Source organism: Pseudomonas sp. EA_65y_Pfl2_P78 (assembly GCF_963970495.1).
Classification (GTDB): Bacteria; Pseudomonadota; Gammaproteobacteria; order Pseudomonadales; family Pseudomonadaceae; genus Aquipseudomonas; species Aquipseudomonas baetica_A.
Window position 1 is genome coordinate 1 of the sequence record NZ_CAXAON010000002.1, and the last position, 114,515, is coordinate 114,515.

Sequence of the window (114,515 nt, forward strand, 5' to 3'; positions counted from 1 at the left end):
GCGTAGGCATTGCTTTGAATGCCGTGCTCTTCCAGCACTTGACCGATGATTTTCGGCACGCTGAGGTTCTGGAAGATGCGCTGGTTGACGCGGTGCGCCAGGTACGACAGTTGCGGGCGCAGGGTCAGCGAATAGCGAGTCAGGCGTTTGCCGGAATCACCCTGGGCGGCGCGGTAGATCTGGCCGTGGATGCCGCTGCCGTCGGGCGACAACTGCAGGAAGGCCGGTTTGTGCAGCAGGGTCTCGAGGTCCAGCGACGGTTTTTCACTGACCAGCTCCACCTCGAAGACAAAGGGCTGGCTGATGGCTTCTCGGCCGGTGAGGGTAAACACCTGAAAATCGGCGGAGAGCCCTTCGATGGTCAGGGCAAAGTGGGTTTCATTGGCCGGCGCGAACATCCCTTGTTCCTCGTGCTGTACAGCGGCGCTCGTCGACGGCCGCAAAAGCGGGTCAACGTACGCGAAATTCTGGAGGGGCGTAAACAACATCGACCAGCAGAGCTGGCCGATGCTTGTAACGATCAGCCGTAATTAAACGACTGGAGCACGCCAGTCATCGGAACCCGAAGTACCGGATACTTCGTGGGTCCAGGTGATTTTGCGGTAGGTGAACTGCACTTCTTCCAGGTGGGTGAAGTGCGAGTTGCCTGGATCCTGGCAGTTGTGCATTTTGTTGTTGATGGCGACGATGATCGCGTCTTCCAGTTTGGTGGTGTAGTAGTGCTCTTGAGTACCTTGAGCCGAAGTACGGAACCACTGGATAACGATTTCGCTCATGCGCTCGCCGGAAGTCAGAGCGGCTTGCAGCAGAGGCGAAGCCTTGTCGTAGACCTTGGTGATCACAACTGGCTTGTGAACGCGCTGACCGGTTGGCTGACCGGATTGCGGGTCACGCGGGATGATCACGTCGTGGCTGAACGCCTGAACCATGACCTGGTCTTCGTGACCTTCCTGGTAGGTGTTGCCAACGGAGTCGGCAGTGAAGGCGCCGGCAGTGATCAGGCCTTGTTTTTCGCCGGTAACCGACATGTACGCTGGTGTTGCCATGGGATGCTCTCCTTGCGGATAAATTTAAGGTGCCCGGGAGGCGAAATCGCCCGGTGGGTGCCGAAGACATATCAAGTAGCGTGCCAGGTTTTGCGAAGTGCCCGGGAGCCGGGGGTGAGGCTGCACCTGATCGGGTTTTTGACTGTTTTTCGTGCGGATTTGAGGTCTGAAGTGCGCAAGAAGTTGCGCAGTACTGCGCAACTTCTTGCGCACTCGTCTGTACAGAACGGATTACGTGGGCTGTAGGGATGTGTCCACACGGTTATCCACATTTGAGTGCGCAAGAAGTTGCGCACAATGGCGTGTGGCCACTATTGGTGGGGGTTGCTAAAAAATGGCCAATCCATCATTCATTTTTGCCATTACGCCACTGGTGCGTCGCCTTGGGATTGTCAGACAGTCGCACGCCAAAGCCTTGCGATAAGCCGTTGCGCAAGGCGTGAGGGTGAAAAAGCGTCTTATAAATGAAACAGCGCCCTCGGCTATACTCCCCGCATTTCGACTTAGGCACGAGGACTCACTGTGAAGAACTGGACGTTGCGCCAACGCATTTTGGCGAGCTTTGCGGTGATTATCGCCATCATGTTGCTGATGGTCGTCGTCTCGTATTCACGGCTTTTGAAGATTGAGGCTGGCGAACAGAGCGTGCGTGATGACGCGGTGCCGGGTGTGTATTTCAGCTCGATGATTCGCAGTGCCTGGGTAGACAATTACCTGCAAACCCAGGAATTGCTGGGCCTTAAAAAAGGCTTGGGAATCAGTTCCGAGGACGCCGCAGACTTCAAGGCCTTCGAAGCACGGCTCGAAGAGCAGGTGGGCAACTATCAAAACACCATCACTACCGAGCAGGACAAAGCCGAGTTCAGCTTGTTCAAGCAGGACATCCTGAACTACAACAAGATTCAGGCTCAGGTGCTCGATCTGCACCAGCGCAATCTCGATGATGACGCGACGAAGTTGTTCAACGAACAACTGACGCCAGCGTGGATGGCTGGTCGCATGAAACTCAACGACATCATTCGCGAGAACAAGTCGGTGGCCGATCAGGCCATGGACAACATTGACAGCGCAGTGGAAGCGGCCAAGATCAGCATGTTCATCTCGTTGCTGGTGGCCATTCTCGCGGCTGGCGCCTGCGGCCTGCTGCTGATGCGGGCGATCATGGCACCGATGAACCGCATCGTGGAAATCCTCGAAATCATGCGTACCGGCGACTTGAGCAGCCGCCTGGACCTTGCCCGCAAAGACGAGTTCGGCGCGGTGGAAACCGGCTTCAACGACATGATGGCTGAGCTGACCTCGCTGGTGTCGCAAGCGCAGCGTTCATCGGTGCAGGTGACCACTTCGGTGACCGAAATCGCCGCCACTTCCAAGCAACAGCAAGCCACCGCCACCGAAACCGCGGCCACCACCACCGAAATTGGCGCGACCTCGCGGGAAATTGCGGCGACGTCCCGCGATCTGGTACGCACCATGACCGAAGTGTCCACCGCTGCCGATCAGGCCTCGGTGCTCGCCGGCTCCGGCCAGCAGGGCCTGGCGCGCATGGAAGACACCATGCATTCGGTGATGGGCGCAGCCGATCTGGTCAACGCCAAACTGGCGATCCTCAACGAGAAGGCCGGCAACATCAATCAGGTGGTGGTGACCATCGTCAAGGTCGCCGACCAGACCAACCTGCTGTCGCTCAACGCGGCGATCGAAGCCGAGAAGGCCGGTGAATACGGCCGTGGTTTTGCCGTGGTTGCCACTGAAGTGCGGCGTCTGGCGGATCAGACGGCGGTCGCCACTTACGACATTGAACAAATGGTGCGCGAGATCCAGTCGGCGGTGTCGGCGGGCGTAATGGGCATGGACAAGTTCTCCGAAGAAGTGCGTCGTGGCATGTTCGAAGTGCAGCAGGTCGGTGAGCAACTGTCGCAGATCATCCATCAAGTGCAGGCGCTGGCGCCGCGGGTGTTGATGGTCAACGAAGGCATGCAGGCCCAGGCCACGGGCGCCGAGCAGATCAATCACGCGCTGGTGCAGTTGGGCGATGCCAGCAGCCAGACCGTCGAATCGCTGCGTCAGGCCAGTTTCGCCATCGATGAACTGAGCCAGGTGGCCGTCGGGCTGCGCAGCGGCGTTTCGCGATTCAAAGTCTGATGAGCGAAATCAGCGCCAAACGCAGTGCCGCACCCGTGGCGAAGCAGGCGTTATTCCTGCTGTTTCGCATTGGCAATGAGCGCTACGCCTTGCGTGCCACCGAAGTGGCGGAAGTGCTGCCGCGCTTGCCGTTGAAACCGATTGCCCGGGCGCCACAGTGGGTCGCCGGGGTGTTCGCGTATCGCGGCGCGGTGGTGCCAGTGATTGATCTCAGCGCGCTGACTTTTGGTCAACCCGCCGAGGCACGCACCAGTACGCGGTTGGTGTTGGTTCACTATCGCCGGGGCGCGTCGCAGCCGGCGCAATGGCTTGGGCTGATTCTCGAGCAGGCGACAGACACGCTGCGCTGTTATCCAGAGGATTTTCAACCCTACGGCCTCGACAATCGCGAGGCGCCGTACCTCGGCCCGGTGCGCGAAGATGCGCAGGGGCTGGTGCAATGGGTGCGGGTCAGTGACTTGCTCGATGATGGCGTGCGCGCCTTGCTGTTCCCCAATCCGCCGCTGGACCCGATGCAGCTTGAGGCGCAGTCATGAGCAGCGACCAGCGCTTTTTCGACTTCCTCAAAGAACGCATCGGCCTTGATGTCACCTCTGTGGGGCCGGCGATCATCGAGCGAGCCGTCCGTCAGCGCACCACGCTTTCACAAGCGGCGAACGCCGAAGAATATTGGCAACTGCTGCAAGGTTCGCGCGATGAACAGCAGGCGCTGATCGAAGCGGTCATCGTCCCCGAAACCTGGTTTTTCCGTTATCCGGAGTCGTTCGCCACCCTCGGCAAACTGGCGCGCAATCGTCTTGGCGAACTGAACAACATGCGCGCGCTGCGCATCCTCAGTCTGCCGTGTTCCACCGGCGAAGAGCCTTATTCGATTGCCATGGCCTTGCTCGACGCCGGGCTCAGGCCGCATCAGTTCAAGGTCGATGGCATGGACGTCAGCCCGATCTCGGTGGAAAAGGCGCGGCGCGCGTTGTATGGCAAGAACTCGTTTCGTGGCCAGGATCTGGACTTCCGCGAGCGGCATTTCACGCCTGAGCAGGACGGCCATCGGGTCAACGAAAACGTGCGCGAGCAAGTGCGTTTGCAGGTCGGCAATGTGCTCGATCCGGCACTGTTGGCCAGTGAGCCTGTCTTCGATTTCGTGTTCTGCCGCAACCTGCTGATCTACTTCGATCAGCCGACCCAGAAGCAAGTCTTTGAAGTGCTCAAGCGCCTGACTCATGTCGATGGCGTGCTCTTTATCGGCCCGGCGGAGGGCAGTCTGCTTGGACGGTTAGGCATGCGTTCGATCGGTATTCCCCAGTCGTTTGCGTTCAGCCGCCACAGTGAGCCGGCCCCGGAACCGTTGCCGATCCCCAAGCCCATTCCGTTGCCCGTCAGTCAGCCGCTACGCAGCACACCCCCCACACCGCCCGCGCGCAACCGGCCGTTTACCGCCGTGACGGCACTGCCGACTACCTGCAAAAGCGCCAACCCGGATGCTGCGACGTTGCTCGCCCACATTGCCGCCCTGGCCAACGAAGGCAAAAGCGCCGAGGCCCGCGCCGCGTGCGAGCAGTATTTGCGTAGCCACGAACCGGTGGCGCAAGCCTTCTACTGGCTCGGCCTGCTCAGCGATGTCGCAGGCAGTGCCCTTGAAGCCCAGGGTTTTTACCGCAAGGCGTTGTACCTCGAACCGCAACATCCCGAAGCGTTGATGCACCTGGCCGCGTTGCTGCAAGCCCAAGGTGACAGCGCCGGTGCCAGACGATTACAGGAGCGCGCCGCCCGCAGCGCACGCACCGCCGACAGTGAGCGCAAACGATGATCCCGTCCGACACCTTGAACGTCACACATGAAGATGCCCGGGCCATCGACGATTGCTGGAACCGCATCGGCATTCACGGCGACAAGTCCTGTGCGCTGCTGGAAGAACACATCCATTGCCGCAATTGCTCGGTGTATTCCGCCGCCGCCACGCGCCTGCTCGACCGCTATGCGTTGCAGCAGGACGAGCGTGACCCGGTGGCTACAGCAGTCGAAACCGATTTGAAAACCCGTTCTCTGCTGATGTTTCGTATTGGCGAAGAATGGCTGGGGCTGGCGACGCGCAGCCTCGTAGAGGTGGCGCCGATGCAGGCGATTCACTCGCTGCCGCATCAACGCTCGCGGGCCTTGCTTGGCGTGGCCAATGTGCGCGGCGCGCTGGTGGCGTGTCTGTCGATGGTTGAGCTGCTGGATCTGGATGGCAATGTTGCACCGGCCAATGGCGGGCGAGTCATGCCGCGCATGCTGATCATCGCTGCCCATGGTGGACCGGTGGTGGTGCCGGTGGATGAAGTTGATGGCATCCATGCGATTGACGAGCGCATTCTCGATGCCGCATCGCGATCCGGCGCTCAGGCCAGTGCCAAGTACACCCGGGGTGTTCTGCCATTTCGGGGGCGCAGCCTGCGTTGGCTGGATGAAGAACAGCTGCTGTCCGCCGTGACCCGGAGCCTCACATGACCCCCGAGCAAATGCGCGACGCCTCATTGCTGGAGCTGTTCAGCCTTGAAGCTGAGGCCCAGACCCAAGTCCTGAGCGCGGGGCTTTTGGCACTGGAGCGCAACCCGACCCAGGCCGATCAACTGGAATCGTGCATGCGCGCGGCGCACTCGCTCAAAGGCGCGGCGCGGATCGTCGGTATCGACAGCGGCGTCAGCGTTGCGCATGTGATGGAGGATTGTCTGGTCAGTGCGCAGGAAGGGCGGTTGTTGCTGCGCCCGGAGCACATCGACGCGTTGTTGCAGGGCACCGATTTGCTGATGCGCGTCGCCGTGCCGGCCAGCGCGCCGCAACCGGCAGACATTGAAGCTTACGTCGCGCTGATGGCGCGCCTGCTCGATCCGTCAGCCCCGCCAGCATCGGTCGCTGCGCCGCTGATGGCCGAGTTGCAGCTTGAAGCGCCGCCAGCGGTTCAGCCGACGCCGGTGCCTGCTATAGAAGCTTCTGTTGAGTCGCCCGAGCCGCCACCGAACAAGAGCAAACGCACCACCGAAGGTGGCGAGCGCGTGTTGCGCGTCACCGCCGAACGTCTGAACAGCCTGCTCGATCTGTCAAGTAAATCGCTGGTGGAAACCCAGCGACTCAAGCCGCATCTGGCGACCATGCAGCGCCTCAAGCGCATGCAGAACAACGGTCTGCGCGCATTGGAAAACCTCAACGTCCACCTCAAGGAACATGCGCTGAGCCTTGAAGCTCTGGAAGCGTTGGAAGATGCGCGGCGTTTGCTCGCCGAATCCCAGCAAATGCTGATCGAGAAAAATGCCGAACTCGATGAATTCGCCTGGCAGGCCAGCCAGCGCGCGCAAGTGCTCTACGACACTGCATTGGCCTGCCGCATGCGGCCCTTCGCAGACGTGCTCAGCGGTCAGGTGCGCATGGTGCGTGATCTGGGCCGCACTCTCGGCAAGCAGGTGCGACTGGAGATCGAAGGCGAGAAAACCCAGGTTGATCGCGATGTGCTGGAGAAGCTCGAAGCCCCGCTTACCCATTTGCTGCGCAACGCGGTCGATCACGGCATCGAAACGCCGGAGCAACGTTTGCTCCAGGGCAAACCCGCCGAAGGCCTGATCCGCCTGCGCGCCTCGCATCAAGCGGGATTGCTGGTGCTGGAATTGAGCGATGACGGTAACGGCGTCGATCTGGAAAAGGTTCGGCGTAGCATTGTCGAGCGCCAGTTGTCCCCCGCCGAAACAGCGGCGCAGTTGAGCGAAGAGGAGTTGCTGACCTTCCTGTTCCTGCCTGGTTTCAGCCTGCGCGATACGGTCACTGAAGTGTCTGGCCGTGGCGTCGGCCTTGATGCCGTTCAGCACATGGTCCGTCAGTTGCGTGGCGCGGTGGTGCTGGAACAGACGGCGGGCGAGGGCAGTCGCTTCCATCTTGAAGTGCCGTTGACCTTGTCAGTGGTGCGCAGTCTGGTGGTGGAAGTCGGCGAAGAGGCCTACGCCTTTCCGCTGGCCCACATCGAGCGCATGTGCGATCTGGCCCCCGAAGACATCGTGCAGGTCGAAGGTCGCCAGCATTTCTGGCACGAGGGCCGGCATGTCGGGCTGGTGGCTGCCAGCCAGTTGTTGCAGCGCCCGGCCAGTCAGAGCAGCGGTGAGGCCCTGAAAGTCGTGGTGATCCGCGAGCGCGATGCGATCTATGGAGTGGCGGTCGAGCGCTTCATTGGCGAGCGCACGTTGGTGGTCTTGCCACTGGACGAGCGTCTGGGCAAAGTGCAGGACATTTCCGCCGGCGCCTTGCTCGATGACGGCTCAGTGGTGCTGATTGTCGACGTCGAAGACATGCTGCGTTCGGTGGACAAACTGCTCAATACCGGGCGCCTTGAGCGCATCGCCCGCCACGGTAATCAAGCGGTGGAAGCGGCGCGCAAACGAGTGCTGGTGGTCGACGACTCGCTGACGGTACGCGAGCTACAGCGCAAACTGCTGCTCAACCGTGGCTACGACGTCGCTGTGGCGGTGGACGGCATGGACGGTTGGAACGCGTTGCGTTCAGAGGACTTCGATTTGCTGATCACCGACATCGACATGCCGCGCATGGACGGCATCGAACTGGTCACGCTGTTGCGCCGCGATAACCGGCTGCAATCGCTGCCGGTGATGGTCGTGTCGTACAAGGATCGCGAAGAAGACCGGCGCCGTGGACTGGACGCCGGCGCCGACTATTATTTAGCCAAAGCCAGTTTTCATGACGACGCCCTGCTCGACGCAGTGGTCGAGCTCATCGGAGGAGCGCGGGCATGAAGATTGCTATCGTCAATGATATGCCGCTGGCGGTGGAGGCCCTGCGCCGGGCGCTGGCCTTCGAGCCGGCGCATCAGGTGGTCTGGGTCGCGTACAACGGCGCCGAAGCGGTGCGCCTGTGCGCCGAAAATACCCCGGATCTGATTCTGATGGATCTGATCATGCCGGTGATGGACGGCGTCGAAGCCACCCGACGGATCATGGCCGAGAGCCCGTGCGCCATTGTCATCGTCACGGTTGACCGGCAACAGAACGTGCACCGGGTCTTCGAAGCCATGGGCCACGGCGCGCTGGACGTGGTCGACACCCCGGCCCTCGGCGCCGGCAATGCACAGGAAGCGGCGGCGCCATTGCTGCGCAAGATCCTCAATATCGGCTGGCTGATCGGTGAGAAAACCCCTCGCTCGCGCCCCGTGCCGACTCCCCAGCGCAGCACGGCGTCGTGCCAGCGACTGGTAGCAATCGGTTCGTCGGCGGGCGGGCCGGCGGCGCTGGAAGTGCTGCTCAAGGGCTTGCCGCGTGATTTTTCGGCGGCCATCGTGCTGGTGCAGCACGTTGACCAGGTGTTCGCCGCCGGCATGGCCGAGTGGCTGGCCAGCGCCAGTGGTCTGGATGTGCGCCTGGCCCGCGAAGGCGAGCCACCGCAAGCCGGCGTGGTGCTGCTGGCCGGCACCAATCACCATATTCGATTACTGAAGAACGGCACGCTGGCCTACACCGCCGAGCCGGTCAACGAGATTTACCGACCCTCGATCGACGTGTTTTTCGAGAGCGTCGCCAGTTACTGGAATGGTGATGCAGTCGGGGTTTTATTGACCGGGATGGGACGTGATGGGGCTCAAGGGCTTAAGCTCATGCGCCAACAAGGTTACTTGACCATCGCGCAGGATCAGCAAAGCAGTGCGGTCTATGGCATGCCCAAGGCCGCTGCGGCCATTGATGCAGCCGTTGAAATCCGCTCACTGGAAAAGATAGCGCCACGATTGCTGGAGATTTTCCCCAAATGAACAGATTTTTCCGCAATCCTGGCCCCCGCCGTACTCAGGTGACCGCCCATGAATGACTTACAGATCGATGACATCAAAACCGACGAAAACGCCGCCATGGTGTTGTTGGTGGACGATCAGGCGATGATCGGCGAGGCCGTGCGTCGTGGGCTGTCGAATGAAGAAAACATCGACTTCCACTTCTGCTCTGACCCGCATCAAGCCATCGCACAAGCGGTGCGGATCAAACCAACGGTGATCCTGCAGGACCTGGTCATGCCAGGCCTCGATGGTCTGAGCCTGGTGCGCGAATACCGTAATCACCCGGCGACCAAGGACATTCCGATCATCGTTCTGTCGACCAAGGAAGACCCGCTGATCAAAAGCGCGGCGTTTTCGGCCGGCGCCAACGACTATCTGGTGAAACTGCCGGACACCATCGAATTGGTCGCGCGCATCCGTTATCACTCGCGTTCCTACATGACCTTGCTGCAACGGGACGCGGCGTACCGTGCGCTGCGGGTCAGCCAGCAGCAGTTGCTCGACACCAACCTGGTGCTGCAACGCCTGATGAACTCCGATGGCCTGACCGGGCTGTCCAACCGTCGACACTTCGATGAGTATCTGGAACTGGAATGGCGACGTTCCCTGCGTGATCAGAGCCAACTGTCGTTGCTGATGATCGACGTCGATTACTTCAAGTCCTATAACGACACGTTTGGTCATGTCGAAGGCGATGAGGCGCTGCGCAAGGTTGCCACGGCGATCCGCGACGCCAGCGCCCGGCCGTCGGACCTGCCGGCGCGTTACGGGGGGGAGGAATTTGTCTTGGTGCTGCCGAACACCTCGCCGGGCGGCGCGCGACTGATGGCGGAGAAGCTGCGCCAGACCGTGGCCGCGCTGAAAATTCCACATATTGCACCGAGCGAAGGTGCGAGCCTGACCATCAGTATCGGTTTGGCGACGATGGTGCCTGAGTCGGGTAGCGATTGCCGGTTGCTGATTTCGGCGGCGGATCGCGGTTTGTACCTGGCCAAGAACAATGGGCGCAATCAGGTCGGCATTGAGTAGTCCACTGTCCCCTGTGGGAGCGGGCTTGCTCGCGAAGGCGACGGCATAGCCAGCAGTAGGGTTGGCTGACCCACCGCATTCGCGAGCAAGCCCGCTCCTGCATTTGCAATACGTCGCCCCAACAGCCGCCAGACGGGCTGCCGTGACAGCGTGATTACGTTATACTCGCCGGCTTTCAAAAGTTCGCCAACGAGTGCTGCCCGTCATGGAAATCAACCCGATCCTGAACACCATCAAGGACCTGTCCGAGCGCTCCGAAACTATTCGGGGGTATCTTTGACTACGATCAAAAGCATGAGCGTCTGACCGAGGTCAATCGCGAGCTTGAAGATCCGAGTGTCTGGAACAAACCTGAATACGCCCAGGAGCTGGGCCGCGAGCGCGCTGCGCTGGCGCAGATCGTCGATACCCTCGACGAACTGAACGGCGGTCTGGCCGATTGCCGCGACCTGCTGGACATGGCTGTCGAAGAAAACGACGAAGGCGCAGTGGGCGATGTTGTCGCCGAGCTGGCCCGTCTCGAGGACAACCTCGCCAAGCTCGAATTTCGCCGCATGTTCAGCCACGAGATGGACCCGAACAACGCCTACCTGGACATCCAGGCCGGTTCCGGCGGCACCGAAGCCCAGGACTGGGCCAACATCCTGCTGCGCATGTACCTGCGCTGGGCTGACAAACGCGGTTTCGACGCGACCATCATGGAACTGTCGGCCGGTGAAGTCGCCGGGATCAAAGGCGCGACCGTGCACATCAAGGGCGAATACGCCTTTGGCTGGCTGCGTACCGAAATCGGCGTACACCGTCTGGTGCGCAAGAGCCCGTTCGACTCCGGCAACCGTCGCCACACTTCGTTCTCGGCGGTTTTCGTCTCGCCAGAGATCGACGACAAGGTGGAAATCGAAATCAACCCGGCAGACCTGCGGATCGACACCTATCGTTCCTCCGGTGCCGGTGGTCAGCACGTAAACACCACCGACTCGGCCGTACGTATTACGCACGTACCGACCAACACCGTGGTCAGTTGCCAGAACGAACGTTCCCAGCACGCCAACAAGGACACCGCCATGAAAATGCTGCGGGCCAAGTTGTACGAGCAGGAAATGCAGAAACGCAACGCAGCGTCCCAGGCGCTGGAGGACACCAAGTCCGATATCGGCTGGGGTCACCAGATCCGCTCCTACGTTCTCGATGCTTCGCGCATCAAGGACCTGCGGACCAACATCGAACGCAGCGACTGCGACAAGGTGCTCGATGGCGACATCGACGACTACCTGGAAGCCAGCCTGAAATCGGGGCTGTAAAGCCGTCAGCCCGACCTTAAGTCCCCCGTCAATGGCGGGGGCAACGAACCTGTGATGGAAAATTTAAAGACATGAGCGACCAACAACTCGATCCGCAAGCCCTGCAACAGGAAGAAAACTCCCTGATCGCCCTGCGCAAGGAAAAGCTTGCTGCCGAGCGCGCCAAGGGCAATGCCTTCCCCAACGACTTCCGCCGCGAAAACTACTGCGAAGAACTGCAGAAGCAATACGCGGACAAGACCAAGGAAGAGCTGGCAGAGGCTGCAATCCCGGTCAAGGTTGCCGGTCGTATCATGCTCAACCGTGGCTCGTTCATGGTGATCCAGGACATGACCGGTCGCATTCAGGTCTACGTCAACCGCAAGACGCTGTCCGAAGAAACCCTGGCCGCGGTGAAAACCTGGGACATGGGCGACATCATTGCCGCTGTTGGCACCCTGGCCCGTTCCGGCAAGGGTGACCTGTACGTTGAAATGACCGACGTGCGCCTGCTGACCAAGTCGCTGCGCCCGTTGCCGGACAAGCACCACGGCCTGACCGACACCGAACAACGCTACCGTCAGCGTTACGTTGACCTGATCGTCAACGAAGACGTGCGCCAGACCTTCCGCGTACGTTCGCAAGTGATCGCGCACATCCGCAGCTTCCTGATGAAGCGCGACTTCCTGGAAGTCGAAACGCCGATGCTGCAGACCATTCCTGGCGGCGCTGCGGCCAAGCCGTTCGAAACCCACCACAACGCGCTGGACATGGAAATGTTCCTGCGTATCGCCCCGGAGCTGTACCTCAAGCGTCTGGTGGTTGGCGGTTTTGAAAAGGTCTTCGAGATCAACCGCAACTTCCGTAACGAAGGCGTTTCGACGCGTCACAACCCGGAATTCACCATGTTGGAGTTCTACCAGGCGTACGCCGACTACGAAGACAACATGGACCTGACCGAAGAACTGTTCCGCGAACTGGCGCAACTGGTGCTGGGCAGCACTGACGTGCCGTACGGTGAAAAGGTGTTCCACTTCGGCGAACCGTTCGTCCGTCTGTCGGTATTCGACTCGATCCTCAAGTACAACCCTGAGCTGAGCGCCGATGACCTGAACGACATCGACAAGGCGCGCGCCATTGCCAAGAAGGCCGGCGCCAAGGTGCTGGGCTTCGAAGGTCTGGGCAAGCTGCAGGTGATGATTTTCGAAGAACTGGTCGAGCACAAACTCGAGCAGCCGCACTTCATCACTCAGTACCCGTTCGAAGTGTCGCCGCTGGCCCGTCGCAACGACGACAACCCGAACGTCACCGACCGTTTCGAGCTGTTCATCGGCGGCCGTGAAATCGCCAACGCCTACTCCGAGTTGAACGACGCCGAAGACCAGGCCGAGCGCTTCATGGCGCAGGTGGCCGACAAGGACGCCGGCGACGACGAAGCCATGCATTACGACGCCGACTTCGTTCGTGCGCTCGAGTACGGCATGCCGCCAACGGCCGGTGAAGGGATCGGCATCGATCGTCTGGTGATGTTGCTGACCAACTCGCCGTCGATTCGCGATGTGATCCTGTTCCCGCACATGCGACCGCAAGCGTAAACGTTTCAGTTAAAAAGCCGCCTAAAACAGGCGGCTTTTTATTGCCCGTCTGGTACAAATGTATCAATTGGTTACTTTTGAAATAGCAGAGGAAGTGCTGTCGTGATGGTTGCAATCGCTCAAGAAGGTGCAGCGGGTATCGCCACTGCGGTCGCTGAAAGTGTTCAGTACCAGGGCCGCAAGGCCAGCCGACAGGGCAGTGAACAGCGTCGACAGGTCATTCTCGACGCGGCGATGCGCATTGTCGTGCGTGATGGCGTGCGTGCCGTGCGCCACCGTGCGGTAGCGGCCGAGGCCGGTGTGCCGCTGTCGGCCACCACGTATTACTTCAAGGACATCGATGACCTGCTCACCGATACCTTCGCCCAATACGTCGAACGCAGCGCGGCCTATATGGCCAAATTGTGGGTCAACAACGAAGGTCTGCTGCGTGAGATGGTCGTCAGTGGCGATGGCAGCCCGGAGTCGCGTTCTCAACTGGCCGACAATATTGCGCGGCTGATGACCGATTATGTCCATCGGCAACTGGTCAACCGTCGCGAGCATTTGATGGCCGAGCAGGCGTTCCGTCAGGAAGCCTTGCTGAACCCGCGCCTGGCCATCCTGGTGCGATCCCATCAGCAGATTTTGCTGCAGGGTACCTGCCAGTTGTTTCAGGTCCTGGGCTCGCGGGAACCGCAGCAGGATGCCAAGGTGTTGACGGCGATTATCGGACGGATGGAATATCAGGGCCTGCTCAACGAAGCCGAGCCTTTGGCCGAGCAGGAGATGCTCGACATACTGACGCGGTATATGCATTTGGTGCTGGCGTCGGTGTAACCCTCTGAGGCAATCATAATTCCCACGGGGGAGTGTGGCGATCTTCAGGGCCGTGATTGTTCATAGGGAGTATTGAATGAAAGCCTGGCGTGGTGTGCTGATCGCCTTGTCGTTGCTGTTGCTCAGTGGCTGTCTGGTGACTTTCAAGGCGCCTCTGGCCAGCAGTGACCCGGCGCCCAAGGGCTTGCTCGGCAAATGGTCGAGCACCAATGCCTGGGGCGAGCCGATGAGCCTTGTGCTGACGCGCGTCGGCAGCAACCGTTATCAAGCCGTCACTTGGTTGAAAGCCAAGCCCCGTGAGCGCGAAGCCTATCCTTTCACGGTGTCCCGTCATGGCAATCGCTGGTATCTGTCAGCGAAAGTACCGGCGCGGTTCGGCGGCCACTACACCATCGCCGGGTTCGAACTCACCGACAAACACGAACTGGTGGTCTACAGCCTCGATCTCGAGCAGATCAACCAAGCGATCAAAGAAAAAGCCCTCGACGGACAGGCCTTCCAGACCGACGATGGCGACGGCGCGCAAGTCGATAGCCCACTCGACAAGGTCTTTGCTTACCTCGACGATCCGGCCAATTCCGATGTGTTCGTCGAGGCTGCGCGCTATCAGCGCCAGCGCGCGGGCAAATAATTCAGTACGTCACGTTTTCTACAGGAGTTTCGGGTGGACGATTACCAGCAGACGATACGCATGTTGTCCGATCGCATTGTGCTGGCGCAGACGCCGATTCGCGTGCTCGATGCGGTCAAGTGGGACGAGAACGTGCGCAAGGGCTTCCTCAAGGCCAAGGGCAAGGAAATGCCAGCGGTGGATCGCGACTACTACCTCAATCGGCCGCTGACCTTCGATTCGAGCAAGGTCAAACTGGAATTCCAGAACATCGAGCGCGACATCACCCGCCAGCTCGGCCAGTTCAATCCGGTCGGGCAGATCATGCGGCGCATGTGCAAGGAATACCGCATGGTGGTGCGCATGCTCGAAGCGCGTGGCACCGAGGATTTCGGACTGATCTCGCAGGAACTGTACGGCGCTGCCTCGGATGCGTTCCACGCTGGCGACCCGACCCTGGCCGACCTCGGCCTGATGATGTCCGACTATTTGAACAACATCGATGGCCGTGGCGACCTGAAGGACGAACCTAAAATCCTCACCGCCAAGGACGCCGTGCACCTGCTGCAAACCCGTCTGAATAAAGTCTTCGGCGAGGCCGAGGAAACCATTCGCGTATTCGAGTCCGACGGCATCGTGGCCGACGCGGCGGCGGGGGCCGACTACATCAAGATCCGTACCGATGCGATGTTTAACGACCGCGACGTACGTGCGCTGGAGGTTCACGAAGGCCTGGTGCACGTCGGCACCACGCTCAACGGTTTGAACCAACCGATCTGCACCTTCCTGTCCAAGGGGCCGCCCTCATCGACGGTGACCCAGGAAGGCCTGGCGATCCTGATGGAAATCATCACCTTCGCCTCCTACCCGAGTCGTTTGCGCAAACTGACCAACCGCACCCGCGCCATCCACATGGTCGAGGAGGGCGCGGACTTCTTGCAGGTGTTCGAGTTCTTCCGCGAGCAGGGCTTTGAAATGGCCGAAAGCTATGGCAACGCCAGTCGGGTTTTCCGGGGTTCGACACCGACTGGTCTGCCATTCACCAAAGACTTGTCCTACCTCAAGGGCTTTATCATGGTTTACAACTACATTCAGTTGGCCGTGCGTAAGGGCAAGCTTGAGCAGATTCCGTTGCTGTTCTGCGGCAAGACCACGCTGGAGGACATGCGCACGATGCGCCAATTGGTCGATGAAGGGCTGGTAGTGCCGCCCAAGTATTTGCCGGACCAGTTCCGCGACTTGAACGCGTTGTCGGCGTGGATGTGCTTCTCCAACTTCCTCAACCATTTGAGCCTGGACCGGATCGAAGCGGATTACTCCAACATCCTTTGAACCAACACAAAACCCTTGTAGGAGTGAGCAGGCTCACGCCTACAGTTTTCAATCGTGTACCAACCCGAATTTTCGCGAGGTTTCACCGGATGAGAATCCTCGGCATCTTTTGCCTGCTCCTGACCCTCGGCGGTTGCAGTTCGCTGTTGTTCTACCCGGAACCCGGTCAGGTCTTCACCCCGGAAAAAGCCAAACTCCAATACCGCACCGTCACGCTGGTGACGGCTGATGGCCTCAAGCTCAATGCCTGGTGGCTGCCGGCCAAGCCCGGCGTAGACGTCAAAGGCACGGTGCTGCACTTACACGGCAACGGCGGCAATCTGCCGATGCACTTGGGCGGGAGTTGGTGGTTGCCGAAAAACGGCTATCAGGTATTGCTGGTCGACTATCGCGGCTACGGCCTGTCCGAGGGCGAACCGAGCCTGCCGGCGATCTATCAGGACATCGACGCGGCGTTCGCCTGGCTGGACAAGGCGCCAGAGGTCCAAGGCAAGCCGCTGGTCCTTCTCGGTCAAAGCCTCGGTGGTTCGATGGCCGTGCATTGGCTGGTACAGCATCCGCAGCGGCAGAAACAGCTCAAGGCACTGGTGCTCGACGGTGTGCCCGCCAGCTATCGAAGCGTCGGCCAATATGCGCTCAGTACCTCGTGGCTGACCTGGCCGTTCCAAGTGCCGCTGTCGTGGCTGGTGCCGGACGGCGACAGTGCGATCTACTCGATGCCGCAACTCAACGGCGTGCCGAAACTGATGTTCCACAGCATCGACGATCCGCTGGTGCCGCTTTCCAATGGCATCCGTCTGTATCAAGCTGCGCCGCCGCCGCGCGTTCTGCAGTTGACCCGTGGCGGCCATGTGCAGACGTTCGGCGATCCGGTGTGGCGTCAGGTGATGCTGCGCTATCTAGACGATCCCGAGCATTTCAACGGCCTGCGCCGTCTCGGCGAAATCCCCAATTACCCGCCACCCCCGAATTCTGAAAACGAGAGCCCGCAATGAGTGAAGAACGCAACGCTATCCCGCTGATCATCACCGGTATCTGCAGCATCCTCGGCACCGTGGGTGCCCTGTGGTACTACGGCTACCTGCACTTCGCCAAACCCGAGGATGCGTTGCTGCTCAACGAATTCACCATGCTCAAAACCGTGCCGGGCGAGGACTACAAAGTCTCGCTGGACCCGGCAGCGCAAGTGGCGCAGTGCATTGACGGGGTACTGGTGCTGTTCGATACCGAGCAGAAAGGTTTGACCGGTGTGCTGATCAACGGCCAGAAGAAAGCGGTGCGTTGCATGGGGCAGGAAACGCCGCAAAAACTCGAGCAATAACCGCCCCTACCCAAGGCCCACTAAAAAGCCCCGCCTGATCACTCAGGCGGGGCTTTTGCGTTACTGCTTACAGCTTAGTTCGAGCTGACCGCCGAACGTGGCATCACTGGCTGGTTGTCGTTGGAAATGGTCACTTCCACACGACGGTTCATCGCACGGCCCGACACGCTGCCGTTATCGGCAACCGGATATTCCTGGCCGTAGCCCTGAACCACGATGCGCGCAGGATCTACGCCCATTTTGATCAGCGCGACCTGTACCGACGTCGCACGACGCTCGGACAGCGACTGGTTGTACGACGCGGCGCCAGTGCTGTCGGTGTAACCCTCGACGATCACTTTGCGATCAGGGTTTTGCTGGAGGAACTGCGCCAGTTTGTTGATGTTCACCAGACCGCTGGATTTCAGGTCAGCCTTGTTGGTGGCAAACAGCACGTCACCGAAAGTCACCAGCGTACCGCGATCAGTCTGCTTGGCGTTCAGGCTTTGCTGCAGCTGTTTGATCTGCTGGTCACGAGCATCCAGACGCGCCTGGGCACGCTGGGCTGCGGCGTTCTTCAGATTGTTCTCAGCGGTACGCAGGGCGATGGTCTGCTTGGCCACTTCCACGCGCTGGTTGGTCAGGTAGGCCAGTTGATCGACCTTGGCCGCATCTTGCTTGTCCATATAGGCCTTGTCGGCCTTGTCCAGATAATCGCTAGCATCTTTGGTTTCCAGCGCTGCCACTTTGCTCGCTTGCGGGTTGGCTTGCAGGCCGGCGTAGTTGGTGCGCGCCTGTTCCAGGTTCGGGTTAGGCGGGGTAGAGCAGGCAGCCAAGGCAACGCTTGCGGCCAGGAGAGCGGGAATCATCAATTGCTTACGCATAATTTTTCGTCCTTTCTATCGATAAGAGTTTCAGCTTTGCAGTCCGGATGCGCGCTTATTGCACGGTGCGCTGACTTTCCTGACGCAGTTCCTGAATACCTTTCTGGGAATCCTTCACCGCTCGCTCGGCTTTCATGGCTTGTGCCTTGCGTTCGGCGACACGGGCATCCCACTCGGCTTGTTCGGCGAGGACGCGGGCTTCGTCATACTTCTTATCGTGCATGGCGATTTCGGCTTGTTTGAGTTTGTCCTGCGCTTGCTTCATCTCCACAGCAGCGAACTCAGTACCACCGGCGCTGACCGCGCTGTTCACGGCCGATTGAGTCACGGCGTATTGCTCGCTCGGTGGATTGCCTGCGCAACCGGCCAGCACGAAGCTGGTGCCGATGGCCAGAGCAGCCAGTTTCAGACCGCGCAAGTGAGAGAACGAGGTTTGGGTCTTCATGGTCTTCAACTCCATTGTTTAACTCCTGATAAAACCGAAAATCCATCCTGGTCGAGGAGCCGCAAGCGTCATGTGGCAGCGCGTTTTTGAAACGCTCGTTCCAGGCGTGGTTACAGGTTCCGACCGGAGGCGTTTTTCAAAAGTTCAGAAAAGATGGCCTATCGCCAAAAAGAAATCTGACCGAATGGACAGGGCTATAAAGCGGGAACTTTGGCGATTTTGAGTGGTACGCGCGGGAGTTTTTGCAGCCCGAAAACACACCCTGCCAAAGGGAGAGATTCGGTCAATGTGGGAGCGGGCTTGCTCGCGAAAGCCTCGAGTCAGTCGACAGAAATACCGACTGCCAGAGCACGTTCGCGAGCAAGCCCGCGTGCGTCCAGATCTATGTCCGATCAGTGTTTTTGCTTGTTCCCAGCCGACGACAAGTCCTGCAAATGCCTGCGCGAGAGGGCGAGAAAGCGCGGGGTCGGCCCGACGTCTTCGTACAGTGGATCACCTTCCTCGTCAGTCGCGACCACGGTTGAGCCTTTCACATAGGGCAGGCTCGCTTCGAACTCCTCAAGCGCAGCGCCAAGCAGTTCGCCAAGCAGTTCTTCGGGGTGGCGTTTGGGGTACATCTCGGCAATTGCCGCCAGGCGCGCGGCGGCCTCGACGTCCAGATGAATCGTGTAGCCCGTGTCGGTCATACGACCTTTGGCGTTTTCTTCCCAATGCTGGGCGAGTTCACGGATTTTCATAATGACCTCATGTCGCACCTGATCAAAGCAGGCCAGGGGGAGTGTCCGGCGGGGCCGGCGGCAAGCCGTTGTGCGGCTCAGTGTTGAGACTAGCTTTCGGCCACAAGGTTTAAAGTCCCTTCGTCGCCTGCTTGTAAGAAGCGGCGCAGAGCGGCACTCTCTAGGTCATGCACTCGTTTCTAAGCCGTCCGGATTACTGCTGGAGAATTGCTGATGACTGATATTGATGCACGCTTGCGCGAGGATGTTCACCTGCTCGGAGAGCTGTTGGGCAATACCATTCGAGACCAGTATGGCGAGGATTTTCTCGACAAGATCGAGCAGATCCGCAAGGGTGCCAAGGCCGACCGGGGAGGCTCCACGGACGCTGAACTCAGTGCCAGCCTCAATCAATTGAGCGAAGACGAATTGCTCCCCGTGGCGCGGGCGTTCAACCAGTTCCTGAACCTGGCGAACATCGCCGAGCAGTATCAGTTGATTCATCGCCGTGAAGAGTCGCAGCCAGCGCCGTTCGAATCCCGTGTCTTGCCCGAATTGCTTGCGCGCCTGCGCAACGAAGGCCACAGCGCCGAATCGCTGGCCCGGCAACTGGCGAGGCTGGAAATCGAATTGGTGCTGACCGCACACCCGACCGAGGTCGCCCGCCGCACGCTGATCCAGAAATACGACGCGATTGCCGCGCAACTCGCCGCTCAGGATCACCGTGACCTGACCACGGCCGAACGCGAGCAGATCCAGAACACCCTGCAACGGCTGATCGCTGAAGCCTGGCACACCGAAGAAATCCGCCGCACGCGCCCGACACCGGTCGACGAAGCCAAGTGGGGCTTTGCCGTGATCGAGCACTCGCTGTGGCAGGCAGTTCCCAACCACATGCGCAAGGCTGATCAGGCGCTGCACGCGGCTACCGGCCTGCGGTTGCCGCTTGAAGCCGCACCGATTCGATTCGCGTCCTGGATGGGCGGCGACCGCGACGGCAACCCCAACGTCACGGCAGCGGTGACTCGCGAAGTGTTGCTGCTGGCGCGCTGGATGGCGGCGGATTTGTACCTGCGCGATGTCGATCACCTGGCGGCCGAGTTGTCGATGCAGCAGGCCAGCGACGCGCTGAAAGCCAAGGCCGGCGACAGCGCCGAGCCGTATCGTGCGGTGCTCAAGCAATTGCGCGAACGCCTGCGTGCCACCCGCAACTGGGCGCATGCGTCGCTGACGGCGGCGACACCGGCGCCTGCCGATGTGCTGCACAACAACCGCGATCTGCTTGATCCATTGGAACTGTGCTTCAACTCGCTGCATGAGTGCGGCATGGGCGTGATTGCCGACGGGCCGCTGCTCGATTGCCTGCGCCGGGCCGTGACCTTTGGCCTGTTTCTGGTGCGCCTGGATGTGCGTCAGGATTCGTCGCGGCACAGTTCGGCCATGACTGAAATCACCGACTATCTTGGGCTCGGTCGTTACGAAGACTGGGACGAAGAGCAGCGCATCACCTTCCTGACCCGCGAGCTGAGCAATCGTCGGCCGTTGCTGCCGGCGCATTTCAAACCGTCCGCCGACACTGCGGAAGTGCTCGCCACTTGCAAGGAAATTGCCGCCGCGCCGGGCGCCTCGCTGGGATCCTACGTGATCTCGATGGCCGGCGCGGCTTCCGATGTGCTCGCCGTGCAATTGCTGCTCAAAGAGTCCGGCGTGTTGCGGCCAATGCGCGTCGTGCCGCTGTTCGAAACCCTGGCTGACCTCGATAACGCCGGGCCGGTGATGGAGCGTCTGTTGCTGCTGCCGGGCTATCGCGCGCGGCTGCAAGGCCCGCAGGAAGTCATGATCGGTTACTCCGACTCGGCCAAGGACGCCGGCACGACGGCAGCGGCCTGGGCGCAATACCGCGCGCAGGAGCGGCTGGTGGACATTTGCCGCGAGCAGCAAGTCGAACTGCTGTTGTTCCATGGTCGTGGCGGCACCGTGGGACGTGGCGGTGGCCCGGCGCACGCGGCGATTCTGTCGCAGCCACCGGGATCGGTCGCGGGGCGTTTCCGCACCACCGAGCAGGGCGAAATGATTCGTTTCAAATTCGGTCTGCCGGACATTGCCGAACAAAACCTCAATCTGTATCTCGCCGCTGTGCTCGAAGCCACGTTGCTGCCACCGCCGCCGCCAACGCCTCAATGGCGCCATCTGATGGATGAACTGGCGGCCGACGGCGTCAGCGCTTATCGCAAAGTCGTGCGTGAGAATCCGCAGTTCGTCGAGTATTTCCGTCAGTCCACGCCGGAGCAGGAATTGGGCCGGTTGCCGCTCGGCAGCCGGCCTGCCAAGCGCCGTGCTGGCGGGATTGAAAGCCTGCGGGCGATCCCGTGGATCTTCGGCTGGACGCAAACGCGCTTGATGCTGCCGGCCTGGCTCGGCTGGGAATCGGCGCTGAGCAAGGCGCTGGAACGCGGCGAGGGCGAGTTGCTGGGGCAGATGCGTGAGCAATGGCCGTTCTTCCGCACGCGTATCGACATGCTGGAAATGGTCCTGGCCAAGGCTGACGCCGATATTGCGCTGTCCTACGACGAGCGTCTGGTCGAGCCGGAATTGCTGCCGTTGGGTGCGCACTTACGCGACCTATTGTCGCAGGCATGCTCGGTGGTACTTGGGTTGACCGGTCAGTCGCAGTTGCTGGCACACAGTCCGGACACCCTTGAATTCATCCGTCTGCGCAACACCTATCTCGACCCGCTGCATCTATTACAAGCCGAATTGCTGGCTCGTTCGCGACAGCAGAATGTCGAGCAGGGCAGCCCGGTGGAACAGGCGTTACTGGTGTCTGTGGCGGGCATTGCCGCCGGTTTGCGTAATACCGGCTAAGGTTTTTGCCGTGGCATGCGGTGCCCGGAGTCAACGCCGGGTGCCGCTTCGCACGCTGAGGAAAGTGCCGCCAGGCGACAGTAAGTGACGGGGTTGCGACTTGGGTCACCGCGTCGCGAGGTCGCGGCAGGCGCGGGTTTCTCCGACTTTTGGCGTCTTGTGTGGGCGCAGCCTGCTGTGTATCTTGATCAGCCTTTGGCCGTTTCTGCGGCCACGACCCGTATTTTTCAGGAATCGTCCCATGCGGCGAGTCCTTTGTTTTGTAAAAGCTTTTTATAAAAAAATTGAGGAGCACATCTAATGCGCGTCATTCTGCTGGGAGCTCCCGGGGCCGGTAAAGGTACTCAGGCTAAGTTCATCACCGAAAAATTCGGCATTCCGCAAATCTCCACCGGTGACATGCTGCGTGCAGCGGTCAAGGCCGGCACTCCACTGGGCGTTCAAGCCAAAAGCATCATGGATGCCGGCGGCCTGGTGTCGGATGATCTGATCATCGCACTGGTTCAGGATCGTATCGCGCAACCTGACTGCGCCAACGGCTTCCTGTTCGACGGCTTCCCGCGCACCATTCCGCAGGCCGAAGCACTGGTGACTGCTGGCGTCGAGTTGGACGCCGTGGTTGAAATCGCCGTTGAAGACGAAGAAATCGTTCAGCGTATCGCTGGCCGTCGTGTTCACGAAGCCAGCGGCCGGGTGTATCACATCGTCTACAACCCGCCGAAAATCGCAGGCAAAGACGACATCACCGGCGAAGAACTGGTACAGCGCAAGGACGACACCGAAGAAACCGTGCGTCATCGCCTGTCGGTCTACCATTCGCAGACCAAGCCGCTGGTGGACTTCTACCAGAAGCTGTCGGCTGCCAACGGCAAGCCGAAGTGCAGCCACATCCCGGGCGTTGGTTCGGTAGAAGCAATCACCGCCAAGGTGCTTGAAGCGCTGAGCTGAAAAAGCTGATTAGCTGCATCATCCACGGCCCGCTTGCGGGCCGTAGTTGTTTATACTGACGCACTTTTTCCCCACCCCTGTTTTGGATACATCGATGAGCACCTTGCTGGCCCTGGACACCGCGACTGAAGCTTGCTCCGTTGCCTTGCTGCATGACGGCAAGGTCACGAGCCATTACGAGGTGATTCCGCGCCTGCACGCGCAAAAGCTGCTGCCGATGATCCAGCAATTGCTGGCCGATGCCGGTACCACGTTGCAAGCGGTGGATGCTATTGCCTTCGGTCGTGGGCCGGGTGCGTTTACCGGTGTGCGGATTGCCATCGGTGTGGTGCAGGGCTTGGCGTTCGCGCTGGATCGTCCGGTGCTGCCGGTGTCCAACCTGGCCGTGTTGGCGCAACGTGCGTTTCGCGAGCAGGGTGTGAGCCAGGTTGCAGCGGCGATCGATGCGCGCATGGACGAAGTGTATTGGGGCTGCTATCGCGAGACGGCGGGGGAGATGCGTCTGGTCGGCGCCGAAGCAGTGCTGCCGCCGGAAGTCGCGGCGCTGCCGGTCGATGGCAGTGGCGAATGGTTCGGTGCCGGCACTGGCTGGGGCTATGGTGAGCGTATCGCAGTGAACCTGAGCGGTTCAGACGCGGGCATGCTGCCCCACGCCGAAGACCTGTTGACCTTGGCACGCTTTGCTTGGGAGCGCGGCGAAACGATTCCGGCCGATGATGCGCAGCCGGTTTACCTGCGCGATAAAGTGGCTACCCCCAAGGCCCGCTGATTCACCCAAAAACCTGTGGGAGCGAGCAAGCTTGCTCCCACAGTGAATAGTGCTCTGCCTGAAGTCTGCCAATCGTCAGTTTCTAACCCCACGTTTTAAACCTTTTGCGCTTTATGTGTTCTAGTTATCACTCGGCAGTTTGCTAAGTCGGTCAAGTGCCGCTAAATTGCCATCATTGATACCGAGCATGAATTTATGCGTATAGACGGCGTTTCCTCTCAGTCCTACCCCATCAAGCGCAAGCCTCGCAAAGGCAATGTGGCGCAGGAAGAAACCGTCGACGATATCGACGGCGAGTTGGAATTCCCCACCGAAGAGCAACTGGCCGCCCGTGCTGCCAAAGCCTCTGCGCAACGCTTGAGCAATCTGCCTGCCCGTCAGCAAGACATGATCTACCACCGTGCGATGAAGAAAAGCGTAGCCATGGCCTTGGCCAGCTACCTGAGCACTGCCGGTTTTGTCGATTGGGATGCGGACGTGCTGGGCCTCGACCTTTACATCTGATGGCTCTGCCTTACTACCTCGGTTGCCCGTCCTGGAGCGAAAACGCCTGGCGCGAGTATCTGTATCCGGAAGACGCCAAAACCTCTGACTTCCTCAGCCTCTATTGCCAAGTGTTCAACGCCGTGGAAGGCAACACGACCTTCTACGCCAGTCCTTCGCCGGCCACTGTGCAGCGTTGGGCCGACGTCATGCCTGAACACTTTCGCTTCACTGCCAAGTTCCCCGGCGACATTAGCCACAGCGGTGACCTGCGCGAGCAACTGACCGCTGCCCAAACCTTCCAGCAGTTACTCAAACCCCTCGGCGAGCGTGTCTCGCCGCTGTGGCTGCAATTGTCGAAAAGCTTCACGCCGCATCGGCTGCCGGAGTTGGCGGCGTTTATCGATGCGCTGGACTGCCCGCTGGCGGTTGAGGTGCGGCATGAGCAGTTCTTCGCCAAGGGCGAGAGCGAGCGCCTGCTCAATCGGCTGCTGCTCGATCGTGGGGTTGAGCGTATCTGTCTCGACCCGCGAGCGCTGTTCAGTTGCCTGTCGACCGAGTCTTCGGTGGTTCACGCTCAATCGAAAAAGCCGCGTGTACCGACGCGTCCAGCGGCGTTCACGCAGTTCCCGCAAGTGCGCTTTATTGGTCATCCCGAGCTTGAGGCCAACGATGCGTTCCTGGTGCCGTGGGTGGCGAAAATCGCCGAGTGGATAGAAGAAGGCCGCACGCCATACATCTTCCTGCACACTGCCGACAACCTGCTGGCGGCGAAGTTGGCGCAACGTTTTCATGTACAACTGATGCAACGTTTGCCTGGCTTGCCATCGCTGCCTGAGCTATACAGAGAGCCCGCCGCGGAGCAACTTGGCCTGCTCTGAGGCGGGTTTATTCATCTGCCCCGGAGCTGCCAATGGACGCGCAAACCCGCAAAGCCCACGCCTTCAAAGCCCTGCATGAACGCCCGGGGATTTTCGTTATTCCCAATCCGTGGGACGCCGGTTCAGCGAAGATGCTCGCCAGCCTTGGCTATCAGGCACTGGCGACGACCAGCGCCGGTTACGCATTTTCCCAGGGCAAAGCCGATGGTGCTTTGAGTCTCGATGAGACGTTGGCGAATGTCCGCGCGATTGTCGCAGCCACCGATTTGCCGGTAGCGGTGGATCTGGAAAACGGTTTCGCCGATGACCCGGTCGAATGCGCCCAAAGCGTATTGCGCGCAGCCGAAGCGGGCGCGGTAGGCGCCTCAATCGAAGACGCCACCGGCCGTGAAGACGCCCCGATCTATTGCTTTGAACACGCCGTGGCGCGCGTCGAAGCCGCCGTCGCTGCCGTACGCACGTTGCCGTTTCCCTTCATCCTGACGGCCCGTGGGGAAAACTATCTGCACGGCAATCCCGATATCAATGACACCGTCCGCCGCTTGCAGGCTTTTGCCGAGGCGGGCGCCGACGTGCTGTATGCGCCCGGCTTGCGCAATGCTGACGAAGTGCTGGCGGTGGTGCGTGCGGTGGCCCCCAAACCGGTCAACGTCCTGATGTCCGGCGGGCTGAAGATGACGGTGCAGCAACTGGAAGACATCGGTGTGCGGCGGATCAGTACCGGTTCGGCATTGGCCCTGGCCGCGTTCGGCGAATTCTTCCGTGCGGCTGAAGAAATCCAGCAATCGGGCACATTCGGTTTTACGTCGCAGTCGATGCCTTACGCCAAGGCCAATCAGTTTTTCAAAGGCTGAACAGGGTGCGATGGATTCCATGGGCTGTGCTGCTGGTCATTGTCGGCGCCATGGTCAGTGTCTGGCGTGGTTGGCTGCCAGTGCCGCCCGAGTGGAACCCGTGGGCGCCGCTGGATGTAAAGGCTGCACCCAATTGGCTGACCGGTTACAAGCTGATGCGCTTGCGCGGTGACCCAGAGCTGTGTGCGCAAGCACTGGCCAGCTCGGCGTTGCGCGTGACGAGCCAAGCGGATAGCCCCGACGCCAAGTGCCCGCTGATTGGCGCCTTGCGCGTTCAGGGTGCAGAGGTGGCGCTGAGCAGCAGCTTCCTCGCCAGTTGCCCGTTGGCGGTGGCTTACGCGATGTTCGAGCGACACACCCTGCAACCCGCCGCGCAGGCCGTTTACGGCGAGAACGTCGCACGCCTGGATCACCTCGGCAGTTTCGCCTGCCGCAATCTCTACAACCGCGAGAGCGGCGCGCTCAGCCGGCATGCCAGTGCCGATGCGCTGGATATCGCCGGTTTTCGTCTGGCGAGCGGTCGCCGTGTCAGCGTGCTAAAGGATTGGCCCAAGCAGAATCAGGACGCACAGTTTCTGCGTCAGGTGCGTGATGGCGCGTGCAAGGCATTCAGTGTGGTGTTGAGCCCGGATTACAACGCGGCGCATCGCAATCATTTTCATGTCGATATCGGGCGCTGGAGCGTGTGTCGCTGAGGCTTAGGCGGCGATGCGCAGGTTCTGCAAAACGATCGGGCGTGCCCAGCCGTTATCGAAGTCCAGCGCCTTTTGCTGTTCGGCGATTTCTTGCGGCGAGAACGGCGGGAATGGCTTGTCCAGCAAGTCCAGATCGAACTCGGCAATCGGCAAGTACAGTGGACGCTTGTGCGGCGCAGCGCCTGGCTCCGGAATTGGCTGACCATTGTTGATCACGATCGGGCGAACCCAACTGCTGTCGAAATCCTGCTGCTCTTGCTGAGCTTTGATTTCTTCCGGCGGGAACGGTGGGAATGGCTTGTCGGCCAGTTCCATTTCGAACTCGGCGATTGGCAGGAACAGCGGCTCCGGCGGACGCACTTCGGTTTCAACGACTTCGCATTCACGCTGGCTGACGATATGCGCGTGCAGTTCGCTGCCCAGGGTCGGCTCTTCAGGGCTGTTCAGGTCAACCGGTGGAAACGTGCCGCAAGCGGGCACCACTTCACTCGTCTGTTCGGCCAGGGCCTGGGCAAAGAAATCCTGCCACAGGTGACTGACGCCGCTCAGTGCTTGAGTATTTTGACGGCTGAAATCGCCATGGGGCGAGATGTAGCCAATCGATGTGGGAAGAATGCCTGACATTTTTTTCGGTTGACGCTCAGCTCTGGCAAAATGCGCGTTGATTGGGTTATCGGCGGTTTCTGCCGATCCTTAACTTTTTTGAGCGTGTTTTCCATGATTGAGCAACCCGCGGCCTGCCGCATCCATGTCCAGGCCCTTGGCCCGATGTTTGAAGCGCAGGCCGAGCAGTGGGCCAAGCGTCTGGGCCTGCCGTTGCAAGTGGCTGATGGCGAGTTTGCCTTGCAGGTCGGCGAGCAGGGTTTGCAACTCCAGCAACTGGGGCCGGATGCGCCGGGGCCGGTGCGCGTGGACTTTGTCGAGGGCGGTGCGGCGCATCGTCGTTTATACGGCGGTGGCAGCGGGCAGATGATCGCCAAGGCTGTCGGCATTGCCCAAGGTGTGCGCCCGCGGGTGTTGGATGCCACAGCAGGGCTGGGCAAGGATGCGTTCGTGCTGGCGAGTCTGGGCTGCGAGATGAGCCTGATCGAGCGCCAGCCGCTGATCGGTGCGTTGCTGGAGGATGGCCTGGCGCGCGCGGCGGAAGATTTCGACGTGGCGCCGATTGTGGCGCGGATGAAGTTGCTCAAGGGCAACTCCATCGAGGTCATGCGCCACTGGGAGGGCGAGCCACCGCAAGTGATCTACCTTGATCCGATGTTCCCGCATCGGGAGAAAACCGCGTTGGTGAAGAAGGAAATGCGCCTGTTCCGGCCGCTGGTTGGCGATGATCCGGATGCACCGGCGTTGCTTGAAGCGGCGTTGGCACTGGCCACGCACCGGGTGGTGGTCAAGCGGCCGCGCAAGGCGCCGTGCATCGACGGGCCGAAGCCGAGTCATGCGCTGGATGGCAAGTCCAGCCGGTATGACATTTACCCGAAGAAGGCGCTCAAGGCTTAAGACCGCGTCGCTGCCATCGCTAGCCTGCTAGCGATGGGGCCGGCCAATACAGCGCAAAACTCAGGGCCGATACGCCCGCATAAACAATCCCACGACTTCCTGCACATGGCTCTGCGCCGCCTCGTCAGTCAACGGCTCCCCACAGCCATACAACAAGCGAAAATTGCCCGCGCCCTTGATCAGGCAAAAGAAATGCTCAGCCGCGTTACGCGGCAGGTCGATGTTCAGCGCGCCGCTTTCGTGGATCTGCGTCAGCAGCCGCTCCATCCCTTGCACCATGCGCTCGGTGCCGGCCTCAAAGAAAATCTGCGACAGTTTTGGATCCTGCGCGCCCAGTGCCATGATCAGGCGATGCAGATTCACCGATTCATCGCTGTTGATCAGGTGATGAAAGCCCCGGGCAATGTTCAGCAACACATTTTCCACGGCAATGCCGTCCGGCAATTCGAAGAACAACGGCGGTAATTGTTCCTCGCATTTGGCCACCACGGCGGCGGAGAACAGTGTCTCCTTATCGGTGAAATGGCTGTAGACCGTCAGCTTCGACACGCCGGCCTCGGCGGCCACCGCGTCCATGCTGGTGTTGGCATAGCCATGACTCAGAAACAGAATTTTCGCCGCATCGAGAATCGCCTGACGTTTGGCCAGATCCTTGGGGCGGCCCGGGCCGTTTGGAACTGCAAGATTGTTCGACATTCTTCGCTTTTATTACTGGACTGGTGAGTTTGCTATTAATAACATACCGGCCAGTATAATTATTCCAAGCACCATTAGCGAAAGGTCCGTCACCATGTCCCGCCATGCACTGCACCTCACGTGGCCATTTGCGTTGCCAGTCAGCCTGGTTTTTTTACTGTCCGCATGTGGCCAGGAAGAGGCAGCGCCCGTTACCGTGCGACCGGCGATGGTGGTGCAGCCAGAGCCTTCGGCGCAGAAGATGGAAAGCTATCCGGGCGAAGTGCGCGCCCGTTACGAACCTGATCTGGCGTTCCGCATCGGTGGAAAAGTCAGCCGACGACTGGTCGAGGAAGGTCAGCGCGTGAAGGCCGATCAGCCGCTCGCCGAACTTGATCCCCAGGACGTACGCCTGCAACTGGAAGCGACTCGCGCCCAAGTCTCTGCCGCTGAGGCCAATCTCACTCTGGTGCGCGCCGAACGTGACCGCTACAAGACGCTGATGGATCGGCAGATGGTCAGCCGCTCGGCCTACGACAACGCCGAAAACCTTTATCGCTCCGGCGAAGCCCGCCTCAAACAGATCAAAGCCCAATTCAACGTTTCGACCAATCAGGCCAGTTACGCCGTGTTGCGTGCGCCCCAGGACGGTGTGGTTGCCAAGCGCTCGGTGGAAGTGGGGCAGGTGGTCGCTGCAGGGCAGACGGTGTTTACACTCGCCGCCGATGGTGAGCGTGAAGTGCTGATCAGCCTGCCGGAACAGAGTTTTGGCAGGTTCAAGGTCGGTCAGCCGGTTACCGTAGAGCTCTGGACGCAGCAGAACCAGCGCTTCGCCGGGCAGATTCGTGAGCTGTCGCCATCCGCCGATCCCAAATCCCGCACCTTCGCTGCCCGTATCTCTTTCACCAGTGGCAAAGTCCCGGCCGAACTCGGCCAGAGTGCGCGTGTGTTCGTGCAATCAGCCAATACCGCGTCGCTATCGGTGCCGCTTTCGGCACTGACGGCCGAGAACGGTGCGACCTACGTCTGGGTCGTCAGCGCCAACAACACCTTGAAGAAGACCCCCGTGCGAGTCGGCCCATTCGGTGAAAAAACCGTGCCGGTGCTCGAAGGCCTCAATGCCAGCGACTGGGTCGTGGCTGCCGGCGTGCATGTGCTCCTCGAAGGGCAGCAGGTGCGCCCCGTGGATCGTTCCAACCGTGTGGTCAATCTGGCGGACAAGGAGTAAGTCCCGATGCGCTTCAACCTTTCCGAATGGGCGCTGCGTAATCGCCAGATCGTACTGTTCCTGATGCTTTTGCTGGCCATCGTCGGTGCGTTGTCCTACACCAAACTCGGCCAAAGTGAAGACCCGCCGTTCACCTTCAAGGCCATGGTGATTCAAACCCGTTGGCCAGGGGCGACCGCGCAGGAAGTCTCACGGCAGGTCACTGAACGCATCGAAAAGAAACTGATGGAAACCGGTGAGTACGAGCGCATTGTTTCGTTCTCCCGTCCTGGTGAGTCTCAAGTCACCTTCATTGCGCGCGACTCGATGCATTCGGTGGAGATTCCCGATCTCTGGTATCAGGTACGCAAGAAAATCAGCGACATCCGCCAGACGCTGCCGCCGGGCATTCAGGGGCCGTTTTTCAACGATGAATTTGGCACGACCTTCGGCAATATCTACGCGCTGACCGGCGACGGTTTCGACTACGCCGTGCTCAAGGATTACGCCGATCGCATCCAGATCCAGCTGCAACGGGTAAAGGATGTCGGCAAGGTCGATTTGCTCGGTTTGCAGGACGAGAAAATCTGGGTCGAGCTGTCGAACGTCAAACTCGCCACCCTCGGTTTACCGCTGGCGGCGGTGCAACAGGCGCTGGAGGAACAGAATGCGGTGTCCACGGCGGGTTTCTTTGAGACGCCTACCGAGCGCTTGCAGCTAAGGGTTTCGGGGAATTTTCAGACGGTCGATGAGATCAGGAACTTCCCCATCCGGGTCGGTGATCGCACGTTCCGTATCTGCGATGTCGCCGACGTGCGGCGTGGATTCAACGATCCGCCGGCGCCGCGCATGCGCTTCATGGGCGAAGATGCGATCGGCCTGGCGGTGGCGATGAAGGGCGGCGGTGACATTCTGGTACTGGGTAAGGCGCTGGAAGGCGAGTTCTCGCGTATCCAGAAAAACCTCCCGGCCGGTATGCAACTGCGCAAGGTGTCTGACCAACCGGCAGCAGTGAAAACCGGGGTTGGCGAGTTTGTCCAGGTGTTGGTCGAGGCGCTGGCGATTGTGTTGCTGGTGAGCTTCTTCTCCTTGGGCGTGCGCACCGGCATGGTCGTGGCGCTGACCATTCCGCTGGTCTTGGCGATGACCTTTGCCTGCATGTATTACCTGGGTATCGGCCTGCACAAAATCTCCCTCGGTGCGCTGGTTCTGGCGCTGGGCTTGCTGGTGGACGACGCGATCATTGCCGTGGAGATGATGGCGATCAAAATGGAACAGGGCTTCGACCGGATCAAGGCCGCGAGCTACGCCTGGACCAGCACCGCGTTCCCCATGCTCACCGGAACGCTGATTACCGCCGCAGGCTTTCTGCCGATTGCCACGGCGCAGTCCGGCACCGGTGAGTACACCCGCTCTATTTTCCAGGTGGTGACCATCGCGCTGCTTGCTTCGTGGGTGGCAGCGGTGGTGTTCGTGCCGTATCTGGGTGAAAAACTGCTGCCGGACCTGGCGAAAATTCATGCCGCCAAACACGGCGCCGGGGACGGTCAGTCGGACCCTTATGGCACACCGTTCTATCAGCGCGTTCGACGTCTGGTGGAGTGGTGTGTGGTCCATCGTAAAACCGTGATCGTGCTGACGTTGGGGCTGTTTATCGCGTCGGTGATGTTGTTCCGCTTCGTGCCGCAGCAGTTCTTCCCGGCCTCAAATCGACTGGAATTGATGGTCGATCTGAAACTCGCCGAGGGCGCTTCGTTGGCCAATACCACCGGTGAGGTCAAGCGGCTTGAAGCGATACTCAAGGAGCATGCCGGCATCGATAACTATGTGGCCTATGTCGGCACCGGTTCGCCGCGTTTCTATTTGCCGCTGGACCAGCAACTGCCTGCGGCGAGCTTCGCCCAGTTTGTGGTGTTGGCCAAAAATATCGAAGAGCGTGAAGCGCTGCGAACCTGGTTGATCGATACGCTCAACGAACAGTTTCCGGCGCTGCGTTCGCGGGTGACACGTCTGGAAAATGGCCCGCCCGTGGGGTATCCGGTGCAGTTTCGCGTCACGGGTGAGCACATCGAAGAAGTTCGTGCGCTTGCCCGCAAGGTGGCGGCCAAGGTGCGCGAGAATCCCCATGTGGTCAACGTGCATCTGGACTGGGAAGAACCGAGCAAAGTGATCTACCTGAACATCGATCAGGATCGCGCTCGGGCACTTGGGGTGAGCACGGCCAATCTGGCGAAATTCCTCCAGAGTTCGTTGACCGGGTCGAGTGTCAGCCAATATCGCGAAGACAACGAGTTGATCGAGATTCTGCTGCGCGGCACGGTGCATGAACGCACTGAACTGTCGCTGTTGCCGAGCCTGGCAGTGCCGACTGACAACGGCCGCAGCGTCGCGTTGTCGCAAGTGGCCACGCTGGAATACGGCTTTGAGGAAGGCATCATCTGGCACCGTAACCGCCTGCCGAACGTGACGGTGCGCGCGGACATTTATGACAGGGAGCAACCGGCGACGTTGGTGAAACAGATCCTGCCGACGCTGGATTCGATTCGTGCCGAGTTGCCGGACGGTTATCTGCTGGATGTCGGTGGGACGGTGGAGGATTCGCAGCGGGGGCAGAAGTCGGTGAACGCCGGGGTGCCGATGTTCATTGTCGTTGTGCTGACGTTGCTGATGGTGCAACTGCGCAGTTTTTCGCGCACGGCGATGGTGTTTTTGACGGCGCCGTTGGGGTTGATCGGGGTGGTGCTGTTTTTGATGGTGTTTCGGCAGCCGTTCGGATTTGTGGCGATGTTGGGGACGATTGCGCTGTCGGGGATGATCATGCGCAACTCGGTGATTCTGGTGGATCAGATCGAGCAGGATATTGCCTCGGGGCTCAGGCCTTGGCAGGCGATTATCGAGGCTACCGTGCGGCGCTTTCGGCCGATTGTGTTGACGGCTCTGGCGGCGGTTCTGGCGATGATTCCGTTGTCGCGCAGTGTGTTTTTTGGGCCGATGGCGGTGGCGATCATGGGGGGGTTGATTGTGGCGACGGCTCTGACGTTGTTGTTTTTGCCGGCGTTGTATGCGGCTTGGTTCCGAGTGCGTCGGGAGGCTTGAGGCTTGGCGGCCTTTGGGCCGACCATGCTGTGGGTGTTCTTGGTGAATATCCGTTGCTTCGGGTGCTGGCTCTGGCGGTTTCGCTTTTACAGCGAGTCCCTTTTGCAAACGCCCAAAAGGAACCAAAACGCTGGGCCCCGGCGTACGGCCCGCTCGCTGGGGCTCGGGGTGCCTTCGTTGCGGGTTTCATCCGGGGGCATCGCCTCCGGTTTGCTGCGCTGCACCTCCTTTCGATGTGTTCGACTTCGTCGAACGGCGCTGCGCGCCTACCCCCGGATGAATCCCGAAACGAAGCCTGCCGAAGGGGCCGGTACGTCAAGAGCTGCAGCCGAGCTAACGCTCATCCTGTTGAGTGGTGAAGGGCGACGCGGGGCTAGTGTGTGGTGTTTTTGCTTTTCGGTGTGGGTTTGCCAGCGATGGCGGCCTGACAGCCGACCGATTGCGACCTGATGACACTCGATGCCATTGTGTGAGACAGCCTGCTGGCACTTCTCGAAGTCGATCCGCAAACCTGACGCCTGCAAAAAAGCCCGCTGAACGTATGACGTTCAGCGGGCTTTTTGGTGTTCAGAACCTTACAGCGTCCCAAACACCTTCTTCGCCAGACTTGTTGCAGCAGCGGCGGGGTTTTTGCGGATGGTTTCTTCCTGTTTACCGATCATCTCGAACAGGCCGTTAAGTGCTTGCTCGGTGACGTAGTTTTCGACGTTGGCGCTCTTGGCGTCGACGACGCCGAAGGTCGCGGCCTGGCCGGCGAAGGTGTTGTATTTCTGCACCACGCCGACCTTGTCGGTGGCTTGTTTGACGATTGGCAGGAACTTGGCACGGATCTGTTCGCGGCTGGATTTGTCCAGGTACTGTGTGGCCGAGTCGTTGCCGCCGCTGAGGATGCCTTTGGCGTCGGCCACGCTCATTTTTTTCACGGCGTCGACGAGGATCGGCTGGGCCTGGGTCACGGCGCTTTCCGCGGCTTTGTTCATCGCGGTTTCCAGTTCTTCGACCTGGGCGCCCATGCCGAAGGCTTTCATCTTGCCGGCGACTTTGCCGAGTTTACCCGGCAGTTCGATTTTCACGTCCGGGTTGTTGCTGAAACCGCCCGGGGTACCTAATTGTTTGACGGCCAGTTGTGCGCCTTGGGTCAAGGCGTCCTTGAGGCCGCCGGTGGCGTCGTTTTGTGACAGGTCGCTGAGTGACAGGGCCATGGCGCTGGCGCAGATCATCAGGCCTGCGCACAGGCCGGCGAAGCGAAAGGTGGGACGGAGCATGGCGGCTTCCTTGTTTCAGAAAATGAATTAACGCGCGGCGTCAACGCGGATTTTCAGCGGCTGCGGATCGTTGCCGTCCAGTTGCACGGCATGGTTTTCGGTGGTGATGAACATCAGTTCGCCGTTCACTTCAATGCGTGCGCTGACCGAGTAACGGTGGCCGGGTTTGACCTGCGCCGGATCGTAGCTCAAGTGGAACGGCAGCGGCACTTGGCCTTTGACCGGGCCTTTCTGTTCATCGAGTACAACGGCTGGGGCGTCGGCCAGTGAAACGTCTTGCAGGCTCACGCTCAGCGTTGCGCTCGGTGGCAGGGCGATGCGTTGCAGGTAGAACACTTCGCCGTCGAGGCTGACCTTGCCGGCGGGAGTGGTCGATTGGCAGGCGCTGAGCAGGGCAGCGGCAGCGAGAATGGTCAGTTTTTTCATGGCAAATCTCCTTTCATTGTGGGAGCGGGCTTGCTCGCGAAGGCGGTGTGACACTCAACAGCGATGTTGAATGTTGAACCGCTTTCGCGAGCAAGCCCGCTTCCACAGGGTTTTCATCAGGTCTCGGGCGGTGTGGCGACTTGGTCGGCCGCATCTTCACTGCGATGCAGCGCCACCTGACGGATCGACAAACGAATGTCCGCCGGCAACACGCGTTTGGCCGCACCTTCGGCCAGTTCGCCGAGCAGTTCGTGGTAGCTCAATTTGCCCGCTTCGTCGCGGCGCAGCACGTCGAGGTCGAGCAGGGTCTGGATGAAGTGGCGGAACAGGCTCTTGTCGAAAAACTCCGGGGCGTTGAGGCCATGCAGGATCGACAGGCGCTGAGCCATGACCGTGCAGAGGTCTTCCAGTTCTTCGGCGCTGACGGCGTTCTGGCCGGCGTTGAGCAGCAGCGACACGGTCATGTAGAAACGTTGCAGGGTCTGCGCAATGCTCTTCGACAGCAGCGTCAGCAACACGAAATGCCGCGAACTTGGCGCCGGACGCAGGTACACCTCTTTCTCGAAACGCAGCAGACCTTGCTCGACAAATGCTTCCAGCCACTGATCGACCACTGCATCGAGCTCGTCCAGGCTCCAGCGGATGAACAGCTCCGACTGCAAGTACGGATACAGCGCGCGGGTGTAGCGCAGGATCTGTTCGCGGCTCATGCGCGAGGTGCTCTGGAAGAAACTCGCCAGCAGCGCCGGCAGGGCAAAGATGTGCAGCACGTTGTTGCGGTAGTAGGTCATCAGGACGGCGTTCTGCTCGTCCAGATAGAGAATCTTGCCCAGCGCATCGCTTTGCTCGGACAGCAGGTCCATGTCCTTCACATGCTCGATCAGCGCACGGCCATCACCTTCCGGCAGGGTGGTGTGTGGCGAGTACGGGACTTTGCGCAGCAGGGCCAGATACAGATCCAGCACGCGCGCCATGGCCCGATCGTCCAGTGCCAGGCGGCTGGTCGACAGAAGCGCCAGTGCCACCAGGTTGACCGGGTTGATCGCTGCCGCTTCGTTGAGGTGCTGGGCGACTTTCTCTCCGAGGCGATGGGTGGTCGCGTTGAGCCACGCGGGTTTGTACTGCGGGCCAAGTTCCTGTTGGCGCCAGCCCGGTTGCTCGGCATCGAGGAATTGCGCCAGTTTGATCGGTTCGCCGAAGTTGACGGCCACCTGACCGAAACGTTGCTTGAGCGCGCCGATGACTTTGAAGATGTCGAAGATCGACTCTTTCTTCTTGCTCGCACCCCGCAGTTCGCCCAGGTAGGTGCGGCCCTCCAGCACGCGTTCATAACCGATGTACACCGGCACAAACACGATCGGCATGCGCGAGGAGCGCAGGAAGCTGCGCATCGTAATCGCGAGCATCCCGGTTTTCGGTTGCAGCATGCGCCCGGTGCGCGAGCGGCCGCCTTCGACGAAGTATTCGACCGGGAAACCTTTGGTGAACAGGGTGTGCAGGTATTCGTTGAACACCGAGGTGTACAGCGGATTGCCCTTGAACGTGCGGCGCATGAAGAACGCACCGCCACGGCGCAGCAGGCTGCCGATCACCGGCATGTTGAGGTTGATCCCGGCGGCGATGTGCGGCGGGGTCAGGCCGTTGCGGAACAGCAGATACGAAAGCAGCAGGTAGTCGATGTGGCTGCGGTGGCACGGCACGTAGATCACTTCGTGACCCTGGGCGACCTTCTGCACGCCTTCGATGTGGTTGACCTTGATGCCGTCGTAGATCTTGTTCCAGAACCAGCTCAGCACCACTTCGAGGAAGCGGATCGCGGTGTAGGTGTAGTCCGAGGCGATCTCGTTGCCGTAGCGCAGGGCTTGGGCCTTGGCTTTTTCCGGGGAGATGTTTTCGCGCTCGGCCTCATCAAGGATCGCTTGCTTGACCAGCGGCTGATTGAGCAGGCCTTTGACGAGGTTGCGGCGGTGGGAAATGTCCGGGCCGATCACCGCCGCTTTGAGGTTGCGAAAGTGCACGCGCAGGATGCGCTGGGCCATGCGTACGGTGCGCTCGTGGCCCTTGTTGTGTTCGATCAGCTCGCGCAAGTGGATCGGCGCAGAGAATTGCACACGGGTTTTACGCCCCAGCACGATGATGCTCAGCAGCCGGCGCAGACGTCCGGTGACCGCCCAACTGTCGGCGAACAACAATTTCCACGGGCTCGACTCGCTGTCCGGCGACTGCCCCCAGAACACGCTGACCGGGATGATTTGCGCATCTTCGGCGGCGTTCTGGGTGAGGGCGCTGACCAGGCGGGTCAGGGTCGGCGGCGCGCCGCGTTTGTCCTGACGGCCGAGCCAGTCCGGGTCTGGCGTCAGGTAAAAGAACGCCGCCGGTTCGATCAACGAACCGATCGACACCGGCAGCACCGGGCGAGGCAGGCCGGCCTTGGTGCACTCGGTATCGACCACTGCCAGGTCGGTGAGCGATGGGTTTTGCAGGACGTAGAACACCGGACGACTGCGGTCGAGGTTGAGGGTGAACGACGACTGATTGATCGTCTCGGAGCGAACCCAGAGGTACAACAGTCGGCGCAAGGTGCCAAACACAAGACGGCGGAACGGGGAACGGGTCATACGGCTTCTGCGTGAGTGAATAAAACCGAGCGTTTGCTCGGGCGGTCGACAGTTTGCCGGATTCATCGAAAATCGGCAAAAAAGCGGCGAAGTAATCTCCTGTTGAGACTTTTCGCTCCTGTCATATACTCGGCGGTCTGTCGCCGGGGCCCTTTTATGGACGTCGGACGCAGGCTGACGTTCCTCAAAGGCTTTCCTGCGAAAAGCCTGTTCAATAATAAAAAAGGAGTATGAACAGATGGCAACACGTGAAACCGGAAACGTGAAGTGGTTCAACGACGCCAAGGGCTACGGCTTCATTCAGCGCGAAGACGGGGTGGACGTGTTCGTGCACTACCGCGCGATTCGCGGCGAAGGGCATCGGTCGCTGACCGAAGGCCAGCAGGTCGAGTATGCGGTGGTGACAGGTGACAAGGGTTTGCAGGCTGAGGATGTTGTAGGCCTGTAAATCCAGGATCAAAAGATCGCAGCCTTCTGCAGCTACTACAAAAGCTGCTGCAGGCTGCGATCTTTTTTTGGGTGTGAAATCTCATCCAACGCTGCGCTGTATGAATAAACACCCTGTCAGATCTGACAGTAGACAGCTTTTGTTCTCACGGCTACTTTCGCGAAAACGTGCCTTGGAGCCAGTATTTTCGCGGCTCTACCTACGCGAGAGGAAAGCGGTCATGTGGAAAGGTATTTCGATTTTGCTGGTCTTGGGGCTTTTCGGGTGCTCAGGTCAGACGACCTCCGAAAATGCTTCTCCGGAACCGCTCGCTCGCGCAATGACAGGTCTGGCATTGCCACAACAAGAATCAGGTATTTCGGCGGCGCAGCCCGCGATATTCAAAGTGGTCGACGCGCCGGGAGGCGAGTTGAATGTCGATACCCTCGGCACAGAGGCCACTGTTCAGGTGAATTATCCGAGTCAGGCGCCTAGGGACACCGTCGGTGTGCGCCTGACCGGTGTGGCGTTGCGTGATGCGCCAATCCAGACCGTGTCCACCGTGGGCACGCGAACCTTCAAGTTGCCCAAAGCCTGGATCAGCGAAAACAAGGGGCGTACGGTCAACCTGACTTACACCTACAAGGTCGGCGGTGTCGGAAATCTGATTACCTCGTCCCCACTGAGCATCCGCGTGGTCAGCGCGCAGGGCCAGAGTGTGTTCAAGGTGGTCGAAGCCCCGACGGGAGAGTTGAATGCCGATACGCTCGGCACCGAAGCCAACGTACAGGTCAGTTATCCGAGCCTGGCGCCAAAGGATACTGTCGGTGTGCGCCTGACCGGTGTGGCGTTGCGTGATGCGCCAATCCAGACCGTGTCCACCGTGGGCACGCTGACCTTCAAGTTGCCCAAAGCCTGGATCAGCGAAAACAAGGGGCGTACGGTCAACCTGACTTACACCTACAAGGTCGGCGGTGTCGGAAATCTGATTACCTCGTCCCCACTGAGTATCCGCGTGGTCAGCGCGCAGGGCCAGAGTGTGTTCAAGGTGGTCGAAGCCCCGGCGGGCGAGTTGAATGCCGATACGCTCGGCACCGAAGCCAACGTACAGGTCAGTTATCCGAGCCTGGCGCCAAAGGATACTGTCGGTGTGCGCCTGACCGGTGTGGCGTTGCGTGATGCGCCAATCCAGACCGTGTCCACCGTGGGCACGCTGACCTTCAAGTTGCCCAAAGCCTGGATCACTGAAAACAAGGCACGTACGGTCAACCTGACTTACACCTATAAAGTGGGCGGTGTCGGGAATCTGATCACTTCATCTCCCTTGCCGATCAAGGTGACAGGTGTTGCCGCTCCGGGCGACGGCCCACGGGTTGCAAATGAGTTGAACGTACAATATTCGACGACCAGTAATACCTGTCCGAGCAATTCCAGTCTGGGAGCATGGTACTGCGCCGGGGTACTGATTCGCACAGTTGATGATTCGACGGCATTTCATGCCTGGAACCCTAGTCCGGGCGCCGAAAAACTAGGCGGGGTGTCATTCAGCTACATGAAGACGGGTATTGGCATGAATCAACTGCAAGGTAGTCGAACCCAGGGTTTTGTTCTGGAAACGGGGCAGAACTTTACCGTCAATGGGGGCTACCCGCTTCAAGTCCTGTGTTCATACCCCTACGATGGGGGCACTTTGATTCGTAGTGCAGCCGGCTGCGGGGCTGCGAGCAATTTCCCGAGCAGCAGTGTTCCATGTGCTGCTCAAGGCCTCACGACACTGACGACCTGGCGTGCGCACTTCCGGCAGTATCCAGCCAGCAGCACCAACCGCTATCACCATCAATGCAGTTTCGGTGTGGATAGGGCGGGGTTCGCACTCAGTTTACTTTCGCGGGAAAATCCAGCGGGTGAACTGGCTTCGTGGCGACAAAACGAGGTGATGATTAAGACCTGGCCGCAGAACATTTCGAATCTGCCGATCAAGGCGTTCATCTACTTCAATACTGCGAGCCGGGCGGTCGGTGTGGAAGGAGCGAAGAATATTCAGCGGGACTTCTTGAAAACGACAGGTAGACGTATTCCTGTCATTAAAGTCTCGCCCCATGCAGCGAACATCTTCAGTTACTCCGATGCCGATCAAGGGATCTAGGACAAAAAATCGGGCGCCATATCCGTCGTGGGACAGATATGGCGCCGGGTTGTTCAGGCGGTTTTCCAGGTGATCTCTTCTTCACCATCAGCGCTGATGCGCATCCAGCGATCCGCCGTTTCCTCGCCTTCTTCCTCGACCCACGTCCCCGGTGCACAACGCACTTCGACGTTCAGCGCAGCAAACGCGGCGCGGGCGCAGGCGATGTCGTCGTCCCATGGGGTCGCATCGCTTTCCAGGTACAGGCTGTTCCACTTGCCCACGGCTTTGGGCAGCCAGGTCACCGGGATGTTGCCGGCCTTGCACTTGTAGGTCTGGCCTTTCTGTACCCAGTCGCTGCACGGGCCCAACGCTTCACCGAGCCAGGCGGAAATGGCTTTGTGGTCGACGTCGGCGTCTTTCAGGTAAATCTCGATATCCGGTTGGCGCATGGATGTCCTCACTGCGGGTCTGAAAAATCCATTCGCGGATTTAGCCGGCCCCGGGCACTTGCCCGAGACCAAAAGTTATTGAAGAACGAAATAATCGTAGCGCATCGACACGGTGGTCACGAACGGCTCGGCCTGTTCGATCACCGCCGTGCGGCGTTCGGCACTGGCGCGCCAGCCGTGGGGTGTCATCGCCAGGAGGTTGGCGCGATCCTCGGGTTTGTCCAGCGTCAGCTTGAACTCCAACGTCTCACTGTGTGCCAGTGCCATGCCTGACGGCACCAAGGCCAGATGCTTGTCGTCGGTGTATTCGCGAACCTCGTCGTAAAGACGTTCGCGCAGTTCCATCAGATGGCCGCTGGTCGGGCCGACTTTCATCAGGCCGCCGCCGACGCTGAGCAGGCGCTTGGCCTCTTCCCAGTCCAGCGGACTGAAAACGCTGGCGAGAAACTGGCAACTGCCCGCCGCCAATGGCACGCGGGCCATGCTGGCGATCAACCAGGTCAGTTGCGGATTGCGTTTGCAGGCGCGCTTGACGGCTTCGCGGGAGATGTCCAGCGCGTAGCCATCGGCATCCGGCAGGGCTTCGGCGATTTGCGCGGTGTAGTAACCCTCGCCACAACCGATATCGACCCAGCGCGCCGGTGCGTAACTCGCTGCCAGCTCGGCCAGACGCTTGGCCACCGGCGCGTAATGCCCGGCGTTCAAGAAGTCGCGGCGCGCCTCGACCATCGCCTGATTGTCGCCAGGGTCGCGGCTGTTTTTGTGCTGCACCGGCAACAGGTTCAAGTAACCCTGGCGCGCACGGTCGAAGCGATGCCCGGCGGGGCAGACCACGCCGTTGTCTACCGCGTTCAGCGGCTCACTGCAGATCGGGCATGCCAGCATCAGGCGAGCAACTTGATCAGGGTCTGGTAGTAGATCTCGGTCAGCACGTCGAGATCGGCCGCCAGCACACGCTCGTTGACCTGGTGAATGGTTGCGTTGACCGGGCCCAGCTCAACGACTTGGGTGCCCATGGTCGCGATGAAACGGCCATCGGACGTGCCGCCGCTGGTGGACGCCTTGGTCTCGCGGCCGGTGATGTCCTTGATGCTCGACGACACCGCGTCGAGCAGCGCGCCCGGCTCGGTGAGGAACGGCAGGCCTGACAGCGCCCAGTCGATGTGCCAGTCCAGATCATGCTTGTCGAGGATGTCGGCCACGCGCTTTTGCAGGCCTTCAACGGTCGATTCGGTGGAGAAGCGGAAGTTGAACACCGCCACCAGATCGCCCGGAATCACGTTGGTCGCGCCGGTGCCGGAGTTGACGTTGGAAATCTGGAAACTGGTCGGCGGGAAGAAGTCGTTGCCGTGGTCCCAATGCTCGGCGGCCAGTTCAGCCAGGGCCGGCGCCGCGAGGTGAATCGGGTTCTTCGCCAGATGCGGGTAGGCGACGTGGCCCTGAATGCCTTTGATGGTGAGTTTGGCGCCAAGCGAGCCGCGACGGCCGTTTTTCACCACGTCGCCCACCAGTGTGGTGCTCGACGGTTCGCCGACGATGCACCAGTCCAGACGCTCTTTGCGCGCCGCCAGACGCTCAATCACAGCCTTGGTGCCGTGGTGCGCCGGGCCTTCTTCGTCGCTGGTGATCAGAAACGCGACCTTGCCCTTGTGATTCGGGTAATCGGCAACGAAACGCTCAGCGGCCACGGTCATCGACGCCAGGCTGCCTTTCATGTCTGCCGCGCCACGGCCGCAGAGCATGCCGTGTTCATCGATCACCGCATTGAACGGATCGATCTGCCAGGCGGTCACCGGGCCGGTCGGCACCACGTCGGTGTGACCGGCGAAGCACAGCACCGGGCCGTCGTTGTTGCCGTGGATGGCCCAGAAGTTATCCACATCTTCGATGCGCATCGGCTCCAGCGTGAAACCGGCATCGCCCAGGCGCTGCATCATCTGCTTCTGGCAATCGGCGTCGACCGGCGTCACGGACGGACGGCGGATCAGGTCGATGGCGAGTTGGAGGGTCGGCGAAAGGTCGGCGTGGGCCGTCATGGAGAACTCCGAAGATCATGAATGTGGGCGCGGACTAAATGTGGGAGCGGGCTTGCTCGCGAATGCATTGTGCCAGTCAACATCAACTTTTAATGACACACCGCATTCGCGAGCAAGCCCGCTCCCACAGGGATACAGTCCGGTCAGTCAGACCGCGTATCACGCCAAGCCCCGCAAAATGGCGGTTATCTTAAAGCAAAACGGCGACCATTGGCCGCCGTTTAGTGCATCGATGAGTATTTAGACGACCGGTGCCGGCTCAGGCGTCGCGGCAGGTTTTGGCAGTGACGACAGGAACGCCATGATCAGCGCCGCCAGATACGGCAGCGACTGCACCAGCAGCATCGCCACCCAGAAGCGCATGTCGTTGCTCGGAATGCCTTGCACCAGGAAGATCCCCAGCGCCGCGCCCCACAACAGCAGCATGATGAACAATTCTTCCCGTGCTTCGGAAATCGCTACCCAGAAGCCGTGGTTGTCGGCGTTTTTCGGTGTGCGGAAGAACGGAATACTGCTGGTGAAGAAGCCGTACAGCACCGCTTTGGCGATGGTGTGCGACAACGCCAGCCCGGCCAATGCCGCGCAGAACGCATCCTTGAGGTTCACGCCCACCGCGCGGCGATACAGGAAGATGATCTTGCCGACCTTGAACACGAACAGCGCCAGCGGCGGGATTGCGAAAATCAGCAGCGGCGGGTCGACCCGTTGCGGCACGATGATCATCGCCGCCGACCACAACAAAGCGCCGATGGTGAAGAAAATGTTCATCCCGTCCGCGACCCACGGCAACCAGCCCGCGAGGAAGTGGTAGCGCTGGCCGCGAGTCAGTTCGGTGTCCTGGCCGCGCAGCAGACTGCGGGTATGGCGCTTGATGATCTGGATGGCGCCATAGGCCCAGCGGAAACGCTGCTTCTTGAAGTCGATGAAGGTGTCCGGCATCAGACCTTTGCCGTAGCTGTCGTGGTAATACGCCGCCGACAGGCCTTTTTCGAACACGCGCAGACCCAGTTCGGCGTCTTCACAGATGCACCAGTCGGCCCAGCCCAGTTCTTCCAGAACCGAGCGACGGGTCATGGTCATGGTGCCATGCTGGATGATCGCGTCACGGTCATTACGGGTGACCATGCCGATGTGGAAAAAACCTTTGTACTCGGCGTAGCAGAGTTTCTTGAAGGAGCTTTCGTTCTGGTCGCGATAATCCTGCGGCGACTGCACCACGGCGATTTTCGGATCGGCGAAGTGCGGCACCATGTGCTTGAGCCAGTCAGGGTGCACGCAGTAATCGGAGTCGATCACGGCGATCACTTCGGCGTCCTTGGCGGTGTGCGGGATCAGGTAGTTCAGCGCGCCGCCCTTGAAACCTGCCAACGGCGCTACATGGAAGAACTTGAAGCGCGGGCCGAGGGTTGCGCAGTAGTCGCGCACCGGTTCCCACACCGCCGGGTCCTTGGTGTTGTTGTCGATGATCAGGACTTCGAAGTCCGGATAGTCGAGGTTGGCCAAGGCGTTGAGGGTCTGTTTGACCATCTCCGGCGGCTCGTTGTAGCAGGGCACATGGATCGACACTTTAGGTCGGTAGTCCGAATCGCCGATCACCGGCAGGAATTCTCGTCGGCGCTTGTGAGTCCACACCGCTTCGGCCAGTTCATGCGCCTCGGTGAGCAACACGATGAACACCCCGAGCGCACCCAGCGCCAGGAGGAAACCCACCGTCAGGCTGAACCAGGTGCTGTATTGCTGGCTGTAGTCGTAACCGATCCACACCAGAACCGAACCGCAGAGGAACGCGATAAAGGTCAGGAAGGTACGGCCACGCTGGCGCAGGGCCGAGCCGTCGATCATCAGCAGCGTCAGCGAGAGCAGCGCCAGCACCACCGAACCGATGGCCAGCACGCGCCATTGCGGAATCGCCACCACTGGGCCTTCAAAGTTGAATTTTTGCTGACGCGCCGCGTTGAACACGCCCCAGTACGCGCCGACCGACCCCTCGTCACTGGCCTTCCACGGCTGATCAAAGGCTTCGATCACGAAGTAGTTGAAGCCCTGGCGGTTGAGTTTGTTGACCAGCGTGCGCAGGTAGATCGCCTGATCCGCCGGCGACGCGTCGGCGCCACCGCGCATGCGACCGTTGCTCGGCCAGCCCACTTCGGACAGCAGCAGCGGTTTTTTCGGGAACATCTTTTTCAGGTCGCGGGCACGGTCGAAAACGAACTGTCCGGCCTTGTCGACGGGAATGAATTCCCAGTACGGCAGCACGTGCGCGGCGATCAGGTCAACGTGCTTGGCCAGTTCCGGGTGTTCTTCCCAAACGTGCCATTGCTCGGAGGTGGTCACCGGCACTTTCACGGCTGCGCGTACGCGATCAAGCAACACGCTCAGTTGCTCGGCAGTGATTTCCTTGCGGAAAATCGCCTCGTTACCGACCACCACCCGAACCACGCTGCGCGAAGTGTTGGCCAGTTCGATGGCGCGCTGGATCTCCCGCTCGTTACGTTCCTGATCGGGGCTTATCCAGATCCCGAGGGTCACGCGTAAACCGAATTCTTCAGCCAGTTTCGGGATGTCTTGCAGGGAGCCGTCGACCGAGTAGATGCGGATGTTGTCCGTCAGCTTGCTCATGATCTCCAGGTCGCGGCGCATCTCCTCATCAGACGGATACTGATCCTTCTGTGGGTATTGTCCCTGCTGAAATGGCGAATAAGAGAAACCGGCGATCTGCTCCGGCCAGTTCGGTGCAGAAACCGGGCGATTGATCAGCGCCCAGAAACCGGTGAACAGGGCGGCGATTGCCAGAACCACCACCAGGTTGAGTCCAAATTTACGCGATGACATAGCTGTTTCGGGTTCCAAAGGCTGTGGAACGGAGGATCGGTCGGCTGTACGCCAGAGGGGCGCGCATCCTACACCGGCAGTTCGCCAGTCGTACATCGGACAGGGAAATGACTGACATTGGGCAACCGGCGTTGACTTAAGTTCTTACACTTGTAGCTTGAAGCTTAAAACTTGTCGCTGCGTAGCCCTATAATGCGCGCCGGTTTTTGGGGTAATGGTCATGAGTACAGAAGATCCACGGTTTGCAGGCATCGCCCGTTTGTATGGCATCGAAGGCCTGGAGCGTCTGCGCGCCGCCCATGTGGCGATCGTCGGCGTCGGCGGCGTCGGTTCCTGGGCGGCGGAAGCCATGGCCCGTTGCGGCGTGGGTGAAATCTCGCTGTTCGACCTGGACGACGTCTGCGTCAGCAACGCCAACCGGCAGTTGCATGCGCTGGACAGCACCGTCGGCAAACCCAAAGTCGAGGTCATGGCCGAGCGCCTGCGCGGGATCAATCCCGACTGCACCGTGCACGCGGTGGCGGATTTCGTCACCCGCGACACGATGGCCGAATACATCACGCCAAACATCGACTGCGTGATCGACTGCATCGACGCGGTCAACGCCAAGGCTGCGTTGATCGCCTGGTGCAAACGCCGCAAGATCCAGATCATCACCACGGGCGGCGCGGGCGGGCAGATTGACCCGACGCTGATTCAGGTCTGCGACCTGAACCGCACGTTCAATGATCCGTTGGCCTCGAAAGTGCGCTCTACGTTGCGCCGCGATTACGGTTTTTCGCGCACCGTGACCCGTCACTACAGCGTGCCGTGCGTGTTCTCCACCGAACAACTGCGCTATCCGAAGCCTGACGGCAGCATTTGTTTGCAGAAGAGCTTTGTCGGCGACGGCGTCAAACTGGACTGTGCCGGTGGATTTGGCGCGGTGATGATGGTGACGGCGACGTTTGGCATGGTCGCGGCAACCAAGGCTGTGGACAAGCTTGTGGCGGGTGTTCGGCGCCCGGCTGACCGAGTCAAACCTCAGGTTTGATGCAGAGGCTGATGGCCCCTTCGCGAGCAAGCCCGCATTGGGATGCGTTCCCCTGTGGGGGCAAACTTGCTCGCGAAGGCGATCAAACAGCCAACGCATTCATCCGCTTGAGCACGGCATTCAAGCCGTTACTGCGCGACGGTGAAAGCTGGCGCGAAAGCCCCAACTGGCTGAACCAGTCCGGCAAATCCACCTGCTGCAATTCATCAGCAGTCAACCCGTTGACCCGCACCAGCAGCAACGCCACCAACCCGCGAATCATCCGCGCATCGCTGCTGGCGCTGAATTGCCAGTAACCGTCCTGCAGTTTGCCCACCAGCCACACTTGGCTTTCACAACCATGCACCCGGTTGGCATCGTTTTTATCCGCATCGCCCAGCGGCGGCAGACGATCACCGAACTGCATCAGCAACCGCGCCCGCTGTTCCCAACCGGCAGCATTCTGAAAGGTTTGCAGCGCTTGCGCGGCGGCGATCGGCAGGCTCATCGCAACAATTCCAGCGCCTGATCCAGCGCTTCAAAAAAGCGCTCCAGATCTTCGGAGTCGTTGTACAGCGCCAGCGATACGCGAATCGCCCCAGCGAGCTCGAAGCTTTTGAGCAGTGGCATGGCGCAGTGATGCCCGGCGCGCACGGCAATGCCTTGCTCGGTGAGCAGGTGCGCCAGATCGGCGTTGTGCACGCCTTCGACGACAAAACTGGCCAGCGCCAGTTGCGGCGAGCCCAGCACGCGAATGCCGTTGCGAGCGGCGAGGCCGCACAGCAGATAATCATGCAGCGCCGCTTCGTGAGCAGACACCGCGTCCTGATCCAGCCCAGCCAGATAATCGAGGGTCGCCCCGAGGCCGATCACACTGGCAATCGGCGGCGTGCCCGCCTCGAAGCCCAGCGGAGCAGGGCGGAAGCGCGCGTCGTGATAATTGGCTTCCAGCACCATTTCGCCGCCGAACTGCCACGGCTTCAGGTGTTCAAGCGCCTTGTTGCGCCCGAACAACACGCCGAGGCCATCAGGGCCATACAGCTTATGGCTGGAAAACACATAGAAGTCGCAACCGAGGGCCTGCACGTCCTGCCGACCATGTACCACGCCCTGGGCGCCATCGACCACGGTCAGGGCGTTTTGCGCCTTGGCCATGGCCAGCAACGCGGGCAGTGGTTGCCAGGCGCCGAGCACGTTGGACAACTGACTGACCGCCAGCAATCGGGTGCGCGGGGTGATCAAACGCACCGCCGCCGCGAGGTCGATCAAACCGTCGTCATCCAGCGGCAGGATCACCAGTTTCAGATCGCGACGTTGCGCCAGTTGCTGCCACGGCAGCAGGTTGGCGTGATGCTCCAGGGCGCTGATGACTATTTCATCGCCCGGATGGAAAAGATGTTCCAGGCCATAAGCCAGGAGATTCAGCGCACTGGTGGCGCCGTGGGTGAAGATGATCTGCCCGCTGTCACCGGCATTGAGCCACTGGGCAACCTTGAGGCGACTGTCTTCGAACGCTTGCGTGGCATGGGCGCCGGGCAAGTGCTGCGCACGGTGCACATTCGCTGCACCGTTGGCGTAGTAATGCGCCAATGCGTGGAGCAGGGCCTGGGGTTTTTGCGTGGTGGCGGCGTTGTCCAGGTAAGTCTGGTCTTGCCGTTGCAGTGCGGCGATGGCCGGGAAGTCGGCGCGCCACGGGGAGGGAATCATCATCTGTTCAGCCCTGTGAATTTGGGCGGGGTTTACGCCAGACCCTGCGGGAGCGGGCTTGCTCGCGAAAGCGTAGTGTCATTCAGCACTGCTGTTGAGTGACAGGACGCCTTCGCGAGCAAGCCCGCTCCCACAGGGGATCGGGTGGCTGCTTAGTTGTGAGCGTGCAGCGCTTCGTTCAGTTCGATGGCCGACTTGTGGGTTTTGCACTCCACGGCACCGGTTTGCGAGTTGCGACGGAACAGCAGGTCAGTCTGACCGGCCAGCTCGCGGGCCTTCACCACCTTGACCAGATTGTTGTGCTCGTCCAGCAGCGCCACCTTGGTGCCGGCGGTCACGTACAGGCCCGACTCGACGGTGTTGCGGTCGCCCAACGGGATACCGATACCGGCGTTGGCGCCGATCAGGCAGCCTTCGCCGACCTTGATCACGATGTTGCCGCCGCCCGACAGGGTGCCCATGGTCGAGCAACCGCCACCCAGATCCGAACCCTTGCCGACGAAGACGCCAGCGGATACACGGCCTTCGATCATGCCCGGGCCTTCGGTGCCGGCATTGAAGTTGATGAAACCTTCATGCATGACGGTGGTGCCTTCGCCCACATAGGCGCCCAGACGCAGGCGCGCGGCATCAGCGATACGTACGCCGGCCGGAACGACGTAGTCGGTCATTTTCGGGAATTTGTCCACCGAGAACACTTCCAGCAACTCGCCACGCAGACGGGCTTCGAGTTGCATTTCGGCCAGTTCGCTCTGGTCGATCGCGCCCTGGCTGGTCCAGGCAACGTTTGGCAGCAGCGGGAAGATCCCGGCCAGGCTCACACCGTGCGGCTTGACCAAGCGGTGGGACAGCAGGTGCAGCTTGAGGTAAGCCTCTGGCGTCGACGTCAGTTGTGTATCTTCGGCCAGTACGGTGGCGACCAGCGGCTTGTGGCTCTCGGCCAGACGGGTCAGCAGTTTGCCTTGAACGGCGTCGATGCCTTTGACCGCTTCAGCCAGTTGCGCAGCCTGCGCGGTGGTGAAGGTGATGGCCTGGTTGCCTTGGGTGTAACCGAGGATCGGCGCAACAGCCGCGACCAGTTCTGCCGACGGGTTGAGCAGTGGCTGTGCGTAGAACACTTCCAGCCATGCGCCTTGACGGTTTTGTGTGCCGACGCCGAAGGCGATGCTGAACAGGGAGTTGGACATGTGAATACCTCTAGCAATAAGTGACGGGCTGCTTTACTTGAGTGCGGCCGCGTAGATATCTGGCTTGAAGCCAATCAGGGTTCGGTCACCGAGATCGAGCACCGGGCGCTTGATCATCGAGGGTTGAGCGAGCATCAGTTCGATGGCTTTCGATTGGTCGAGATCGGCTTTGCGTTCGTCGTCGAGTTTGCGAAAGGTCGTGCCTGCCCGGTTCAACACCGTTTGCCAGCCGTGCTCGTCACACCATTGGGTCAGGTGTTCACGGTCGATACCGGCAGTTTTGTAATCATGGAAGTCGTAGCTGACAGCGTGTTCATCGAGCCAGGTGCGCGCCTTTTTCATGGTGTCGCAGGCTTTGATGCCGAAAAGGTGCAACGTTTTACTTGAAACGGTCAAGGAATCGCCCCCTTTACAGGTGCTGGAAAAAAATGGTCCGGGATTATGCCATGCCCCTTCGGGTAAAGCGCAAAACCTGTGGGCGCGAGTTGGCGAGACTGCGACGTAGGTGCAACGGTCACGCGCATCCTAAGCGGCTAATATGGCAGTTCAACGCTGTCGATCTCCTGAGATTTGTGCTTTATGCAAACTGCCTACACCGTCCTGATCCTGCTGATGCTGGTCAGCGTCTCGCGTTTGCTCGGACGGGTCATCCCGTTGCCATTGCCTCTGGTGCAAATCGCCGCCGGTGCCTTGCTGGCCTGGCCGACGCTGGGTCTGCATGTGGCGCTCGACCCGGAGCTGTTCCTGTTTTTGTTCCTGCCGCCGCTGCTGTTTTCCGACGGCTGGCGCATGCCCAAACGCGAGCTCTGGCATCTGCGGGGGCCCATCCTGACGCTGGCGGTGGGGTTGGTGCTGTTCACCGTGGTCGGCGCCGGGTACTTCATTCATTGGTTGCTGCCGACGATTGCGTTGCCCGTGGCTTTTGCTCTGGCAGCCGTGTTGTCGCCAACCGACGCCGTGGCCGTCTCGGCTATTTCGCAGAACCGCCTGCCGACGCCGCTGATGCACATGCTTCAAGGCGAGGCACTGATGAATGATGCGTCGGGCCTGGTGACGTTCAAGTTCGCCTTGGCGGCAGCCGTCACCGGAGTGTTCTCGCTTGCCAATGCGAGCCTGGACTTTGTCGTGGTGGCAATCGGCGGGCTGGCCGTTGGCGTGGCATTGAGCTGGTTGGTCGGGCGCGGGCGCGCCTGGATGATCGCCCGTGGCTGGGATGATCCGGCCACCCATGTGGTGTTCATGTTGTTGCTGCCGTTCGCCGCGTACGTTTTGGCTGAGCGCCTGGGTGTGTCGGGCATTCTTTCGGCGGTGGCGGCGGGGATGATGCAGAGCTGGCTCGACCTGCTGCCGCGCCAGACCAGCACCCGACTGCTCAATCGCAGCGTCTGGTCGCTGCTGGAGTTTGCCTTCAACGGCCTGATCTTTCTGCTATTGGGCTTGCAGTTGCCGGACATTATCAAGGCGGTGGTCAGCCATGAGCCGACGCTGTGGCCAACGTTGTTTTATCGCTGCCTCGATGTGGTGGCGATTTTCCTGGCGTTGGTGCTGCTGCGGTTTATCTGGGTGCAAAGCATCTGGCGGTTGTCCGTGCTGCTGCGGCGTTTGCGTGGCAAAGGTGAGCTGACACAAGTGCCCACCGCCCGTTCCTGCTGGTTGTTGACCGTCGGCGGTGTGCGCGGGGCGGTGACACTGGCGGGCGTGATGTCGGTACCGATGTTGATAGGGGCGCACGCATTTCCTGAGCGTGATCTGCTGATCTTCATCGCTGCCGGCGTGATCCTGCTGTCGTTGATATCGGCCTGCATTGTGCTGCCGCTGTTGCTGCATGGAATCCAGAAGAGTCCAGACGACAAACGCCGTCAGGAAGTCCGCGATGCCTGGCGCCAAACCGCTGAAGCGGCCATTCATGCGCTTGAAACCGAAGAGTTCCCCCCGCAGGACGCTGCACAAGCGGCGTTGGCGGCAGAGCTCAAGGCCCGGATCATGTCCGAATATCGCCATCAACTGGACGTGTTCAATGATTCCGCCGAAGCGCAGGCGCTGGCGTTCCAGATGGATCTGCTGGAACGTCATTTGCGTGTGAAGGCACTGCGGGCGCAGCGCCTTGAGCTCTATAGCCTGAGTCGCCATCACCGGATCGGCGATGACGTGCTCAGGGAAGTGCTGGCTGACCTGGACTTGAGCGAGGCGAATCTGGGAAAGATCAAATAGGCAGTTGGCGATAGTTGATGGGGGGGTAGGTCTGACTTGCAAACAACTTGTCGCCTTCGCTGAGTGTTGTATTTATTTTTGTCTGCCAATTCGACAAGGTCATGAAGTCTGGTATGTGGTAGTGCATGACGGAGTCTTTATCGTACTTGCCAAAAGACAGTGTTTGGGTCGGGTCAACATCAAAGAGATTAAGGTTGACTCGTGCTTTGGTCCAGCCGAAGTTGGTTTTGAAGAAGTTATAAACTACCGGTTTGTTCCACGGAATATTGGCCTGGGGGTGCAGGTGCGCATGATGAAAGCCCAAAGCATGACCAAACTCATGAAGCAGTGTGCGCTCAAAATCAAAGTGGTCCGGTTCTACTCCGATGCACAGGGTCGGAAGGTCAGCGTGGATGTTGAGTGCTTCTGTCCCCATGGTCGAGTAGCTATCCTTGCCGCCCACAGCGATGCGAATTTCCCCCTTGTCATCCGCCACGATTTCAAAGGCCAGACTGACGTAAGGCTCCCATTGGCGAATGATCCTTTCGATTCGGTCTCTCAGGTCAACAGGAACATCGTGGGCGAAAGAGATTTTAAGGGTGCTGGCGTTTTCCCAGAAATAGTTGGCATAAGCGACTGAGCGCTTGTGACGTCCTTGAGACAACGGTTGTACCCGGTCTTCGGTATGTTCTTCATTGATCGAGTCAGTGCAGTTGTTTTTATTCTGCAGCTTCAGTTCTACATAGTGGAATATTTGCATGATCAACATCCGTGTTGGTTGTGAATGTCTGTCCTGATCCATTGGACAAACCTGTTTAAGCGGATGCGAAGATAATCTGGTTGGGCGTTCTTTGGGGGCAGATGTTGTAACTTTATGCTGGATCCACGTTCCGCTATTGCATTTTTTTCAGGGTTTGGAGTATTGGCGCACAGGGATAACTCAGGGCGGCCGGACAGGAGACTGTTGATGGGGTGAATGTGTAACTTTTAATCAGGCCGTTGCGCCAGGTTGCCTGGCGCAAGACTTGGACAGTTACTGCTTGCGAGTAATAAAAGCGCGAATCCGCTCAGCCGCTTCAACGCATTCTGCCAAGGGGGCTACCAGCGCCATGCGCACGCGGCCAGCCCCAGGGTTGACGCCATCCACTTCCCGGGAGAGATAGGAGCCCGGCACCACAGTCACATGTTCTTCGGCAAACAGGTCACGGCAAAACGCCGCGTCATCACCTTGCACATTCGGCCACAGATAGAAGCTGCCATCCGGGCGCTGCACATCCAGCACCGGGCTGAGGATCTCCAATACGGCATCGAATTTCTCGCGGTACAGCGCACGGTTGGCACGTACATGCACTTCGTCATTCCACGCGGCAACGCTGGCCAGTTGGGTTTGTACCGGCATCGCACAACCGTGGTAGGTGCGATACAGCAGGAAGCCTTTGAGAATGTCGGCATCGCCGGCGACGAAACCGGAGCGCAGCCCCGGCAGGTTGGAGCGCTTGGACAGGCTGTGGAAGACCACGCAGCGTTTGAAGTCCTTGCGGCCCAGTTCTACGCAAGCAGTGAGCAAGCCCGGCGGGGGCGTCTGTTCGTCGAAGTACAACTCGCTGTAGCACTCATCGGCGGCGATCACGAAATCGTATTCGTCGGCCAGGGCGATGAGTTTTTTCAGCGTCTCGACCGGGATCAGCGCACCCGTCGGGTTACCCGGCGAGCACAGGAACAGGATCTGGCAGCGCGTCCAGATGTCCGGCGAGACGGCATCGAAGTCGGGGTTGAAACCGTTCTCGTCCAGGCACGGCAGGTAATGCGGCTTGGCACCGGCGAGGAAGGCGGCGCCTTCGTAGATCTGATAGAACGGGTTCGGGCTGACCACCAGTGCGTCGTCACCCCGGTTGACCACGGTTTGGGTGAAGGCAAACAGCGCCTCACGGGTTCCGTTGACCGGCAGCACGTTGCGCGCCGGGTCGATCCAGCCGGTGGGCACGCCGAAGCGGCGCTCGCACCAGCCGGCAATGGCTTCGCGCAGCGCCGCAATGCCGAGCGTGGTCGGGTACACCGCCATCTGATCCAGATTATTGGCCAACGCCTCGGCGACGAAGCTTGGCGAGCGATGCTTCGGTTCACCGATGGACAGCGCGATCGGGCGCTTGTCCGGATTCGGCGTGACGGTGCCGAGCAGGGCGCGCAGCTTTTCGAAAGGGTAGGGCTGGAGCTGGTTCAGAGCGTTGTTCATTCGTGCAGGGTCTCAATGCAAAGCAGATTAATCCGGGCGCGCAGTCAGATGCTGATGCGCGACAGTTTGATATCGGGTTCCTGATTGACGCTCAGATGTTCGACGATCGCATCCTGCAAACGGCTGCACAGCAGCGGATCGGATAACGGCTGATTGTGCGCGTCGGTGATGAAGAACACGTCTTCCACCCGTTCGCCCAGCGTGGCGATCTTGGCGTTCTGCAGTGACAGGTCGAACTCGAGGAATATCCCGCCAACGCGCGCCAGCAGTCCTGGCCGGTCGGGCGCGGTGAGCTCCAGCACCGTCACCGGTCGCTGGGCGTCGTTGTGGATCGTCACCTGCGGCGCAAAGGCAAAGTGCTTGAGCTGGCGTGGTACCCGGCGCTGGATGATCGTCGGGTAGTCGTCCGGGTTGCGCAAGGCTTCGGTCAGGCCTTCGCGGATCTGCTTGACCCGGGCCGGGTTGTCGCCGATCGAGTCGCCATCGGTGTCGAGCACGATGTAGGTGTCGAGGGTGAACTGGCTGCTCGAGGTGATGACCCGGGCATCATGAATGTTCAGGTTGAGCTGGTCCATCGCCGCCACGGTCACGGCAAAGAAATCGTGCTGATCGGGTGCATAGATGAAGATCTGCGTACCGCCCTCGAACTCGCGTTGGGTGGTTTCCTTGATCAGCACCAGTGGGCCACCATCGGTGGGCTGCTGGAGAATTGCATCGCTGTGCCAGGCCACATCGCCTGCTGTGTGACGCAGGAAGTAGTCATCGCCCAACTGCGCCCACAATTGCTCGACATCGTCCGGATCGGTGCCGCCGCGCACCAGGATGTCCAGGGCCGCGCTCTGGGTCTGGCGGATCTGCTCTTCGCGATCCACCGGGTTCTCGAGGCCTCGGCGCAGGGCGCGTTTGGTCTCGGTGTAGAGTTGGCGCAGCAGGCTCGCGCGCCATGAATTCCAGAGTGTCGGATTGGTCGCGTTGATATCGGCGACCGTCAGCACATACAGGTAGTCGAGGCGGGTTTCGTCGCCGACGGCCTGAGCGAAGTCGTGGATCACTTGCGGGTCGGACAAGTCTTTACGTTGGGCCGTGGTCGACATCACCAGGTGGTTCTGCACCAGCCAGACGATCAGACGGCTGTCCCATACCGGTAACTGATGACGCTGGCAGAACGCCTCGGCATCGACCGCACCGATTTCCGAGTGATCGCCATGCCGGCCCTTGCCGATGTCGTGGTACAGGCCGGCGAGGTAGATCAGCTCCGGTTTGGGCAGCTTGCCCATGAGCTTGCTGGCCAGCGGGAATTTTTCCGATACCTGGGTGTACTGCAACTTACGCAGGTGTTTGATGAGGTTCAGGGTGTGTGCGTCGACCGTATAGATGTGGAACAGGTCGTGCTGCATCTGCCCGACGATAAAGCCGAACTCCGGCAGGTAGCGCCCGAGAATGCCATAACGGTTCATCCGCCGCAGGTTTCGGTGGATGCCGACCTTGCACTTGAACAGCTCGATGAACAGGCTGGTATTGCGGATATCGTTGCGGAAGTTGTCGTCGATCAGGTGACGGTACTCGCGCAGCAAGCGAATGGTGTCGGCACGCACGCCTTTGATTTCAGGCTGCTGAGCCATCAACACGAAAATTTCGAGCATGGCGAACGGCGTGCGGCGGAATACATTGTCACTGCGCGCCTCGATATAGCCGTCGTGCAGTTGGAAGCGCGAGTTGATCGGTTGCGGCGGTGCTTCGTCCTCCGGTGCGAGAATGACCTCTTCGAAGTGCTGGATGATCAAGTCGCTGAGCTGGGCGATGCTCATCACTACGCGAAAGTACTGTTGCATGAAGTTTTCGACGGCCTGCTTGGCGTCGTCACCTTCAAAACCCAGTAACCCGGCAATGGTGCGTTGATAATCGAACAGCAGACGGTCTTCAGAGCGTCCGGCCAGCATGTGCAGGGCGTAACGCACCTTCCACAAAAACTCCTGCGAAGAGGCGAGCAAGGCGTTTTCGCTCTCGACCAGGAAGCCTTCGCCGGCCAGCGCGCGCAGGTTGAGAGTGCCGTATTGACGACGGGCAACCCAAAGAATCGTCTGAATGTCCCGCAGTCCGCCGGGCGAGCCTTTGACGTTGGGTTCCAGGTTGTATTCGGTGTCGTTGTACTTGTGGTGGCGAGTCTTCTGTTCGGCGCGCTTGGCCAGAAAGAACTCTTTGGCTGGCCACATGTGCGCGGTACTGGTGACGTCCAGCATGCGCTGGCGCAAACGCTCGGGGCCGCAAATGGTGCGGCTTTCCATCAGGTTGGTGACCACTGTCAGGTCGGCGCGGGCTTCTTCGGCGCATTCATCGACCGAGCGAACGCTCTGACCGACTTCGAGGCCGATGTCCCACAGCAAAGTCAGAAAACGCTCGATGGAATCGCGGAAAACTTCGTGATCGGCGCTGTCCAGCAGGATCAGCAGATCGATGTCCGAGTAAGGGTGCAACTCCCCTCGGCCGTAGCCGCCGACCGCGACCAGCGCGATATCGGCGTCTTCACTCCAGTTGAACTGCTCCCAGGCCTTTTGCAGGATGTTGTCGACGAACCAGGCGCGGTCTTCGATCAGCCGGCGGATGTCACGGCCGCAGCGAAAACGTGTGTCGAGCACCTCGCGGGCCTGGCGGATAGCCTTCTTGAACGCCGCTATGGGGCTCGCTTTCAGGGCCAGTTCAGCCTGGAACTGGCCGCGGTCGAAGAGTTCGGGATCCACCTGCGGCATCGATTGGCTTTCCTTCTGTAAAAGGCTGAGAGCGTGCTGGGGATCAGGCCGAAATGCGCGCGATGGTGTCGTCGGCGCGCAGAGTGAAGATCTCGTAGCCAGTGTCGGTTACCAGCAGGGTATGTTCCCACTGTGCCGAGAGCTTGCGGTCCTTGGTGATCGCCGTCCAGCCGTCGCCCAATACTTTGGTGTCGGCCTTGCCCTGATTGATCATCGGCTCGATGGTGAAGGTCATGCCGGCCTTCAGTTCCATGCCGGTGCCGGCGCGGCCGTAGTGGAGGATCTGTGGCTCTTCGTGGAACACCTTGCCGATGCCGTGACCACAGAATTCGCGAACCACCGAGAAACCGTTCTTTTCCGCATGCTTCTGGATGACTTCACCGATGTCACCCAGGCGGCAGCCAGGTTTGACGATCTCGATGGCCTTGTACATGCATTCCTGGGTGATCTGCGAAAGGCGCTCGGCCCAGACCGGTACTTCGCCGACGTGGAACATGCGGCTGGTGTCGCCGTGATAGCCGTCCTTGATCACTGTCACGTCGATGTTCAGGGTGTCGCCGTTTTTCAGCGGTTTGTCGTTCGGGATGCCGTGGCAGACCACATGGTTGATCGAGGTGCAGATCGACTTCGGATAGCCCTTGTAGTTGAGCGGGGCAGGGATGGCCTGCTGCACATTGACGATGTAGTCGTGGCAGATCTGGTTCAATTGATCAGTGGTAATGCCCGGTTTTACATGCTCGGCAATCATTTCCAGCACATCGGCGGCCAGTTTGCCGGCGACACGCATACCAGCGATGTCCTCGGGGGTTTTGAGGTTGACGGTCATACAGGCTCTCTCTGCGCTCGGCGGCGCTTGCTGATACGGGTAGGGTGGCAACTGTTGGTTTTGCGACCCCGAAAAACGCGATTCTAACAGACCAAAGGAGCAATTCCGCGCCGGTGTGCATCGCTTCTCTCTATACAATGGCGGGTGCCGGGCCGATTCCAAGGGGGCTGCGCCCATGTCCTTGGTGTGATTACAGATTTCGGGTTCCGTTTCTGCACACCCTGTGGTATAAAATGCGCCGCTTTCCGGGGATGCCCCGAAAAGCTTAAATCCACACACGTGTCGACACGATGACCTGGGTGCTTTTGGCTTTATGCCACTGGTTGGTCATTGGGATACGTGGAGGCCAAACCCGACTTATTAAGGAACTATCATGTCCCAAGTCAACATGCGCGATATGCTGAAGGCCGGTGTGCACTTCGGTCACCAAACCCGTTACTGGAATCCGAAAATGGGTAAGTACATTTTCGGCGCGCGTAACAAGATTCACATTATCAACCTTGAAAAAACCCTGCCAATGTTCAACGAAGCTCTGACTTTCGTAGAGCGTCTGGCCCAGGGCAAAAACAAGATTCTGTTCGTCGGCACCAAGCGTTCCGCTGGCAAGATCGTTGCTGAAGAAGCAGCACGTTGCGGTTCGCCGTACGTCGATCACCGCTGGTTGGGCGGCATGCTGACCAACTTCAAAACCATTCGTGCTTCCATCAAGCGTCTGCGTGACCTTGAAGTTCAAGCCGAAGACGGTACCTTCGCCAAGCTGACCAAGAAAGAAGCGCTGATGCGCACTCGTGATCTTGAGAAGCTGGATCGCTCCCTGGGCGGCATCAAGGACATGGGCGGTCTGCCAGACGCACTGTTCGTGATCGACGTTGACCACGAGCGCATCGCGATCACCGAAGCCAACAAGCTGGGCATTCCGGTCATCGGCGTTGTCGATACCAACAGCAGCCCGGAAGGCGTTGACTACATCATCCCAGGCAACGATGACGCAATCCGCGCTATCCAGCTGTACATGGGTTCGATGGCTGACGCAGTTATCCGTGGTCGCAACAATGTTGGCGGCGGCACTGTAGAATTCGCAGCTGAAGAAACTCAGGCTGCAGCTGAGTAATTGACGCCCTGGCGTTGACTCAGTAAGCAAAAAGGGGGCTTGGCCCCCTTTTTGCCACCTCGAAAACCATTTGTCGGCGCCCACTTGTGGTAGCGCTCACCCTGCATCTGTAACGTGCAGCGGCTACAAGGTGATTCGGGAAGAATTGAACGCCCGTTCGATCGGGTGGAATGGTTGAAAACCTATCCAAGAGGAATTTGAAAATGGCAGCAATTACTGCAGCGTTGGTTAAAGAACTGCGCGAGCGTACCGGCGAAGGCATGATGGATTGCAAGAAAGCCCTGGAAAAGGCTGACGGCGACATCGAAAAAGCCATTGATGACATGCGTGCTTCGGGCGCGATCAAAGCTGCGAAAAAAGCTGGCAACGTTGCCGCTGAAGGCGCAATCGCAATCAAGGACGACGGTAAAGCTGCCGTTATCCTGGAAGTGAACTCGCAGACCGACTTCCTGGCTCTGCAAGACGACTTCAAAAACTTTGTTGCTGCCAGCGTTGAAAAAGCTTTCGCTGACAAGCTGACCGATGCGGCTCCGCTGATCGCTGCTCAAGAAGCTGATCGCGAAGCACTGGTTGCCAAAGTAGGCGAAAACGTCAACATCCGTCGTCTGACCCGTATCGAAAGTGACGTTGTGGGCTCGTACCTGCACGGCAACAAGATCGGTGTTGTTGTGGCTCTGAAAGGCGGTGACGTCGAGCTGGCCAAAGACATCGCGATGCACGTAGCTGCAAGCAACCCTGAGTTCCTGCTGCCTTCGCAAGTTTCGGCTGAAGCGATCGAGCGCGAAAAAGCTGTGTTCATGCAGCTGAACGAAGAAAAAATCAAAGGCAAGCCAGAAAACATTGTTGAGAACATGGTCAAGGGCCGTATCAGCAAGTTCCTGGCAGAAGCGAGCCTGGTTGAGCAGGCGTTCGTCAAAAACCCTGAAATCAAGGTTGGCGAGCTGGCCAAGAAAGGCGGCGCAGAAATCGTTTCCTTCACTTACTACAAAGTAGGCGAAGGCATCGAGAAGCCGGTCGACAACTTCGCTGAAGAAGTTGCTGCCCAGCTGGCTGCCGCCAAGCAGTAAGACGGTTTTTCAACTGTCGCCCGAAAGAGGCTGCCCGCTCACGCGCGCAGCCTCTTTTCAGATGGGGCAACCAATTTTTTATTGGTTTCCACTTGGAACTGACTTACAAAGCCATGTTCCGATGGCGCTGAAGCAGCGCCAAGCTAGAGTGAACGCCAGCTGTAAACAGCTCGCAAAGAATTTTAAATACGCCGCAGGAGAGATTCGCAATGGCTCAGCAGGGCAGTGGTTATCAGGCTCGCTATAAACGCATTCTACTCAAGCTTAGCGGCGAGGCCCTGATGGGCTCGGAAGAGTTCGGGATCGATCCGAAAGTGTTGGATCGAATGGCGCTGGAAGTCGGTCAGCTGGTCGGTATCGGCGTACAGGTCGGTCTGGTGATCGGTGGTGGTAACCTGTTCCGCGGCGAAGCTCTGAGCAAAGCCGGCATGGATCGGGTGACAGGCGACCACATGGGCATGCTGGCCACTGTGATGAATGCCCTGGCCATGCGCGACGCGCTGGAGCGTGCCAATATCTCGGCCATCGTGATGTCGGCCATTTCCATGGTCGGCGTAACCGATCACTATGATCGCCGCAAAGCCATGCGCCACCTGAACTCCAAAGACGTCGTGATTTTCGCGGCCGGTACCGGCAATCCGTTCTTCACCACGGATTCGGCAGCCTGCCTGCGCGCAATCGAAATCGACGCGGACGTCGTGCTCAAGGCGACCAAGGTTGATGGCGTCTACACAGCCGATCCGTTCAAAGACCCGCATGCCGAGAAGTTCGATCATCTGACTTATGATGAAGTGCTGGATCGCAAGCTGGGTGTGATGGACCTGACGGCTATTTGCCTGTGCCGCGACCACAAGATGCCGCTGCGCGTATTCAACATGAACAAACCCGGTGCCCTGCTGAACATCGTCCATGGCGGCGCTGAAGGTACCCTGATCGAGGAAGGTCAACAATGATCAACGAAATCAAGAAAGACGCTCAAGAGCGTATGCAAAAGTCTCTGGACTCCCTGTCCCATGCATTCGGTCAGATTCGTACCGGCAAGGCGCACCCAAGCATCCTCGGCAGTGTGATGGTGCCTTACTACGGCACTGACACCCCGCTGAGTGGCGTTGCCAACGTCACCGTGAAAGACTCGCGCACGCTGCAGGTCGTGGCGTTCGAGCGCAACATGCTCGCAGCCGTCGACAAGGCTATCCAGAGCGCCGGTCTGAACCTCAACCCGACTAACCTGGGTGAGTTGCTGTTGATCCCGATGCCGGCCCTCACCGAGGAAACGCGTAAAGGCTTCACCAAGCAGGCACGCAGCGCTGCTGAAGACGCGCGTGTTGCCGTGCGCAATATTCGTCGTGATGCTTTGGGCGAGCTCAAGAAACTGGTCAAGGACAAGGAAATCAGCGAAGACGAAGAGCGTCGTGCCATCGCTGATATCGATAAGCTGACCAAAGAATCCGAGGCCCAGATCACCAAGGCCACGGACGAGAAAGAAAAAGACCTGATGGCCGTATAAGGGTCGAGCTTTAAATGGACAAGACCAAGCAGACTGCGCCGTCCGCGGTGCCGCGCCATGTCGCGATCATCATGGATGGCAACAATCGCTGGGCGAAAAAACGCTTTATGCCGGGTGTCGCCGGGCATAAAGCGGGCGTGGATGCTGTTCGGGCCGTGATCGAGGTGTGTGCTGAGGCCAAGGTCGAAGTGCTGACCCTGTTCGCCTTCTCCAGTGAGAACTGGCAGCGCCCGGCCGATGAGGTCAGTGCCTTGATGGATCTGTTCTTCAAGGCCTTGCGTCGTGAGGCCAAGCGCCTGAACGAGAACAACATCAGCCTGCGCATCATTGGCGATCGTTCGCGCTTCCATCCGGAGCTTCAGGCCGCGATGCGCGAAGCCGAAGCCATGACTGCGGGCTCCAATCGTTTTATCCTGCAGATCGCCGCCAACTACGGCGGTCAGTGGGATATCGCGCAAGCCGCGCAGCGTTTGGCGCGTGAAGTTCAGGCCGGGCATCTGCGTCCGGAAGACATTACTCCTGATCTGCTGCAAACCTGTCTGGCGACCGGCGATCTGCCGTTGCCGGACTTGTGCATCCGCACGGGCGGAGAGCACCGCATCAGCAACTTCCTGCTGTGGCAACTGGCTTACGCCGAGTTGTACTTCTCCGACCTGTTCTGGCCGGACTTCAAACACGATGCCATGCGCAATGCGCTGGCTGATTTCGCTTCGCGCCAGCGTCGTTTCGGTAAAACGAGCGAACAGGTCGAAGCTGGAGCCCGGGTTTAATGCTTAAACAACGAATCATCACTGCACTGATCCTGCTGCCGATCGCCTTGTGCGGGTTTTTCCTGCTCGAAGGTTCCGCTTTTGCGCTGTTCATCGGTCTGGTCGTGAGCCTCGGTGCCTGGGAATGGGCACGTCTGGCGGGCTTCACCGCGCAATCGTTTCGCGTCGGCTTTGCTGCCGTCGTCGCATTTATGTTGTTCGTCATGTACGTGGTGCCCAGTCTCGCGCCGTGGGTGCTGGGTGCTTCGGTGCTTTGGTGGGCAGTTGCGACGTATCTGGTGCTGACCTACCCGCGTTCCAGCGAACATTGGTCCAGTGCTGCCAGCAAGCTAGTGATTGGTCTGTTGATTTTGCTGCCGGCCTGGCAAGGCCTGATGCAGATCAAGCAATACCCATTGGGTAACTGGCTGATCATGGCAGTGATGGTGCTGGTCTGGGGCGCAGATATCGGCGCTTATTTTTCCGGTCGTGCATTCGGCAAGCGTAAGTTGGCCCCTCAAGTCAGTCCGGGTAAAAGCTGGGAAGGCGTCTACGGCGGTCTTGCCCTCAGTCTGGTGATCACCGCTATTGTCGGCCTGGTACGTGACTGGACGGTTGCCGAGTTGCTCAAGGGTTTGATTGGTGCTGCGCTGATCGTCTTCATCTCGGTTGTGGGCGACCTCACCGAAAGCATGTTCAAGCGCAAGTCCGGCATCAAGGACAGCAGTAATCTGCTGCCAGGTCATGGCGGCGTTCTTGATCGTATCGACAGTCTGACCGCGGCCATTCCAGTCTTCGCGGTGTTGCTGTGGATGGCTGCGCCGTGAGCCGCCCGCAACAGATCACTGTTTTGGGGGCGACCGGCTCGATTGGTCTGAGCACCCTTGATGTTATTGCGCGTCACCCTGAGCGCTATCAGGTTTTCGCATTGAGCGGTTTCACTCGCCTGAGTGAGTTGCTGGCGTTGTGCATGCGGCATGTGCCGCAATTTGCCGTGGTACCGCAAGTCGCCGCTGCGCGCGGTTTGCAGGACGATTTGCGCGCAGCCGGTTTGTCGACCCGTGTGCTGGTGGGGGAAGAGGGCCTGTGTCAGGTCGCTTCTGCACCGGAAGTCGACGCGGTGATGGCGGCGATCGTTGGCGCGGCTGGCCTGCGTCCGACTCTGGCGGCCGTCGTGGCCGGCAAGAAGATCCTTTTGGCCAATAAAGAGGCGCTGGTAATGTCCGGCGCCCTGTTTATGCAGGCGGTACGCCAAAGCGGTTCTGTGCTGCTGCCGATCGACAGCGAACACAACGCGATTTTCCAGTGTATGCCACTGGATTTTGCTCGCGGATTGAGCGCTGTCGGTGTTCGCCGGATTTTGCTTACAGCCTCTGGTGGTCCGTTCCGACAGACGCCGATGAGCGAATTGGCGCACGTTTCACCTGAGCAAGCGTGTGCCCACCCGAACTGGTCCATGGGGCGCAAGATTTCAGTAGACTCGGCCAGCATGATGAATAAAGGTCTTGAGTTGATCGAGGCTTGCTGGTTGTTTGATGCAAAGCCGTCGCAAGTCGAGGTGGTGATCCACCCGCAGAGCGTGATTCACTCGCTGGTCGACTATGTCGATGGCTCGGTACTGGCGCAATTGGGGAACCCTGACATGCGCACACCGATCGCCAATGCTCTGGCTTGGCCGGAACGCATAGACTCCGGTGTGGCGCCGCTGGATCTGTTCGCAGTTGCGCGCCTGGACTTTGAGGCGCCGGATGAGCAGCGCTTCCCTTGTCTGCGTCTGGCGCGTCAAGCTGCCGAAGCAGGCGACAGTGCACCGGCGATGCTCAATGCGGCGAACGAAGTGGCGGTGGCGGCGTTTCTCGACGGACGAATCCGTTACCTGGAAATCGCGAGTATCATCGAGCAGGTGTTGAACCTCGAACCGGTCGTAGCACTGGATGATCTCGACGCTGTGTTTACGGCAGACGCCAAGGCGCGAGTTCTGGCTGAGCAGTGGTTGAAGCGTCACGATCGATAGAATTTGAAACACAATGGCGTCACGCGGCACTGAACAGGATTGCGGAGAAAGTAGATGAGCGCGCTCTATATGATTGCCGGCACCCTGATCGCCTTGGGTGTGCTGGTCACCTTTCACGAATTCGGCCACTTCTGGGTCGCGCGGCGCTGTGGCGTCAAGGTTCTGCGCTTTTCCGTAGGCTTCGGCATGCCTCTGCTGCGCTGGCACGACAAACAGGGCACTGAGTTCGTCATCGCCGCGATTCCGCTGGGTGGCTACGTCAAAATGCTCGACGAGCGTGAGGGCGAGGTGCCGGTTGATCAACTGGATCACTCGTTTAACCGCAAGACGGTTCGTCAGCGAATCGCCATTGTTGCCGCCGGCCCTGTCGCCAACTTCCTTTTGGCCCTGGTGTTTTTCTGGGTGCTGGCCATGCTCGGTAGCGAGCAGGTACGCCCGGTCATCGGTGCGGTCGAGTCTGGCAGCATCGCCGCCAAGGCTGGTTTGGGTGTGGGGCAGGAGATCGTCGCGATTGATGGCGAGCCGACCACCGGTTGGGCAGCCGTCAACTTGCAGTTGGTGCGTCGGCTTGGTGAAAGCGGTTCGTTGCAGTTGCTGGTGCGTGAGCAGGGCTCTACCGCGGACTCTCCACGCGAGTTGGTGCTGGATCACTGGCTGCAGGGGGCTGATGAGCCCGATCCTATCCGCTCATTGGGTATTCGTCCGTGGCGTCCGGCCTTGGCGCCCGTGCTTGCCGAGCTTGATCCAGAAGGTCCAGCTCAGGCGGCTGGCCTGAAAACCGGTGATCGCCTTCTGTCTCTGGATGGCCAGGCGCTTAATGACTGGCAGCAAGTGGTTGATACCGTTCGTACGCGTCCTGATACCAAAATCATGCTGCGTATCGAGCGCGACGGTGCTCAAATCGACGTCCCGGTCACCTTGGCAGCGCGCGGCAAAAGCAAGTCTCCAAGCGGTTATCTGGGGGCGGGTGTAAAAGCTGTCGACTGGCCACCGGAGATGATCCGCGAAGTCAGTTACGGGCCGTTGGCCGCGATTGGCGAGGGCGCCCATCGTACTTGGACCATGAGCATTCTGACGCTGGACTCACTCAAGAAAATGCTGTTCGGCGAGCTCTCGGTAAAAAACTTGAGTGGACCGATAACCATTGCTAAAGTGGCGGGCGCTTCTGCCCAGTCGGGCGTCGCTGATTTCCTGAATTTCCTTGCTTATCTGAGTATTAGCCTGGGAGTTCTGAATTTGCTGCCCATCCCTGTACTGGATGGGGGGCACTTGTTGTTTTATCTGATCGAGTGGGCGCGTGGTCGTCCCTTGTCGGATCGGGTGCAAGGTTGGGGGATACAGATCGGTATCAGTTTGGTGGTCGGGGTGATGTTGCTTGCTCTGGTCAACGATCTGGGTCGACTGTAACGCTTCGCTGAATTGCGAATCTGCCGCATTTTGCGGCAGTTTGTTTATTGCCAGTTGGAATAAGAAAGGACTTCATGAAACGTCTGCTGCTAACTGCGGTTCTCACCGTATTGATGATCGCCGAAGTTCACGCCGAGTCCTTCACTATCTCTGATATTCGCGTCAATGGCCTCCAGCGGGTCTCCGCGGGTAGCGTCTTTGGTGCCTTGCCGTTGAACGTCGGCGAGCAGGCGGATGATCGTCGCCTGGTGGAATCCACTCGTGCGTTGTTCAAAACCGGTTTCTTTCAAGATATCCAGCTGGGCCGCGAAGGCAACGTTCTGGTGATCACGGTTGTTGAGCGTCCATCTGTCGCCAGTATCGAGATCGAAGGTAACAAAGCGATCTCTACTGAAGACTTGATGAAAGGCCTCAAGCAATCCGGTCTGGCCGAAGGCGAGATCTTCCAGCGTGCCACCCTCGAAGGTGTCCGTAACGAACTGCAACGCCAGTACGTCGCGCAAGGCCGCTATTCCGCGACCGTCGATACCGAAGTGGTATCGCAGCCGCGTAACCGTGTTGGCCTGAAAGTGAAGATCAACGAAGGCACCGTTGCTGCCATTCAGCACATCAACGTGGTAGGCAACACGGTTTTTCCCGAGGAAGACCTGACCGACCTGTTCGAGCTGAAAACCACCAACTGGCTGTCGTTCTTCAAGAACGATGACAAATATGCCCGTGAAAAACTGTCCGGTGACCTGGAGCGTCTGCGTTCCTACTACCTGGATCGCGGCTATATCAATATGGATATTGCTTCGACCCAGGTGTCCATCACTCCGGACAAGAAGCATGTCTACATCACCGTCAACGTGACCGAGGGTGAGAAATACACCGTTCGTGACGTCAAACTCAGCGGTGATCTCAAAGTACCTGAAGATCAGATCAAGTCCTTGTTGCTGGTGCAGAAAGGCCAGGTGTTCTCGCGCAAGCTGATGACCACTACTTCTGAACTGATCACCCGTCGTCTGGGTAACGAGGGTTATACCTTCGCCAACGTCAACGGCGTGCCTCAGCCGCACGACGATGATCACACCGTAGACATCCTGTTTGCTGTCGATCCGGGCAAGCGTGCCTACGTCAACCGCATCAACTTCCGTGGCAACACCAAGTCCGAGGACGAAGTGCTGCGTCGCGAAATGCGTCAAATGGAAGGTGGCTGGGCTTCGACCTACCTGATCGACCAATCCAAGACCCGTCTTGAGCGTCTGGGCTTCTTCAAGGAAGTCAACGTCGAAACGCCGGCTGTTCCGGGTGTCGACGACCAGGTTGACGTGAACTACAGCGTTGAAGAGCAGGCTTCCGGTTCGATTACCGCCAGCGTCGGTTTCGCCCAGAGCGCCGGTTTGATCCTCGGTGGTTCGATTACCCAGAACAACTTCCTCGGTACCGGTAACCGCGTCAGCGTCGGTCTGACTCGAAGCGAATACCAGAGCCGCTACAACTTCGGCTACGTTGACCCCTACTGGACCGCCGATGGCGTGAGCCTGGGTTACAACGCGTTCTATCGCACAACCGACTACGCTGAACTCGATGCCGATATTTCGAGCTATTCCGTAGACAGCCTGGGTGCGGGTGTTAACGTTGGCTACCCGATCAGCGAGACTTCGCGACTGACCTTCGGTCTGTCTGCCCAGCAAGACAAGATCAAGACCGGCAAATACACCGTTGACGAGATTTTCGACTTCGTTAACAAAGAAGGCGACAACTACCTGAACTTCAAGGCGTCGGCCGGCTGGTCCGAGTCGACCCTGAACAAAGGTGTACTGCCAACCCGTGGTCGCTCCCAGAGCCTCACCCTGGAAACCACCATTCCGGGCAGCGACCTTGCATTCTACAAACTTGACTACCGTGGTCAGTTGTTCCAGCCGATCAGCGAAAACTACACTTTGCGTCTGCACACCGAACTGGGTTATGGCGACGGTTATGGTTCCACAGATGGCTTGCCGTTCTATGAAAACTACTATGCTGGTGGTTTCAACTCGGTTCGTGGCTTCAAGGACAGCACCCTCGGCCCGCGTAGCACACCAAGTTCGGGTAACAACCCGGGTACTGTCAAAGATCCGGACCAAGACCCGCTGCCGTTCGGTGGCAACGTCCTGATTCAGGGCGGTGTGGAAGTTCTGTTCCCGCTGCCATTCGTCAAGGATCAGCGTTCCCTGCGTACTTCGGTATTCTGGGACGTGGGTAACGTTTTCGATTCGCAGTGCAAGGACACCACCAACGCAAACGGCACTTCGTCCAACACCAAGTGCAACGACATCAGCCTGAGCAACATGGCCAGTTCCGTCGGTGTTGGCGTGACCTGGGTTACCGCGCTGGGCCCCCTGAGTTTTGCTCTGGCCATGCCGGTCAAAAAACCGGATAACGCTGAAACTCAAGTGTTCCAATTCTCCCTCGGCCAGACGTTCTAAGCGTCTGACCCAAGATAACGACAATGGATTTTGTAGGAGTGCATCGTGCGTAAGTTGACTCAATTGGTTCTCCTGGCCTCCGTACTGGTGGCAGGCCCGGCATTCGCCGACATGAAAATTGCCGTTCTGAACTATCAGATGGCGTTGCTGGAATCGGACGCGGCCAAGAAATACGCTGTCGATGCGGAGAAGAAGTTCGGTCCTCAACTGACCAAGCTGAAAACTCTGGAAAGCAGCGCCAAGGGCATTCAGGATCGTCTGATGGCCGGTGGTGACAAGATGCAGCAGGGCGAGCGTGAGCGTCTGGAGCTGGAGTTCAAGCAAAAGGCCCGTGACTTCCAGTTCCAGTCCAAGGAACTGAATGAAGCCAAGGCCGTTGCCGACCGCGAAATGCTCAAGCAACTGAAGCCGAAACTGGATAGCGCTGTAGAAGGCGTCATCAAGAAAGGTGGTTTTGACCTGGTGCTCGAACGTGGCGCAGTGATCGATGTCAAGCCTCAGTACGACATCACACGCCAGGTTATCGAGCGCATGAATCAGCTGAAGTAACCCATGACCGTGACTATCAAGCTCGGCCAGTTGGCCGAGTTCCTCGGCGCCACCCTGCGTGGCGACCCGGAGAAGCAAATTACTGGGCTAGCCACTTTGCAAGAGGCTGGCCCAGCTCAGTTGAGCTTTCTGGCAAATCCTCAATATCGAAAATACCTGGCCGGTTCTCAGGCAGCAGCCTTGTTGCTCAAAGACGCCGACGCAGAAGGTTTTGCCGGTAATGCAGTGGTGGTGCCAGATCCTTATCTGGCTTATGCACGTATCTCTCACTTGTTCGATCCCAAACCGAAAGCTGCCGCGGGTATCCATCCCTCGGCAGTCATCGCTGACGACGCTGTGGTTGATCCAACCGCCAGCATCGGCCCCTTCGTGGTGATCGAGGCGGGTGCACGCATTGGGGCGCAAGTCACGCTGGGTGCCCATTGCGTCATCGGTGCCCGCAGCGAAATCGGCGAGGGCGGCTGGCTCGCTCCGCGTGTCACGCTGTATCACGATGTGCACATCGGCAAGCGTGTGGTTATCCAGTCCGGTGCCGTGCTCGGTGGTGAAGGCTTCGGCTTCGCCAATGAGAAGGGTATCTGGCAGAAAATTGCCCAGATCGGTGGTGTGACCATCGGCGACGATGTGGAGATCGGCGTGAATACTGCCATCGACCGCGGCGCGTTGGCCGATACCGTGATCGGCAATGGCGTGAAACTCGACAACCAGATCCAGATTGCCCACAACGTCCAGGTCGGTGATCACACTGCCATGGCCGCGTGCGTCGGGATCTCCGGTAGCACCAAAATCGGCAAGCACTGCATGCTGGCCGGAGGTGTCGGTCTGGTCGGCCACATTGATATTTGCGACAACGTTTTCCTGACCGGGATGACCATGGTGACGCACTCGATTACCGAGCCAGGCGCCTATTCTTCCGGCACAGCCATGCAACCGGCTGCCGAATGGCGCAAAAGCGCGGCACGCATTCGTCAGCTCGATGACATCGCGCGTCGTTTTAAACAGCTGGAAAAGCGCGTTGGGGAAGTGACCCCTGACGGCAATGCTTCATCAGATGGCTGATACCATTTCCATATCAAGTGTGCACAGCCTCTAGACTGCCTCCTTGATTTGCTAGAGGAGTGCGCGTCAGTCGCGCTCCCAATCTTTACATAGGCTTCCCCCCGAAATGATGGACATCAACGAGATTCGCGAATACCTGCCTCACCGTTACCCGTTCCTGCTGGTGGACCGGGTGGTGGATCTGGACACTGAAGGCAAGCGCATTCGCGCCTACAAGAATGTCAGCATCAATGAACCTTTCTTCAATGGTCACTTCCCGGCGCATCCAATCATGCCAGGCGTGCTGATCATCGAAGCGATGGCTCAAGCTGCCGGGATCCTCGGTTTCAAAATGCTCGACGTCAAACCGGCGGACGGCACCCTTTATTACTTCGTTGGTTCCGACAAGCTGCGTTTCCGCCAGCCGGTCAAGCCTGGCGACCAGTTGATCCTTGAAGCCACGTTCATTAGCTGTAAACGCAAGATCTGGAAGTTTGAATGCCAGGCTTCGGTCGATGGCAAGCCGGTCTGCTCGGCCGAGATCATCTGCGCGGAACAAAAAGTATGAGTTTGATTGACCCTCGCGCAATCATCGATCCGTCGGCCGTTCTGGCAGACGGCGTCGAGGTCGGCCCTTGGTCGATCATCGGCGCAGGTGTGGAAATCGGCGAGGGTACCGTGATCGGGCCGCATGTGATCCTCAAAGGCCCGACACGTATCGGCAAGCACAATCGCATTTACCAGTTTTCCTCGGTAGGCGAAGACACGCCCGATCTGAAGTACAAAGGTGAAGAGACCCGACTGGTGATAGGTGACCACAACGTCATCCGCGAAGGCGTGACGATTCACCGTGGCACCGTGCAGGACCGTTCGGAAACCACGCTGGGCGATCACAACCTGATCATGGCCTATGCCCACATCGGTCACGACAGTGTCATCGGCAATAACTGCATCCTGGTCAACAACACGGCGTTGGCCGGCCATGTGCATGTTGACGACTGGGCGATCCTCTCCGGGTTCACCCTGGTTCACCAGTATTGCCACATTGGCGCCCACAGCTTTTCAGGCATGGGTACCGCGATCGGTAAAGACGTTCCCGCGTTTGTCACCGTGTTTGGCAACCCGGCCGAGGCGCGCAGCATGAATTTCGAAGGCATGCGCCGTCGCGGTTTCAGCGAAGACGCTATCCACGCATTGCGTCGTGCCTATAAGACCGTTTATCGCCAAGGGCTGACAGTCGAGCAGGCACTGGCTCAACTGGCCGAGCCTGCTGCTCTGTTCCCGGAAGTCGCGGTGTTTCGCGATTCCATCCAGTCGTCGACACGCGGCATCACCCGCTGATCATGGCCAATTTGCGTATTGCGCTGGTGGCGGGTGAAGCTTCCGGTGACATTTTGGGTGCCGGCCTCATGCGTGCCCTCAAGGCACAGCATCCGTCGGTCGAGTTCATCGGTGTCGGCGGTCCGTTGATGCAGGCGGAAGGTCTGACCTCGTACTTTCCCATGGAGCGCTTGTCGGTCATGGGGCTGGTTGAGGTCCTCGGTCGTTTGCGCGAGTTGCTCAAGCGTCGTAAAGAGCTGATTGCCACGCTGATTGCCGAAAAACCGGACGCGTTCATCGGTATCGATGCCCCCGACTTCAACCTCAATATCGAACTCAAGCTGCGTCAGGCCGGGATCAAAACCGTGCATTACGTCAGCCCGTCGGTGTGGGCGTGGCGGCAGAAGCGCGTGCTGAAGATTCGCGAAGGCTGCGATTTGATGCTCACCCTTTTCCCGTTCGAAGCCAGATTCTACGAAGAGAAAGGCGTACCGGTACGCTTCGTCGGTCACTCGCTGGCCGATGCCATTCCGCTGGAGGCTGATCGTGCGGCTGCGCGTGCCGAGTTGGGATTGCCTGATGGGCCGCTGATCGCGCTGATGCCTGGTAGTCGTGGCGGTGAGGTCGGTCGCCTCGGCGCACTGTTCCTCGATACCGCCCAGCGCCTGCGCGCGATGCGTCCGGGCGTTCGCTTTGTCATGCCGTGCGCCAGCCCGGAGCGCCGTTTGCAGCTTGAAGAACTGCTCGCTGGCCGCGATTTGCCGGTGACCTTGCTCGATGGCAAGTCTCATCTGGCCTTGGCTGCCTGTAACGCCGTATTGATCGCCTCCGGTACGGCAACCCTCGAAGCGCTGTTGTACAAGAGGCCGATGGTGGTTGCCTATCGTCTGGCACCGCTGACGTTCTGGATTCTCAAACGCATGGTCAAGAGCCCGTATGTATCGCTGCCAAATCTGTTGGCCCAGCGTCTGCTGGTTCCGGAGTTGTTGCAGGACGATGCAACTGTCGAGGCGCTTGCCCAGACCCTGTCGCCCTTGATCGAGGGCGGTGAAGAGCAGACTCGCGGCTTCGACGAGATTCACCGCACGCTGCGTCTGGACGCATCCAATCAGGCGGCGCATGCCGTCCTTAACCTGATCGGTCAATCACGATGAGCAAGACAAGCATGCAAATGGGCCTGGATTTCACGTTGGTCGCCGAAGTTGAAGAACTGGTCGCCGGCGTCGATGAAGTCGGTCGCGGCCCGTTGTGCGGTGCAGTGGTGACGGCAGCGGTGATCCTCGATCCGAACCGCCCTATCGTTGGGCTCAACGACTCGAAGAAACTCACCGAAGCCAAACGGGAAAAGCTTTACGACGAGATCATCGAAAAATCCCTGAGCTGGTGCATCGCTCGCGCCGAAGTCGAAGAAATCGATGAATTGAATATTTTGCACGCGACCATGCTGGCCATGCAGCGCGCCGTGGCCGGGCTGCACATCCAGCCGAAACTGGCGATGATCGATGGCAACCGCTGCCCGAAACTGCCGATGCGCGCCGAAGCGGTTGTAAAGGGCGATAGCAAGGTGCCTGCCATTGCTGCGGCATCGATTCTGGCCAAGGTCAGTCGTGACCGCGAAATGGCTGCGTTCGAACTGATTTACCCGGGTTATGGCATTGGCGGCCACAAAGGCTATCCGACGCCCGTTCATCTGGAAGCATTGTCCCGGCTCGGGCCGACCCCGATTCACCGGCGCTCGTTCGCCCCGGTGCGTCAGGCTTATGAGGCGCTGGAAGGCCTGACGCAGGTTTAGTCGCAAGGCTGATGTTTTGTTCGAGGCCCGGTACAATCCGGGCCTTGTTGTCTCTATGTAACTGGACAGGATCACTATGCCGGCTTCATTCGTTCACCTACGCCTGCACACTGAATACTCCCTGGTCGACGGGCTGGTGCGGATCAAGCCACTGGTCAAGGCCCTGGCTGGCATGAACATGCCGGCCGTCGCGGTCACCGATCAGAACAACATGTGTTCCCTGGTCAAATTCTATAAAAACACCATGGGCGCAGGGATCAAGCCGATCTGCGGCGCTGACCTGTGGCTGTCGAACAAGGATCCGGATGCGCCGCTGAGCCGGATCAGCCTGTTGGTCATGAACGCCAAGGGCTATCGCAATCTCACTGAGCTGATTTCCCGTGGCTTCATTGAAGGTCAGCGCAATGGCATGATCATCGTCGAGCGAGAGTGGGTCGCCGAGGCCAGCGAAGGCCTGATCATGCTGTCTGCCGCCAAAGAAGGCGAGATCGGCATGGCCCTCATCGGCGGTAACCCGGCTGAAGCTGAGGTTCTGACGCGTGAATGGATGGCGGTGTTTCCGGATCGTTTTTATCTGGAAATCCAGCGTACCAACCGTCCCAACGATGAAGAGCAACTGCATGGTGCTGTGGCTCTGGCCGACAAGCTGGGCGCGCCACTGGTGGCGAGCAACGATGTGCGTTTCATCAAGCAGGAAGACTTCGCCGCCCACGAAACCCGCGTTTGCATCGGTGAGGGCCGCGCCCTCGACGATCCGCGGCGTTCGAAGAATTACAGCGATCAGCAATACCTCAAAAGCGCCGAGGAAATGGCCGAGCTGTTCAGCGACATTCCTGACGCCATCGAAAACACCGTCGAAATTGCCAAACGCTGCAATATCGATGTGAAACTGGGCACGCACTTCCTGCCCAACTTCCCGATTCCCGATGGCATGACCATCGATGAGTACTTCCGCAAGGTGTCCTTCGACGGTCTGGAGGAGCGGCTCGCGGTTCTGTTGCCCAAAGACACCACCGAAGACTACGAAGCCAAGCGTCAGGTGTACGTCGACCGCTTGAATTTCGAGCTGGATATCATCATCCAGATGGGCTTCCCCGGTTATTTCCTGATCGTGATGGACTTTATCCAGTGGGCCAAGAACAACGGCGTACCGGTTGGACCAGGTCGTGGGTCGGGTGCTGGATCGCTGGTGGCCTATGTGCAGAAAATCACCGACCTCGACCCGCTGGAATACGACCTGCTGTTCGAACGTTTCCTTAACCCGGAACGGGTATCGATGCCCGACTTCGACGTCGACTTCTGCATGGACGGTCGTGATCGGGTGATCGACTATGTGGCCGAGAAATACGGGCGCAACGCGGTAAGCCAGATCATCACCTTCGGTTCCATGGCGGCAAAAGCTGTGGTGCGTGACGTGGCGCGGGTACAGGGCAAGTCCTACGGCCTGGCGGATCGTCTGTCGAAGATGATTCCGTTTGAAGTCGGCATGACCCTGGAAAAAGCCTACGAGCAGGAAGAGATCCTGCGCGACTTCATTAAGGTCGATGAAGAGGCGGCGGAAATCTGGGAGATGGCGCGCAAGCTCGAAGGCGTTGTGCGTAACGTCGGCAAGCACGCTGGTGGTGTGGTGATCGCACCGACCAAACTGACCGACTTCTCGCCGATCTATTGCGACGAGGCCGGTGACGGTCTGGTAACCCAGTTCGACAAGGACGATGTTGAGGCTGCCGGTCTGGTGAAGTTCGACTTCCTCGGTCTGCGGACGTTGACGGTTATTGACTGGGCGCTAAAGACCATCAACCGAGACCGCGCCAAGGTCGACGAACCACCGCTGGATATCGCGTTCATCCCGCTGGATGACAAACCGACTTACCAGTTGCTGCAAAAAGCTGAAACCACTGCGGTGTTCCAGCTTGAATCCCGAGGCATGAAAGAGCTGATCAAAAAGCTCAAGCCCGACTGCCTGGAAGACTTGATCGCACTGGTAGCGCTGTTCCGTCCGGGCCCGCTGCAGTCCGGCATGGTGGACGACTTCATCAACCGTAAGCACGGTCGCGCCGAACTGGCGTACCCGCACTCGGATTACCAGTACGAGGGCCTCAAGCCAGTATTGGCACCGACTTACGGCATCATCCTGTATCAGGAACAGGTGATGCAGATTGCCCAGGTCATGGCCGGTTACACCCTCGGCGGTGCGGACATGCTGCGTCGGGCGATGGGTAAGAAAAAACCCGAAGAGATGGCCAAACAGCGCGGCGGTTTCATTGAAGGTTGCAAGACCAACAATATCGACGCCGACCTCGCCGGTAACATTTTCGACCTGGTGGAAAAATTCGCCGGTTACGGCTTCAACAAGTCTCACTCCGCCGCTTACGGTCTGGTTTCGTATCAGACTGCCTGGCTGAAAACCCATTACCCGGCGCCGTTCATGGCTGCGGTACTGTCGGCGGACATGCACAACACCGACAAGGTCGTGACCTTGATCGAAGAAATTCGCACGATGAAGCTGCGTCTCGACGCGCCAGACGTGAATACTTCGGAGTTCAAGTTCACGGTGAACGACGACGGCCGCATTGTGTATGGCCTCGGCGCGATCAAAGGGGTCGGTGAAGGCCCGGTAGAAGCAATCACTGAGGCGCGTCAGGAAGGCCCGTTCAAGGATTTGTTCGATTTCTGCGCCCGTGTCGACCTCAAGCGCATCAACAAGCGCACGCTCGACGGTTTGATTCGCAGCGGTGCACTGGATCGTCTGGGGCCTTATTTTCACGACGAACAAAAGGCTTATCAGGCCAATATCGACCGTAATCGCGCGGTGTTGCTGGCGGCGATGGAGGAGGCGATCAAGGCTGCAGAGCAAACCGCCCGCACCCACGACAGTGGTCACGCCGACCTGTTTGGCGGTCTGTTCGTCGAGGAAGATGCTGACGTTTATGCCAGTCATCGCAAAGCCAAGGAGCTGACCCTCAAGGAGCGCCTCAAGGGTGAAAAAGACACCCTGGGCCTGTACCTGACCGGTCACCCGATTGACGAATACGAAGGTGAGATCCGCCGTTTCGCCCGTCAGCGCATCATCGACCTGAAACCGGCGCGCGATACGCAAACCGTGGCCGGGATGATCATTGCCCTGCGGGTGATGAAGAACAAGAAGGGCGACAAGATGGGCTTCATCACCCTCGACGACCGCTCCGGCCGGATCGAAGCGTCGCTGTTTGCCGAAGCGTTCCATTCCGCGCAGTCGCTGTTGCAGACCGACGCGATGGTGGTGGTTGAAGGCGAGGTCAGCAACGATGACTTCTCCGGCGGCCTGCGCCTGCGGGTCAAGCGCGTGATGAGCATGGAAGATGCGCGCACCAACCTTGCCGAAAGCCTGCGCCTGAAGCTGCAAACCCAGGACCTCAAAGGCGATCAGCTACGCTGGTTGGGTGATTTGCTCAAGCGTCATCGCGGGGCGTGTCCGATCACCATGGAGTACACCAGCCCCGATGCGAAGACCTTGCTGCAGTTTGGCGAGACCTGGCGCATCGACCCGGCGGATGCGTTGATTCAAGCCTTGCGTGACCAGTTCGGGCGAGACAACGTCTTCCTCCAATACCGTTGAGCGGCAGGTGCCATCATTGCGCTTGCCCGAAACCTGAATTTTTAATCTCGACCTTAGCGCGCCTCTCCCTTAAGGTAGGGCGCGAATAGACAACCGGCCGACCCAAGCTCATTTGGGATACGACCCAAGACGGACGCCTATGAACCCGAATTTTCTAGATTTCGAACAGCCGATCGCCGACCTGCAAGCCAAGATCGAAGAGTTGCGCTTGGTCGGTAATGACAATTCGCTGAATATCGGCGATGAGATCTCCCGCCTGCAGGACAAGAGCAAAACGCTGACCGAGGACATCTTCGGCAAGCTGACCAGCTGGCAGATCGCACGCTTGGCGCGTCACCCGAAACGCCCGTATACCCTGGACTACATCGAACACATCTTCACCGAGTTCGATGAACTGCACGGCGACCGTCACTTCTCCGACGACGCTGCGATCGTGGGGGGCATTGCTCGTCTGGAAGACCAGCCAGTGATGATCATCGGTCACCAGAAGGGCCGCGAAGTCCGTGAGAAAGTACGCCGCAACTTCGGCATGCCGCGTCCGGAAGGCTACCGCAAGGCATGCCGTCTGATGGAAATGGCCGAGCGTTTCAAAATGCCGATCCTGACCTTCATCGACACCCCGGGTGCCTATCCAGGTATCGACGCCGAAGAGCGTAACCAGAGCGAAGCCATCGCCTGGAACCTGCGTGTGATGTCGCGCCTGAAGACCCCGATCATCGCCACCGTTATCGGCGAGGGTGGTTCAGGCGGTGCACTGGCCATCGGTGTTTGCGATCAGTTGAACATGCTGCAGTACTCGACCTACGCGGTGATCTCGCCGGAAGGTTGTGCTTCGATTCTGTGGAAAACCGCCGAAAAAGCGCCGGACGCTGCTGAAGCCATGGGCATCACTGCCGAGCGCCTGAAAGGTCTGGGCATCGTTGACAAGGTGATCGGCGAGCCTTTGGGCGGTGCTCACCGTGATCCGGCCGCTGCCGCTGCCTCGATTCGTGCCGAGCTGAGCTCGCAACTGGCGATGCTGAAGAAGTTCGACAACGAAGCGCTGCTCAAGCGCCGTTACGATCGGCTGATGAGCTACGGTCTCTGACAGATCGCGCAATACCCAATGTGGGAGCGGGCTTGCTCGCGAAAGCGGTATAACAGTCGACAGATGTGTTGAATGTTGAGACGCCTTCGCGAGCAAGCCCGCTCCCACTTTGATTTGGGCAAAGAGTTAGATAGGGGTCAGTCCGTGAGTGATCTGCCTTCCCGGCTTCTGCTGAATCTTGCAGCTTGGCGCAACGCCACTGCATGGCGCGTCGCTTTCTCCGGTGGTCTCGACTCGACCGTCCTGCTGCATCTGCTTGCCGATCTCGTAAAAGACCAATCCCTTCCGGCGCTAAGCGCCATCCACATTCATCACGGCCTCCAGCCTGCGGCGGATGCGTGGCCACAGCATTGCCAGTCGTTCTGTGATGCGCTGGGTGTTCCATTGCAAGTGGAGCGGGTCACGGTGCAACCGGGTGCGAGTCTGGAGCGAGCGGCGCGCAATGCGCGTTATGCGGTGTTCGGTGCGCTGACGCAGGCCAATGATGTGCTGCTGACCGGTCAGCATCGGGATGATCAGGCCGAAACATTACTGTTTCGTCTGTTGCGTGGCGCAGGTGTCAGAGGATTATCGGGCATGCCGAGCCAGCGAGCGCTGGGGCGGGGTGTTCTGATTCGACCTTTGCTTGATGTCCCTCGGGCTGAACTGGAGGCCTACGCACAAGCTCATCAATTGCACTGGATCGAAGACCCGTCGAATCAGGATCGTCAGTTCTCGCGTAATTACCTGCGCCATCAGGTCATGCCGCTGCTGAGCAGTCGCTGGCCGCAAGCGCCAGCAAGCATGGCGCGCAGCGCTGCGCATCTGCGTGAGGCGCAGGGTTTGCTCGATGAATTGGCGCAAATCGATCTGGCACAGGCTGCAACGCCTCATGAGTTCCAATGGCTGCGCTTGCCGTCTCTGGCGTTGGCGCCACTTTGCGCTCTCACCGCCCCCCGGCAACGAAATGCGCTGAGTCATTGGCTCGAACCGCTGACACGTTTGCCTGACACCGACCATTGGTCGGGTTGGGCGGATCTGTGCAATGCCAGTCACGATGCTTCGCCGGTCTGGCGTCTGGCCGATGGCGAGTTGCATCGCAGTGCCGGTCGTCTGTGGTGGCTCAGTGGCGACTGGCTGCGCGCTCCAGTGATCGACGGCGAGTGGCAGGCACCGGCGTCGCCGCTAAGCTTGCCCCATAACGGGGGGGTCATGTTCAGCGGTCAGGCTCCCTGCGGCCCGTTACGCATTGCCTATCGGCAGGGTGGCGAAGTGATGCATTTGGCGGATCGCGGCCATCGCGACCTCAAACGGTTGCTCAATGAGCGTGCGGTGCCGGGTTTCGTGCGTGGCAGATTGCCGCTGCTTTTTCGCGGTGACGAATTGCTCGCGGTGGCGAACCTGCCGGGACTTGATGGCCACGAGCAGGACGGCTGGAAAATGAGTTGGCAGCCAACAGACGAAGATCAAGGTTTGAGATGAAAGGGGCATTCCGGTAGACTACGCTCCCTTCTTGATACAACTTCTGTGGATTCGCCTGAATTGCAGGAGTTGCCGATTACCAAGCAGTCTTTGCTGGGCGATTCCAAAAAATGTGTAGCGCACAACGTACCGGTGTTTCATCTGCCGGTCTGTCCCAACGCGGCGGTTTTTTTGAAAGGTGCACTGTGATTAATGCTGGTGATCGGGGGCTTCGGCCTTCCTTCGCTTTCCCCGGCGGCTCGTACCGCTTTAACGCAGACTTCTAGGGTTTTTCATGACGCGCTACATATTCGTCACGGGCGGTGTTGTTTCTTCATTGGGGAAAGGCATTGCCTCGGCTTCATTGGCGGCCATCCTGGAGGCGCGGGGGCTTAAAGTCACCATGCTTAAGCTGGATCCGTACATCAACGTTGACCCGGGCACGATGAGCCCGTTCCAGCACGGTGAAGTGTTCGTCACCCATGACGGCGCCGAGACTGACCTGGACCTGGGCCATTACGAGCGGTTCATCCGCACGACCATGACCCAGAACAACAACTTCACCACCGGCCGTGTCTACGAGCACGTGCTGCGCAAAGAGCGCCGTGGTGACTACCTGGGTGCAACCATCCAGGTGATCCCGCACATCACCGACGAAATCAAGCGCCGCATCATCAAGGGGGCTGGCGATGCTGACGTGGCCATGGTCGAGATCGGTGGCACCGTGGGTGACATCGAGTCGCAACCGTTCCTCGAAGCCATTCGTCAATTGCGTTTCGAAGTCGGCGCCAAGCGCGCGATGCTGATGCACCTGACCTTGGTGCCGTACATCGCCACGGCCGGCGAGACCAAAACCAAGCCAACCCAGCACTCGGTAAAAGAGCTGCGTTCGATCGGCCTGCAGCCAGACGTGCTGGTGTGCCGTTCCGATCACCCGATCGACATCTCGTCGCGTCGCAAAATCGCTCAGTTCACCAACGTTGAAGAACGTGCGGTGATCGCGCTGGAAGACGCCGACACTATCTACAAGATCCCGGGCATCCTGCATTCCCAGGGCCTGGACGATTTCGTTGTCGAGCGTTTTGGCCTGCAATGCGGCAGCGCTGATCTGTCCGAGTGGGAAGCAGTGGTTGATGCCAAGCTGAACCCGGAACACGAAGTCACCATCGCGATGGTCGGCAAATACATGGAGCTGCTGGACGCCTACAAGTCGCTGATCGAAGCGATGAGTCACGCCGGCATCAGCAACCGCACCAAGGTCAACCTGCGCTACATCGACTCCGAAGACATCGAAAACCAGGGCACTGCGCTGCTCGAAGGTGTTGACGCGATTCTGGTGCCGGGCGGCTTCGGTCTGCGTGGCGTGGAAGGCAAGATCACCGCTGTTCAGTACGCTCGCGAAAACAAGGTTCCGTACCTGGGTATCTGCCTGGGTATGCAAGTGGCAGTCATCGAGTTCGCCCGTAACGTAATGGGCTGGAAAGACGCCAACTCCACCGAGTTCGATCGCGCCAGCGGTCACCCGGTCGTGGGCCTGATCACCGAGTGGGAAGATGCGACCGGTGCCGTTGAAGTGCGTACCGAAGCTTCCGACCTGGGCGGCACCATGCGTCTCGGCGCTCAGGATTGCCTGCTCGAAGCCGGCTCCAAAGTGCACGATTGCTACGGCAAGGACGTGATTGTCGAGCGTCACCGTCATCGTTACGAAGTGAACAACAACCTGCTGCCGCAAATCATCGAAGCCGGCCTGAAAATCTCCGGTCGTTCCGCTGATGCTGCGCTGGTTGAAGTGGTTGAAGCACCGGATCATCCATGGTTCGTGGCTTGCCAGTTCCACCCTGAGTTCACCTCGACACCACGCGATGGCCATCCGCTGTTCAGCGGTTTTGTCAAAGCAGCGTTGGCTCAACACCAGAAGAAGGCGTAACCCCGATGGCACAGAAGATCATCCGCGTCGGCGACATCGAAATTGCCAACGACAAACCCATGGTGCTGTTCGGCGGCATGAACGTGCTGGAAAGCCGTGACATGGCCATGCAGGTTTGCGAAGAGTACGTGAAGGTTACCGAAAAGCTCGGCATCCCTTACGTGTTCAAGGCCAGCTTCGACAAAGCCAACCGTTCTTCTGTGGCCTCTTATCGCGGTCCTGGCCTGGAAGAGGGCATGCGCATCTTCCAGGACATCAAACAAGCCTTTGGCGTGCCGATCATCACCGACGTCCATGAGCCTGATCAGGCTCAGGTCGTTGCTGAAGTCTGCGACATCATCCAGTTGCCGGCCTTCCTGTCGCGCCAGACCGATCTGGTTGTCGCGATGGCCAGGACCAATGCCGTGATCAACATCAAGAAAGCCCAGTTCCTCGCCCCTCAGGAAATGAAACACATCCTGAACAAGTGCGTGGAAGCGGGTAACGACCAATTGATCCTCTGCGAGCGTGGTTCGAGCTTCGGCTACAACAACCTCGTGGTCGACATGCTCGGCTTCGGCATCATGAAGCAGTTCGAGTACCCGGTGTTCTTCGACGTGACTCACTCGCTGCAAATGCCTGGCGGTCGTTCCGACTCCGCCGGCGGTCGCCGCGCACAGGTTCTGGATCTGGCCAAGGCTGGCATGAGCCAGGGCTTGGCGGGTCTGTTCCTTGAGGCCCACCCAGACCCGGACAACGCCAAATGCGATGGCCCTTGCGCCTTGCGTCTGGACAAACTGGAGCCATTCCTGGCCCAGCTCAAAGCTTTGGACGAACTGGTGAAGAGTTTTCCGACGGTAGAAACCGCGTAAACCTCAATTCTCCGGTAAAGTACCGCACGATTTGTCGCTCATGCCCTCGGGCATGAGCGTTATCGTCTGCAAGACTGCCCGCTGCACACCCCTTGCCGACGGTAAAAAGATTTCCTCTAGCTGCGTCGTTTTCGTCAACTTTGGAGTGTTTACAACAATGGCAAAAATCGTCGACATCAAAGGTCGTGAAGTTCTCGACTCCCGTGGCAATCCCACCGTGGAAGCGGACGTGCTTCTCGACAACGGCATCATCGGCAGCGCCTGCGCGCCATCCGGTGCATCCACTGGCTCGCGTGAAGCGCTCGAGCTGCGTGATGGCGACAAGAGCCGTTACCTGGGCAAGGGCGTGCTCAAAGCGGTAGCCAACATCAACGGTCCGATCCGCGATCTGCTGCTGGGCGCCGACCCAAGCGACCAGAAAGCCCTGGATCACGCGATGATCAAGCTCGACGGTACCGAAAACAAAGCAACCCTGGGCGCCAACGCCATCCTCGCCGTGTCCCTGGCTGCGGCGAAGGCTGCTGCACAGGATCAGGACCTGCCGCTGTACGCGCACATCGCCAACCTGAACGGCACTCCGGGTGTTTACTCGATGCCGGTGCCGATGATGAACATCATCAACGGCGGCGAGCACGCCGATAACAACGTCGACATCCAGGAATTCATGGTTCAGCCAGTCGGCGCCAAGTCTTTCTCGGAAGGTCTGCGCATGGGCACCGAGATTTTCCATCACCTCAAAGCTGTACTGAAGGCTCGTGGCCTGAGCACCGCTGTTGGCGACGAAGGCGGTTTCGCACCGAACCTGGCGTCCAACGAAGACGCTTTGAAAGTGATCTCCGAAGCCGTAGCCAACGCCGGTTACAAGCTGGGCACCGACGTGACCCTGGCGCTGGACTGCGCGGCCAGCGAATTCTACGAAGACGGCAAGTACAACCTGTCCGGAGAAGGTCAGGTATTCACCGCTGAAGGTTTTGCCGATTACCTCAAAGGCCTGACCGAACGTTATCCGATCATCTCGATCGAAGACGGTCTGGACGAGTCCGACTGGGCTGGCTGGAAGATCCTCACCGACAAGATCGGCGAGAAGGTTCAACTGGTTGGCGACGACCTGTTTGTGACCAATACCAAGATCCTGAAAGAAGGCATCGATAAAAAGATCGCCAACTCGATCCTGATCAAGTTCAACCAGATCGGCACGCTGACCGAAACCCTGGAAGCCATCCAGATGGCCAAGGCTGCCGGTTACACCGCCGTGATCTCGCACCGCTCGGGCGAAACCGAAGATTCGACCATTGCCGACCTGGCTGTGGGCACCTCGGCTGGCCAGATCAAGACCGGTTCGCTGTGCCGTTCCGACCGCGTTTCCAAGTACAACCAACTGCTGCGTATCGAAGAGCAGTTGAATGGCAAAGCCAAGTACAACGGTCGTAGCGAGTTCCGCGGTTAAGCGCAAACTGATGGAAGGACACCGGATTGTGTCGGAAAAGTCGTGACAGCGATGGATTTGCCACTAATCTGATGCCTTGAAAGCACAAGCCTGGTTCTTCCAGGCTTCGTGCTATCAGACGTTTCAAATTTTGCATGGCTGTCTTTTTTCACTGGATACCTGATATTCGATGCGCAGTCCCTACTGGTTGTTTCTAGTGTTGCTCTTGCTACTGGCCGGTCTGCAGTACCGTCTGTGGGTGGGCGATGGCAGTCTGGCGCAGGTCGCCGAACTGAATCAGCAGATTGCTGATCAACACGCCGAGAACGAAGCCTTGCTGGAGCGCAACCGGGTGATGGACGCCGAGGTCAGTGAGCTGAAAAAAGGCATGGAGACCGTTGAGGAACGAGCTCGCCATGAACTGGGCATGGTCAAGGACGGCGAAACCCTTTATCAGTTGGCTCAATGAACGATTCGCTGCCGGCCTTCTGGGCCGTGATTCCTGCCGCGGGCGTGGGTGCCCGAATGGCCGCGGACCGTCCCAAGCAATACCTGCAACTGGACGGGCGCACAATTCTCGAACACAGCCTCGGCTGTTTCCTCGATCACCCGAGCCTCATGGGGTTGGTGGTCAGTCTTGCTGTTGATGATCCTTATTGGCCGAACCTTGCTTGCGTCAACGATCCGCGTATTCAGCGGGTAGACGGCGGGGCCGAACGTTCTGGCTCGGTGCTCAATGCCTTGCTGCATCTGAATGCGCAGGGTGCCGACGATGACGATTGGGTGCTGGTGCACGATGCGGCACGACCTAACCTGAGCCGTGATGACCTCGACAGGTTGCTTGCCGAACTGGCCACTGACCCGGTGGGCGGTTTGCTGGCGGTGCCTGCGCGCGACACGCTCAAACGGGTCGACAAGCATGGTCGTGTTGTCGAAACCGTTGATCGCAGTGTGATCTGGCAGGCTTATACGCCACAGATGTTTCGCCTTGGTGCGCTGCACCGAGCGTTGGCGGACAGTCTGGTCGCGCAGGCAGTGATTACCGATGAGGCCTCGGCGATGGAGTGGGCTGGTCTGGCGCCGCGTCTGATCGAGGGGCGCGCGGATAACCTCAAAGTGACCCGGCCGGAAGATCTGGAGTGGCTGCGTCAGCGTTGGGCCAATCGCCGCTGAATCCCGGTCGCATAAACAACCCATCCCTCAGTTGCGATACTCAGGCCGCTCGGCCAACCCTTCCTTCAAGAAATCCACCAGTTTTCGCACTTTCGGCGACAGGTGCCGCTGCTGCGGATACAGCGCCCACACCGCGGTATTCGGCGGTTGATGGGCCTCCAGCAACGAAATCAACGCGCCGCTGTGCAGGTGCTCCAGCACGTAATAGTCCGGCAACTGACACAGACCGACCCCTTGCAGCGCCGCATCCAGCACCGCTTGCCCACTGTTGCAGCGCCAGTTCCCCTGCACCCGTTGGGAAAATTCTCGCCCGTTCTGTTCCAGTTGCCAGATATCCGAGCTGCCGATCAGGCAATTGTGCCGGCTCAGTTCCGACAAACTGTGTGGGCGGCCATACCTTTCCAGGTAGGACGGCGACGCACACAGATACATGCGCCGTGGCGCCAAGCGAGCAGCGACCAGTCGCGAGTCCTGCAACCGGCCCAGGCGAATCGCCAGATCCAAACCCTCATGCACCAAATCGAGTTGACGGTTGCTCAGTTCGATGTCGACGCGCAGTTGCGGGTAATGCCCCATGAATCGCGTCACCAGCGGCACGATAAAACGTTCGCCGTACGCCACGGCACAGGTCATGCGTAGCATGCCTTTGGGTTCGCTGGTCAGATCGCCGACCGCGCGCAGAGCTTCTTCTCGCCCGTCCTGCAAGCGTTGGCAATGTTGCAGAAAGGTTTGGCCGGCCTCGGTCAGTGCCACTCGACGAGTGCTGCGGTAGAGCAAGCGTGTCTGTAAACGCTCTTCCAGTCGTACGATTTGTCGACTGATGTGTGAGGAAGAAACACCAAGGCGTTCGGCAGCGGCGGTGAATTGGCTGCATTCGGCAACGGCGACGAATTCATCGATGCCTTCCCAGCGGTTGTCGGTCATCGGGATTATCCCTGTGTGGCAATAATGTTTTGCTTTTGTTCGGATTATTCATCAGTTGGCGCTGAACTACACTGCGTGTCTCGTTTTTATTCACTGGAGAGTCAGCATGATCAAGTCGCGCGCCGCCGTTGCCTTCGAGGCCAAGAAGCCGCTGGAAATCGTAGAAGTCGATGTCGCCATGCCCAAGGCGGGTGAAGTGTTGCTGCGCGTGGTGGCTTCCGGTGTTTGCCACACTGACGCTTACACGTTGTCCGGCGCTGACCCGGAAGGCATCTTTCCATCGATCCTCGGCCACGAAGGCGGCGCCATCGTTGAAGCTATCGGCGAAGGTGTCACCTCGGTTGCCGTTGGCGATCATGTGATCCCGCTGTACACCCCGGAATGCGGCCAGTGCAAATTCTGCAAGTCGGGCAAGACCAACCTGTGTCAGGCGATTCGTGCCACCCAGGGCAAAGGTTTGATGCCGGACGGCACTTCGCGTTTTTCCTACAAAGGCGAAACGATTTTCCACTACATGGGGACTTCGACCTTTTCCGAATACACCGTGTTGCCGGAAATCTCCGTGGCCAAGATCGCCAAGGACGCGCCATTGGAGAAGGTTTGCCTGCTGGGCTGTGGCGTCACCACCGGTATCGGCGCCGTAATCAACACCGCCAAGGTCAAGCCGGGTGACACCGTAGCGATCTTCGGTCTCGGCGGCATTGGCCTGTCGGCGGTCATCGGCGCCGTGAAGGCCAAGGCTTCGCGCATCATCGCCATCGATATCAACCCGGCCAAGTTCGAGATCGCCAAACAGTTGGGTGCCACCGATTGCGTTAACCCGAAAGACTTCGATCGTCCGATCCAGGAAGTGATCGTCGACATGACCGACGGCGGTGTCGACTTTTCTTTCGAATGTATCGGTAACGTGCAATTGATGCGCGCAGCGCTGGAATGCTGCCACAAGGGTTGGGGTGAGTCGGTGATCATCGGCGTGGCCGGTGCGGGCCAGGAAATCTCCACTCGTCCATTCCAACTGGTGACCGGGCGCGTCTGGCGCGGTTCGGCGTTCGGTGGCGTGCGTGGTCGCACCGAGCTGCCAAGCTACGTCGACATGGCCCAAAGCGGTGAAATTCCACTGGATACGTTCATCACCCACACCATGGGCCTGGAAGACATCAACAAGGCATTCGACCTGATGCACGAAGGCAAGAGCATTCGTACCGTCATTCATTTCTGATCAATCGCGACGTCATGGCTGCAAGTCTTGAAGGCTTGCAGCGTCGGCCGCGTAGGAGTCTTTACATGAGTCTGGAAAATATCTCCTGTCAGAAAAGTTTTGGTGGATGGCACAAGCGCTATCGCCATCGCTCGGATGTGCTCGGCTGCGACATGGTATTTGCCGTGTACTTGCCGCCACAGGCGGAGCAGGGCGGCAAGTTACCGGTGCTGTACTGGCTATCGGGCCTGACCTGTACCGATGAAAACTTCATGCAGAAAGCCGGCGCCATGCGCATGGCCGCCGAGCTCGGCTTGATCATCGTGGCGCCGGACACCAGTCCGCGTGGCCCTGATGTGCCGGGCGATCCTGAAGGTGCGTGGGACTTCGGCCTCGGTGCCGGATTTTATCTCAATGCCATGCAGGAACCGTGGTCGAGGCACTATCGGATGCATGACTATGTCGTGCAGGAATTGCCTTCACTGGTTGAAGCGCATTTTCCGGCCTCCGATAAGCGCAGCATCAGCGGCCACTCCATGGGCGGTCACGGCGCGCTCGTATGTGCGTTGCGTAATCCCGGGCGTTACCAATCGGTGTCGGCCTTTTCGCCGATCAACAACCCGATGGATTGCCCGTGGGGGCAGAAGGCGTTTTCGCGCTATTTGGGTGAAGACCGTTCGAAGTGGAAAGAATGGGATGCCTGCGCGCTGATCGCCGAAACCAACGAAAAGCTGCCGCTGCTGGTTGATCAAGGTGATCGGGATGACTTCCTGGCCACCCAGCTTAAACCCGAAGCCCTGCAACAAACGGCAAAACAAGCGAACCATCCGCTGACGTTGCGCCTGCAACCGGGCTACGACCACAGTTATTTCTTCATCTCAAGCTTCATAGACGACCACTTGCAGCATCACGCACGCGCTCTGCGCGGTTAATGCAGGTAGAATCACGCCCTGACAAAAATCGGGGCGTTTTTTTATGCGTATTGGCCACGGCTATGATGTGCACCGTTTCGCTGAAGGCGATTTCATTACTCTGGGCGGCGTGCAGATTGCACACGGCTTCGGGCTGCTCGCTCATTCTGACGGTGACGTCCTGCTGCACGCCTTGAGCGATGCCTTGCTCGGCGCAGCTGCGCTGGGTGATATCGGCAAACACTTTCCGGACACCGACCCGCAGTTCAAGGGCGCCGACAGTCGCGCATTGCTGCGTCATGTGGTCGGGCTGATCCACGCCAAAGGCTGGAAAGTCGGCAATGTCGACAACACCATCGTCGCCCAGGCGCCGAAAATGGCCCCGCATATCGAATCGATGCGCGCGCTGATCGCTGCGGATCTACAAGTTGAGTTGGATCAAGTGAACGTGAAAGCTACCACCACCGAAAAGCTTGGCTTTGTCGGTCGCGAAGAAGGCATCGCCGTGCACTCCGTTGCCTTGTTGCTGCGCGCATGAATGAACTGCAATTGCTCGGCCCGCGGGCCTATGGCGAACCCCTCGGCACTGCGGTACTGAAAGCCATCGCGGAAGATTTTCAGGTCGATGAAGTGCTCGACATCCCGTTCAGCGGCGATGGCGAACACTTGTGGATCTGGGTCGAAAAACGGGGTCTGAACACTGAAGAGGCCGCGCGGCGTATCGCCAAGGCTGCCGGCGTCCCGTTGCGCACCGTCAGTTACGCCGGGCTCAAGGATCGGCAGGCGCTGACCCGTCAGTGGTTCAGCGTGCAACTGCCGGGCAAGGCTGACCCGGATCTGTCGGCGGCGGAAAACGACACACTGAAAATCCTCAAGACCACCCGCCATAAGCGCAAGCTGCAACGTGGTGCGCATTCGGCCAACGGCTTTACCTTGCGCCTGACCCAGTTCGCCGGCGACAAGGCGGCGATCGAGCAGCGTCTGCAGTTGATCGCCAAACAAGGCATTCCCAATTATTTCGGCGCCCAGCGTTTCGGCCATGACGGTGGCAACGTCGTCGATGCGCGTGCATGGGCGGCGCGCAAGGCCTTGCCAGAGCAGCGCAATGTGCGTTCGCGCCTGCTGTCGACGGCGCGCAGTTTTCTGTTCAATCAGGTGCTGGCGGCGCGGGTCGCTGATGGCACCTGGCAGCGCGCGCTGGTCGGCGATCTGTTGGCGTTCACCGATAGCCGCAGCTTTTTCCCGGCCGGTGAAGCCGAGTGCAGCGATCCGCGTCTGGCGATTCTCGATCTGCACCCGACCGGCCCGCAGTGGGGCGAAGGTGACGCTCCGACCGCTGGCGCTGTCCATGATCTGGAACAGGGGATTGCCGCCCGTGAAGCAGAACTGCGTGACTGGTTGATTCACGCCGGCATGAGCCACGAACGTCGCATCCTGCGACTGCCCATTGGCGGGTTGACGTGGCATTATCCCCAGCCTGACATTCTGCAACTGGAATTCGTCCTCCCGGCCGGATGCTTCGCCACCGTATTGGTGCGCGAGCTCGTTGATCTGGTGCCGGTGGGGCAGACGGACAGCCCATGCGTATTCTGATTTCTAACGACGATGGGGTAACCGCACCCGGTCTCGCCGCGCTTTATGCTGCGCTGGCGGATTACACCGAATGCGTGGTTATCGCCCCGGAGCAGGACAAAAGCGGCGCCAGCAGTTCGCTGACGCTCGACCGTCCATTGCATCCGCAATATCTGGCCAATGGCTTCATCAGCCTCAATGGCACACCGACCGACTGCGTGCACCTGGGCCTCAATGGTTTGCTGGAGCGCGAACCGGATATGGTGGTTTCCGGTATCAACCTCGGCGCCAATCTCGGCGATGACGTGTTGTATTCCGGGACAGTGGCGGCAGCCCTTGAAGGCCGGTTTCTCGAGCGCCCTTCGTTCGCCTTTTCGCTGGTCTCACGTCAGGTGGATAATCTTCCTGCGGCGGCCTACTTTGCGCGCAAGCTGGTCGAGGCCCATGCCGGGCTCGATCTGCCGCCGCGCACGGTGCTCAACGTGAACATTCCCAATCTGCCGATTGATCATATTCGCGGCATTCAGTTGACCCGACTCGGTCATCGCGCTCGGGCGGCGGCGCCAATGAAAGTGGTCGATCCGCGCGGCAAGTCTGGTTACTGGATTGCCGCCGCCGGCGATGCTGAAGACGGCGGCCCCGGGACTGATTTCCATGCCGTGATGCAGGGCTATGTTTCGATTACTCCGTTGCAGCTTGATCGCACCTTCAACGATGCCTTCAGAGGGCTCGACGGCTGGCTGGAGGGGCTGCGCTGATGGCTCGTGAACACGAAGACAGAATGCGTAGCGGCATCGGCATGACTTCCCAGCGAACGCGCGAGCGTCTGATTCAGCGTTTGTACGAAGAGGGTGTGTCCAACACTAAGGTACTGGAAGTGATCCGGCGCACGCCGCGTCACCTGTTCGTCGACGAAGCGCTGGCGCACCGCGCTTATGAAGACACGGCGTTGCCGATCGGCCACAACCAGACCATCTCCCAGCCTTATATGGTGGCGCGCATGAGCGAGTTGCTACTGGAGGCCGGGCCGCTGGACAAGGTGTTGGAGATTGGTACCGGCTCCGGTTACCAGACCGCCGTGTTGTCGCAACTGGTGGAGCGGGTCTTCTCGGTTGAGCGCATCAAGGTTTTGCAGGATCGCGCCAAGGAACGTCTGGTCGAACTGAACTTGCGCAACGTGGTGTTCCGTTGGGGCGATGGTTGGGAAGGCTGGCCGGCACTGGCGCCGTACAACGGTATTATCGTCACTGCCGTGGCCACCGACGTGCCGCAAGCGTTGCTCGATCAGTTGGCTCCGGGCGGGCGCCTGGTGATCCCGGTAGGCTCGGGTGAAGAACAGCAACTGATGCTGATCGTGCGCGAAGAGCACGGCTTTTCCCGACACGTTTTGGGCGCTGTGCGATTCGTGCCTTTGCTCAATGGGCCGCTGGCCTGAGCATATATTCAAAGGCGCTGAATTCCTTTCGTTCGCTTTGGTCTTACTTCGGTGGCGAGGGTTTAAACGCAGCAGGTTGTCAGCTTGCAAACGTGTGCGCGAAGCCATTTCGCAACATTAAAGGTAAAGCTGATTCGGCCCGTTATACTGGCGACACTTCATGCCGAAAGCCGGCATTTCAAATTTTTCAGCCACCACAAAGGGAGCGGCGGGTGAGTCTCACAGTCATTGCGCAGCGTATGGTTAACACGAGCTTTCAGCGCCTGGTGACTGGCCTTGTCTTGAGCACCTTGTTAGTGGGTTGCTCCAGCACCAAATCGAGCAATGTTCGAGTCGTTGATCGCAACGCGGTCGCTCAGCGTCCTACAGTGACAACTGGGCAGTATGTAGTCCGAAAGGGGGACACCTTGTTCTCCATCGCGTTTCGCTACGGCTGGGACTACAAAGCCCTCGCGGCTCGGAACAATATTCCTACGCCGTACACGATCCACCCAGGTCAGACAATTCGCTTTGATGGCCGCACCGGTTCAACGTCCACGGCGGTGGTGAGCCGCTCCAGTTCTTCGCCTTCATCGTCGAGTAAAACCACGGTAATCCGGCGCCAGGCGAATGGCACGACAACCACTACAACCACCGGTTCTACGGGCGCTGTACCGTCCGTCGCCAGCAAGCCAGCGCCCGCTCCACTGCCTCCAGCGGGTCCGGCCCCTACCGGCTGGGGATGGCCATCTAATGGCATCCTGATCGGGAAATTCTCTTCAAACGGTAGTTTGAATAAAGGAATTGATATCGCCGGGGATTTGGGACAGCCTGTTTTAGCTGCGTCTGATGGGACGGTTGTATACGCCGGGAGTGGCTTAAGGGGCTACGGCGAATTGGTCATCATCAAACACAGCGAAACCTACGTAAGTGCTTACGGTCACAACCGTCGGCTGTTGGTTCGGGAGGGACAGCAGGTCAAGGTCGGACAGACAATTGCCGAAATGGGGTCAACGGGTACAGACCGGGTGAAACTGCATTTTGAGATTCGCCGACAAGGTAAACCTGTAGATCCGCTGCAGTTCCTGCCAAGACGTTGATTTGTAAGCCAGCCTGTTCCGTCGCGTAGAGGGGACAGGCTCCAGCGCTGCCAAGGATAAAGGCGTCGCTTGAGCTTGGGGTCGAACTCACCAAAGGACTATAACAATGGCTCTCAGTAAAGAAGTGCCGGAGTTTGACATCGACGATGAGGTTCTCCTTATGGAAACCGTCATTGATTCGGATTCGATGTCGAATGATGAAGGGGCTGCTCCACCTTCCGTTCGTTCCAAATCCAAACACTCCGCTTCACTTAAACAACACAAGTACATCGACTACACGCGGGCACTCGATGCCACGCAACTGTATCTCAACGAAATCGGCTTTTCCCCATTGCTCTCCCCGGAGGAAGAAGTTCATTTTGCGCGATTGTCGCAAAGTGGCGATCCGGCCGGGCGTAAGCGCATGATTGAAAGTAACCTGCGGCTGGTGGTCAAAATCGCCCGGCGTTACGTCAATCGGGGGCTGTCACTGCTGGATCTGATCGAAGAGGGCAACCTCGGGCTGATCCGGGCGGTGGAAAAGTTCGATCCCGAGCGCGGCTTCCGCTTCTCGACCTACGCGACCTGGTGGATTCGTCAGACCATCGAACGCGCCATCATGAATCAGACCCGGACCATCCGGTTGCCGATTCACGTGGTCAAGGAGCTCAATGTGTACCTGCGGGCTGCACGGGAGCTGACGCAAAAACTCGATCACGAACCTTCACCCGAAGAAATCGCCAACCTGCTGGAAAAACCGGTAGGTGAGGTCAAGCGTATGCTGGGCCTGAATGAACGGGTTTCTTCGGTCGACGTCTCGCTGGGTCCGGATTCGGATAAAACCCTGCTCGACACCCTCACTGATGATCGTCCAACCGATCCATGCGAACTGCTGCAGGATGATGACCTGTCACAGAGCATCGATCAGTGGCTGTCTGAACTGACCGACAAGCAGCGTGAGGTGGTCATACGCCGCTTCGGCCTGCGCGGCCACGAAAGCAGCACGCTGGAAGATGTAGGCCTGGAGATCGGGCTGACCCGGGAACGTGTCAGGCAAATTCAGGTGGAAGGCCTCAAACGCCTTCGCGAAATCCTTGAAAAGAACGGTCTGTCGAGCGAGTCGCTGTTCCAGTAAGCCACTCGATAGACCGACCGCCAAAAGCCCCGACTGGTTCGGGGCTTTTTGTTTTGTGGATTAACGCGGGTTTACTTGGCGCGATGTAGTCTCAGTTTGTAAGCCATTTCTTACTGTTTCGTAAGTGTTCGCTATTTTTACACGGCAGAAGAAGCCGATTGAGCGAGCTTATGTTTCTTAAGTTTATGATTAATAAGATTATTTTTTGATATGAGGTGCTTGTGACAGCCCATTTTGGCGTCCAGAGGCAATTGCTCTTGGCAGGGAACTCTTTAGTATCTGGGTTGTGTCGACGGACAGACACGCCCTTCAAGGATGAGGGGAACGGACATCGCAGGAAGCGATTCATCAGGACGATGAAAAGGAACACAGGGAATAGGGAAAAAATGTGGGCGGGTCAAACCGCCCCTTTTTTTTGCCTGTAAAAAGGCAAAACCCGGCAAAGCAAAAAGGCCCGCAAGGGGCCTTTTTATCGAGCGCGTGACAGATCAGCGTTCGAGGTCTTTGATCTTGCCTTTGACGCCATCCCACTCTTCGGCGTCTGGCATCGATTCTTTCTTCTCGGTGATGTTCGGCCAGATTTCGGCCAACTCGACGTTCAGTTGAATGAACTCCTGCATCTCTTCCGGAACTTCGTCCTCGGAGAAAATGGCCACGGCCGGGCATTCTGGTTCGCACAGGGCGCAATCGATGCACTCGTCCGGGTGAATCACCAGGAAGTTCGGGCCTTCGTAAAAGCAGTCCACCGGACACACTTCTACGCAGTCGGTGTACTTGCACTTGATGCAGTTGTCGGTGACGACGAAGGTCATTTCTAATTCTCTCCTCAGGCGGCGGCAGCGTTGCCCCTTCACGGTAGGGGGCGCCAGGTTCGGGAGCGATGTCTGCCAGCCAGGCTATTAGCCGGCAGCATCCCAAACCGCGCGAGATTCTACCAGCTTGAAGCCGTTTGCGTTATATCCGCTTCGTTAGTGCTTAGATCCGGTTCTTCAGTGCATATAACATTTCGAGCGCCCGACGCGGCGTCAGGTCATCCAGATCCAGCTTAGCCAACTCATCCAGCACCGGATGCGGCAGGCTGGCGAACATGTCACTTTGTTGCGGTGTCGCCGGTTTGCCCTTGGCCGCTGGTTTTGGCGCTTCATGTGGCAAAGCGGTGTCTTCCAGGCGACTCAGATGTTCGCGGGCGCGTACGATTACTTCGCTCGGCACACCGGCCAGTTGTGCAACCGCCAAGCCATAGCTCTGGCTGGCAGGTCCGGGCAGGACGTGGTGCAGGAACACGATGCGTTCGTTGTGCTCGGTGGCGTTGAGATGCACATTCGCTACCAGTGGCTCGGCTTCCGGCAAAACGGTCAGTTCGAAATAGTGCGTAGCGAACAACGTATAGGCGCGTAGATGCGCCAAACGCTCGGCCGCCGCCCATGCCAGCGACAGACCGTCGAAGGTGCTGGTACCGCGACCGACTTCGTCCATCAGCACCAGGCTGCGCTCGGTAGCGTTGTGCAGGATGTTGGCGGTTTCGCTCATTTCCACCATGAAGGTCGAACGGCCACCGGCCAGGTCATCGCTCGAACCGATCCGGGTGAAGATCCGGTCGACCAGTGACAACTCGCAACTGGCTGCCGGTACGAAGCTGCCGATATGCGCCAGCAGCACGATCAATGCGGTTTGGCGCATGTAGGTGGATTTACCGCCCATGTTCGGGCCGGTGATCACCAGCATGCGCGTGTTGTCATCCAGGCTCAGATCGTTGGCCACGAACGGCGTGGTCAGCACTTGCTCGACCACCGGGTGACGCCCCTGAGTGATGCGCATGCACGGCTCGCCGACGAAGCGCGGGCAGTTCAGGTCAAGGTTCAGCGCACGTTCGGCGAGGTTGCTCAGCACGTCCAGTTCGGCCAGCGCACCGGCGGTGTCCTGCAACGGGGGCAACTGGCTGATCAGATCTTCCAGCAGCGCTTCGTAGAGCATCTTTTCGCGGGCCAGGGCACGGCTCTTGGCTGACAGTGCCTTGTCTTCGAATTCTTTCAGTTCCGGTGTGATGAAGCGCTCGGCGCCCTTGAGGGTTTGACGGCGGATGTAGTCTGCCGGAGCCGATTCAGCCTGCTTGCTCGGCAACTCGATGAAGTAGCCGTGAATACGGTTGTAACCGACTTTCAGGTTGGCCAGGCCGGTGCGGGCCTTCTCCCGCGCTTCCAGATCGATCAGGAACTGGCCGGCGTTTTCGCTCAACGATTGCAGCTCGTCGAGTTCGCTGTCGTAACCGGTTTTCAATACGCCGCCGTCACGGATCACCGCAGGCGGGTTGTCGATGATGGCTTTTTCCAGCAGCGCCGCCAGTTCCGGGTAGGTGCTGGTGGTGATGGCCAGACGTTGCAAGTGCGGCGCTTCCAGATCGGTCATCGCCACTTGCAGTTGCGGCAGGGCGCCGAGGGCATCACGCAGCCGCGCGAGGTCACGGGGACGGGCATTGCGCAGACCGATTCGCGCCAGAATCCGCTCGATATCGCCGATTTCCTTGAGCTGCGGTTGCAGCTTTTCGAAGCGGTAGCCGTCGAGCAGACAAGTGATCGAGGTTTGGCGCGCCAGCAGTACGGTCAAGTCACGCAGCGGACGATTCAGCCAACGGGTCAGCAAACGGCTGCCCATCGCGGTCTGGCAACGATCGACCACCGATTGCAGGGTGTTGTCGCGACCACCGGCCAGGTTGGTGTCGAGTTCCAGGTTGCGGCGGCTTGCGCCGTCCAGCACCACGGTGTCGTCGAGGCGCTCATGGCGCAGGCTGCGCAAATGGGGCAGGGCGGTGCGTTGGGTTTCCTTGGCGTAGGCCAACAGGCAACCGGCAGCGCCGATGGCCAGGGTCAGGTTTTCGCAGCCAAAACCTTTCAGGTCCTGGGTGGAGAACTGTTGGCAGAGACTCTTGAGCGCCGAGTCACGCTCGAAATCCCACGGCGCACGGCGACGCACGCCACGGCGTTTTTCCGCTGGCAGATCTTTCGGCCAATCGTCCGGGATCAACAGCTCAACCGGGTTGACCCGCTCCAGTTCCGCCAGCAGGTTCTCCCAGCCTTTGATCTCCAGCACGGTGAAGTTACCACTGGTGATGTCCAGCACGGCCAAGCCGAACAAACGCTCGTCACCCAATACCGCCGCGATCAGGTTGTCGCGGCGCTCATCGAGCAGCGCCTCGTCGCTGACCGTGCCCGGGGTGATGATCCGCACCACCTGACGTTCCACCGGGCCTTTGCTGGTGGCCGGATCGCCAACTTGCTCGCAGATCACGACCGACTCGCCGAGCTTGACCAGTTTCGCCAGATAACCTTCCGCCGCGTGGTAAGGAATCCCACACATCGGAATTGCCTGCCCCGCCGACTGCCCGCGCGCGGTCAGGGTGATGTCCAGCAACTTGGCGGCCTTCTTCGCGTCTTCGTAGAAGATCTCGTAGAAGTCGCCCATGCGATAGAACATCAGCTGATCCGGGTGCTGGTTCTTCAGGCGCCAGTATTGCTGCATCATCGGGGTGTGGGAGGACAGGTCGGAGACGGCTTTATTCATCGGATTGTCAGGCAACTCGTTCAAAGGTGTAGGGCAAAAGCGAGGCATCTGCCAGGCTTTTACGCGATGAGCGCAAGGTTACCATGAGCGGTCTGCCCGACGCAGGCGCGACGGCCCGCTGACAGTTTTCTGCATTTAAATGTGATTTATGCACGATTTATGCAAATCAGCATTTGTCTTCGCGAAAAACTTCAAGCACTATGCGCGTTATGCAAAAACGCAACGTATCCTCCGTCTTAAGAGCACTGCTCGACCAGCACGGGATCTCCCCCACGGAGCTCCACCGTCGCACCGGCGTGCCTCAATCCACTCTCTCGCGGATTCTCAGCGGGAAGATCGTCGATCCTTCGGATAAACACATCTCGAAGATCGCCGAGTACTTCAATGTCAGCACCGATCAGTTGCGCGGGCGCGCGGATGTTGCGCCGTCGGCCGGTGCCGCGCGTGGTGACGTGCATGCGGAACTCAAGGACATAATGCTGTGGGACGACGACACCCCTGTCGATGACGACGAGGTGTCGGTACCCTTTCTTCGCGAGGTTGAATTGGCAGCTGGATCAGGAAGATTCGTCATCGAAGAAAGCGAGCGCTCCAGCCTGCGCTTCGGCAAGCGCAGCCTGCGGCACAACGGCGTGCAGTTCGACCAGGCCAAATGCGTGACCGTGCGTGGCAACAGCATGACGCCGGTGTTGCGCGATGGCGCCACCGTTGGTGTGAATGCGGGCAAGTGTGGCATCGGCGACATCATTGATGGCGACCTGTATGCGATCAATCACAACGGCCAGTTGCGGGTCAAGCAACTCTATCGCCTGCCTACGGGCATTCGCCTGCGCAGCTTCAACCGCGACGAACATCCGGACGAGGACTACACCTTCCAGGAAATCCAGGAAGAGCAGATCGTCATCCTCGGTCACGTCTTCTGGTGGGGCATGTACGCCCGTTAAGCAGACCCCGGTCAGATAAAACCCGTCCTCGGCGGGTTTTTTTTCGCCTGTGCAAAACCCCCAGCGCCTTGATTTATGCGGCTTTCATGCATGAACGCATGCTGCGCGCATAAATAAATGCATTTGCGCATTGACTGGATATGCATCCATGCATATTATTACCACCAAGCCGCTCGACAAAGCGGCTGGAAACGAAAGCTCTTTAGTTCCACAAGAACAGGCAGCGATGAACCGGCCTCAACGGTTCAGAGGGTTGGCAACTGACCCGGGTGTGCAGCGTAAAGCACCATAAGCAGTTATCCGGCGGGCAGGGACCGCGGTCGGAAAAACAATTTGAATGGACTCGTACCGCGCCAGTAGCGCCGAAAAGTCAGCTTCCTTTTTTGAACACAGGATTTAAAGGAAGGCGAAGGAGCGCATTACTGAAAAGCCCGGCGGATTTGCCGGGCTTTTTGGAATGCCTACCTCAAGAGAAACCGTTTGAACCCAACACACACTATTCATCAATCACACCAGGAGGCGTGACATGACAAACGAGCAACAAGCGTTGGCGGACATGCCTATCTGGCTGGTCATCCTGCTCGCCCTGGTCGGCGGGGTATCCGGCGAAATGTGGCGGGCCGATAAGGAGGGCGCTCGTGGCTGGGCGCTGATGCGACGTCTGGCATTACGATCAGGGGCCTGCGTTATTTGCGGCGTCTCGGCGATCATGCTGCTGTACGCCGCCGGCATGTCGATCTGGGCTGCGTGCGCAATTGGTTGCCTGACCGCAATGGCCGGCGCCGACGTGGCCATCGGTCTTTACGAACGCTGGGCGGCCAAGCGCATCGGCGTCTGCGAAGTGCCAGCGCCGCGCGATCCACACTAACCCCTTCACTGATTTGCTCTGCCGCAACTGTTGCGGCGGGGTTTTGCGTGGACATTTGAAAAGGAGGTCAATACATGCCGGCACCGATCCAGCAGCCCTCGCAGCTGTTCACCGCGATGGCGACAACCTTGCGCAACGCCACCGGCCTGAATGTGCAGGTTGGCGGTCACGAAGACTTCAGTGCTCCCGGCGATCAGGCCTGGGTGTTGATCGACTTTGACCGCAACGCACCGGGAATACGTGCCGCTGATGGACGTATCGCTCATGTGCTGACGCTGTCGCTGCAAGTCATCCCGGCACTTTCCGCCACGGCGTTTGCAGCGTGCGATCTGATCGCCGTGCTGAAAAACCTGATTACCGACAACCGTTGGAACCTGCCCGGCGATCAATGCGATCTGCCAATGAACATTGACGGCTTGCCTTCATTGCTCATCCGCGCCGAGCAGCAATACAAAGCCTGGACCCTGACGTTCACCCAGACCCTCTACCTCGGCCCGACCTTGCTTGATGACCCGCTCGGCACGCCGAAATTCGCCCGTACCTGGGAAGTCAGCAATATCGACGACCCCGACCAATACACCGCGCTGGAGGCCTGACCGATGTTCGACGCATTGCTGCGCATGCAACTGGGCCCGGTCATCGAACGTCTGGCCGAGATGGAAGCGGAAATCGAAGACCTGCATCGGCGCGCCGAAAGCTACTGCCGCATCGGCGTCTGCCAGACAGTCGACGCGGCGAGCAACACCTGCACGGTCAGCCACGGTGGCCTGCTCACGCCGGCCATCAAGTTCTTCAACCCGAGCGCCGGAGCGCAAAGTGAATCGCGGATCCCGACCGTGGGTGAGCAGTGTCTGCTGTTCAACTACGGCAGCGGTGAAAGCAGCGCGCAGAGCGTGGCGCTTTTCGGTCTGAACAGTGACCGTTTTCCGCCGGCTTCGACCGTACCGACGCTGACGCGACGCGTGCATCAGGACGGCAGCGAAAGCGGCTACGACGACGCCACACACACCCTGCATTGGCAGAACGGCCCGGCAGCCTTCAGTGGTTCTCGCGAAGCGCTTGAGCTGAGCATCGGCGCCGCGCGACTGGCAATGACCCCGCAGGCGATCAACCTGCAACTGGGCGCGGTCGGCCTGACCATCGACGCCTCGGGCGTGCACTTCAGCGGCCCATTGGTCGATCACCAGGGCCGTGTCATCAGCCCCTGATTCAAGAGCTTCCCATGATCGGAATCGATAGAGACAGCGGGGCCACGGTCGACGACTGGCTGCAGTTTGTGCAGCGCGCGACCCGGGCCCTGACCACACCGCTGGGCACCCGGCAAAAAAGGCCCCTTTATGGCTCGCTGATCCCCACGCTGCTGGGGAAAAACCTCGGCGACGACGTTTTGCTTCTGGCTCAGAGCCACGCAGCACAGGCGTTCTACAACAAGCAAAACGGCATCGATGATTTTCAGCCGCAAGTGATCGTCGCCAGCCGTCAGGGCGCCGGTCTGCTGCTGCGTTTCGCCGGTACCTGGAAAAACCGTCAACAGACATTCGAGGTCGTGACATGAGCATGTTGATCCCCGGCCAGAACCAATTGGCCGAACCCGCGCTGATCGCCGTCGACGCCTTCGAAGACCTGCTCGCCGAGTTCAAGACCTTCGTCGTCGAATACGTCAGCGCCCGAGCGCCGGGCAGCGCTGCGAAACTCAAAACCAGTCTGGAGAACGAGAGCGAGTTGCTGACGATGGCGCTCGAAGCCTTCTGCGTTCGACTGCAAACCCACGAGCGCAAATACAACGCCCGCATCAAGCAGATGCTGGCGTGGTGGGCGACTGGCAGCAACCTCGACGCACGGCTGGCGGACATGGGCCTGGAGCGGCAGTTGCTCGATCCGGGTGACCCGGCGGCATTCCCGCCAGTGCCGGCGATTTACGAAAGCGACGACGACGCCCGGTTGCGTTATTACCTGGCGCCGCATGCACCGGCGGCGGGTTCGCGGATGCAGTATCGCCGCGAGGTGTTCACCCTCGGCGAACGGCCGACGGTGAAAGTCGAATCCACCGATGCCGGTGTGGTGAATGTCACTTACACCTTCAACCCGGATGGCCTCCCCGCGCAGGTCAAGGATGGCAATGGCCGCCGCACCGCGCCGGGCGAAGTGCAGGTCACCGTGCTTGCTCGGAACGGTGACGGCACGCCTTCGCAGGCATTGCTTGAAGGCGTTCGCCAACACTTCGCCCGGCCCGATGTGCGACCGGAAACTGACCTCGTCACCGTCAAGGCTGCCGACATTCAGCGCTACAAAATTCGCGTCGTTGCCAAGATCAATTCCGGCCCCGATTCGGGCCTGACCCAAGTCGCCGCGCAGCAGCAACTGCAGGCTTACGCCGACAGTTGCCATCGTTTGGAAGGACGGGTCGATCCGAGCTGGATCGACTACACGCTGCACAGCGCCGGTGCCGTGCAACTGCAGATTCTGGAACCGCTGGCGCCGATCGTGACCACTGCGTTTCAAGCGCCGTACTGCACGGCGGTCGAGGTCGAGGTGCTGACGTTATGAGTGAGCCAACACAACGCCCGAGTTTGTTGCCGGCCAACAGCTCGGCACTCGAACGCGGGCTGGATCAGGGCTTCGGCGCACTGCTTGATCGCATCGTGCCGCCGTTTCCTGAACTGATGAATCCGAGTGAAACACCGGTCGCGTTTCTGCCGTATCTGGCGGCGGATCGCGGTGTCGCCGAATGGAGCACTGCCGCACCGGAAACGGAAAAGCGCCTGACCGTCGAACTCGCCTGGCCCACCGCACGCCAGGCCGGCACCCGCAAGGCACTGGAGAACGCGGCCAAGGGGTTGCAACTGCGCCCCGAAGTTCGCGCTTGGTACGAGCAGACACCGCCCGGCGCGCCCTACAGCTTTACCGTGCGCGCCTTCAGCGACCAACCCTACAGCGAAGAAATCGACGCCCGTCTCGACCGACGGCTGGCCGATGCCAAGAGCGAACGGGATGTGCTGTCGGTCTCTGTAGGCCTGAGCGCCTTCGGCAATCACGTCATCGGCGCCGCGACCTTCTGCGGCGAACTGACCACGGTTTATCCGGTGTTCATCGAAGGGCTCGAAACCTCGGGAGAGGCATTCATGGCCGCCGGTATGTACACCGTCGAAACATCCACTATTTATCCTCAGGGGGCCTGAATGGCTGACTATTACACCCTGCTCACCAACGCAGGGATTGCCTACGAAACGGCGTGCAAAGCCGCGGGCGTACCGATCAAGTTGACGCAGATTTCTGTCGGTGACGGCGGTGGCTCGGTCTACAACCCGGCCGCGACCGCCACGGCGCTGAAACGTGAAGTCTGGCGCGGGCCGCTCAATGCGCTGTTCCAGGACGAGAAGAATCCGAGCTGGCTGCTCGCCGAAGTGACCATCCCGCCGGATGTCGGTGGCTGGTATGTGCGGGAAGCGGGGCTGTGGACGGACACTGGCGTTCTTTACGCCATCGTCAAATATCCGGAGTCGTTCAAACCGGTTCTGGCCACCTCCGGCTCGGGTAAAGAGTTCTACATTCGTTCGATTTTCGAGACCAGCAATGCGTCGCTGGTGACGTTGTTGATTGATGACACGGTGGTGAAGGCGACTCGTGCATGGGTCATGAGTTACCTCGCCGAAGAACTCGGCAAACTCGATGGCAAGCAATCGGTGCGTGTTGCTGCATCCAACAACATTGTGTTGAACGGCGCGCAGCAAATCGACGGCGTGGCCGTGATTGCTGGCGACCGCGTGTTGCTGACGAACCAGACCCTGGCCAAGGATAACGGCCTGTGGATCGTCGCCAATGGCGACTGGGTGCGGGCGACCGATGCCAATACCAGCGCCAAGGTCACGCCCGGTCTGACGGTGATGGTGGAGGAGGGCGCGGCGAACGGAGATTCGCTGTGGCACCTGACCACCAACGCGCCGATCACTCTCGGCACCACCGCGCTGACGTTCAAAATGCTCGCTGGGCGCACCGGGATTGCGGCCGGGACTTACAAAAGTCTGACGGTTGATGAATATGGCCGGGCGACTGCCGGTGCGAATCCTGAAACGTTGGCCGGGTTTGGCATTAAGGATTCGTACACCAAGGCTGAAGTTGAAGCGCTGATTGCCAAGGCGTCGGCGTTGCCGGTGGGCTCGATTGTGGCGTTCCCGGTTGACTCGCCACCGCCGGGGTTTCTTGAACTGGATAACAGCGTCAAGAGTAGTGCGACTTACCCGGACTTGAGCGCCTATCTGGACGGCAAGTTCAATAAGGGTGATGAAGGGGTTGGGAATTTCCGTTTGCCTGAGGCGCGTGGGGAGTTCTTGCGTGGTTGGGATCATGGGCGCGGTGTGGATGCCGGACGAGGCCTCGGCAGTTGGCAAGCCGACGACAACAAGTCGCATGCCCATACCGTCACACGCATGCAGGCGTTCGCCAACGCCTCCGGCAGCAATCCGAGTGCCGTAGTGGTAGACAACGGCAATACTGCTGTAATGACCAATTTCGCGGCTGGCTTCAATAGTTCTGGTGGAGCGGAGGCACGACCTCGCAACATCGCCGTCATGTGGTGCATCAAAGCCTGGAACGCCCCGGTCAATCAGGGAACCATCGATGTTGCCGCGCTGGCCAAGGAAGTCGAACGGCTCAAGTCCGCCGTTCCGGTGGGCGCTGTTCTGGCATTCCCGACAGGGATCGTTGCACCCGGTTATCTGGAGCTGGATGGCAGTGTGCAGAGCATTGCGACTTATCCGGATCTGGCAGCGTTTCTCGGCACCACCTACAACAAAGGTAACGAGGGCGCGGGCAATTTCCGGTTGCCAGAGTCGCGTGGTGAATTTCTGCGTGGTTGGGATCATGGGCGTGGTGCTGACACGGGGCGAGCAATTGGTAGCTGGCAAGTAGGCACCGCAACTTATGGCGATGGTGACGGTGTCAATCTGCCGATCCCGAACCTGAATGACCCCAAACATGTGAGGGTTCTTGGGCTTGAGTACGACACCACTCCGGCGGTTGTCGAGTCCGTGACGGTTAATGGCACGGCCACTGCCGCCTCGCAAGGGCTCAACATGGATGGAGTGCAGACTCCGGGTACCGCCTATATCGGTGTGGACTTCATGCGGTCAAGGCCTCGAAACCTCGCCGTCATGTGGTGCATCAAAGCCTGGAACGCCCCGATCAATCAGGGAAGCATCGACATCGCCGTGCTCTCTGAACAGCTGCAACAACTTTCTTTGAATGGACCCATTGCAGGGGACATTCGAAACGCTCGGGTCTCGATTCCGGTTGCTGCTCCGACTGCGACGTTTACAGCTTCCGAGATCGTTCTGGGAGATGTGAATGGGAAAAGGGTCGTTATCTCCAACTTCAATCAGAGCATCAACCTGTCGGCTTCGGTCAAGGGCCTGGGGGCGATGGACGCGGGCGCAGCACCGGTCAATGGGTTTGTTGCGATGTATGCGCTTTACAATCCTGCGTCCAAATCCACCGGCATTATCGCCGTCAATGCCACTGCTGCAATCGCTCCGAAGCTGCTGGCGGGCGTTGCTCCTGATGGATATACGTTTTCCGCGCTTCTCAGCATTTTGCCGACTAACGCCAGTGCTCAATTTGCTGTAGCTGAACAAGTTGATCGTCAGGTGTTCTATGGCACGCAAGTGTTGTCGACAACCGTCTCGGCTCTGACGCTCACAGGGTTATCGATCTCTGCTGCTGTCCCATTGAATGCCAAGTCGGTTTCCGGAAACTTTCAAGGCACGGTGTCGGCCAATGGATACAGCATGGCGCTTGCCGGGTCATCTGCTGCCATAGGTCTTCAGACCTTTATTGTGAACTTTTCAGGGGCCGGCGGTGGTTCATTTCTGGATGTTCCTTTGCTGTCGCCGCAGACGCTGTTTTATCGCCTGACCAGCGCCGGAACCTTTAGTGCTTTTGCTATCACGACGAATAGTTACAGATTTTGAAGGTGAACCCAGTGGAAGATAAATCACGCATAAACGTCATGTTCTCGGATGAGGCGCAAACGAAAATCGTCGCGGTTTTCTCCTGTCCTCAAGACGAGGGAGATTACGCCAATTTGGGTGTGGTCGAACCGCAGGATCACCGCTATCTGACTTACATTTCGGAATATTCGGTTGATCCGCAACTGAGTCCTTCACAGCTAATTGCATCCGAGAGATATCGTCGGGAGGGTCTCGGTATCGTTGTGGGATCAATGGCTATCGAAACATCTCGCGACAGCCAGGCGCTGATCGCCAGTACTGGTCTTGCCGCAATTCTTGATCCCGAGTACCGCTGCAACTTCAAGACCCTCGATGGTTTCGTCGAAATCGGCGCCGAACAGATTCTCGCCATTGCCAAAGCCGTAAGGGCGCGCGTCCAGGCTTGCTTCGATCGAGAGCTTGAGTTGCTCCGGGCCATTGAAGCTGGCACCTACACAGACGAAATGCTCAAAGAAGGCTGGCCTGATTCCACCCCAGTCCAACCTAATCCAGCACTTCAATAAACGCCCCGCACCCCGGGGCGTTTTCTTATCCGTATCAAACCACCCAACACCCGCCAAAGCCCCTCCCCGAGGGGCTTTCCCGTTTATGGAGAAACGAAAAATGGCAACCCGCCAAACCTACACCGTGCTCGTCCCATTCCCCACCGGCGGTGGGCACTGGTCGAGCGTCGGTCAAGACCTTGATCTGCTCGACGTCGAGGCGAGTGCTTTGCACACCGCCGGTCGACTGGAACTGAAAACACCTACCACCCAGGCCAAAAAGGCCGCTGCCAAGAAGGCTGACTGAACATGGCTGAGGTTTTGAACTTCGAGCACAACGGCATTACCGTCAATGCCACCGAATCCCCCGAGGCCATGGGTGGCCTGGGTGACAACGTCATCGGTCTGGTCGGCACTGCGCCGAAGGCCGATCCGCTGATTCCGCGTAACGCCCCGTTCCGCATCAACAGCTTCACCACCCATGCGCTGCTCGATCCGACCGGTTCGGAAGAGGGCACGCTGTACCACGCGGTTTACCAGATCCTCAAAGTGGTCAAGGTGCCGGTTTACGTAGTGATCGTCGAAGCGGGCGCGACCCCGGCCGACACCGTCAACGCAGTGATTGGCGGCGTTGAGCCGGCGACTGGCCGCAAACTGGGTCTGGCCGCACTGGGCAGTGTCCCGGAAGACCTGACCATCATCGGCGCGCCGGGCTTCACCGGCACTAAAGCGGTGGCCAGCGAGTTCGCCTCGTTCGGCAAGCGCATCAAGGCCCGTGTGGTACTGGATGGCAAGGATGCCTCGGTCGCCGATCAGGTGCTGTACAGCCAGGAACTCGGCGGCGCCGATCTCGGTTTCGACCGTTGCCTGGTGGTGCACAACATGCCGGCCGTGTACTCGAAAGCGGCGAAGAAAAACGTCTTCCTGTCGCCTTCCAGCCTGGCGATCGCCGCACTGGCCAAGGTCAAGCAGTGGGAGAGCCCGGGCAACCAGGTGACCTACGCCGAAGACGTGTCCCGCGTCGTTGAGTACAACATCCTCGACACCTCCACCGAAGGCGATCTGCTCAACCGCTACGGCGTGAGCTACTACGCCCGCACCGTGCTCGGCGGCTTCTCGCTACTGGGTAACCGCTCGATCACCGGCAAGTTCATCAGCTACGTCGGCCTCGAAGATGCGATCAGCCGCAAGCTGGTCAAGGCCGGCCAGAAAGCCATGGCCAAAAACCTGACCAAGTCGTTCATGGATCAAGAGGTCAAGCGCATCAACGACTGGCTGCAGACCTTGGTCGCCGACGAAACCATTCCTGGCGGTAGCGTCTATCTGCACCCGGAACTCAACAGCGTCGAGAAGTACAAGAACGGCACCTGGTACGTGGTCATCGACTACGGCCGCTACGCGCCGAACGAACACATGGTTTATCAACTCAACGCCCGCGATGAAATCATCGAGCAGTTCCTGGAGGACGTTCTCTAATGTTTACCAACCGCGTAAGACAGGCCATCGCGGCCACCCTGCAAGGCCTGCCGCTGTCGGCGACCGTTGAGGAATTCACCCCGCCGAAAATCGATTTCGACATGGAAAGCATGACGGGCGGGCGCTTCATCGTTGAGGAAATGGCCAAGAGCGCCAAGCCGCTGAATGCTCAGATCAAGCTGCAAGGCACCGGTGCTGAAGTGTTGCTGGCGATGGGGGTGAAACTGGGTGACGACATCCTGCTGAACGTGCGTGAAGCCGGTCAGGATCAGGACGGCAACACCTGGTTCACCTATCACACCATCGGCGGCAAGCTCAAAACCATGGGTGAGGACGCGATCAAAATGGGCGGCAAAGCCCTGACGACTCTGGACTTCTCCTGCCGCACCTACAACCGTCTGGAAAACGGCATTCCGGTGATCGACATCGACGTGCGCACCCAGAAATTCGTGCTCAACGGCGTCGACATCCTCGGTGATGCGCGTCGTGCGGTGCTGATGCCGTAACGCTGTAAGCCAGCCCGGCACCTGACCCTGTGGGAGCGGGCTTGCTCGCGAATGCGGTGTGACAGTCGACACTCATTCATCTGACAGGCCGCCTTCGCGAGCAAGCCCGCTCCCACATTGGGCCAGTGTGACTGGCCGATGTTTAGCAACACCCCTCCTCAAGAATCACCAAGGAATTCATTCATGTCGTGGATGCCACCCCAGCATGACCTGCTGTCGCCGATCACCGGCGACGACGGCGCGCAGATCGAACAGATCCAGCTCAAACCATTGTTCTATGCCGCGCAAAAAGAAGCGCTGGAACGCGCCGGCGATGATGAAGACGATCAGTTCTTCGAACTGGCGCTGCTCGCTACCGGCCTGTCGGTCAAGGAACTCGACCAGCTCAAACGCCCGGACTACGTGAGCATCGCCCAGTACGTGCACGAAATGTCGACCCGTCCGGCGTCGTACTTTCTCGATCAGGTTGAAGACGCGGAAAAGTCCGACGATCCCGATCAAATCCAACTGCTGCAACCGCTCGCCGTGACCGGCCGCACCGTGACGTCGCTGAGCCTGGAAATGCCGGTGCTGCGCGCCACCAAAGTGATGAAGAAACTGAAAACGGCCAAGGAACGCGCCGAGTTCATCACCGCCCACTGCGCCGGCCTGATGATCCCCGATCTGGCTCACTTGACCGTCCCGGACTGGACCCAGTTGCAGGTGCGCATAGACGATTTTTTAAACCAGCCGGCGGCCTACTTTCGGAACGCGACATCGAAGTAATCCTCGATATCGTCCCGCTCATTTACCCGGTAAGTGAGGCGGAGATTCTGGAATGGGACGCCGAAAAGGCGTTGCGCCGCTACGACATAGCGATCACTCGCCTTGGCGTGAAACAGGAGTAGAGCGGCATGGCAGATGATAACTATGCGTTGACGTTCGCGAAGGTCAATCAAGAGACCCTGACGTCTACGGCATTGTCTGGGGCGGGGGCAGACCCGGCAGGTGCGGCAAGGCTTGAAGGTGGGTTCGCCGGGCTGAGACTGGCACTGGTCGATGCCTCCGTCGAGTTGCGCAATTTGACAGCCGAACAGATCCAGCTCAGGGATGTGCTGGGATCGATACACGAGGTGCTGACCTCGCAGCGCTCGTTGCAACAGGCGATAAATGATCGGCAAGCGCAATTGGGCGCTACGGCCGCTGGCAGTGAGCAAAAAATACCGCGCAGTGCGGATGCTGGCGATCTTCCCCCTAAGCGTTTGCAAACGACCATCGAACTCGACGCTGCGATGGTGAAGCTTGGGCGGGTTGAAGGGCTTGATAGTCATCAGCGTCAATCTCAGTTGGTCATGCTGGAGAAAATGGCCACTGAAGAAAAAGTCGCCGCTGGCGGGACGACCGCCCTTGATCTGATCGACGTCAAGCTCGCCGCCGCCAGGGCCGGGGTGGGGCGTCCAGTCGATGACAAGGGCAACGTTGATCCGGCTGCCGGGCGAAAAAACCTGGTGGACTTCACCCTAGATACAGGCGTCACCGCGACAGCGTTTGGAATGAAGGCACTGGACACCGCCGATATGTTGATCGGTTGGCGTACCTCGATGAGCCTTGAACGGCCAGAAACGCTCGATTTGGCCGACGCCGTCACTGTGCTCGGCGGTAGCCTGAGTGCTCCGATGGCTGACATCGGCGCGATTCTCGGCAGTTACGGTGCGTCGGGAAAACGGGCCGGATTGTCGGTCGAGGAATCGGCAGCGTTTTCCGCGGCGTTGCTCAATGCCGGCGTCAATAGGGCGGATGCCGGAGTGGCGTTCGAAAAAATCATCACGACCCTGGCCTTGGGGGATAAGGCCACGCCTTCCCAGCAGGCGGCGATGGTGCAGTTGGGATTCAATCCTGAAACCTTGGCTGCCAAGATGAAGGCTGATGCCCCTGACGCAATCCAGCAAGTGCTTGAGGCACTTAAAAAGCAAAACCCTGATAAACAATTGAGTTTGTCAAAGGCGCTTTTCACAGTTGACCGGCCGATTATTCAATTGTTGGAGAACACCGGTGAAGTGCAACGCGCTTTTTCACTGGTTGCAGACAAACAAAGCTACGCAAGTTCGGCTCGTGGTGAAGAAGGGGGCGCGCTCAATCAGGCCTCCCTGGCGCAATCGAATACATCGCAAGCGCGTTGGAATGCGCTGGATGCGAGCCTCGATCGGTTTTCTGCAGCGTTCGGCAATGCCCTGGCTCCTTTAACCGATGGCGCCGCGGTGGTTCTCACGACGTTGGTCAAGGGTGTGAGCGCCGCAGCAGAAGCGCTTCCGGCCCTCACTGCCGGTCTGGTTCTGCTTGGCGCTGCAGCTTTACCGTTTGTGGGCGGCGCGTTGAAGTTGGGCGTGGCGTCGGTGCTCGACCTGGTTGCCAAGAAGCTGCTACGCCTGGCATCCACGCGATTGCCGGCGGATATCGCCGACGCGATTACCGGTGACGACGATGGTAATGGGCGTCGGAAAAAGAAACGCTCTGGACGTGGGCCTGGTCGGCGTTCGCTTTCCAGAGCACCGGCTCGCGCAACAGTCCCACGCGTCACTGGGGGCGGTCGTTTGGCAGGTATGACGGCCAAAGTCGCGCCGCTTTTTGATCAAGTGAAGATCGGGGTCAAACTCTGGGCAGATGACATCGCTGGCAGCAAGCTGAGCTCACGGCTCAAAGGGCCGGTCGCCAAACTTGCGCCTCTCGCTGAAAGTCTGGGCGCCAAGGTCATGCCGTCGGTTGCTAAAGCATTGCCCTTCGTCAAGGTCGGTGCGCCACTGGCCATTGCGCATGCTGCGTACTCGGGACTGAAAGGCTGGCGAGAGGGCGATGAAAAAGCGGTAAAAGGCGCCGCCGGCGAACTGGCCGGGACCGCCATTGGTGCCACCATAGGTACGTTCATTGCGCCGGGTATCGGTACTTTCATTGGTGGGACATTGGGCGGAATGCTCGGATCCTATCTGGGTGAAAAACTGGCGACGCCTCCCGAGGACAAACTTGCCCCACCAGCGCAGGTTGCCAAAGATCTATCGAGCGCGCAGACCCAAAACCAGCAAATCACCTATGCACCGTCGATACAGATCAGCGGCAGCGAAGTGGCCAGTTCCGAGAAGGTTGGCGCGATGATCTCGCAGGTCATGCAAAACCACTTCAACAGTCAGTTCATTCCGACGATGAACACCAACCCCCTCGCCACCCGCCGTGACGCAGCCCTCACCGATGGAGTCGTCTGATGAAACAACAAATGGCCCTGGGCAGTTTCATCTTCGGCCTCTCGCGCAATTTCGCCTACAGCACGCTGGCGCGCAAATCCGACGGTGGCTGGACTGAACTGCCGATACTCACCAGTAAACCCAAGTCCCATCAGACCGGGCAAAAACCGGAAACCCTGACCATCGGCGGCACCGCGATGTACGCCGTGGCCATGGAACGGCTCGATGAGCTGCGTGCGCTGCAAGCCTTGAGAGCACCGCTGCCGTTGATCGACGGCATCGGTCGCAACTGGGGTTTGTGGCGGATCACCAGCGTTCAGGAAAACCAGAGTGAGGTCATCGATGACGGCACCGCGATGGTAATCAAGTGGGTACTCGAATTAGCGGAGTTCAACAATGCGTAAGGTCCGAAGCGTGGCCGGTGATTCGGTGAATCTGCTGCTCTACCGCGAGACCGGTCGCAGCGATGACGCCGCCGAAGAAGCCCTGTGGAAACTCAACCCGACCCTGGCCGAACACGGCCCGGTCCTGCCGGCCGGTGTCTGGGTGACCTTGCCGGAACTCGACAGCAGACCGGCCGCGATCAAGCCGGTTTTGGCGTGGGACTAAGGAGGTTGCATGGCACAGGGATTTACACCGGCGATCGAAATCTACGGGGCCAACCATGCCCTGCTGAACCAGCGCCTGATCAGTTGGGAACACATTGATGCCGCCGGGATGGAGTCCGATCAGCTGACACTGGTGATCGACCTGGAAGGCCTTGAAGGCTTGCCGACCCTGGGCGGAAAAATCGGCCTGCGGGTTGGCTATCTGGAGTCCGGGCTGGTCGAAAAGGGCCAGTTCAAGGTGACTCGACTGACCCCGACGCTGTTCCCGTTACGCTTGACACTGGTGGCTACCGCAGCGCCTTTCAGCGGCAAGGATGAGACCCGATTCAAGGAACGGCGCACAGCCAGTCATGGCCCGACAACCCTGGGCGGACTGTTTCGCGAACTGGTCTCGCCGCACGGTTTTTCGCCGCGCGTCGATCCAGAGCTGGCGCTGATCCGGATTGCTCATGTTGATCAGTCGAACGAAACCGATATGAGCTTTATCACACGACTGGCAAAGAAGTACGACGCGGTGGCCAAACCGTTCAACGACCTCTACGTGCTGGCGAAACCGGCGCAGCTCAAAAACCTCTCGGGCCAGGTGATACCTGACGTCAGGCTGTCGGTGACCAGCAACAATCGACCGGGGGATCACGCCTTCATCAGCGCCACACTGGAAGAGACGGCCCGTACTCAGAATCAGGGTTGCAAGACCTGCTTCTGGGACATCGCCGCCGGCAAACTGCGCGAGGTGATAACCGGTTCCGAGCCCTACAAGGTCATTCGCCAGAAACAGGCCAGTGAAGAAGAAGCCAAAGCCATCGGCGAAGCCGAAGTGCGCAAGATGCTGCGCGAGAAATACAAGCTGAAGGTTACCTGCCCAGGCGATCCGCTGCTGGCCGCCGAAGGCCTGTTGGTGCTCGATGACACCTGGCCGGACTTCATGCGCGGTCGCTGGTCGATCAAAAAGGTCACCGCCAGCGGCAAGCGCGAGGAAAGCTATCGCTGCTTGATCGAGGCAAGCGGCCTCGACGCCAAGACCTGATCCCCGCACAAACTCAAAGTGGGAGCGGGCTGCTCGCGAAAGCGTTGTGTCAGTCGCCATCGATGTTGAATGCGCCGTCCCCTTCGCGAGCAAGCCCGCTCCCACATGGGGGCCTGCGGTAATTCCCTTCATTCTGGAACACCACCATGAAGATCACCCCGATCCTCACGCAGTTGCGTGCGCAATGCCCTGGCCTTGCCAATCACATTGCGGTGGGCGTGGATCTGGCCTTGCTGCAAGGCAACGCCGATCTGCCGACACCTTCGGCCCACGTCACACCGCTGGCCGATCTGGCCAGTAACAGCACCGCCCAAAACCTCACCACCCAACCGATCCGCGACCGCTTCGACATCGTTCTGGTGCTTGACGCCAGCGACGCTACAAAAGCGCTGGATCTGTTGCACGACCTGCGTGCCGAACTGTGGCGCGCATTGGTGGGGTTCAAGCCGGAAAAAGACTACAGCGCCATCGTTTATGACGGCGGCGAGATGGTGTCGATCAACAGCAGCCGCGTCTTTTACCGGCTGCGCTTTTTTGCCGAGTTCCAGCTTGGCCGCAATCTGCCAAGTCAGCCTGCGGAAAGTTGGCACGAACGTGAACTGGACGGTTTGTCGTCCTTTACCGGGGCCACCGTGCGGGTCGATGCGATCGACCCCGCTGATCCCAACCTGAAACGCCCGGGCCCCGATGGGCGCGTGGAACTGACTTTCTCTGGAGACGTAACCCCATGAGCAATCGCATCACCGTAGTGCCGGCCGCTGGCCGTGCCGTGCCAGACCCGGAGGCGGGCGATCTGCTGCCTCTTGAAGGCCGTGAAGTGCTGGACAGCGCCTGGTGGCGCCGACGTCTGACCGACGGCGATATCACACTCAAAACCGCAAAAGCGGCTAAACCACAGGGAGCCAAATAATGGCGATCGGATTCAGCAACATCCCCGCGGACATTCGTGTACCGCTGTTCTATGCCGAAATGGACAACTCGGCCGCCAATAGCGCGACCTCGGCCATGCGCCGTCTGATCGTGGCCCAGGTCAATGACAACATCGCGCCGACCGAAGTCGGCAAACTGGTTTTGGTCTCCAGCGTCGCGCTGGCGAAAAGCATCGGCGGCCAAGGTTCGATGCTCGCCTCGATGTACGAGACCTTCCGCAAGGCTGACCCGATCGGCGAGATCTGGTGCCTGCCACTGCACAACGTTGAAGGCGCTATCGCCAAAGGTGTGTTGACCCTGACCGGCACCGCGACTCAGGCTGGCGTGCTCAACCTGTACGTCGGTGGTGTGCGTGTGCAAGCCACCGTGGTCAACGGTGCCACGGCGGCACAAGCGGCCACTGCGCTGGCGCAGAAAATCAATGCCACCGCCGATCTGCCGGTCAGCGCTGCGGCTGTTGAAGGTGTAGTGACCCTGTCCGCGAAATGGACTGGCGACAGCGGCAACGACATCAGCCTGCAATTCAATCGCCTGGGCAAGAGCAACGGCGAAGAAACCCCGGCTGGCCTGACCACCGCGATTACCGCCATGACCGGCGGCGTCGGTGTACCGGATCAGGTCGCTGCGGTCGCGGCGCTGGGCGATGAGCCGTTCGAATTCATCGCGCTGCCGTGGTCGGATCTGTCGACCCTCAACACCTGGCAAGCGGTCATGGATGACAGCACCGGTCGCTGGTCTTGGGCCAAGCAACTGTTCGGTCACGTCTACAGCGCCAAGCGCGGCACCGTTGGCACGCTGGTCGCCGCAGGCCAGGCCCGCAACGACCAGCACATGACCATTCAGGCGCTGGAGCCGGGCGTACCGCAACCGGTTTGGGTTCAAGCCGCCGCACTGGCCGCACGCACGTCGGTGTTCATCTCCGCCGACGCCAGCCGTCCGACCCAGAGCGGCAGCCTGCCGGGTGTCGATCCGGCGCCGGCGAGCGAGCGTTTCACCCTGACCGAGCGTCAGTCGCTGCTCAACTACGGCATCGCCACCGCTTACTACGAAGGCGGTTACGTGCGCATCCAGCGTTCGATCACCACGTACCAGAAGAACGCTTACGGCCAGGCCGACAACTCCTACCTGGACAGCGAAACCATGCACCAGTCGGCGTTCATCGTGCGTCGTCTGCAAAGCGTGATCACCAGCAAATACGGTCGCCACAAACTGGCCTCCGACGGCACCCGCTTCGGCGCCGGCCAGCCAATCGTTACCCCGAGCACCATTCGCGGTGAGCTGATTGCCCAGTACGCCAAGCTCGAACTGGAAGGCCACGTCGAGAACGCCGAGCTGTTCGCCGAGCACCTGATCGTCGAGCGTGACGTGCAGGACCCGAGCCGCGTGAACGTGCTGTTCCCGCCGGATTACATCAACGGTCTGCGCGTGTTCGCACTGCTCAACCAATTCCGTCTGCAGTACGACGACGCGGCTTGATAACCGCGTTTAGCGTCAAGCATTCAGCCCACCTCGCGTGGGCTTTTTTATTGAAGGGAGTAACACCATGGGTCAACTGATTGCAGGCACCTGCTACGTCAAGGTCGACGGCGCGCAACTGACTATCAATGGCGGCTGCGAAGCCCCGCTGATGGCGGTCAAACGCGAAACCGTCGTACCCGGCTTCTACAAGGAAACCGACATCGCGCCGTCGTTCAAAGTGACCGCGCTGCACACCGCCGACTTCCCGCTGAAGAAGCTGATCGAAGGCACGGACATCACCGTCACCTGCGAATTCAGCAACGGCAAAGTCTACGTGCTGGCGGGTGCGTACCTGGTCGAAGAACCCGTTTCCAAGGGCGATGACGCCACCATCGAACTGAAATTCGAAGGCATCAAGGGGACCTGGCAATGAGCGGCGCCGTGAAGCTTCAAGTTGCGATCGAAGCTCACGGCGAGCCCCTGACCGAACTCGTCCTGCGCCGTCCGACGGTGCAGGAAGTGCGAGCGATCAAGGCGCTGCCGTACAAGATCGACAAGAGCGAAGAGGTCAGCCTCGACATGGACGTCGCGGCCAAATACATCGCCGTGTGCGCCGGCATTCCGCCGTCGTCGGTCAACCAGTTGGATCTGGCTGACCTCAACGCGCTGAGTTGGGCCGTTGCGAGTTTTTTCATGAGTGCGGCGTCGGCGCCATCACCGACCTGATCGCCGTCGCCTATGACCTGGCCTGGTTCTGGAAGGTTGACCCCGAACAGATGATGGCCAGGCCACTGGATGTGCTCCGCGAATCGCTGGAGCACGCGCAACGGATCAACGCGATGCAGCAGGTGCAGTGATGGCAGACACAGATAGCAACCCCAAAACATCGGTGCTGATTACCGGCATCGATGAGTTGTCGCCCAAACTCGGCGCCCTGCGAGTGAAAGTCGATAGCTTCAAGAAAAACCTCGAACAGACCGGCCTCGGCAAACTGGACATCAGCGGGCTGTTCAAGGGCGGCAGCGTGATCACGCCGTTCGTGGACGGCATCAAGTCGGCGGCGGCGTTTCAGGGCAAATTGACCGAAGTCAGCGAGGCGGCGAAAACCGTCGACCTGCCCGCCGCACCGAAAGTGGCTGCGCAGAACATGAACGTGTTCAGTGCGGCGATGGAGAAGGTCTCGGCTGCCGTGGATGCGGCACTGGTGCCGGCAGTGGGGGCGTTGGTGGTCGGGCTGGAACCGATGCTGAACCAGGTCAGCAGCCTGCTCGCCGACAACCCGAAACTGGTCGAAGGCCTGGCGGCGGGGGCGATTGCCTTCTCTGCCATGCAAACCGCCGTCACCGGTATGACCCAGGTCATGGACGTCATGAGCATGGTGCTCAAGACCAATCCGATCATGTTGATCGCGATGGGCATCGCGTTGGCGGCCGGTTTGATTTATGCCAACTGGACGCCGATCAGCGCTTTTTTCAAGGGCATGTGGGAGGGCGTGAAAAACATCGGTGTGAGTGCGATGGCGACGTTGCGCTCGATCCTTGACTGGCGACCGCTGGATGCACTGGCGGCGCTGTGGTCCCCGATTGCGGGATTCTTCTCGGGCATCTGGGACAAGGTCAAAACCGTCACCGCGCCGGTGATCGAC

The 114,515-nt window shown here is 59.4% G+C and carries 107 protein-coding genes and 1 pseudogene (1 of these 108 running past the window's edge); 82 read left to right on the top strand and 26 right to left on the bottom strand.

What is annotated here, in order from left to right; genetic code table 11:
* Both AACY02_RS01815 and AACY02_RS01820 read right to left on the bottom strand, forming a co-directional pair.
* Positions 1-398 (bottom strand): contractile injection system protein, VgrG/Pvc8 family (locus AACY02_RS01815; protein ID WP_339430504.1); only part of this gene is annotated, 398 nt, incomplete at its 3' end.
* A gap of 132 nt (positions 399-530) precedes the next feature.
* The gene (locus AACY02_RS01820) at positions 531-1,046 is read right to left on the bottom strand and encodes an Hcp family type VI secretion system effector (protein ID WP_007919523.1); all 516 of its coding nucleotides are present in this window, start codon (positions 1,044-1,046) and stop codon (positions 531-533) included.
* Between the two features lie 522 nt (positions 1,047-1,568).
* Here AACY02_RS01820 and AACY02_RS01825 point away from each other — a divergent pair.
* The 14 genes and pseudogenes from AACY02_RS01825 (at position 1,569) to AACY02_RS01890 (ending at position 16,977) form a co-directional block, all read left to right on the top strand.
* The gene (locus tag AACY02_RS01825; RefSeq protein ID WP_339430505.1) at positions 1,569-3,191 is read left to right on the top strand and encodes a methyl-accepting chemotaxis protein; all 1,623 of its coding nucleotides are present in this window, start codon (positions 1,569-1,571) and stop codon (positions 3,189-3,191) included.
* Complete coding sequence (locus tag AACY02_RS01830) at positions 3,191-3,727, top strand: chemotaxis protein CheW (RefSeq protein ID WP_339430506.1); 537 nt, start codon at positions 3,191-3,193, stop codon at positions 3,725-3,727. Before AACY02_RS01825 ends, AACY02_RS01830 begins: the two co-directional genes overlap by 1 nt.
* The gene (locus AACY02_RS01835) at positions 3,724-4,998 is read left to right on the top strand and encodes a CheR family methyltransferase (RefSeq protein WP_339430507.1); all 1,275 of its coding nucleotides are present in this window, start codon (positions 3,724-3,726) and stop codon (positions 4,996-4,998) included. Before AACY02_RS01830 ends, AACY02_RS01835 begins: the two co-directional genes overlap by 4 nt.
* Positions 4,995-5,678, top strand: coding sequence for a chemotaxis protein CheW (locus tag AACY02_RS01840; protein ID WP_339430508.1), 684 nt, complete (start codon positions 4,995-4,997; stop codon positions 5,676-5,678). The genes AACY02_RS01835 and AACY02_RS01840 overlap by 4 nt, the downstream gene beginning before the upstream one ends.
* Positions 5,675-7,963: a hybrid sensor histidine kinase/response regulator gene (locus AACY02_RS01845; protein ID WP_339430509.1), complete on the top strand. Its 2,289-nt coding sequence runs from the start codon at positions 5,675-5,677 to the stop codon at positions 7,961-7,963. Before AACY02_RS01840 ends, AACY02_RS01845 begins: the two co-directional genes overlap by 4 nt.
* A complete protein-coding gene (locus AACY02_RS01850) occupies positions 7,960-8,970 on the top strand; it encodes a chemotaxis response regulator protein-glutamate methylesterase (RefSeq protein WP_339430510.1) in 1,011 nt (336 codons plus the stop codon). The genes AACY02_RS01845 and AACY02_RS01850 overlap by 4 nt, the downstream gene beginning before the upstream one ends.
* Positions 8,971-9,018: 48 nt before the next feature.
* Positions 9,019-10,069 (top strand): annotated as a pseudogene (locus tag AACY02_RS01855) (diguanylate cyclase domain-containing protein).
* 156 nt (positions 10,070-10,225) lie between these two features.
* Positions 10,226-11,321 (top strand): peptide chain release factor 2 gene (gene prfB, locus AACY02_RS01860; RefSeq protein WP_339430512.1). Its coding sequence is split into 2 segments (ribosomal slippage): positions 10,226-10,297 and positions 10,299-11,321, totalling 1,095 coding nucleotides; the frame shifts between segments, so codons are not numbered across the junction.
* A gap of 71 nt (positions 11,322-11,392) precedes the next feature.
* Entirely contained in the window at positions 11,393-12,895 is a 1,503-nt protein-coding gene (gene lysS / locus AACY02_RS01865) for a lysine--tRNA ligase (RefSeq protein WP_339430513.1), read from the top strand.
* Positions 12,896-13,000: 105 nt separating this feature from the next.
* Positions 13,001-13,714: a TetR/AcrR family transcriptional regulator gene (locus AACY02_RS01870; protein WP_221733987.1), complete on the top strand. Its 714-nt coding sequence runs from the start codon at positions 13,001-13,003 to the stop codon at positions 13,712-13,714.
* 76 nt (positions 13,715-13,790) lie between these two features.
* Positions 13,791-14,345, top strand: coding sequence for a hypothetical protein (locus AACY02_RS01875; protein ID WP_339430514.1), 555 nt, complete (start codon positions 13,791-13,793; stop codon positions 14,343-14,345).
* Positions 14,346-14,405: 60 nt separating this feature from the next.
* Positions 14,406-15,656 carry a flavohemoglobin expression-modulating QEGLA motif protein gene (locus AACY02_RS01880; protein WP_339430759.1) on the top strand — a complete coding sequence of 417 codons (1,251 nt, stop codon included), beginning with the start codon at positions 14,406-14,408 and terminating at the stop codon, positions 15,654-15,656.
* Between the two features lie 89 nt (positions 15,657-15,745).
* A complete protein-coding gene (locus AACY02_RS01885; protein WP_339430515.1) occupies positions 15,746-16,651 on the top strand; it encodes an alpha/beta hydrolase in 906 nt (301 codons plus the stop codon).
* Positions 16,648-16,977: a hypothetical protein gene (locus AACY02_RS01890; protein ID WP_221733971.1), complete on the top strand. Its 330-nt coding sequence runs from the start codon at positions 16,648-16,650 to the stop codon at positions 16,975-16,977. Before AACY02_RS01885 ends, AACY02_RS01890 begins: the two co-directional genes overlap by 4 nt.
* 74 nt (positions 16,978-17,051) lie before the next feature.
* Here the strand turns inward: AACY02_RS01890 and AACY02_RS01895 are convergent, their stop codons facing one another.
* The 3 genes from AACY02_RS01895 to AACY02_RS01905 form a co-directional block, all read right to left on the bottom strand.
* Positions 17,052-17,840: an OmpA family protein gene (locus AACY02_RS01895; RefSeq protein WP_339430516.1), complete on the bottom strand. Its 789-nt coding sequence runs from the start codon at positions 17,838-17,840 to the stop codon at positions 17,052-17,054.
* A gap of 55 nt (positions 17,841-17,895) precedes the next feature.
* Positions 17,896-18,300 carry a DUF4398 domain-containing protein gene (locus AACY02_RS01900; protein WP_221733969.1) on the bottom strand — a complete coding sequence of 135 codons (405 nt, stop codon included), beginning with the start codon at positions 18,298-18,300 and terminating at the stop codon, positions 17,896-17,898.
* A gap of 377 nt (positions 18,301-18,677) precedes the next feature.
* Positions 18,678-19,022 (bottom strand): pilin assembly protein, encoded by a 345-nt coding sequence (locus AACY02_RS01905; RefSeq protein WP_339430517.1) that lies wholly within the window; start codon positions 19,020-19,022, stop codon positions 18,678-18,680.
* 213 nt (positions 19,023-19,235) lie between these two features.
* Here AACY02_RS01905 and ppc point away from each other — a divergent pair, with 213 nt between their 5' ends.
* The 7 genes from ppc (at position 19,236) to AACY02_RS01940 (ending at position 26,496) form a co-directional block, all read left to right on the top strand.
* On the top strand, positions 19,236-21,866 hold the full coding sequence (gene ppc, locus AACY02_RS01910) for a phosphoenolpyruvate carboxylase (RefSeq protein ID WP_339430518.1): 2,631 nt from the start codon (positions 19,236-19,238) through the stop codon (positions 21,864-21,866).
* A gap of 300 nt (positions 21,867-22,166) precedes the next feature.
* Positions 22,167-22,814: an adenylate kinase gene (gene adk / locus AACY02_RS01915; protein ID WP_339430519.1), complete on the top strand. Its 648-nt coding sequence runs from the start codon at positions 22,167-22,169 to the stop codon at positions 22,812-22,814.
* Between the two features lie 94 nt (positions 22,815-22,908).
* Complete coding sequence (gene tsaB, locus AACY02_RS01920; RefSeq protein ID WP_339430520.1) at positions 22,909-23,583, top strand: tRNA (adenosine(37)-N6)-threonylcarbamoyltransferase complex dimerization subunit type 1 TsaB; 675 nt, start codon at positions 22,909-22,911, stop codon at positions 23,581-23,583.
* A gap of 195 nt (positions 23,584-23,778) precedes the next feature.
* Positions 23,779-24,087: a hypothetical protein gene (locus tag AACY02_RS01925; protein WP_339430521.1), complete on the top strand. Its 309-nt coding sequence runs from the start codon at positions 23,779-23,781 to the stop codon at positions 24,085-24,087.
* Positions 24,087-24,947, top strand: a complete 861-nt coding sequence (locus tag AACY02_RS01930) for a DUF72 domain-containing protein (RefSeq protein ID WP_339430522.1) — start codon at positions 24,087-24,089, stop codon at positions 24,945-24,947. Before AACY02_RS01925 ends, AACY02_RS01930 begins: the two co-directional genes overlap by 1 nt.
* 32 nt (positions 24,948-24,979) lie before the next feature.
* Positions 24,980-25,801 carry an isocitrate lyase/PEP mutase family protein gene (locus tag AACY02_RS01935; protein WP_339430523.1) on the top strand — a complete coding sequence of 274 codons (822 nt, stop codon included), beginning with the start codon at positions 24,980-24,982 and terminating at the stop codon, positions 25,799-25,801.
* A gap of 50 nt (positions 25,802-25,851) precedes the next feature.
* Positions 25,852-26,496, top strand: a complete 645-nt coding sequence (locus AACY02_RS01940) for an extensin-like domain-containing protein (protein WP_339430760.1) — start codon at positions 25,852-25,854, stop codon at positions 26,494-26,496.
* A gap of 3 nt (positions 26,497-26,499) precedes the next feature.
* On the opposite strand, the gene AACY02_RS01945 is transcribed toward AACY02_RS01940, so the two are convergent.
* A complete protein-coding gene (locus AACY02_RS01945; protein ID WP_339430524.1) occupies positions 26,500-27,120 on the bottom strand; it encodes an energy transducer TonB in 621 nt (206 codons plus the stop codon).
* Between the two features lie 93 nt (positions 27,121-27,213).
* Between AACY02_RS01945 and AACY02_RS01950 the strand changes: the two genes are divergently transcribed.
* Positions 27,214-27,996 carry a class I SAM-dependent methyltransferase gene (locus tag AACY02_RS01950; protein WP_445261505.1) on the top strand — a complete coding sequence of 261 codons (783 nt, stop codon included), beginning with the start codon at positions 27,214-27,216 and terminating at the stop codon, positions 27,994-27,996.
* 60 nt (positions 27,997-28,056) lie between these two features.
* Here AACY02_RS01950 and AACY02_RS01955 read toward each other — a convergent pair whose 3' ends face one another.
* Positions 28,057-28,692, bottom strand: a complete 636-nt coding sequence (locus AACY02_RS01955) for a TetR/AcrR family transcriptional regulator (RefSeq protein ID WP_339430525.1) — start codon at positions 28,690-28,692, stop codon at positions 28,057-28,059.
* 94 nt (positions 28,693-28,786) lie between these two features.
* Between AACY02_RS01955 and AACY02_RS01960 the strand changes: the two genes are divergently transcribed.
* Both AACY02_RS01960 and AACY02_RS01965 read left to right on the top strand, forming a co-directional pair.
* Entirely contained in the window at positions 28,787-29,899 is a 1,113-nt protein-coding gene (locus tag AACY02_RS01960; protein ID WP_339430526.1) for an efflux RND transporter periplasmic adaptor subunit, read from the top strand.
* Positions 29,900-29,905: 6 nt separating this feature from the next.
* Positions 29,906-32,974: an efflux RND transporter permease subunit gene (locus tag AACY02_RS01965; RefSeq protein WP_339430527.1), complete on the top strand. Its 3,069-nt coding sequence runs from the start codon at positions 29,906-29,908 to the stop codon at positions 32,972-32,974.
* Positions 32,975-33,549: 575 nt separating this feature from the next.
* Here the strand turns inward: AACY02_RS01965 and AACY02_RS01970 are convergent.
* The 3 genes from AACY02_RS01970 to plsB form a co-directional block, all read right to left on the bottom strand.
* On the bottom strand, positions 33,550-34,239 hold the full coding sequence (locus tag AACY02_RS01970) for a DUF4197 domain-containing protein (protein ID WP_339430528.1): 690 nt from the start codon (positions 34,237-34,239) through the stop codon (positions 33,550-33,552).
* 27 nt (positions 34,240-34,266) lie between these two features.
* The gene (locus tag AACY02_RS01975; protein WP_221733955.1) at positions 34,267-34,665 is read right to left on the bottom strand and encodes a YbaY family lipoprotein; all 399 of its coding nucleotides are present in this window, start codon (positions 34,663-34,665) and stop codon (positions 34,267-34,269) included.
* A 116-nt stretch (positions 34,666-34,781) separates the two neighbouring features.
* Positions 34,782-37,283, bottom strand: a complete 2,502-nt coding sequence (gene plsB, locus AACY02_RS01980) for a glycerol-3-phosphate 1-O-acyltransferase PlsB (RefSeq protein ID WP_339430529.1) — start codon at positions 37,281-37,283, stop codon at positions 34,782-34,784.
* Positions 37,284-37,521: 238 nt separating this feature from the next.
* Between plsB and AACY02_RS01985 the strand changes: the two genes are divergently transcribed.
* Both AACY02_RS01985 and AACY02_RS01990 read left to right on the top strand, forming a co-directional pair.
* Positions 37,522-37,731, top strand: coding sequence for a cold-shock protein (locus tag AACY02_RS01985; protein WP_095189383.1), 210 nt, complete (start codon positions 37,522-37,524; stop codon positions 37,729-37,731).
* 334 nt (positions 37,732-38,065) lie between these two features.
* On the top strand, positions 38,066-39,856 hold the full coding sequence (locus tag AACY02_RS01990; RefSeq protein WP_339430530.1) for a hypothetical protein: 1,791 nt from the start codon (positions 38,066-38,068) through the stop codon (positions 39,854-39,856).
* Positions 39,857-39,909: 53 nt separating this feature from the next.
* Here AACY02_RS01990 and AACY02_RS01995 read toward each other — a convergent pair whose 3' ends face one another.
* From AACY02_RS01995 to AACY02_RS02010, 4 genes are all read right to left on the bottom strand, one after another.
* Positions 39,910-40,287 carry a hypothetical protein gene (locus AACY02_RS01995; protein WP_339430531.1) on the bottom strand — a complete coding sequence of 126 codons (378 nt, stop codon included), beginning with the start codon at positions 40,285-40,287 and terminating at the stop codon, positions 39,910-39,912.
* A 75-nt stretch (positions 40,288-40,362) separates the two neighbouring features.
* Positions 40,363-41,172 (bottom strand): putative RNA methyltransferase, encoded by an 810-nt coding sequence (locus AACY02_RS02000; protein ID WP_339430532.1) that lies wholly within the window; start codon positions 41,170-41,172, stop codon positions 40,363-40,365.
* Positions 41,172-42,323 carry a succinyl-diaminopimelate desuccinylase gene (gene dapE / locus AACY02_RS02005; protein ID WP_339430533.1) on the bottom strand — a complete coding sequence of 384 codons (1,152 nt, stop codon included), beginning with the start codon at positions 42,321-42,323 and terminating at the stop codon, positions 41,172-41,174. Before dapE ends, AACY02_RS02000 begins: the two co-directional genes overlap by 1 nt.
* Before the next feature lie 240 nt (positions 42,324-42,563).
* Positions 42,564-45,155 (bottom strand): glycosyltransferase, encoded by a 2,592-nt coding sequence (locus tag AACY02_RS02010; protein WP_339430534.1) that lies wholly within the window; start codon positions 45,153-45,155, stop codon positions 42,564-42,566.
* A gap of 220 nt (positions 45,156-45,375) precedes the next feature.
* Here AACY02_RS02010 and tcdA point away from each other — a divergent pair, with 220 nt between their 5' ends.
* A complete protein-coding gene (tcdA, locus tag AACY02_RS02015) occupies positions 45,376-46,188 on the top strand; it encodes a tRNA cyclic N6-threonylcarbamoyladenosine(37) synthase TcdA (protein WP_401160484.1) in 813 nt (270 codons plus the stop codon).
* Between the two features lie 82 nt (positions 46,189-46,270).
* On the opposite strand, the gene AACY02_RS02020 is transcribed toward tcdA, so the two are convergent.
* From AACY02_RS02020 to AACY02_RS02035, 4 genes are all read right to left on the bottom strand, one after another.
* Entirely contained in the window at positions 46,271-46,675 is a 405-nt protein-coding gene (locus tag AACY02_RS02020) for a SufE family protein (protein ID WP_339430536.1), read from the bottom strand.
* Positions 46,672-47,877: an aminotransferase class V-fold PLP-dependent enzyme gene (locus tag AACY02_RS02025; protein ID WP_339430537.1), complete on the bottom strand. Its 1,206-nt coding sequence runs from the start codon at positions 47,875-47,877 to the stop codon at positions 46,672-46,674. Before AACY02_RS02025 ends, AACY02_RS02020 begins: the two co-directional genes overlap by 4 nt.
* Positions 47,878-48,026: 149 nt before the next feature.
* Positions 48,027-49,061 (bottom strand): 2,3,4,5-tetrahydropyridine-2,6-dicarboxylate N-succinyltransferase, encoded by a 1,035-nt coding sequence (gene dapD, locus AACY02_RS02030; RefSeq protein WP_339430538.1) that lies wholly within the window; start codon positions 49,059-49,061, stop codon positions 48,027-48,029.
* 33 nt (positions 49,062-49,094) lie between these two features.
* Positions 49,095-49,457, bottom strand: coding sequence for an ArsC family reductase (locus AACY02_RS02035; RefSeq protein ID WP_003222107.1), 363 nt, complete (start codon positions 49,455-49,457; stop codon positions 49,095-49,097).
* A gap of 183 nt (positions 49,458-49,640) precedes the next feature.
* Here AACY02_RS02035 and AACY02_RS02040 point away from each other — a divergent pair, with 183 nt between their 5' ends.
* Positions 49,641-51,272: a Na+/H+ antiporter gene (locus tag AACY02_RS02040; protein ID WP_339430539.1), complete on the top strand. Its 1,632-nt coding sequence runs from the start codon at positions 49,641-49,643 to the stop codon at positions 51,270-51,272.
* On the opposite strand, the gene AACY02_RS02045 is transcribed toward AACY02_RS02040, so the two are convergent.
* The 4 genes from AACY02_RS02045 to map form a co-directional block, all read right to left on the bottom strand.
* Positions 51,265-52,011: a M12 family metallopeptidase gene (locus tag AACY02_RS02045; RefSeq protein WP_339430540.1), complete on the bottom strand. Its 747-nt coding sequence runs from the start codon at positions 52,009-52,011 to the stop codon at positions 51,265-51,267. The genes AACY02_RS02040 and AACY02_RS02045 overlap by 8 nt on opposite strands.
* Before the next feature lie 273 nt (positions 52,012-52,284).
* Entirely contained in the window at positions 52,285-53,484 is a 1,200-nt protein-coding gene (gene dapC, locus AACY02_RS02050; RefSeq protein ID WP_339430541.1) for a succinyldiaminopimelate transaminase, read from the bottom strand.
* A gap of 44 nt (positions 53,485-53,528) precedes the next feature.
* Positions 53,529-56,231 carry a [protein-PII] uridylyltransferase gene (locus tag AACY02_RS02055; RefSeq protein ID WP_339430542.1) on the bottom strand — a complete coding sequence of 901 codons (2,703 nt, stop codon included), beginning with the start codon at positions 56,229-56,231 and terminating at the stop codon, positions 53,529-53,531.
* Between the two features lie 43 nt (positions 56,232-56,274).
* Positions 56,275-57,057, bottom strand: coding sequence for a type I methionyl aminopeptidase (gene map, locus AACY02_RS02060; protein ID WP_339430543.1), 783 nt, complete (start codon positions 57,055-57,057; stop codon positions 56,275-56,277).
* 373 nt (positions 57,058-57,430) lie between these two features.
* Here map and rpsB point away from each other — a divergent pair, with 373 nt between their 5' ends.
* The 23 genes from rpsB to ispD all read left to right on the top strand — a co-directional run bounded on the left by rpsB (position 57,431) and on the right by ispD (position 83,563).
* Positions 57,431-58,168 carry a 30S ribosomal protein S2 gene (gene rpsB, locus AACY02_RS02065; protein ID WP_095189367.1) on the top strand — a complete coding sequence of 246 codons (738 nt, stop codon included), beginning with the start codon at positions 57,431-57,433 and terminating at the stop codon, positions 58,166-58,168.
* A 203-nt stretch (positions 58,169-58,371) separates the two neighbouring features.
* Positions 58,372-59,235 (top strand): translation elongation factor Ts, encoded by an 864-nt coding sequence (gene tsf, locus AACY02_RS02070; RefSeq protein ID WP_339430544.1) that lies wholly within the window; start codon positions 58,372-58,374, stop codon positions 59,233-59,235.
* Between the two features lie 209 nt (positions 59,236-59,444).
* Positions 59,445-60,188 carry a UMP kinase gene (pyrH, locus tag AACY02_RS02075; protein ID WP_003222124.1) on the top strand — a complete coding sequence of 248 codons (744 nt, stop codon included), beginning with the start codon at positions 59,445-59,447 and terminating at the stop codon, positions 60,186-60,188.
* Entirely contained in the window at positions 60,185-60,742 is a 558-nt protein-coding gene (gene frr, locus AACY02_RS02080) for a ribosome recycling factor (protein WP_339430545.1), read from the top strand. Before pyrH ends, frr begins: the two co-directional genes overlap by 4 nt.
* A 14-nt stretch (positions 60,743-60,756) precedes the next feature.
* A complete protein-coding gene (gene uppS / locus AACY02_RS02085; protein ID WP_221732444.1) occupies positions 60,757-61,512 on the top strand; it encodes a polyprenyl diphosphate synthase in 756 nt (251 codons plus the stop codon).
* On the top strand, positions 61,512-62,318 hold the full coding sequence (locus AACY02_RS02090; protein WP_339430546.1) for a phosphatidate cytidylyltransferase: 807 nt from the start codon (positions 61,512-61,514) through the stop codon (positions 62,316-62,318). The genes uppS and AACY02_RS02090 overlap by 1 nt, the downstream gene beginning before the upstream one ends.
* A complete protein-coding gene (gene ispC / locus AACY02_RS02095) occupies positions 62,315-63,505 on the top strand; it encodes a 1-deoxy-D-xylulose-5-phosphate reductoisomerase (RefSeq protein WP_339430547.1) in 1,191 nt (396 codons plus the stop codon). The genes AACY02_RS02090 and ispC overlap by 4 nt, the downstream gene beginning before the upstream one ends.
* A gap of 54 nt (positions 63,506-63,559) precedes the next feature.
* Positions 63,560-64,912 carry a sigma E protease regulator RseP gene (gene rseP, locus AACY02_RS02100; RefSeq protein ID WP_339430548.1) on the top strand — a complete coding sequence of 451 codons (1,353 nt, stop codon included), beginning with the start codon at positions 63,560-63,562 and terminating at the stop codon, positions 64,910-64,912.
* A gap of 74 nt (positions 64,913-64,986) precedes the next feature.
* Positions 64,987-67,362 carry an outer membrane protein assembly factor BamA gene (gene bamA, locus AACY02_RS02105; protein ID WP_339430549.1) on the top strand — a complete coding sequence of 792 codons (2,376 nt, stop codon included), beginning with the start codon at positions 64,987-64,989 and terminating at the stop codon, positions 67,360-67,362.
* Positions 67,363-67,407: 45 nt separating this feature from the next.
* On the top strand, positions 67,408-67,911 hold the full coding sequence (locus tag AACY02_RS02110) for an OmpH family outer membrane protein (protein WP_339430550.1): 504 nt from the start codon (positions 67,408-67,410) through the stop codon (positions 67,909-67,911).
* 3 nt (positions 67,912-67,914) lie between these two features.
* Complete coding sequence (gene lpxD / locus AACY02_RS02115) at positions 67,915-68,970, top strand: UDP-3-O-(3-hydroxymyristoyl)glucosamine N-acyltransferase (protein ID WP_339430551.1); 1,056 nt, start codon at positions 67,915-67,917, stop codon at positions 68,968-68,970.
* A gap of 106 nt (positions 68,971-69,076) precedes the next feature.
* Entirely contained in the window at positions 69,077-69,517 is a 441-nt protein-coding gene (gene fabZ, locus AACY02_RS02120; protein WP_042557884.1) for a 3-hydroxyacyl-ACP dehydratase FabZ, read from the top strand.
* On the top strand, positions 69,514-70,290 hold the full coding sequence (gene lpxA / locus AACY02_RS02125) for an acyl-ACP--UDP-N-acetylglucosamine O-acyltransferase (protein ID WP_339430552.1): 777 nt from the start codon (positions 69,514-69,516) through the stop codon (positions 70,288-70,290). Before fabZ ends, lpxA begins: the two co-directional genes overlap by 4 nt.
* 2 nt (positions 70,291-70,292) lie before the next feature.
* Positions 70,293-71,423, top strand: coding sequence for a lipid-A-disaccharide synthase (gene lpxB / locus AACY02_RS02130; protein ID WP_339430553.1), 1,131 nt, complete (start codon positions 70,293-70,295; stop codon positions 71,421-71,423).
* Positions 71,424-71,434: 11 nt separating this feature from the next.
* Positions 71,435-72,061, top strand: coding sequence for a ribonuclease HII (rnhB, locus tag AACY02_RS02135; protein WP_339430762.1), 627 nt, complete (start codon positions 71,435-71,437; stop codon positions 72,059-72,061).
* 76 nt (positions 72,062-72,137) lie between these two features.
* On the top strand, positions 72,138-75,659 hold the full coding sequence (gene dnaE / locus AACY02_RS02140; protein WP_339430554.1) for a DNA polymerase III subunit alpha: 3,522 nt from the start codon (positions 72,138-72,140) through the stop codon (positions 75,657-75,659).
* Between the two features lie 139 nt (positions 75,660-75,798).
* Positions 75,799-76,746 carry an acetyl-CoA carboxylase carboxyltransferase subunit alpha gene (locus AACY02_RS02145; RefSeq protein WP_038357918.1) on the top strand — a complete coding sequence of 316 codons (948 nt, stop codon included), beginning with the start codon at positions 75,799-75,801 and terminating at the stop codon, positions 76,744-76,746.
* A gap of 144 nt (positions 76,747-76,890) precedes the next feature.
* The gene (gene tilS, locus AACY02_RS02150; protein WP_339430555.1) at positions 76,891-78,207 is read left to right on the top strand and encodes a tRNA lysidine(34) synthetase TilS; all 1,317 of its coding nucleotides are present in this window, start codon (positions 76,891-76,893) and stop codon (positions 78,205-78,207) included.
* A gap of 274 nt (positions 78,208-78,481) precedes the next feature.
* A complete protein-coding gene (locus AACY02_RS02155; protein WP_339430556.1) occupies positions 78,482-80,113 on the top strand; it encodes a CTP synthase in 1,632 nt (543 codons plus the stop codon).
* Positions 80,114-80,118: 5 nt separating this feature from the next.
* Complete coding sequence (kdsA, locus tag AACY02_RS02160) at positions 80,119-80,964, top strand: 3-deoxy-8-phosphooctulonate synthase (RefSeq protein WP_339430557.1); 846 nt, start codon at positions 80,119-80,121, stop codon at positions 80,962-80,964.
* A 157-nt stretch (positions 80,965-81,121) separates the two neighbouring features.
* Positions 81,122-82,411 carry a phosphopyruvate hydratase gene (eno, locus tag AACY02_RS02165; protein WP_339430558.1) on the top strand — a complete coding sequence of 430 codons (1,290 nt, stop codon included), beginning with the start codon at positions 81,122-81,124 and terminating at the stop codon, positions 82,409-82,411.
* A 169-nt stretch (positions 82,412-82,580) separates the two neighbouring features.
* Positions 82,581-82,859 (top strand): cell division protein FtsB, encoded by a 279-nt coding sequence (gene ftsB, locus AACY02_RS02170; protein ID WP_339430559.1) that lies wholly within the window; start codon positions 82,581-82,583, stop codon positions 82,857-82,859.
* Positions 82,856-83,563: a 2-C-methyl-D-erythritol 4-phosphate cytidylyltransferase gene (gene ispD / locus AACY02_RS02175; protein ID WP_339430560.1), complete on the top strand. Its 708-nt coding sequence runs from the start codon at positions 82,856-82,858 to the stop codon at positions 83,561-83,563. The genes ftsB and ispD overlap by 4 nt, the downstream gene beginning before the upstream one ends.
* A gap of 27 nt (positions 83,564-83,590) precedes the next feature.
* On the opposite strand, the gene AACY02_RS02180 is transcribed toward ispD, so the two are convergent.
* Complete coding sequence (locus AACY02_RS02180) at positions 83,591-84,487, bottom strand: LysR substrate-binding domain-containing protein (protein ID WP_339430561.1); 897 nt, start codon at positions 84,485-84,487, stop codon at positions 83,591-83,593.
* 106 nt (positions 84,488-84,593) lie between these two features.
* Here AACY02_RS02180 and AACY02_RS02185 point away from each other — a divergent pair, with 106 nt between their 5' ends.
* The 8 genes from AACY02_RS02185 (at position 84,594) to rpoS (ending at position 91,796) form a co-directional block, all read left to right on the top strand.
* Positions 84,594-85,706 (top strand): S-(hydroxymethyl)glutathione dehydrogenase/class III alcohol dehydrogenase, encoded by a 1,113-nt coding sequence (locus AACY02_RS02185; RefSeq protein WP_339430562.1) that lies wholly within the window; start codon positions 84,594-84,596, stop codon positions 85,704-85,706.
* A 65-nt stretch (positions 85,707-85,771) separates the two neighbouring features.
* Positions 85,772-86,617 carry an S-formylglutathione hydrolase gene (fghA, locus tag AACY02_RS02190; RefSeq protein WP_339430563.1) on the top strand — a complete coding sequence of 282 codons (846 nt, stop codon included), beginning with the start codon at positions 85,772-85,774 and terminating at the stop codon, positions 86,615-86,617.
* A 43-nt stretch (positions 86,618-86,660) separates the two neighbouring features.
* The gene (gene ispF, locus AACY02_RS02195) at positions 86,661-87,134 is read left to right on the top strand and encodes a 2-C-methyl-D-erythritol 2,4-cyclodiphosphate synthase (RefSeq protein WP_221732463.1); all 474 of its coding nucleotides are present in this window, start codon (positions 86,661-86,663) and stop codon (positions 87,132-87,134) included.
* Positions 87,131-88,189, top strand: coding sequence for a tRNA pseudouridine(13) synthase TruD (truD, locus tag AACY02_RS02200; RefSeq protein WP_339430564.1), 1,059 nt, complete (start codon positions 87,131-87,133; stop codon positions 88,187-88,189). The genes ispF and truD overlap by 4 nt, the downstream gene beginning before the upstream one ends.
* A complete protein-coding gene (surE, locus tag AACY02_RS02205; protein WP_339430565.1) occupies positions 88,177-88,926 on the top strand; it encodes a 5'/3'-nucleotidase SurE in 750 nt (249 codons plus the stop codon). Before truD ends, surE begins: the two co-directional genes overlap by 13 nt.
* A 41-nt stretch (positions 88,927-88,967) precedes the next feature.
* Positions 88,968-89,603, top strand: coding sequence for a protein-L-isoaspartate(D-aspartate) O-methyltransferase (locus tag AACY02_RS02210; RefSeq protein WP_339430763.1), 636 nt, complete (start codon positions 88,968-88,970; stop codon positions 89,601-89,603).
* A 212-nt stretch (positions 89,604-89,815) separates the two neighbouring features.
* Positions 89,816-90,682, top strand: a complete 867-nt coding sequence (locus tag AACY02_RS02215; protein WP_339430566.1) for a peptidoglycan DD-metalloendopeptidase family protein — start codon at positions 89,816-89,818, stop codon at positions 90,680-90,682.
* Between the two features lie 106 nt (positions 90,683-90,788).
* A complete protein-coding gene (rpoS, locus tag AACY02_RS02220) occupies positions 90,789-91,796 on the top strand; it encodes an RNA polymerase sigma factor RpoS (protein ID WP_221732467.1) in 1,008 nt (335 codons plus the stop codon).
* 488 nt (positions 91,797-92,284) lie between these two features.
* Here rpoS and fdxA read toward each other — a convergent pair whose 3' ends face one another.
* Complete coding sequence (fdxA, locus tag AACY02_RS02225) at positions 92,285-92,608, bottom strand: ferredoxin FdxA (RefSeq protein ID WP_054047139.1); 324 nt, start codon at positions 92,606-92,608, stop codon at positions 92,285-92,287.
* A 163-nt stretch (positions 92,609-92,771) separates the two neighbouring features.
* Positions 92,772-95,354, bottom strand: coding sequence for a DNA mismatch repair protein MutS (mutS, locus tag AACY02_RS02230; RefSeq protein ID WP_339430567.1), 2,583 nt, complete (start codon positions 95,352-95,354; stop codon positions 92,772-92,774).
* Between the two features lie 200 nt (positions 95,355-95,554).
* Here mutS and AACY02_RS02235 point away from each other — a divergent pair, with 200 nt between their 5' ends.
* The 13 genes from AACY02_RS02235 to AACY02_RS02295 all read left to right on the top strand — a co-directional run bounded on the left by AACY02_RS02235 (position 95,555) and on the right by AACY02_RS02295 (position 106,400).
* The gene (locus AACY02_RS02235) at positions 95,555-96,298 is read left to right on the top strand and encodes a LexA family transcriptional regulator (protein ID WP_339430568.1); all 744 of its coding nucleotides are present in this window, start codon (positions 95,555-95,557) and stop codon (positions 96,296-96,298) included.
* A 526-nt stretch (positions 96,299-96,824) separates the two neighbouring features.
* On the top strand, positions 96,825-97,166 hold the full coding sequence (locus AACY02_RS02240) for a phage holin family protein (RefSeq protein ID WP_339430569.1): 342 nt from the start codon (positions 96,825-96,827) through the stop codon (positions 97,164-97,166).
* Between the two features lie 74 nt (positions 97,167-97,240).
* Complete coding sequence (locus AACY02_RS02245; protein WP_339430570.1) at positions 97,241-97,762, top strand: hypothetical protein; 522 nt, start codon at positions 97,241-97,243, stop codon at positions 97,760-97,762.
* A gap of 3 nt (positions 97,763-97,765) precedes the next feature.
* Positions 97,766-98,374, top strand: a complete 609-nt coding sequence (locus AACY02_RS02250; protein ID WP_339430571.1) for a phage baseplate assembly protein V — start codon at positions 97,766-97,768, stop codon at positions 98,372-98,374.
* A 14-nt stretch (positions 98,375-98,388) separates the two neighbouring features.
* Positions 98,389-98,721 (top strand): phage baseplate protein, encoded by a 333-nt coding sequence (locus AACY02_RS02255; protein ID WP_339430572.1) that lies wholly within the window; start codon positions 98,389-98,391, stop codon positions 98,719-98,721.
* A complete protein-coding gene (locus AACY02_RS02260) occupies positions 98,718-99,713 on the top strand; it encodes a baseplate J/gp47 family protein (RefSeq protein ID WP_339430573.1) in 996 nt (331 codons plus the stop codon). The genes AACY02_RS02255 and AACY02_RS02260 overlap by 4 nt, the downstream gene beginning before the upstream one ends.
* Positions 99,710-100,345, top strand: coding sequence for a phage tail protein I (locus AACY02_RS02265; RefSeq protein WP_339430574.1), 636 nt, complete (start codon positions 99,710-99,712; stop codon positions 100,343-100,345). Before AACY02_RS02260 ends, AACY02_RS02265 begins: the two co-directional genes overlap by 4 nt.
* Positions 100,346-103,132 carry a phage tail-collar fiber domain-containing protein gene (locus AACY02_RS02270; protein ID WP_339430575.1) on the top strand — a complete coding sequence of 929 codons (2,787 nt, stop codon included), beginning with the start codon at positions 100,346-100,348 and terminating at the stop codon, positions 103,130-103,132.
* Positions 103,133-103,143: 11 nt separating this feature from the next.
* Positions 103,144-103,674: a DUF4376 domain-containing protein gene (locus tag AACY02_RS02275; RefSeq protein ID WP_339430576.1), complete on the top strand. Its 531-nt coding sequence runs from the start codon at positions 103,144-103,146 to the stop codon at positions 103,672-103,674.
* 100 nt (positions 103,675-103,774) lie between these two features.
* Positions 103,775-103,960, top strand: a complete 186-nt coding sequence (locus AACY02_RS02280) for a hypothetical protein (RefSeq protein ID WP_003222199.1) — start codon at positions 103,775-103,777, stop codon at positions 103,958-103,960.
* A gap of 2 nt (positions 103,961-103,962) precedes the next feature.
* On the top strand, positions 103,963-105,129 hold the full coding sequence (locus AACY02_RS02285) for a phage tail protein (RefSeq protein WP_150604687.1): 1,167 nt from the start codon (positions 103,963-103,965) through the stop codon (positions 105,127-105,129).
* On the top strand, positions 105,129-105,635 hold the full coding sequence (locus tag AACY02_RS02290) for a phage major tail tube protein (RefSeq protein WP_160056265.1): 507 nt from the start codon (positions 105,129-105,131) through the stop codon (positions 105,633-105,635). Before AACY02_RS02285 ends, AACY02_RS02290 begins: the two co-directional genes overlap by 1 nt.
* A 183-nt stretch (positions 105,636-105,818) precedes the next feature.
* Positions 105,819-106,400, top strand: a complete 582-nt coding sequence (locus AACY02_RS02295) for a phage tail assembly protein (protein WP_339430577.1) — start codon at positions 105,819-105,821, stop codon at positions 106,398-106,400.
* On the opposite strand, the gene AACY02_RS02300 is transcribed toward AACY02_RS02295, so the two are convergent.
* Positions 106,373-106,945: a hypothetical protein gene (locus AACY02_RS02300; protein ID WP_339430769.1), complete on the bottom strand. Its 573-nt coding sequence runs from the start codon at positions 106,943-106,945 to the stop codon at positions 106,373-106,375. The genes AACY02_RS02295 and AACY02_RS02300 overlap by 28 nt on opposite strands.
* Here AACY02_RS02300 and AACY02_RS02305 point away from each other — a divergent pair.
* From AACY02_RS02305 to AACY02_RS02350, 10 genes are all read left to right on the top strand, one after another.
* Complete coding sequence (locus tag AACY02_RS02305) at positions 106,907-108,868, top strand: phage tail tape measure protein (protein WP_339430764.1); 1,962 nt, start codon at positions 106,907-106,909, stop codon at positions 108,866-108,868. The genes AACY02_RS02300 and AACY02_RS02305 overlap by 39 nt on opposite strands.
* Positions 108,868-109,251, top strand: coding sequence for a phage tail protein (locus AACY02_RS02310; protein ID WP_339430578.1), 384 nt, complete (start codon positions 108,868-108,870; stop codon positions 109,249-109,251). The genes AACY02_RS02305 and AACY02_RS02310 overlap by 1 nt, the downstream gene beginning before the upstream one ends.
* On the top strand, positions 109,244-109,456 hold the full coding sequence (locus AACY02_RS02315) for a tail protein X (protein ID WP_339430579.1): 213 nt from the start codon (positions 109,244-109,246) through the stop codon (positions 109,454-109,456). Before AACY02_RS02310 ends, AACY02_RS02315 begins: the two co-directional genes overlap by 8 nt.
* A gap of 9 nt (positions 109,457-109,465) precedes the next feature.
* Positions 109,466-110,482, top strand: coding sequence for a phage late control D family protein (locus AACY02_RS02320; protein WP_339430580.1), 1,017 nt, complete (start codon positions 109,466-109,468; stop codon positions 110,480-110,482).
* Positions 110,483-110,628: 146 nt separating this feature from the next.
* Positions 110,629-111,213, top strand: a complete 585-nt coding sequence (locus tag AACY02_RS02325) for a phage tail terminator protein (protein WP_339430581.1) — start codon at positions 110,629-110,631, stop codon at positions 111,211-111,213.
* Entirely contained in the window at positions 111,210-111,392 is a 183-nt protein-coding gene (locus AACY02_RS02330) for a DUF2635 domain-containing protein (protein ID WP_221732484.1), read from the top strand. Before AACY02_RS02325 ends, AACY02_RS02330 begins: the two co-directional genes overlap by 4 nt.
* Positions 111,392-112,888: a phage tail sheath subtilisin-like domain-containing protein gene (locus tag AACY02_RS02335; protein ID WP_339430582.1), complete on the top strand. Its 1,497-nt coding sequence runs from the start codon at positions 111,392-111,394 to the stop codon at positions 112,886-112,888. The genes AACY02_RS02330 and AACY02_RS02335 overlap by 1 nt, the downstream gene beginning before the upstream one ends.
* A 67-nt stretch (positions 112,889-112,955) precedes the next feature.
* Positions 112,956-113,303: a phage tail tube protein gene (locus AACY02_RS02340; RefSeq protein ID WP_007908779.1), complete on the top strand. Its 348-nt coding sequence runs from the start codon at positions 112,956-112,958 to the stop codon at positions 113,301-113,303.
* Positions 113,300-113,596, top strand: a complete 297-nt coding sequence (locus tag AACY02_RS02345) for a phage tail assembly protein (protein WP_007908778.1) — start codon at positions 113,300-113,302, stop codon at positions 113,594-113,596. Before AACY02_RS02340 ends, AACY02_RS02345 begins: the two co-directional genes overlap by 4 nt.
* Positions 113,597-113,726: 130 nt before the next feature.
* Positions 113,727-114,515, top strand: the start of a protein-coding gene (locus AACY02_RS02350) for a phage tail protein (protein WP_339430583.1). Its footprint extends 987 nt past the window's final position; 789 of the gene's 1,776 nt are visible here — the first part of the coding sequence; its start codon is at positions 113,727-113,729; the stop codon falls past the right edge of the window.

Bases quoted from the DNA above. Each gene is read 5' to 3' on its own strand.
- AACY02_RS01975 (WP_221733955.1), bottom strand. From the start codon at position 34,665: ATGAAAAAACTGACCATTCTCGCTGCCGCTGCCCTGCTCAGCGCCTGC.
- AACY02_RS01955 (WP_339430525.1), bottom strand. From the start codon at position 28,692: ATGTCGAACAATCTTGCAGTTCCAAACGGCCCGGGCCGCCCCAAGGAT.
- rpsB (WP_095189367.1), top strand. From the start codon at position 57,431: ATGTCCCAAGTCAACATGCGCGATATGCTGAAGGCCGGTGTGCACTTC.
- AACY02_RS02270 (WP_339430575.1), top strand. From the start codon at position 100,346: ATGGCTGACTATTACACCCTGCTCACCAACGCAGGGATTGCCTACGAA.
- bamA (WP_339430549.1), top strand. From the start codon at position 64,987: ATGAAACGTCTGCTGCTAACTGCGGTTCTCACCGTATTGATGATCGCC.
- AACY02_RS02250 (WP_339430571.1), top strand. From the start codon at position 97,766: ATGTTCGACGCATTGCTGCGCATGCAACTGGGCCCGGTCATCGAACGT.
- AACY02_RS01925 (WP_339430521.1), top strand. From the start codon at position 23,779: ATGCGTATAGACGGCGTTTCCTCTCAGTCCTACCCCATCAAGCGCAAG.
- eno (WP_339430558.1), top strand. From the start codon at position 81,122: ATGGCAAAAATCGTCGACATCAAAGGTCGTGAAGTTCTCGACTCCCGT.
- AACY02_RS02090 (WP_339430546.1), top strand. From the start codon at position 61,512: ATGCTTAAACAACGAATCATCACTGCACTGATCCTGCTGCCGATCGCC.
- rnhB (WP_339430762.1), top strand. From the start codon at position 71,435: ATGCAAATGGGCCTGGATTTCACGTTGGTCGCCGAAGTTGAAGAACTG.
- AACY02_RS02245 (WP_339430570.1), top strand. From the start codon at position 97,241: ATGCCGGCACCGATCCAGCAGCCCTCGCAGCTGTTCACCGCGATGGCG.
- AACY02_RS02235 (WP_339430568.1), top strand. From the start codon at position 95,555: ATGCGCGTTATGCAAAAACGCAACGTATCCTCCGTCTTAAGAGCACTG.
- tcdA (WP_401160484.1), top strand. From the start codon at position 45,376: ATGAGTACAGAAGATCCACGGTTTGCAGGCATCGCCCGTTTGTATGGC.
- tsaB (WP_339430520.1), top strand. From the start codon at position 22,909: ATGAGCACCTTGCTGGCCCTGGACACCGCGACTGAAGCTTGCTCCGTT.
- dapE (WP_339430533.1), bottom strand. From the start codon at position 42,323: ATGACGGCCCACGCCGACCTTTCGCCGACCCTCCAACTCGCCATCGAC.
- AACY02_RS01830 (WP_339430506.1), top strand. From the start codon at position 3,191: ATGAGCGAAATCAGCGCCAAACGCAGTGCCGCACCCGTGGCGAAGCAG.
- lysS (WP_339430513.1), top strand. From the start codon at position 11,393: ATGAGCGACCAACAACTCGATCCGCAAGCCCTGCAACAGGAAGAAAAC.
- ppc (WP_339430518.1), top strand. From the start codon at position 19,236: ATGACTGATATTGATGCACGCTTGCGCGAGGATGTTCACCTGCTCGGA.
- uppS (WP_221732444.1), top strand. From the start codon at position 60,757: ATGGACAAGACCAAGCAGACTGCGCCGTCCGCGGTGCCGCGCCATGTC.
- AACY02_RS01950 (WP_445261505.1), top strand. From the start codon at position 27,214: ATGATTGAGCAACCCGCGGCCTGCCGCATCCATGTCCAGGCCCTTGGC.
- fdxA (WP_054047139.1), bottom strand. From the start codon at position 92,608: ATGACCTTCGTCGTCACCGACAACTGCATCAAGTGCAAGTACACCGAC.
- ftsB (WP_339430559.1), top strand. From the start codon at position 82,581: ATGCGCAGTCCCTACTGGTTGTTTCTAGTGTTGCTCTTGCTACTGGCC.
- AACY02_RS01995 (WP_339430531.1), bottom strand. From the start codon at position 40,287: ATGCGCCAACCGGATATCGAGATTTACCTGAAAGACGCCGACGTCGAC.
- AACY02_RS01850 (WP_339430510.1), top strand. From the start codon at position 7,960: ATGAAGATTGCTATCGTCAATGATATGCCGCTGGCGGTGGAGGCCCTG.
- AACY02_RS02025 (WP_339430537.1), bottom strand. From the start codon at position 47,877: ATGATGATTCCCTCCCCGTGGCGCGCCGACTTCCCGGCCATCGCCGCA.
- AACY02_RS02240 (WP_339430569.1), top strand. From the start codon at position 96,825: ATGACAAACGAGCAACAAGCGTTGGCGGACATGCCTATCTGGCTGGTC.
- AACY02_RS02335 (WP_339430582.1), top strand. From the start codon at position 111,392: ATGGCGATCGGATTCAGCAACATCCCCGCGGACATTCGTGTACCGCTG.
- AACY02_RS02145 (WP_038357918.1), top strand. From the start codon at position 75,799: ATGAACCCGAATTTTCTAGATTTCGAACAGCCGATCGCCGACCTGCAA.
- AACY02_RS01820 (WP_007919523.1), bottom strand. From the start codon at position 1,046: ATGGCAACACCAGCGTACATGTCGGTTACCGGCGAAAAACAAGGCCTG.
- AACY02_RS02260 (WP_339430573.1), top strand. From the start codon at position 98,718: ATGAGCATGTTGATCCCCGGCCAGAACCAATTGGCCGAACCCGCGCTG.
- lpxB (WP_339430553.1), top strand. From the start codon at position 70,293: ATGGCCAATTTGCGTATTGCGCTGGTGGCGGGTGAAGCTTCCGGTGAC.
- AACY02_RS02020 (WP_339430536.1), bottom strand. From the start codon at position 46,675: ATGAGCCTGCCGATCGCCGCCGCGCAAGCGCTGCAAACCTTTCAGAAT.
- AACY02_RS01965 (WP_339430527.1), top strand. From the start codon at position 29,906: ATGCGCTTCAACCTTTCCGAATGGGCGCTGCGTAATCGCCAGATCGTA.
- AACY02_RS02255 (WP_339430572.1), top strand. From the start codon at position 98,389: ATGATCGGAATCGATAGAGACAGCGGGGCCACGGTCGACGACTGGCTG.
- AACY02_RS02285 (WP_150604687.1), top strand. From the start codon at position 103,963: ATGGCTGAGGTTTTGAACTTCGAGCACAACGGCATTACCGTCAATGCC.
- AACY02_RS02155 (WP_339430556.1), top strand. From the start codon at position 78,482: ATGACGCGCTACATATTCGTCACGGGCGGTGTTGTTTCTTCATTGGGG.
- dapC (WP_339430541.1), bottom strand. From the start codon at position 53,484: ATGAACAACGCTCTGAACCAGCTCCAGCCCTACCCTTTCGAAAAGCTG.
- AACY02_RS01900 (WP_221733969.1), bottom strand. From the start codon at position 18,300: ATGGAGTTGAAGACCATGAAGACCCAAACCTCGTTCTCTCACTTGCGC.
- lpxD (WP_339430551.1), top strand. From the start codon at position 67,915: ATGACCGTGACTATCAAGCTCGGCCAGTTGGCCGAGTTCCTCGGCGCC.
- AACY02_RS01895 (WP_339430516.1), bottom strand. From the start codon at position 17,840: ATGCGTAAGCAATTGATGATTCCCGCTCTCCTGGCCGCAAGCGTTGCC.
- dnaE (WP_339430554.1), top strand. From the start codon at position 72,138: ATGCCGGCTTCATTCGTTCACCTACGCCTGCACACTGAATACTCCCTG.
- AACY02_RS02265 (WP_339430574.1), top strand. From the start codon at position 99,710: ATGAGTGAGCCAACACAACGCCCGAGTTTGTTGCCGGCCAACAGCTCG.
- lpxA (WP_339430552.1), top strand. From the start codon at position 69,514: ATGAGTTTGATTGACCCTCGCGCAATCATCGATCCGTCGGCCGTTCTG.
- dapD (WP_339430538.1), bottom strand. From the start codon at position 49,061: ATGTCCAACTCCCTGTTCAGCATCGCCTTCGGCGTCGGCACACAAAAC.
- rseP (WP_339430548.1), top strand. From the start codon at position 63,560: ATGAGCGCGCTCTATATGATTGCCGGCACCCTGATCGCCTTGGGTGTG.
- AACY02_RS02055 (WP_339430542.1), bottom strand. From the start codon at position 56,231: ATGCCGCAGGTGGATCCCGAACTCTTCGACCGCGGCCAGTTCCAGGCT.
- AACY02_RS01960 (WP_339430526.1), top strand. From the start codon at position 28,787: ATGTCCCGCCATGCACTGCACCTCACGTGGCCATTTGCGTTGCCAGTC.
- adk (WP_339430519.1), top strand. From the start codon at position 22,167: ATGCGCGTCATTCTGCTGGGAGCTCCCGGGGCCGGTAAAGGTACTCAG.
- AACY02_RS01845 (WP_339430509.1), top strand. From the start codon at position 5,675: ATGACCCCCGAGCAAATGCGCGACGCCTCATTGCTGGAGCTGTTCAGC.
- fabZ (WP_042557884.1), top strand. From the start codon at position 69,077: ATGATGGACATCAACGAGATTCGCGAATACCTGCCTCACCGTTACCCG.
- AACY02_RS02340 (WP_007908779.1), top strand. From the start codon at position 112,956: ATGGGTCAACTGATTGCAGGCACCTGCTACGTCAAGGTCGACGGCGCG.
- AACY02_RS02320 (WP_339430580.1), top strand. From the start codon at position 109,466: ATGGCACAGGGATTTACACCGGCGATCGAAATCTACGGGGCCAACCAT.
- AACY02_RS02315 (WP_339430579.1), top strand. From the start codon at position 109,244: ATGCGTAAGGTCCGAAGCGTGGCCGGTGATTCGGTGAATCTGCTGCTC.
- AACY02_RS02210 (WP_339430763.1), top strand. From the start codon at position 88,968: ATGACTTCCCAGCGAACGCGCGAGCGTCTGATTCAGCGTTTGTACGAA.
- AACY02_RS01935 (WP_339430523.1), top strand. From the start codon at position 24,980: ATGGACGCGCAAACCCGCAAAGCCCACGCCTTCAAAGCCCTGCATGAA.
- fghA (WP_339430563.1), top strand. From the start codon at position 85,772: ATGAGTCTGGAAAATATCTCCTGTCAGAAAAGTTTTGGTGGATGGCAC.
- AACY02_RS02290 (WP_160056265.1), top strand. From the start codon at position 105,129: ATGTTTACCAACCGCGTAAGACAGGCCATCGCGGCCACCCTGCAAGGC.
- AACY02_RS02185 (WP_339430562.1), top strand. From the start codon at position 84,594: ATGATCAAGTCGCGCGCCGCCGTTGCCTTCGAGGCCAAGAAGCCGCTG.
- AACY02_RS01885 (WP_339430515.1), top strand. From the start codon at position 15,746: ATGAGAATCCTCGGCATCTTTTGCCTGCTCCTGACCCTCGGCGGTTGC.
- AACY02_RS02000 (WP_339430532.1), bottom strand. From the start codon at position 41,172: ATGCTGGCATGCCCGATCTGCAGTGAGCCGCTGAACGCGGTAGACAAC.
- truD (WP_339430564.1), top strand. From the start codon at position 87,131: ATGAATGAACTGCAATTGCTCGGCCCGCGGGCCTATGGCGAACCCCTC.
- AACY02_RS01940 (WP_339430760.1), top strand. From the start codon at position 25,852: ATGGTCAGTGTCTGGCGTGGTTGGCTGCCAGTGCCGCCCGAGTGGAAC.
- AACY02_RS01880 (WP_339430759.1), top strand. From the start codon at position 14,406: ATGTTGTCCGATCGCATTGTGCTGGCGCAGACGCCGATTCGCGTGCTC.
- AACY02_RS01985 (WP_095189383.1), top strand. From the start codon at position 37,522: ATGGCAACACGTGAAACCGGAAACGTGAAGTGGTTCAACGACGCCAAG.
- map (WP_339430543.1), bottom strand. From the start codon at position 57,057: ATGACCGTCAACCTCAAAACCCCCGAGGACATCGCTGGTATGCGTGTC.
- AACY02_RS01840 (WP_339430508.1), top strand. From the start codon at position 4,995: ATGATCCCGTCCGACACCTTGAACGTCACACATGAAGATGCCCGGGCC.
- AACY02_RS02330 (WP_221732484.1), top strand. From the start codon at position 111,210: ATGAGCAATCGCATCACCGTAGTGCCGGCCGCTGGCCGTGCCGTGCCA.
- AACY02_RS02345 (WP_007908778.1), top strand. From the start codon at position 113,300: ATGAGCGGCGCCGTGAAGCTTCAAGTTGCGATCGAAGCTCACGGCGAG.
- AACY02_RS02280 (WP_003222199.1), top strand. From the start codon at position 103,775: ATGGCAACCCGCCAAACCTACACCGTGCTCGTCCCATTCCCCACCGGC.
- AACY02_RS01835 (WP_339430507.1), top strand. From the start codon at position 3,724: ATGAGCAGCGACCAGCGCTTTTTCGACTTCCTCAAAGAACGCATCGGC.
- AACY02_RS02045 (WP_339430540.1), bottom strand. From the start codon at position 52,011: ATGCAAATATTCCACTATGTAGAACTGAAGCTGCAGAATAAAAACAAC.
- surE (WP_339430565.1), top strand. From the start codon at position 88,177: ATGCGTATTCTGATTTCTAACGACGATGGGGTAACCGCACCCGGTCTC.
- frr (WP_339430545.1), top strand. From the start codon at position 60,185: ATGATCAACGAAATCAAGAAAGACGCTCAAGAGCGTATGCAAAAGTCT.
- AACY02_RS01970 (WP_339430528.1), bottom strand. From the start codon at position 34,239: ATGCTCCGTCCCACCTTTCGCTTCGCCGGCCTGTGCGCAGGCCTGATG.
- plsB (WP_339430529.1), bottom strand. From the start codon at position 37,283: ATGACCCGTTCCCCGTTCCGCCGTCTTGTGTTTGGCACCTTGCGCCGA.
- AACY02_RS02295 (WP_339430577.1), top strand. From the start codon at position 105,819: ATGTCGTGGATGCCACCCCAGCATGACCTGCTGTCGCCGATCACCGGC.
- AACY02_RS01890 (WP_221733971.1), top strand. From the start codon at position 16,648: ATGAGTGAAGAACGCAACGCTATCCCGCTGATCATCACCGGTATCTGC.
- AACY02_RS01870 (WP_221733987.1), top strand. From the start codon at position 13,001: ATGGTTGCAATCGCTCAAGAAGGTGCAGCGGGTATCGCCACTGCGGTC.
- AACY02_RS02300 (WP_339430769.1), bottom strand. From the start codon at position 106,945: ATGACTATCAAGCCCTTCAACCCGCCCAAGCTTCACCATCGCAGCGTC.
- pyrH (WP_003222124.1), top strand. From the start codon at position 59,445: ATGGCTCAGCAGGGCAGTGGTTATCAGGCTCGCTATAAACGCATTCTA.
- AACY02_RS02325 (WP_339430581.1), top strand. From the start codon at position 110,629: ATGAAGATCACCCCGATCCTCACGCAGTTGCGTGCGCAATGCCCTGGC.
- AACY02_RS02310 (WP_339430578.1), top strand. From the start codon at position 108,868: ATGAAACAACAAATGGCCCTGGGCAGTTTCATCTTCGGCCTCTCGCGC.
- kdsA (WP_339430557.1), top strand. From the start codon at position 80,119: ATGGCACAGAAGATCATCCGCGTCGGCGACATCGAAATTGCCAACGAC.
- AACY02_RS01945 (WP_339430524.1), bottom strand. From the start codon at position 27,120: ATGTCAGGCATTCTTCCCACATCGATTGGCTACATCTCGCCCCATGGC.
- AACY02_RS02010 (WP_339430534.1), bottom strand. From the start codon at position 45,155: ATGTCATCGCGTAAATTTGGACTCAACCTGGTGGTGGTTCTGGCAATC.
- AACY02_RS01930 (WP_339430522.1), top strand. From the start codon at position 24,087: ATGGCTCTGCCTTACTACCTCGGTTGCCCGTCCTGGAGCGAAAACGCC.
- AACY02_RS01905 (WP_339430517.1), bottom strand. From the start codon at position 19,022: ATGAAAATCCGTGAACTCGCCCAGCATTGGGAAGAAAACGCCAAAGGT.
- rpoS (WP_221732467.1), top strand. From the start codon at position 90,789: ATGGCTCTCAGTAAAGAAGTGCCGGAGTTTGACATCGACGATGAGGTT.
- AACY02_RS02040 (WP_339430539.1), top strand. From the start codon at position 49,641: ATGCAAACTGCCTACACCGTCCTGATCCTGCTGATGCTGGTCAGCGTC.
- ispD (WP_339430560.1), top strand. From the start codon at position 82,856: ATGAACGATTCGCTGCCGGCCTTCTGGGCCGTGATTCCTGCCGCGGGC.
- mutS (WP_339430567.1), bottom strand. From the start codon at position 95,354: ATGAATAAAGCCGTCTCCGACCTGTCCTCCCACACCCCGATGATGCAG.
- AACY02_RS02305 (WP_339430764.1), top strand. From the start codon at position 106,907: ATGGTGAAGCTTGGGCGGGTTGAAGGGCTTGATAGTCATCAGCGTCAA.
- tsf (WP_339430544.1), top strand. From the start codon at position 58,372: ATGGCAGCAATTACTGCAGCGTTGGTTAAAGAACTGCGCGAGCGTACC.
- ispF (WP_221732463.1), top strand. From the start codon at position 86,661: ATGCGTATTGGCCACGGCTATGATGTGCACCGTTTCGCTGAAGGCGAT.
- AACY02_RS02180 (WP_339430561.1), bottom strand. From the start codon at position 84,487: ATGACCGACAACCGCTGGGAAGGCATCGATGAATTCGTCGCCGTTGCC.
- AACY02_RS01875 (WP_339430514.1), top strand. From the start codon at position 13,791: ATGAAAGCCTGGCGTGGTGTGCTGATCGCCTTGTCGTTGCTGTTGCTC.